This is a genomic window from Amycolatopsis panacis, assembly GCF_003600245.1.
In the GTDB taxonomy this organism is placed as follows: Bacteria; Actinomycetota; Actinomycetes; order Mycobacteriales; family Pseudonocardiaceae; genus Amycolatopsis; species Amycolatopsis sulphurea.
On the sequence record NZ_QZFV01000065.1, the window covers coordinates 1 to 112,978 of the forward strand.

Annotated in this window: 106 protein-coding genes (1 of these 106 cut by a window edge); 60 read left to right on the forward strand and 46 right to left on the reverse strand. The window is 70.8% G+C overall.

The annotated features are described in order from the left end of the window. Window positions 1-535: 535 nt before the first annotated feature. The 6 genes from D5S19_RS07005 to D5S19_RS07030 all read right to left on the reverse strand — a co-directional run bounded on the left by D5S19_RS07005 (window position 536) and on the right by D5S19_RS07030 (window position 6,075). Entirely contained in the window at window positions 536-1,723 is a 1,188-nt protein-coding gene (locus D5S19_RS07005; protein ID WP_120022508.1) for a L,D-transpeptidase, read from the reverse strand. A gap of 105 nt (window positions 1,724-1,828) precedes the next feature. Further along, the gene (locus tag D5S19_RS07010; RefSeq protein ID WP_120022509.1) at window positions 1,829-2,695 is read right to left on the reverse strand and encodes a patatin-like phospholipase family protein; all 867 of its coding nucleotides are present in this window, start codon (window positions 2,693-2,695) and stop codon (window positions 1,829-1,831) included. Window positions 2,696-2,740: 45 nt separating this feature from the next. Continuing rightward, window positions 2,741-3,406 carry a DedA family protein gene (locus D5S19_RS07015; RefSeq protein WP_120022510.1) on the reverse strand — a complete coding sequence of 222 codons (666 nt, stop codon included), beginning with the start codon at window positions 3,404-3,406 and terminating at the stop codon, window positions 2,741-2,743. A gap of 131 nt (window positions 3,407-3,537) precedes the next feature. Further along, a complete protein-coding gene (gene lipA, locus D5S19_RS07020) occupies window positions 3,538-4,539 on the reverse strand; it encodes a lipoyl synthase (protein ID WP_120022710.1) in 1,002 nt (333 codons plus the stop codon). Window positions 4,540-4,576: 37 nt separating this feature from the next. Then, a complete protein-coding gene (locus D5S19_RS07025) occupies window positions 4,577-5,527 on the reverse strand; it encodes an oxidoreductase (RefSeq protein WP_120022511.1) in 951 nt (316 codons plus the stop codon). Window positions 5,528-5,547: 20 nt separating this feature from the next. Next, on the reverse strand, window positions 5,548-6,075 hold the full coding sequence (locus D5S19_RS07030; protein ID WP_120022512.1) for a hypothetical protein: 528 nt from the start codon (window positions 6,073-6,075) through the stop codon (window positions 5,548-5,550). A 132-nt stretch (window positions 6,076-6,207) separates the two neighbouring features. Between D5S19_RS07030 and D5S19_RS07035 the strand changes: the two genes are divergently transcribed. Both D5S19_RS07035 and D5S19_RS07040 read left to right on the forward strand, forming a co-directional pair. After that, a complete protein-coding gene (locus tag D5S19_RS07035) occupies window positions 6,208-6,837 on the forward strand; it encodes a TetR/AcrR family transcriptional regulator (protein WP_120022513.1) in 630 nt (209 codons plus the stop codon). A 10-nt stretch (window positions 6,838-6,847) separates the two neighbouring features. Next, a complete protein-coding gene (locus D5S19_RS07040) occupies window positions 6,848-7,783 on the forward strand; it encodes an LLM class F420-dependent oxidoreductase (RefSeq protein WP_120022514.1) in 936 nt (311 codons plus the stop codon). Window positions 7,784-7,827: 44 nt separating this feature from the next. On the opposite strand, the gene lipB is transcribed toward D5S19_RS07040, so the two are convergent. From lipB to lpdA, 5 genes are all read right to left on the reverse strand, one after another. Next, on the reverse strand, window positions 7,828-8,571 hold the full coding sequence (gene lipB, locus D5S19_RS07045; protein WP_120022515.1) for a lipoyl(octanoyl) transferase LipB: 744 nt from the start codon (window positions 8,569-8,571) through the stop codon (window positions 7,828-7,830). Next, on the reverse strand, window positions 8,568-9,197 hold the full coding sequence (locus D5S19_RS07050; RefSeq protein ID WP_120022516.1) for a phosphatase PAP2 family protein: 630 nt from the start codon (window positions 9,195-9,197) through the stop codon (window positions 8,568-8,570). Before D5S19_RS07050 ends, lipB begins: the two co-directional genes overlap by 4 nt. Further along, on the reverse strand, window positions 9,194-10,078 hold the full coding sequence (locus D5S19_RS07055; protein WP_120022517.1) for a TIGR01777 family oxidoreductase: 885 nt from the start codon (window positions 10,076-10,078) through the stop codon (window positions 9,194-9,196). Before D5S19_RS07055 ends, D5S19_RS07050 begins: the two co-directional genes overlap by 4 nt. Before the next feature lie 152 nt (window positions 10,079-10,230). Beyond that, window positions 10,231-11,964, reverse strand: coding sequence for a 2-oxoglutarate dehydrogenase, E2 component, dihydrolipoamide succinyltransferase (sucB, locus tag D5S19_RS07060; protein ID WP_120022518.1), 1,734 nt, complete (start codon window positions 11,962-11,964; stop codon window positions 10,231-10,233). Window positions 11,965-12,018: 54 nt separating this feature from the next. Continuing rightward, window positions 12,019-13,392 carry a dihydrolipoyl dehydrogenase gene (gene lpdA / locus D5S19_RS07065; protein WP_120022519.1) on the reverse strand — a complete coding sequence of 458 codons (1,374 nt, stop codon included), beginning with the start codon at window positions 13,390-13,392 and terminating at the stop codon, window positions 12,019-12,021. Window positions 13,393-13,584: 192 nt separating this feature from the next. Between lpdA and D5S19_RS07070 the strand changes: the two genes are divergently transcribed. Next, a complete protein-coding gene (locus D5S19_RS07070) occupies window positions 13,585-13,932 on the forward strand; it encodes an oxidoreductase (RefSeq protein ID WP_120022520.1) in 348 nt (115 codons plus the stop codon). A gap of 7 nt (window positions 13,933-13,939) precedes the next feature. Here D5S19_RS07070 and D5S19_RS07075 read toward each other — a convergent pair whose 3' ends face one another. Both D5S19_RS07075 and D5S19_RS07080 read right to left on the reverse strand, forming a co-directional pair. Then, window positions 13,940-14,923, reverse strand: coding sequence for an SMI1/KNR4 family protein (locus D5S19_RS07075; protein ID WP_120022521.1), 984 nt, complete (start codon window positions 14,921-14,923; stop codon window positions 13,940-13,942). Window positions 14,924-15,011: 88 nt separating this feature from the next. After that, window positions 15,012-16,514 (reverse strand): leucyl aminopeptidase, encoded by a 1,503-nt coding sequence (locus tag D5S19_RS07080; protein WP_120022522.1) that lies wholly within the window; start codon window positions 16,512-16,514, stop codon window positions 15,012-15,014. A 124-nt stretch (window positions 16,515-16,638) separates the two neighbouring features. On the opposite strand from D5S19_RS07080, the gene D5S19_RS07085 reads away from it, so the two are divergent. Together D5S19_RS07085 and D5S19_RS07090 are read left to right on the forward strand one after the other, a co-directional pair. After that, window positions 16,639-17,466 (forward strand): sulfatase, encoded by an 828-nt coding sequence (locus D5S19_RS07085; protein WP_233573757.1) that lies wholly within the window; start codon window positions 16,639-16,641, stop codon window positions 17,464-17,466. Further along, a complete protein-coding gene (locus D5S19_RS07090; protein WP_120022524.1) occupies window positions 17,459-18,094 on the forward strand; it encodes a DUF402 domain-containing protein in 636 nt (211 codons plus the stop codon). Before D5S19_RS07085 ends, D5S19_RS07090 begins: the two co-directional genes overlap by 8 nt. A 4-nt stretch (window positions 18,095-18,098) precedes the next feature. Here the strand turns inward: D5S19_RS07090 and D5S19_RS07095 are convergent, their stop codons facing one another. After that, window positions 18,099-18,389, reverse strand: a complete 291-nt coding sequence (locus D5S19_RS07095; protein WP_120022711.1) for a hypothetical protein — start codon at window positions 18,387-18,389, stop codon at window positions 18,099-18,101. A gap of 109 nt (window positions 18,390-18,498) precedes the next feature. Here D5S19_RS07095 and D5S19_RS07100 point away from each other — a divergent pair, with 109 nt between their 5' ends. Further along, window positions 18,499-19,602, forward strand: coding sequence for a branched-chain amino acid aminotransferase (locus D5S19_RS07100; RefSeq protein WP_120022525.1), 1,104 nt, complete (start codon window positions 18,499-18,501; stop codon window positions 19,600-19,602). Window positions 19,603-19,893: 291 nt separating this feature from the next. Here the strand turns inward: D5S19_RS07100 and cobT are convergent, their stop codons facing one another. Beyond that, window positions 19,894-20,967: a nicotinate-nucleotide--dimethylbenzimidazole phosphoribosyltransferase gene (gene cobT, locus D5S19_RS07105; protein WP_120022526.1), complete on the reverse strand. Its 1,074-nt coding sequence runs from the start codon at window positions 20,965-20,967 to the stop codon at window positions 19,894-19,896. Between the two features lie 62 nt (window positions 20,968-21,029). Between cobT and D5S19_RS07110 the strand changes: the two genes are divergently transcribed. Beyond that, window positions 21,030-21,731 carry a 2-C-methyl-D-erythritol 4-phosphate cytidylyltransferase gene (locus tag D5S19_RS07110; protein WP_199730385.1) on the forward strand — a complete coding sequence of 234 codons (702 nt, stop codon included), beginning with the start codon at window positions 21,030-21,032 and terminating at the stop codon, window positions 21,729-21,731. Window positions 21,732-21,740: 9 nt separating this feature from the next. Here D5S19_RS07110 and D5S19_RS07115 read toward each other — a convergent pair whose 3' ends face one another. Next, window positions 21,741-22,730, reverse strand: a complete 990-nt coding sequence (locus tag D5S19_RS07115; protein ID WP_120022528.1) for an aldo/keto reductase family protein — start codon at window positions 22,728-22,730, stop codon at window positions 21,741-21,743. Between the two features lie 45 nt (window positions 22,731-22,775). Beyond that, the gene (locus D5S19_RS07120; RefSeq protein WP_120022529.1) at window positions 22,776-23,435 is read right to left on the reverse strand and encodes a DUF3043 domain-containing protein; all 660 of its coding nucleotides are present in this window, start codon (window positions 23,433-23,435) and stop codon (window positions 22,776-22,778) included. 144 nt (window positions 23,436-23,579) lie between these two features. Between D5S19_RS07120 and D5S19_RS07125 the strand changes: the two genes are divergently transcribed. Beyond that, window positions 23,580-23,957 (forward strand): HesB/IscA family protein, encoded by a 378-nt coding sequence (locus tag D5S19_RS07125; RefSeq protein ID WP_098510611.1) that lies wholly within the window; start codon window positions 23,580-23,582, stop codon window positions 23,955-23,957. A 107-nt stretch (window positions 23,958-24,064) separates the two neighbouring features. Here the strand turns inward: D5S19_RS07125 and D5S19_RS07130 are convergent, their stop codons facing one another. Then, on the reverse strand, window positions 24,065-24,244 hold the full coding sequence (locus D5S19_RS07130) for a hypothetical protein (RefSeq protein ID WP_120022530.1): 180 nt from the start codon (window positions 24,242-24,244) through the stop codon (window positions 24,065-24,067). Between the two features lie 129 nt (window positions 24,245-24,373). Here D5S19_RS07130 and D5S19_RS07135 point away from each other — a divergent pair, with 129 nt between their 5' ends. Continuing rightward, a complete protein-coding gene (locus tag D5S19_RS07135; protein WP_120022531.1) occupies window positions 24,374-25,363 on the forward strand; it encodes a carbohydrate kinase family protein in 990 nt (329 codons plus the stop codon). Between the two features lie 250 nt (window positions 25,364-25,613). Here D5S19_RS07135 and asnB read toward each other — a convergent pair whose 3' ends face one another. Next, window positions 25,614-27,548 (reverse strand): asparagine synthase (glutamine-hydrolyzing), encoded by a 1,935-nt coding sequence (gene asnB, locus D5S19_RS07140; protein ID WP_120022532.1) that lies wholly within the window; start codon window positions 27,546-27,548, stop codon window positions 25,614-25,616. 213 nt (window positions 27,549-27,761) lie between these two features. Here asnB and ctaC point away from each other — a divergent pair, with 213 nt between their 5' ends. Together ctaC and D5S19_RS07150 are read left to right on the forward strand one after the other, a co-directional pair. Then, a complete protein-coding gene (gene ctaC, locus D5S19_RS07145; protein WP_233573758.1) occupies window positions 27,762-28,709 on the forward strand; it encodes an aa3-type cytochrome oxidase subunit II in 948 nt (315 codons plus the stop codon). Window positions 28,710-28,758: 49 nt separating this feature from the next. After that, on the forward strand, window positions 28,759-29,181 hold the full coding sequence (locus D5S19_RS07150; RefSeq protein ID WP_098510606.1) for a cytochrome c oxidase subunit 4: 423 nt from the start codon (window positions 28,759-28,761) through the stop codon (window positions 29,179-29,181). A gap of 134 nt (window positions 29,182-29,315) precedes the next feature. Here D5S19_RS07150 and trpD read toward each other — a convergent pair whose 3' ends face one another. The 3 genes from trpD to D5S19_RS07165 all read right to left on the reverse strand — a co-directional run bounded on the left by trpD (window position 29,316) and on the right by D5S19_RS07165 (window position 31,263). Next, a complete protein-coding gene (trpD, locus tag D5S19_RS07155; protein WP_120022533.1) occupies window positions 29,316-30,356 on the reverse strand; it encodes an anthranilate phosphoribosyltransferase in 1,041 nt (346 codons plus the stop codon). A gap of 6 nt (window positions 30,357-30,362) precedes the next feature. Beyond that, window positions 30,363-30,776 carry a response regulator gene (locus tag D5S19_RS07160; RefSeq protein WP_120022534.1) on the reverse strand — a complete coding sequence of 138 codons (414 nt, stop codon included), beginning with the start codon at window positions 30,774-30,776 and terminating at the stop codon, window positions 30,363-30,365. Window positions 30,777-30,837: 61 nt separating this feature from the next. Beyond that, window positions 30,838-31,263, reverse strand: a complete 426-nt coding sequence (locus tag D5S19_RS07165) for a ribonuclease E inhibitor RraB (protein ID WP_120022535.1) — start codon at window positions 31,261-31,263, stop codon at window positions 30,838-30,840. Window positions 31,264-31,359: 96 nt separating this feature from the next. Here D5S19_RS07165 and ctaE point away from each other — a divergent pair, with 96 nt between their 5' ends. From ctaE to qcrB, 4 genes are read left to right on the forward strand one after another with little or no spacing between them, the layout of a single operon-like run. Continuing rightward, complete coding sequence (ctaE, locus tag D5S19_RS07170; RefSeq protein WP_120022536.1) at window positions 31,360-31,986, forward strand: aa3-type cytochrome oxidase subunit III; 627 nt, start codon at window positions 31,360-31,362, stop codon at window positions 31,984-31,986. 59 nt (window positions 31,987-32,045) lie between these two features. Further along, a complete protein-coding gene (qcrC, locus tag D5S19_RS07175) occupies window positions 32,046-32,864 on the forward strand; it encodes a cytochrome bc1 complex diheme cytochrome c subunit (RefSeq protein ID WP_120022537.1) in 819 nt (272 codons plus the stop codon). Further along, window positions 32,861-34,009: a cytochrome bc1 complex Rieske iron-sulfur subunit gene (gene qcrA, locus D5S19_RS07180; RefSeq protein WP_120022538.1), complete on the forward strand. Its 1,149-nt coding sequence runs from the start codon at window positions 32,861-32,863 to the stop codon at window positions 34,007-34,009. The genes qcrC and qcrA overlap by 4 nt, the downstream gene beginning before the upstream one ends. Further along, entirely contained in the window at window positions 34,006-35,661 is a 1,656-nt protein-coding gene (gene qcrB, locus D5S19_RS07185) for a cytochrome bc1 complex cytochrome b subunit (protein WP_120022539.1), read from the forward strand. Before qcrA ends, qcrB begins: the two co-directional genes overlap by 4 nt. Before the next feature lie 62 nt (window positions 35,662-35,723). On the opposite strand, the gene D5S19_RS07190 is transcribed toward qcrB, so the two are convergent. Next, a complete protein-coding gene (locus tag D5S19_RS07190) occupies window positions 35,724-36,008 on the reverse strand; it encodes an Lrp/AsnC family transcriptional regulator (RefSeq protein WP_120022540.1) in 285 nt (94 codons plus the stop codon). Window positions 36,009-36,089: 81 nt separating this feature from the next. Beyond that, window positions 36,090-37,808 (reverse strand): DEDD exonuclease domain-containing protein, encoded by a 1,719-nt coding sequence (locus D5S19_RS07195; RefSeq protein ID WP_120022541.1) that lies wholly within the window; start codon window positions 37,806-37,808, stop codon window positions 36,090-36,092. 320 nt (window positions 37,809-38,128) lie between these two features. On the opposite strand from D5S19_RS07195, the gene D5S19_RS07200 reads away from it, so the two are divergent. The 3 genes from D5S19_RS07200 (at window position 38,129) to D5S19_RS07215 (ending at window position 42,658) form a co-directional block, all read left to right on the forward strand. Then, window positions 38,129-39,502, forward strand: coding sequence for an NYN domain-containing protein (locus tag D5S19_RS07200; protein WP_120022542.1), 1,374 nt, complete (start codon window positions 38,129-38,131; stop codon window positions 39,500-39,502). Window positions 39,503-40,347: 845 nt separating this feature from the next. After that, window positions 40,348-41,412 (forward strand): C40 family peptidase, encoded by a 1,065-nt coding sequence (locus D5S19_RS07210; protein ID WP_120022543.1) that lies wholly within the window; start codon window positions 40,348-40,350, stop codon window positions 41,410-41,412. Window positions 41,413-41,500: 88 nt separating this feature from the next. Then, window positions 41,501-42,658: a glycosyltransferase family 4 protein gene (locus D5S19_RS07215; RefSeq protein ID WP_199730386.1), complete on the forward strand. Its 1,158-nt coding sequence runs from the start codon at window positions 41,501-41,503 to the stop codon at window positions 42,656-42,658. Here D5S19_RS07215 and D5S19_RS07220 read toward each other — a convergent pair whose 3' ends face one another. Next, window positions 42,659-43,288 (reverse strand): nucleoside/nucleotide kinase family protein, encoded by a 630-nt coding sequence (locus tag D5S19_RS07220; RefSeq protein ID WP_120022544.1) that lies wholly within the window; start codon window positions 43,286-43,288, stop codon window positions 42,659-42,661. A gap of 376 nt (window positions 43,289-43,664) precedes the next feature. On the opposite strand from D5S19_RS07220, the gene D5S19_RS07230 reads away from it, so the two are divergent. The 8 genes from D5S19_RS07230 (at window position 43,665) to D5S19_RS07265 (ending at window position 53,809) form a co-directional block, all read left to right on the forward strand. Continuing rightward, window positions 43,665-44,891: a cytochrome P450 family protein gene (locus tag D5S19_RS07230; RefSeq protein WP_120022546.1), complete on the forward strand. Its 1,227-nt coding sequence runs from the start codon at window positions 43,665-43,667 to the stop codon at window positions 44,889-44,891. Window positions 44,892-45,000: 109 nt separating this feature from the next. Next, on the forward strand, window positions 45,001-46,278 hold the full coding sequence (locus D5S19_RS07235; RefSeq protein WP_120022547.1) for an adenosylmethionine--8-amino-7-oxononanoate transaminase: 1,278 nt from the start codon (window positions 45,001-45,003) through the stop codon (window positions 46,276-46,278). Between the two features lie 217 nt (window positions 46,279-46,495). Next, complete coding sequence (locus D5S19_RS07240) at window positions 46,496-48,748, forward strand: SulP family inorganic anion transporter (RefSeq protein WP_120022548.1); 2,253 nt, start codon at window positions 46,496-46,498, stop codon at window positions 48,746-48,748. A 163-nt stretch (window positions 48,749-48,911) separates the two neighbouring features. Beyond that, window positions 48,912-51,098 (forward strand): SulP family inorganic anion transporter, encoded by a 2,187-nt coding sequence (locus D5S19_RS07245; RefSeq protein ID WP_120022715.1) that lies wholly within the window; start codon window positions 48,912-48,914, stop codon window positions 51,096-51,098. Between the two features lie 51 nt (window positions 51,099-51,149). Next, window positions 51,150-51,878, forward strand: coding sequence for a dethiobiotin synthase (bioD, locus tag D5S19_RS07250; RefSeq protein WP_120022549.1), 729 nt, complete (start codon window positions 51,150-51,152; stop codon window positions 51,876-51,878). Window positions 51,879-51,951: 73 nt separating this feature from the next. After that, the gene (gene bioB / locus D5S19_RS07255; protein ID WP_407641726.1) at window positions 51,952-52,968 is read left to right on the forward strand and encodes a biotin synthase BioB; all 1,017 of its coding nucleotides are present in this window, start codon (window positions 51,952-51,954) and stop codon (window positions 52,966-52,968) included. Next, window positions 52,955-53,152, forward strand: a complete 198-nt coding sequence (gene bsaP, locus D5S19_RS32905; protein ID WP_120022550.1) for a biotin synthase auxiliary protein BsaP — start codon at window positions 52,955-52,957, stop codon at window positions 53,150-53,152. Before bioB ends, bsaP begins: the two co-directional genes overlap by 14 nt. A gap of 57 nt (window positions 53,153-53,209) precedes the next feature. After that, window positions 53,210-53,809 (forward strand): DUF2567 domain-containing protein, encoded by a 600-nt coding sequence (locus tag D5S19_RS07265; protein ID WP_120022551.1) that lies wholly within the window; start codon window positions 53,210-53,212, stop codon window positions 53,807-53,809. Window positions 53,810-54,326: 517 nt separating this feature from the next. Here the strand turns inward: D5S19_RS07265 and D5S19_RS07270 are convergent. Both D5S19_RS07270 and D5S19_RS07275 read right to left on the reverse strand, forming a co-directional pair. Next, window positions 54,327-55,043, reverse strand: coding sequence for an LON peptidase substrate-binding domain-containing protein (locus tag D5S19_RS07270; RefSeq protein ID WP_120022552.1), 717 nt, complete (start codon window positions 55,041-55,043; stop codon window positions 54,327-54,329). Between the two features lie 50 nt (window positions 55,044-55,093). Next, the gene (locus D5S19_RS07275; RefSeq protein ID WP_325050239.1) at window positions 55,094-55,735 is read right to left on the reverse strand and encodes an NUDIX hydrolase; all 642 of its coding nucleotides are present in this window, start codon (window positions 55,733-55,735) and stop codon (window positions 55,094-55,096) included. Window positions 55,736-55,870: 135 nt separating this feature from the next. Between D5S19_RS07275 and nadA the strand changes: the two genes are divergently transcribed. The 4 genes from nadA (at window position 55,871) to D5S19_RS07295 (ending at window position 60,744) form a co-directional block, all read left to right on the forward strand. Beyond that, entirely contained in the window at window positions 55,871-56,881 is a 1,011-nt protein-coding gene (gene nadA, locus D5S19_RS07280; protein WP_120022554.1) for a quinolinate synthase NadA, read from the forward strand. Continuing rightward, window positions 56,878-58,521 carry an L-aspartate oxidase gene (locus D5S19_RS07285; protein ID WP_120022555.1) on the forward strand — a complete coding sequence of 548 codons (1,644 nt, stop codon included), beginning with the start codon at window positions 56,878-56,880 and terminating at the stop codon, window positions 58,519-58,521. The genes nadA and D5S19_RS07285 overlap by 4 nt, the downstream gene beginning before the upstream one ends. Before the next feature lie 119 nt (window positions 58,522-58,640). Continuing rightward, window positions 58,641-59,507 carry a carboxylating nicotinate-nucleotide diphosphorylase gene (gene nadC, locus D5S19_RS07290; RefSeq protein WP_407641729.1) on the forward strand — a complete coding sequence of 289 codons (867 nt, stop codon included), beginning with the start codon at window positions 58,641-58,643 and terminating at the stop codon, window positions 59,505-59,507. 73 nt (window positions 59,508-59,580) lie between these two features. Continuing rightward, on the forward strand, window positions 59,581-60,744 hold the full coding sequence (locus D5S19_RS07295) for a S8 family serine peptidase (protein WP_120022557.1): 1,164 nt from the start codon (window positions 59,581-59,583) through the stop codon (window positions 60,742-60,744). 480 nt (window positions 60,745-61,224) lie between these two features. Here D5S19_RS07295 and D5S19_RS07305 read toward each other — a convergent pair whose 3' ends face one another. The 7 genes from D5S19_RS07305 to eccCa all read right to left on the reverse strand — a co-directional run bounded on the left by D5S19_RS07305 (window position 61,225) and on the right by eccCa (window position 69,390). Beyond that, window positions 61,225-61,593 (reverse strand): hypothetical protein, encoded by a 369-nt coding sequence (locus D5S19_RS07305; RefSeq protein WP_120022558.1) that lies wholly within the window; start codon window positions 61,591-61,593, stop codon window positions 61,225-61,227. Between the two features lie 14 nt (window positions 61,594-61,607). Next, the gene (locus tag D5S19_RS07310; RefSeq protein WP_120022559.1) at window positions 61,608-62,909 is read right to left on the reverse strand and encodes a WXG100 family type VII secretion target; all 1,302 of its coding nucleotides are present in this window, start codon (window positions 62,907-62,909) and stop codon (window positions 61,608-61,610) included. Continuing rightward, window positions 62,906-63,304, reverse strand: coding sequence for a hypothetical protein (locus D5S19_RS07315; protein WP_120022560.1), 399 nt, complete (start codon window positions 63,302-63,304; stop codon window positions 62,906-62,908). The genes D5S19_RS07310 and D5S19_RS07315 overlap by 4 nt, the downstream gene beginning before the upstream one ends. A 93-nt stretch (window positions 63,305-63,397) precedes the next feature. Beyond that, entirely contained in the window at window positions 63,398-63,697 is a 300-nt protein-coding gene (locus D5S19_RS07320) for a hypothetical protein (RefSeq protein WP_098510576.1), read from the reverse strand. A 22-nt stretch (window positions 63,698-63,719) separates the two neighbouring features. Beyond that, the gene (locus D5S19_RS07325) at window positions 63,720-64,061 is read right to left on the reverse strand and encodes a WXG100 family type VII secretion target (RefSeq protein ID WP_120022561.1); all 342 of its coding nucleotides are present in this window, start codon (window positions 64,059-64,061) and stop codon (window positions 63,720-63,722) included. Window positions 64,062-64,568: 507 nt separating this feature from the next. Beyond that, window positions 64,569-65,276 (reverse strand): S1 family peptidase, encoded by a 708-nt coding sequence (locus tag D5S19_RS07330; RefSeq protein ID WP_120022562.1) that lies wholly within the window; start codon window positions 65,274-65,276, stop codon window positions 64,569-64,571. 109 nt (window positions 65,277-65,385) lie between these two features. After that, window positions 65,386-69,390, reverse strand: coding sequence for a type VII secretion protein EccCa (gene eccCa / locus D5S19_RS07335; protein WP_120022563.1), 4,005 nt, complete (start codon window positions 69,388-69,390; stop codon window positions 65,386-65,388). Window positions 69,391-69,500: 110 nt separating this feature from the next. Here eccCa and D5S19_RS07340 point away from each other — a divergent pair, with 110 nt between their 5' ends. The 6 genes from D5S19_RS07340 to eccD are packed head-to-tail and all read left to right on the forward strand — an operon-like array spanning window position 69,501 to window position 74,819. After that, window positions 69,501-70,259 carry a WXG100 family type VII secretion target gene (locus D5S19_RS07340; protein WP_120022564.1) on the forward strand — a complete coding sequence of 253 codons (759 nt, stop codon included), beginning with the start codon at window positions 69,501-69,503 and terminating at the stop codon, window positions 70,257-70,259. Window positions 70,260-70,289: 30 nt separating this feature from the next. Next, window positions 70,290-71,297 carry a WXG100 family type VII secretion target gene (locus tag D5S19_RS07345; RefSeq protein ID WP_120022565.1) on the forward strand — a complete coding sequence of 336 codons (1,008 nt, stop codon included), beginning with the start codon at window positions 70,290-70,292 and terminating at the stop codon, window positions 71,295-71,297. Window positions 71,298-71,300: 3 nt separating this feature from the next. Further along, window positions 71,301-72,641, forward strand: a complete 1,341-nt coding sequence (locus D5S19_RS07350; protein WP_120022566.1) for a hypothetical protein — start codon at window positions 71,301-71,303, stop codon at window positions 72,639-72,641. Between the two features lie 5 nt (window positions 72,642-72,646). Next, window positions 72,647-73,123 (forward strand): hypothetical protein, encoded by a 477-nt coding sequence (locus tag D5S19_RS07355; RefSeq protein ID WP_233573759.1) that lies wholly within the window; start codon window positions 72,647-72,649, stop codon window positions 73,121-73,123. Next, window positions 73,120-73,443 carry a YbaB/EbfC family nucleoid-associated protein gene (locus D5S19_RS07360; protein ID WP_120022568.1) on the forward strand — a complete coding sequence of 108 codons (324 nt, stop codon included), beginning with the start codon at window positions 73,120-73,122 and terminating at the stop codon, window positions 73,441-73,443. Before D5S19_RS07355 ends, D5S19_RS07360 begins: the two co-directional genes overlap by 4 nt. After that, the gene (gene eccD, locus D5S19_RS07365) at window positions 73,440-74,819 is read left to right on the forward strand and encodes a type VII secretion integral membrane protein EccD (RefSeq protein ID WP_120022569.1); all 1,380 of its coding nucleotides are present in this window, start codon (window positions 73,440-73,442) and stop codon (window positions 74,817-74,819) included. The genes D5S19_RS07360 and eccD overlap by 4 nt, the downstream gene beginning before the upstream one ends. An 89-nt stretch (window positions 74,820-74,908) precedes the next feature. Here the strand turns inward: eccD and D5S19_RS07370 are convergent, their stop codons facing one another. Beyond that, window positions 74,909-76,009 (reverse strand): type VII secretion protein EccE, encoded by a 1,101-nt coding sequence (locus D5S19_RS07370; protein WP_407641727.1) that lies wholly within the window; start codon window positions 76,007-76,009, stop codon window positions 74,909-74,911. Window positions 76,010-76,162: 153 nt separating this feature from the next. On the opposite strand from D5S19_RS07370, the gene eccB reads away from it, so the two are divergent. After that, complete coding sequence (eccB, locus tag D5S19_RS07375; protein WP_120022570.1) at window positions 76,163-77,578, forward strand: type VII secretion protein EccB; 1,416 nt, start codon at window positions 76,163-76,165, stop codon at window positions 77,576-77,578. Between the two features lie 52 nt (window positions 77,579-77,630). After that, on the forward strand, window positions 77,631-78,284 hold the full coding sequence (locus D5S19_RS07380; protein ID WP_120022571.1) for a response regulator: 654 nt from the start codon (window positions 77,631-77,633) through the stop codon (window positions 78,282-78,284). Window positions 78,285-78,674: 390 nt separating this feature from the next. Here the strand turns inward: D5S19_RS07380 and D5S19_RS07385 are convergent, their stop codons facing one another. Then, entirely contained in the window at window positions 78,675-79,496 is an 822-nt protein-coding gene (locus D5S19_RS07385) for a carbon-nitrogen hydrolase family protein (protein WP_120022718.1), read from the reverse strand. Between the two features lie 83 nt (window positions 79,497-79,579). On the opposite strand from D5S19_RS07385, the gene hisD reads away from it, so the two are divergent. From hisD to D5S19_RS32365, 4 genes are all read left to right on the forward strand, one after another. Next, a complete protein-coding gene (gene hisD / locus D5S19_RS07390) occupies window positions 79,580-80,905 on the forward strand; it encodes a histidinol dehydrogenase (protein ID WP_120022572.1) in 1,326 nt (441 codons plus the stop codon). Further along, window positions 80,902-82,011, forward strand: a complete 1,110-nt coding sequence (locus D5S19_RS07395) for a histidinol-phosphate transaminase (RefSeq protein ID WP_120022573.1) — start codon at window positions 80,902-80,904, stop codon at window positions 82,009-82,011. Before hisD ends, D5S19_RS07395 begins: the two co-directional genes overlap by 4 nt. After that, entirely contained in the window at window positions 82,008-82,607 is a 600-nt protein-coding gene (hisB, locus tag D5S19_RS07400; protein ID WP_098510560.1) for an imidazoleglycerol-phosphate dehydratase HisB, read from the forward strand. Before D5S19_RS07395 ends, hisB begins: the two co-directional genes overlap by 4 nt. A gap of 157 nt (window positions 82,608-82,764) precedes the next feature. Next, window positions 82,765-82,923, forward strand: coding sequence for a hypothetical protein (locus D5S19_RS32365; protein WP_170069654.1), 159 nt, complete (start codon window positions 82,765-82,767; stop codon window positions 82,921-82,923). Between the two features lie 247 nt (window positions 82,924-83,170). On the opposite strand, the gene D5S19_RS07405 is transcribed toward D5S19_RS32365, so the two are convergent. Further along, window positions 83,171-85,354, reverse strand: coding sequence for an MMPL family transporter (locus tag D5S19_RS07405; protein WP_120022574.1), 2,184 nt, complete (start codon window positions 85,352-85,354; stop codon window positions 83,171-83,173). 211 nt (window positions 85,355-85,565) lie between these two features. Between D5S19_RS07405 and D5S19_RS07410 the strand changes: the two genes are divergently transcribed. After that, the gene (locus D5S19_RS07410; protein WP_120022575.1) at window positions 85,566-86,138 is read left to right on the forward strand and encodes a TetR/AcrR family transcriptional regulator; all 573 of its coding nucleotides are present in this window, start codon (window positions 85,566-85,568) and stop codon (window positions 86,136-86,138) included. 512 nt (window positions 86,139-86,650) lie between these two features. Here D5S19_RS07410 and soxR read toward each other — a convergent pair. Beyond that, a complete protein-coding gene (gene soxR / locus D5S19_RS07420) occupies window positions 86,651-87,112 on the reverse strand; it encodes a redox-sensitive transcriptional activator SoxR (protein ID WP_120022576.1) in 462 nt (153 codons plus the stop codon). A gap of 53 nt (window positions 87,113-87,165) precedes the next feature. On the opposite strand from soxR, the gene D5S19_RS07425 reads away from it, so the two are divergent. Together D5S19_RS07425 and D5S19_RS07430 are read left to right on the forward strand one after the other, a co-directional pair. Beyond that, window positions 87,166-87,864 carry a thiamine pyrophosphate-dependent enzyme gene (locus tag D5S19_RS07425; protein WP_199730387.1) on the forward strand — a complete coding sequence of 233 codons (699 nt, stop codon included), beginning with the start codon at window positions 87,166-87,168 and terminating at the stop codon, window positions 87,862-87,864. Further along, window positions 87,864-88,751 carry a transketolase family protein gene (locus D5S19_RS07430; RefSeq protein ID WP_120022578.1) on the forward strand — a complete coding sequence of 296 codons (888 nt, stop codon included), beginning with the start codon at window positions 87,864-87,866 and terminating at the stop codon, window positions 88,749-88,751. The genes D5S19_RS07425 and D5S19_RS07430 overlap by 1 nt, the downstream gene beginning before the upstream one ends. A gap of 7 nt (window positions 88,752-88,758) precedes the next feature. On the opposite strand, the gene D5S19_RS07435 is transcribed toward D5S19_RS07430, so the two are convergent. Continuing rightward, complete coding sequence (locus D5S19_RS07435; RefSeq protein WP_120022579.1) at window positions 88,759-89,931, reverse strand: acyl-CoA dehydrogenase family protein; 1,173 nt, start codon at window positions 89,929-89,931, stop codon at window positions 88,759-88,761. Between the two features lie 55 nt (window positions 89,932-89,986). Further along, a complete protein-coding gene (locus D5S19_RS32370) occupies window positions 89,987-90,157 on the reverse strand; it encodes a hypothetical protein (protein WP_199730388.1) in 171 nt (56 codons plus the stop codon). 137 nt (window positions 90,158-90,294) lie between these two features. Between D5S19_RS32370 and hisH the strand changes: the two genes are divergently transcribed. Next, entirely contained in the window at window positions 90,295-90,918 is a 624-nt protein-coding gene (gene hisH, locus D5S19_RS07440; protein ID WP_120022580.1) for an imidazole glycerol phosphate synthase subunit HisH, read from the forward strand. A gap of 56 nt (window positions 90,919-90,974) precedes the next feature. Next, a complete protein-coding gene (gene priA / locus D5S19_RS07445; RefSeq protein WP_098510553.1) occupies window positions 90,975-91,706 on the forward strand; it encodes a bifunctional 1-(5-phosphoribosyl)-5-((5-phosphoribosylamino)methylideneamino)imidazole-4-carboxamide isomerase/phosphoribosylanthranilate isomerase PriA in 732 nt (243 codons plus the stop codon). Window positions 91,707-91,717: 11 nt separating this feature from the next. Here priA and D5S19_RS07450 read toward each other — a convergent pair whose 3' ends face one another. Next, a complete protein-coding gene (locus D5S19_RS07450) occupies window positions 91,718-92,110 on the reverse strand; it encodes a PPOX class F420-dependent oxidoreductase (RefSeq protein ID WP_120022719.1) in 393 nt (130 codons plus the stop codon). A 281-nt stretch (window positions 92,111-92,391) separates the two neighbouring features. Here D5S19_RS07450 and hisF point away from each other — a divergent pair, with 281 nt between their 5' ends. From hisF to D5S19_RS07465, 3 genes are read left to right on the forward strand one after another with little or no spacing between them, the layout of a single operon-like run. Then, window positions 92,392-93,165 (forward strand): imidazole glycerol phosphate synthase subunit HisF, encoded by a 774-nt coding sequence (gene hisF / locus D5S19_RS07455; protein WP_120022720.1) that lies wholly within the window; start codon window positions 92,392-92,394, stop codon window positions 93,163-93,165. After that, window positions 93,162-93,527: a phosphoribosyl-AMP cyclohydrolase gene (gene hisI, locus D5S19_RS07460; RefSeq protein WP_120022581.1), complete on the forward strand. Its 366-nt coding sequence runs from the start codon at window positions 93,162-93,164 to the stop codon at window positions 93,525-93,527. The genes hisF and hisI overlap by 4 nt, the downstream gene beginning before the upstream one ends. Continuing rightward, window positions 93,524-93,886 (forward strand): DUF1304 domain-containing protein, encoded by a 363-nt coding sequence (locus D5S19_RS07465; protein ID WP_120022582.1) that lies wholly within the window; start codon window positions 93,524-93,526, stop codon window positions 93,884-93,886. Before hisI ends, D5S19_RS07465 begins: the two co-directional genes overlap by 4 nt. Here the strand turns inward: D5S19_RS07465 and D5S19_RS07470 are convergent. Then, entirely contained in the window at window positions 93,883-94,488 is a 606-nt protein-coding gene (locus D5S19_RS07470; protein WP_120022583.1) for a TetR/AcrR family transcriptional regulator, read from the reverse strand. The two genes, D5S19_RS07465 and D5S19_RS07470, sit on opposite strands and share 4 nt — an antisense overlap. Before the next feature lie 98 nt (window positions 94,489-94,586). Here D5S19_RS07470 and D5S19_RS07475 point away from each other — a divergent pair, with 98 nt between their 5' ends. The 6 genes from D5S19_RS07475 (at window position 94,587) to D5S19_RS07500 (ending at window position 100,976) form a co-directional block, all read left to right on the forward strand. Next, complete coding sequence (locus D5S19_RS07475) at window positions 94,587-96,146, forward strand: anthranilate synthase component I (RefSeq protein ID WP_120022584.1); 1,560 nt, start codon at window positions 94,587-94,589, stop codon at window positions 96,144-96,146. A 685-nt stretch (window positions 96,147-96,831) separates the two neighbouring features. Next, window positions 96,832-97,374 (forward strand): Trp biosynthesis-associated membrane protein, encoded by a 543-nt coding sequence (locus tag D5S19_RS07480; protein ID WP_120022721.1) that lies wholly within the window; start codon window positions 96,832-96,834, stop codon window positions 97,372-97,374. An 83-nt stretch (window positions 97,375-97,457) separates the two neighbouring features. Further along, a complete protein-coding gene (gene trpC, locus D5S19_RS07485) occupies window positions 97,458-98,267 on the forward strand; it encodes an indole-3-glycerol phosphate synthase TrpC (protein WP_120022585.1) in 810 nt (269 codons plus the stop codon). Further along, the gene (gene trpB, locus D5S19_RS07490) at window positions 98,264-99,475 is read left to right on the forward strand and encodes a tryptophan synthase subunit beta (RefSeq protein WP_120022586.1); all 1,212 of its coding nucleotides are present in this window, start codon (window positions 98,264-98,266) and stop codon (window positions 99,473-99,475) included. The genes trpC and trpB overlap by 4 nt, the downstream gene beginning before the upstream one ends. Beyond that, window positions 99,472-100,263, forward strand: coding sequence for a tryptophan synthase subunit alpha (trpA, locus tag D5S19_RS07495; RefSeq protein ID WP_120022587.1), 792 nt, complete (start codon window positions 99,472-99,474; stop codon window positions 100,261-100,263). The genes trpB and trpA overlap by 4 nt, the downstream gene beginning before the upstream one ends. 149 nt (window positions 100,264-100,412) lie before the next feature. After that, the gene (locus D5S19_RS07500) at window positions 100,413-100,976 is read left to right on the forward strand and encodes a Uma2 family endonuclease (RefSeq protein WP_120022588.1); all 564 of its coding nucleotides are present in this window, start codon (window positions 100,413-100,415) and stop codon (window positions 100,974-100,976) included. A 260-nt stretch (window positions 100,977-101,236) separates the two neighbouring features. On the opposite strand, the gene D5S19_RS07505 is transcribed toward D5S19_RS07500, so the two are convergent. Then, on the reverse strand, window positions 101,237-102,544 hold the full coding sequence (locus D5S19_RS07505; RefSeq protein WP_407641730.1) for a type I glutamate--ammonia ligase: 1,308 nt from the start codon (window positions 102,542-102,544) through the stop codon (window positions 101,237-101,239). A gap of 839 nt (window positions 102,545-103,383) precedes the next feature. Here D5S19_RS07505 and D5S19_RS07510 point away from each other — a divergent pair. The 3 genes from D5S19_RS07510 (at window position 103,384) to lgt (ending at window position 106,818) form a co-directional block, all read left to right on the forward strand. Beyond that, window positions 103,384-104,523 (forward strand): amidohydrolase family protein, encoded by a 1,140-nt coding sequence (locus tag D5S19_RS07510; protein ID WP_120022590.1) that lies wholly within the window; start codon window positions 103,384-103,386, stop codon window positions 104,521-104,523. Further along, window positions 104,520-105,716 carry a M20 metallopeptidase family protein gene (locus D5S19_RS07515; protein ID WP_120022591.1) on the forward strand — a complete coding sequence of 399 codons (1,197 nt, stop codon included), beginning with the start codon at window positions 104,520-104,522 and terminating at the stop codon, window positions 105,714-105,716. The genes D5S19_RS07510 and D5S19_RS07515 overlap by 4 nt, the downstream gene beginning before the upstream one ends. 67 nt (window positions 105,717-105,783) lie before the next feature. Beyond that, window positions 105,784-106,818 carry a prolipoprotein diacylglyceryl transferase gene (gene lgt, locus D5S19_RS07520; protein WP_120022592.1) on the forward strand — a complete coding sequence of 345 codons (1,035 nt, stop codon included), beginning with the start codon at window positions 105,784-105,786 and terminating at the stop codon, window positions 106,816-106,818. 70 nt (window positions 106,819-106,888) lie between these two features. On the opposite strand, the gene D5S19_RS07525 is transcribed toward lgt, so the two are convergent. From D5S19_RS07525 to D5S19_RS07535, 3 genes are read right to left on the reverse strand one after another with little or no spacing between them, the layout of a single operon-like run. Further along, window positions 106,889-107,656 carry a hypothetical protein gene (locus D5S19_RS07525; RefSeq protein WP_120022593.1) on the reverse strand — a complete coding sequence of 256 codons (768 nt, stop codon included), beginning with the start codon at window positions 107,654-107,656 and terminating at the stop codon, window positions 106,889-106,891. 30 nt (window positions 107,657-107,686) lie between these two features. Then, window positions 107,687-109,228, reverse strand: coding sequence for a hypothetical protein (locus D5S19_RS07530; RefSeq protein WP_120022594.1), 1,542 nt, complete (start codon window positions 109,226-109,228; stop codon window positions 107,687-107,689). Window positions 109,229-109,241: 13 nt separating this feature from the next. Next, complete coding sequence (locus D5S19_RS07535; RefSeq protein WP_233573761.1) at window positions 109,242-109,577, reverse strand: hypothetical protein; 336 nt, start codon at window positions 109,575-109,577, stop codon at window positions 109,242-109,244. Window positions 109,578-109,969: 392 nt separating this feature from the next. Between D5S19_RS07535 and gltB the strand changes: the two genes are divergently transcribed. Further along, window positions 109,970-112,978, forward strand: partial view of a glutamate synthase large subunit gene (gltB, locus tag D5S19_RS07540; RefSeq protein ID WP_120022595.1) — the 5' portion only. 1,527 nt of this gene lie beyond the right edge of the window; the window shows 3,009 of its 4,536 coding nt (coding positions 1-3,009); it begins with the start codon at window positions 109,970-109,972; its stop codon lies beyond the right edge, outside the window.

Sequence of the window (112,978 nt, forward strand, 5' to 3'; positions counted from 1 at the left end):
GTGTGTGCGACCACCTCGTGGCGTGCGCCGGACCGGTTTCGGGTCCGTGAAGGGACCCTTCACAGACTCAGAGTCCGTGAAGGGTCCCTTCACGGACCTCTACACCGACTTTGCCGGAACCCTGCCCGCCGGCCCACTCGGGGAATGGCTCGCCGAAAAGGCGGAGGGCGTGCTCACCTGACCACAACACCGCAGGACGTGCCCGCAACGTCAATGACGCGCCAGAGCGACCCAGGACCAGACCACCTCCGGCAAACTGCCTCGCGTGTACCACAAACCCACCGGGGGTACGCGTAACTGGAGTTCCGGCTGGGGATCACGTACGAGCTTCGGGGAAACACTTCACCGGGCACCACCGAGACCAGGCCGTGCCAAGAAGCCCGCACCGGACCCGTGTCCAAGCGGATCCCTTGCGCCTGCGCGATGTCTGGCCGCCGGCAAGCGAAAGGGCCGGTCACCACTCGGGTGACCGGCCCTTTCCCGGGTCCGGAACTCAGCTCAGCGGGTATCGCCCGCACGGCGGATCAAGGCATGCTCAGAGCGCGGAGCCCTTCTGCCAATCGGGCCAGGACTTGGACCAGTCGCCGTAGAGGTCCCAGAGCGGCAGCTGCGGGCCGCCGGAGTTGGTGACCTCGACGACGTCGCCGAGGCCGAAGTTGTCGAAGAACCACTGGGCGTTGGCGGCGTTGAGATTGATACAGCCGTGCGAGACGTTGGAGCTGCCCTGCTGGCCGACGCTGTTCGGGTTCTCGTGCACGAACTCGCCGTCGTTGGAGATGCGTTCGGAGAACTTCTCGTTGGAACGGTAGGCCTTCGGGTCCGGCGGGCAGACACCGTAGGTGCACGAGTCCATGGTGTAGTTCGCCTGCTTGTCGGAAATGACATGCGGGCCGAGATGTGTCGGGGTGGCGTCCTTGCCCATCGAGATCGGCATCGACTTGACCATCTGGCCATTGTGGAAGATCTGCATCTGCTCGCTGTTCCCGTCGGCCTTGCCGATCCAGGAATCGTGCACCTTGTACGTTTCGGTGCGATCCTCCGCGCCGAAGACACCGTTTCCGAAATCGACGCCGTAGATCTTCGCGGAGACGGTCAGGGTGGTCCCCGGCTGCCAGTATTCCTTCGACCGGTAGTGGACGTTCTTGTCGTCGATCCAGTACCAGCCGCCCTCCTGCTTCGGCGAGGACTCGACCGACAGCGCCTTCTCCACCGCGGCCTTGTTCTTCACCGGGGTCGCGAAACTGAACACGATCGGCTGACCGACACCGACGCCGGCGCTCTTCACCGCGGACGGCGCGGGGATCAGGTTCGCGTTCGCTTCCTTCTTCGGCGTGATCGTGGTGACGTCACCGGCCTTCTCCACCGGCTTCCCGTCCGTGCCCTGGGCATGCGCGACCACGTGGTAGCTGCCGCCGTAGCCGAGCACCTCGTTGTTGGTCCAGCTCAGCCCGTCCGGCGCGATCTTGCCCGCGACCGGCTTGCCCTTCGCGCTGGTCACCGTCACCTCGGTGAGCTTCCCGTTGGCGGCCTTGACGACGATCGGCGTGGTCGGGTTCATCCCGTGCGCGTCCGCCGGTTCGATGGACACGGTGGCCGGCGAGGAGGAACCGCCCGAACCGGAAGTGCCGGGCGAACCGGAATCGTCTCCGGAGGAACAGGCCGAGGCCAGTAAGGTGGCCACGAGAATTCCGGCGGCCGAAAGAATATTCTTTTTCGGGAACATGATGTCTCTTTTGTGAGGATCGCGGACCGGCAGGCTACTTCTGACAAAGCTACGCGATCGGAAAGACGTCGTGGGCAGCGGATGGGTGCATTGCGGTGACGCGAATCACGGCACCACGAGCCCGGGTGCGCCGTAAAGTCCCGGACCGTCCACGACCAGCTCTTTCAGATAGGTCCGGGCCGCTTCCCGGGCCAGCCGCGCGAGATCGTCGGTGCGGCTGAAGTCGAGCGGGCTGACCCGCAGCGGCTCCGGCCCGGGCAGGTACACCACCGGGGCCACCCGCGCGGCCAGCGGCGCTTCCAGCACTGCCTGATTGCGCATGCTGATCATCGCGGTGTACATCAGTACCTCGGCGAAGGTGCCCGGCGCACTGGGCATCCGGCCCGGGAACGCGCAGTCCAGCACCACGAGCGATTTCGCGCCCATGTGCAGCGCCTGGCGCATCGGCACGTTCGCGACCAGCCCGCCGTCGTACAGCAGCCGCCCCTCGTGTTCCACCGGCGGATAGATGCCCGGGATCGCGCAGCTGGCGAGCAACGGCGCGCGCACCGGGCCGGATCGGAACAGCACCGGTTCGGCCGTGTCGACGTCGGTGGTCACCACGCCGAGCGGCAGCTCCAGGTCCTCGAACCGGCAGTCGGGACCGAGGTGATCGTCGATGATCTTCGCCAGGCCGCTGTTCGGGAACAGGTGGGTCTTGCTGTGCCGGAGGGTGCGGACCTGGCCCAGTACGCCGCCGGGGAACGCCTCGTGCCGGGTCATCCGTGCCCAGATCTCCGGCAGCATGGCCGGGCCGTGCCCGCCGGGCAGGGCGAGCACGGCGGCGTTCAGCGATCCGACGGAGGTGCCGACGACCAGGTCCGGGACCAAGCCCGCCTCGTCGAGCGCCTGGAGCATGCCGACCTGGAGAGCGCCGAGACTGCCGCCGCCACCGAGAACGAAGGCGACCGGCCGCGGGAGAGCGAATGCCATACCGCCGAATCTAGTGAGCCGCGGCCACCCCGAGCGGGTGACTTGTCACTGCGGCGTGCCCGCGGTCTCCTCCTCTTCCGCCTTGGGTTCGGGCTCGGCGAGTGCCTTGCGCTTCTTGAGCCGCAGCAGGAAGAACAGGAGCACGCCGACGATCACCGCGGCGACCACGAGGAATCCGGTGTTGAGCGCGCCTTCGACCTTTTTGGCCGCTTCGCCGAGGGCGGCGCCGAGGCTGATGTGCACGATCGACCAGCAGAGCGCCCCGAGCGTGGTCGCGGGCAGGAACTTCCGGAACGGCAGCCGGGACGCGCCGGCCGCGGCCGGGAGGAGCGTGCGCAGGACCGGGAGGAAACGGGCGAAGAACACTGCCCACGCCCCTCGCCGTTCGAGCACGGCACCGGCCCGGTCCCAGGCGTCCGCGCCGTACTTGCGGATCAGCTTCGTTTCACGCAGCCGCGGGCCGAACCTCCGGCCGAGTGCGTAGCCGATCGAATCGCCGAGCGCCGCGCACACCGTGACGACCGCCCACAGAATGAGGAAGCGGGGCACCGAGGTCGCCGTGGTGGCCGCGATGAGCAGTCCCGATTCGCCGGGCGCGATGAAGCCGAGCCCGATCGTGCACTCGGCGAGCACGAGCCCGCCCGCCGCCGCGACGAGGCCGGGCTGGGGAAGTTCTTGCAGCCAGTTCAACAGGTCCGTTACGAGTGCCACGGCGCCACTTTACTTGCGCTTTGGAATTCGCCGGGGGAGGGGCGGCGAACTGGGGTTTTGCGGGCAGAAAGGGCCGCGTGAACGGTCGAAGCCTGCCCACGGCGGGAACCCGCGGGCAGGCTTCGGGGAGATCAGCGTGCCAGGAGTGAGGTGGCTTCCTGGGCGGCGGGTCCGTGTCCGGCCAGGTGGGCGAGGTTGTCCGGCAGCTCCTCGCCCCGGTGGGCCTTGGTCTGGGCATAGAGCCGCCCCGCGCGATACGACGACCGCACCAACGGCCCCGCCATCACACCCGCAAACCCCAACGATTCGGCGACCTGGGAGTGGGTGACGAACTCCTCCGGTTTCACCCACCGGTCCACCGGATGATGCCGGGGCGAGGGACGCAGGTACTGGGTGATCGTCAGGATCTCGCAGCCCGCCTCGACCAGGTCCCGCATCGCCGGTTCGACCTCGTCCGGGGTTTCACCCATGCCCAGGATCAGGTTCGACTTCGTCACCAGCCCCGCCTCACGGGCGCGGGTGATCACCTCGAGGGAACGGGTGTAGCGGAACCCCGGACGGATCCGCTTGAAGATCCGTGGCACCGTCTCCACATTGTGCGCCAAGACTTCGGGGCGGGATCCGAAGACCTCGGCCAGCTGAGCGGGATCGGCGTTGAAATCCGGGATCAGCAACTCCACACCGGTACCCGGGTTCAGCACGTGGATCTGCCGGACCGTCTCCGCGTACAGCCACGCACCGCCGTCGTCCAGGTCGTCCCGCGCGACCCCGGTGATCGTCGAATACCGCAACCCCATCGCCTGAACGGACTCCGCGACCTTCACCGGCTCGCTACGGTCCAGCGCCGCGGGCTTCCCCGTATCGATCTGGCAGAAATCACACCGCCGCGTGCACTGATCCCCACCAATCAGAAAGGTCGCCTCACGATCCTCCCAACACTCATAAATATTGGGACACCCCGCCTCCTCACACACCGTATGCAAACCCTCACGACGCACCAAACCCTTCAACTCCGTAAACTCCGGACCCATCCGCACCCGAGTCCGAATCCACGACGGCTTCCGCTCAATCGGCGTCTCACTGTTACGCACCTCAAGCCGCAACAACTTCCGCCCCTCCGGCGTCACACTCACCCGGCCCACCCTACGCCCGGGAAGAGGGCAGGTCCCGCTAGCGCGGGTCGGGGGTGACCTCGGTCAACCTGGCGGTCAGTTCCCACAATGCGGACCCGGTGCGCGGGTCCTGGGCGGTGGCCAGCGTACGGAGTTTCGTGGGTGCGCCGTGGGTTTGGAGAAGGTGCCCGGGGCCGATGTAGTCGCCACCGGTCACGTCGTCGGCGGTGGCTGCGTACAGCTGCGACAGCGCGCCTTTTTCCAGGCTTTGCGCGAACAGTGAGCTGCCGAACCCGCCGACGGTCGCGATCAGCTGACGCACCGCAGCGTTCCGATACGAGTCGGCAGTGTTTCCGATCAACGCGGTGTGTGCGAAGCCGGGATGCGCGAGCACGCTCTGTACGGTCGAACCGGCGGCGCGCAGGCGTCGGTCCAGCTCCACTCCGAAAACCTGGTTAGCCAGCTTTGTCTGTCCGTACGCGACGGCTGCGTGGTATCGGTGGTGCTCGGTGTTGAGGTCGTCCAGCCGCAGGTGCGCGCCGAACGCGGTCACGCTCGACAGCGTGACTACGCGCGCGGCTGTCGCACCGCGAAGGGCGGGCATCAGCAGCCAGGTCAGCGCGGCATGCCCGAGGTGGTTGGTGCCGAACTGAAGCTCGAACCCATCGGCTGTCCGACTGTGCGCAGTGGCCCATACGCCGGCGTTGTTCATCAGTACGTCGAGTACGTCGCTAGTGAGGTCGCGTATGGTCGCTGCCGTCTCCCGGACCGACGCGAGGTCGGCGAGGTCGAGATGGACCACTTCGGGCCTCGCGCCGGTCGCTACCGCGGCAACCCGCGTGAGGGCTGCCGCGCCGCGCTCCGGTGAGCGACAGGCCAGGAGTACGCGGGCACCGTGTTCTGCGAGCACTTCAGCCGAGCGCAGGCCGAGACCGGAGTTCGCCCCGGTGATCACGACCGTCCGTCCACTCTGGTCGGTGATGTCGGTCTCGGTCCAGCGCCGGCGCATGCGGCTCAGCTAACTACAGCTCACGCGCTATGTGCGAGTAGTCGCCTCAGATGGCCCATGGGGCTGCGACGGCAGGTCGTACGCGCGTCTCCGGCGCGTACCAGCGCATCGAGCGCATGGCCCACGTTGGTGACCTCTTCGCGCGGTTCGCTCGCTTCGGCGAGCCCGGCCGTGACGGCCAGCATGCGCAGCTCGCCTTCGTGCAGTGGCACCAAAGCGGTGCAACGCTGCACACCGTTGTCCAGCAACGTACGCAGCGCCTGGTGCTTCGACTGCGCGCGGCGCCACGCTCGGGACACTGCGTCGACCTGGTCGCCCACGCCGTCCGCGAACGCGTCTTCCGGATCGGCCAGTTCGGCACGCAGATATCCGCCGAGCAGCTGGCTCCACTTGTACTGCAGGGCCAGCAGCAGATTCTCTTCGGTGCCGAACACCTCGGCGGCACCCGGGATCTCGTCGAGCGCCAGCGGCTCGGCCGGGGCGCGTTCGGCGTGGCGGACGGCGGCTTCGAGGATTTCCCGGCGGCGGTAGAAGTCGGTCCAGCTCATGGTGTGGCTCCCCTTCCGTGGCCCAGGTCATACCGCAGGTTTGCGGCATACTCCCGGTACGGACCTGACGCGGTCAACATACCACGGGTATGCCCACCGTCCGCCCGGCGTAAGGTCGTGATCGTGCCGACAATGAGGTCCCGACGACTCGACTATTCGGAGTCGACCCGTTCCGCCCTGGTCGAGTCCGCGGTGGAGCTGTTCACCAAGCGTGGGTACGCGAGTACCTCGCTCGACGAGGTGGCCAAACGCGCCCGGGTCACGAAAGGGGCGCTGTACCACCATTTCGCCGGGAAACAGGCGTTGTTCGAGGCCGCGTTCGAGTCGGTGGAGAGCCTGGTCTACGACCGGCTGGAGAAGATCATGACCGGTCCCGGTACCGCGTGGGAGCGGGCGCTGGGCGGGCTCAAGGCGTTCATCGGCAGCTGCCTCGACCCGGCCTACCAGCGGATCGCCATCCACGAGGCGCCGGTGGTGATGGGCTGGGAGCGCTGGCGCGAGGCCGAGGAGCAGTGCAGCTTCGGGCTGGTGCGCGCCGGGCTGCAGCTGCTCGTCGACGCGGGCGAGGTGGAGCCGGTGCCGGTCGAGGTCACGTCGCGGCTGCTGTTCGGCGCGTTGTCCAGTGCGGCCACCGAGATCGCGAGCGCGGCCGACCCGAAGAAGGTCGGCGCGGAGATCGAGGACGTGATCGTACGGATGCTGCTGCGAGTGCGCCGTCCGGCAGGCGAAGAAGCGCCGGAACGAGCCGCCGCCGGTGATTAGGCTGGCGGCCATGGACTTGAGGATCTTCACCGAACCCCAGCAAGGGGCGAGCTACGACACCCTGTTGCGCGTGGCGCGGACGACCGAGGCAGCGGGTTACGACGCGTTCTTCCGCAGTGACCACTACCTCTCGATGGGCGACGCGGATGGGCTGCCCGGCCCCACGGACGCGTGGATCACCCTGGCCGGGCTGGCCCGGGAGACCGAGCGGATCCGGCTCGGCACGCTGGTCACCGCGGCCACTTTCCGCAACCCCGGCCCGCTCGCGGTCTCCGTCGCGCAGGTGGACCAGATGTCGGGCGGGCGGGTCGAATTCGGCCTCGGGTCCGGCTGGTTCGATGCCGAGCACACCGCGTACGGCCTGACGCTGCCGCCGCTCAAAGAGCGGTTCGACCTCTACGCCGAGCAGCTGGAGATCATCACCGGCCTGTGGCGCACTCCGGTGGGGGAGAAGTTCTCCTTCTCCGGCAAGAACTACACGCTCATCGACTCGCCGGCGCTGCCGAAGCCCGCGCAGTCGCCCGCGCCGCCGGTGATCATCGGCGGGAGCGGCAAGAAGCGCACCCCGGAGCTGGCCGCGCGGTTCGCGGACGAGTTCAACCTGCCCTTCGCCGACCAGGAGACCGCCCTCGCGCAGTTCGAGCGGGTGGCCGCGGCGGCGACCGCGATCGGCCGCGACCCGAAGGAGATCCTCCGCTCGGCGGCGCTCACCGTGGCGGTGGGCAAGGACGACGCGGAGGTGACCCGTCGTGCCGCGGCGATCGGCCGGGATCCGGAGGAGCTGCGCCGCGACGGGCTGGCCGGCACCGTGGCCGAGGTGGTGGAGCGGATCGGGCAGTGGCGGGAAAGGACCGGAATCACCCGGCTTTACCTGCAGGTGCTGGATCTCGCCGACCTGGACCACATCGAGTTCATCGCGGCCGAGGTCGCTCCCCAACTCGACTGAACCCGTGGTGAAAAGCTGTGAAGGGTCCCTTCACAGCATTCGGGTCAGTTCTGCAGGGCGAAGGTGACGCCGGGGGCCTGCGGGGCCTCCGGGCGCGGCAGCCAGCGGTCGTCGCGGACCGGCAGTTCGCCTTCCAGCGCGGCCAGCACCAGCTCCTGCGCCAGCGGCAGCGCTTCGTCGACCGGGACGTCGCGCTGCAGCTCGGAGGACAGCGAGGTGACGCCCGCGTCGCGGATGCCGCATGGCACGATCGCGTCGAAGGCGCCGAGGTCGGCGTTGCAGTTCAGCTCGAACCCGTGCATCGTCACCCCGCGCTGCACACGGATGCCGATGGCCGCGATCTTGCGTTCGATCCCGCGGTCGTCGGCCGGGATCCACACTCCGCTGCGGCCCTCGACACGGCCGCTGTGCACGCCGAAGTGGTCGCACACCGCGATCAGCGCCTCTTCCAGCCGCCGCACGTACTGCACCACGTCGATCGGGTCGGCGAGCTTGAGGATCGGGTATCCGACCAGCTGGCCCGGCCCGTGCCAGGTGATCTTGCCGCCGCGGTCCACGTCGATCACCGGGGTGCCGTCGGCCGGCCGGTCCTCGGGCTCGGTGCGCTTGCCCGCGGTGTAGACCGACGGATGTTCCAGCAGCAGCATGGTGTCCGGGCCGGTCCCGTCGGCACGGGCGGTGAGGACCTCGCGCTGCAGGTCCCAGGCCTCGGTGTACTCGATCGTGCCGATCTTCCGCACGTCGACGGGTTCAGTGGCGGCGCGGCAGCTGGTGCTCGGAGAACTCACCCATTGAGGCTACCTCGCTCCACCGCCGGAAAGGGCAGCAGCCGAAGTGCGCTCGCCGACACCAGGCCCGCACCCAGGACGGCCAGAACGGCGCCGACGGTGTCGGTGACCCAATGCACACCGAGCACGACCCGGCAGGCCGCGGCGAGCACTGTCGCCACCACTGCGGCTGTTGCCGCCCACCGCATTTGACGTGGCCACAGCCAGCCGCACAGCAGCACCACGACCAGCCCGGTGGCGGCCACGGACACCACATGCCCGCTCGGATAGCTCAGATCCGGGTACGCGCGCGGGCGCTGCCTTTCGAACACGGGCTTGAACGCGAGGCTGGTCAGCCTGCACACCACCAGCACGACACCGAGCCGCAGACATCCGGACCACCGTGTCCGGTCGCGCAGCGCGACGGCGATCAGCACCACCCCGAGCACGTACGGCAGGACCGGCCCGAGAACGGTGGTGATCACCTCCGCGACCGCGCCCGCCGGCCGCGAGTCCTGCCCACGCAAGGCATTCGCGACCTCGGTATCGAGCGACAACGGCCTTCTCGCGACGAGCAGGCCAAGCCCCAGGAAGGCGGCGAACAGCACCACACCGGTGACCGCCCACCGCACCCGCGGCACGGTCATGTCGCTGCGGCCAGCGCGCTTTCCACAGCGCGGTGCCGGAAGTCGTAGCCGCTCTCCTCCAGCCGGCGCGGCAATGCGCGCTGCCCGAACAAGGCCATTTCCTCGCCCGCTTGACCCAGCGCGGTCTTCACCGCGATCGCGGGCACCCACCACGGCGCGGGCCGGTGCACCGCCTGGCCGAGCGCGCGGGTGAACTCGGCATTGGTCACCGGCGCCGGTCCGGTGAGGTTGACCGGACCGGACACCGCGTCGTGTTCGAGCAAGTGCTGCAGTGCGCCGATCTCGTCGTCGAGCGAAATCCACGGCATGAACTGGCGTCCGTTGCCGAGCCGCCCGCCGAGCGCGAAGCGGGCGAGCGGCCGGAGCACGTTCAGCAACCCGCCTTCGCGGGCGAGCACCAGCCCGGTGCGAGCAGTGACCACGCGGGCGCCCGCTGTCACCGCGTGCGTCGTCGCGCTTTCCCACGCCCGGCACAGACCGGCGAGGAAACCCTCGCCGGAAGCGGAATCCTCAGTGACCACAGTGGACCCGGTGTTGCCGTAGAAGCCCACCGCGGACGCGTTCACCATTACGCCGACGCCGTGTTCGGCCACTGCTTCGGCGAGTACCTCGGTCGGCTCGACCCGGCTGTCCAGCAGGACCTGCTTGCGCATCCCGCTCCACCGGCCGGGCAGCAACGGCGCCCCGCACAGGTTCACCACCGCTTCGACGCCGTCGAAGGTGCCTTCGTCGATGCGCCCGGACGGCGGGTCCCAGCCGCGTTCGTCCGCTGTCCGCGCGGTCCGCCGCACCAGCCGGCGCACCTCGTGCCCGGATGCGCGCAGCCGCCCGGCCAGTGCCCTGCCGATCAGTCCGCCGGATCCCGCGATGAGTACCCGCATACCTCTGATCGTGTCCTATCCGCCCGGAATCTGCACAGCCGGGCACGGTGCCGTGGTGACTTGACTGTCCGAAGTGGACTGCGCGGGGAAACGGCGAAGGCCCCCGCACCCGGGCCGGGGTGCGGAGGCCTTCACGGTGGCGCGCGCCGGGGTCAGAGCCCCAGCTCGTCCTCGAAGTTGCCCTCTTCCAGCCGCTGCTTGATGGTGGTCAGGAAGCGGCCGGCGTCCGCGCCGTCGACCAGGCGGTGGTCGTAGGTCAGCGGCAGGTAGACCATCGAGCGGACCGCGATGGTGTCGTTGCCCTCGGCGTCGGCCACCACGACCGGGCGCTTCACCACGGCGCCGGTGCCGAGCATGCCGGACTGCGGCTGCACGATGATCGGCGTGTCGAACAGGGCCCCGTTGGAACCGATGTTCGTGATGGTGAAGGTGCCGCCGGTCAGCTCGTCCGGCTTGATCCGGTTGGCCCGCGCCCGCGCCGCCAGGTCGGCGATGCGGTGCGCGAGACCGGCCAGGCTCAGCTCACCCGCGTCGTGGATCACGACCGAGAGCAGGCCGCGCTCGGTGTCCACCGCGATGCCCAGGTGCACGGCGCCGTGGTAGGTGATCTCCTTGCTGCCCTCGTTGTAGGAGGCGTTGACGTTCGGGTGCTGCTTGAGCGCCTCGACCGTGGCCTTGGCGAAGAACGGCAGGAACGTGAGGTTGACGCCCTCGCGCTCCTTGAACGCCGCCTTGGCACGCTGGCGAAGCTTGGCGATCTTGGTGACGTCCACCTCGTGCACCTGCGTGAGCTGCGCGGACTCCTGCAGCGACTCGCGGGTCTTGGTGGCGGTGATCTGCCGGATCCGGCTCGCCTTCTGCACAGTGCCGCGCAGCGCCGCGAGTTCCGGCGAGACCGCCGCCGCGCGCGGGGCGGCCGGCGCGGGTGCCGCTGCGGCCGGGGCCGCGGCGGGCGCCGCCGGAGCGGCCTGCTTCTGCTTGGCCTCGGCCGCCGCGAGCACGTCCTGCTTGCGGATCCGGCCGCCGACGCCGCTGCCGGTCAGCGACGCGAGGTCGATGCCGTGCTCAGTCGCCAGCTTCCGCACCAGCGGCGTGACGTACGGGCCTTCGGCGGCGCCGTTGCCCGACGGTGCCGCCGCGGGGGCGGGTGCCGGGGGAGCGGGCGGCGCGGGGGCGGGCTTGGTCTCCTGGACCGGCTCGGGGGCCGGGGCAGGCGTGGGCGCCGGTGCCGGGGGCGGGGGCGGCGGTGCGGCGGGTGCCGGGGCCGGAGCGGCCTGCGGCGCCGCGTTCGCGTCGCCGATCACCGCGAGCACACCGCCGACCTCGACGGTCTCGTCCTCGCCGGCGCGGATCTCCAGCACGGTGCCGGCCACCGGGGACGGGACCTCGGTGTCGACCTTGTCGGTGGAGATCTCCAGCAGCGGCTCGTCCACCGCGACGCTGTCGCCGACCTGCTTGAGCCACCGCGTGACGGTGCCCTCGGTGACGCTCTCGCCCAGCTCGGGCAGCTTCACGTCGGTGCCCGAGCCGTTCGCGGCGGGGGCGGCAGGCGGGGCCGGGGCCACGGTGGGTGCCGGGGCCGGAGCGGCCTGCGGGGCGGGCTCCGGTTCCGCGGCTGGTGCCGGGGCGGCGGCCGGCACACCGCCGGTGCCGTCGTCGATCACCGCCAGCTCACCGCCGACCTCGACGGTCTCGTCCTCGCCCGCGCTGATCTTCACCACGGTGCCGGCGACCGGCGACGGGACCTCGGTGTCGACCTTGTCGGTCGAGATCTCGAGCAACGGCTCGTCGACCTCGACCCGGTCGCCTTCCTGCTTCAACCACCGCGTGACGGTGCCCTCGGTGACGCTCTCGCCGAGCTCCGGCAAGGTGACGGAGTAGGCCATTGTTCGCTGACTCCCTTGATCTGTAAGACGTAGGTGGATTCTGCGGGTGAGACGTCAGCTGTGCACGTGCAGCGGCTTGCCCGCGAGGGCGAGGAACGCTTCACCGAGGGCCTCGGTCTGGGTGGGGTGCGCATGGATCAGCGGGGCGACGTCCTCGGGGAACGCCTCCCAGCTGTAGATCAGCTGCGCTTCGCCGATCAGCTCGCCGACCCGGTCGCCGACCATGTGCACGCCGACCACCGGGCCGTCCGGGGCCTTGACCAGCTTCACGCCGCCGGAGGTCTTGAGGATCTGGCTCTTGCCGTTGCCGCCGAGGTCGTAGGTGAACGTGGTGACGTCCGCGCCGTACTGCTCCTTGGCCTGGGCCTCGGTCAGGCCGACCGAGGCGACCTCGGGGTGGGAGTAGGTGACCCGCGGGATCCCGCGCTCGTCGATCACTCGCGGGTTCTGCCCGGCGATCTCCTCGGCCACGAAGATGCCCTGCTGGAACCCGCGGTGCGCGAGCTGCAGGCCGGGCACGATGTCGCCGACGGCGTAGACGTTCGGCAGGTTGGTGCGCAGGCGCTCGTCTGTCGGCACGAAGCCGCGGTCGATCGTGAGGCCGGCCTCCTCGTAGCCGTGCCCGGCCGAGTTCGGGCCGCGGCCGACGGCGACCAGCAGCAGGTCGGCCTCCAGGGTCTCGCCGGACTCCAGCGAGACGCTCACGCCGTTGTCGTCCTGCTTGGCGCCGGTGAAGCGGACACCGGTCTTGAAGGCGATCTTGCGGCGGCGGAACGCGCGCTCGAGCTGCTTGGAGGCGAACTCGTCCTCGTTCGGGACCAGCCGCGGCAGCGCCTCGACCACCGTGACCTCGACCCCGAAGGAGGCCCACACGCTGGCGAACTCCACCCCGATCACGCCACCGCCGAGCACCACGACCTTCTGCGGCACGTAGTCCAGGGTCAGCGCCTGCTCGCTGGCGATGATCCGGCCGCCGAGTTCGAGGCCGGGCAGCGTGCGCGAGTACGAACCGGTGGCCAGCAGGAGGTTCTTGCCGGTGTAGCGGGTGCCCTCCACCTCCACCGTGGTGCCGCCGACGAACCGGCCGGTACCCTCGACCAGGTTCACCTTGTGCGCCTTGGCCAGGCCCTGGAGGCCTTTGTACAGGCGGGCGACGATACCGTCCTTGTACTTGTTCACGCCGGCGATGTCGATGCCCTCGAACACGGCCTTGACGCCGAACGACTCCGCTTCGCGGGTCTCGTCCGCGACCTCCGCCGCGTGCAGCAGGGCCTTGGTCGGGATGCAGCCCCGGTGGAGGCAGGTCCCGCCCAGCTTGTCCTTCTCGATCAGCGTGACGGAAAGGCCCAGCTCGGCCGCGCGGAACGCCGCGGCGTAGCCGCCCGATCCGCCTCCCAGGATCACGAGGTCGGCGGAGGTGTCGCTCACTTCAATAACTCCTCGGCAGCGATGGGGTGAAGCTCTTCTTCGCCGCGGCACGCGGTATAAACGCGCGCGCGACATGGCCATCTTGTCACTACGCCGTCCGGCCGTGCGAGCGAGCCGGGCCAAGCCGGGCATGCGACCCCGGCCACACCGCCGGGCAGGAATAATGGAAGTGGGACTCCAGCAGGAAGAGAGGTGGTCGGAGTGGGGATCTTCGACGGGTTCCGGCGCCGCGGCCGCGGTGGCCGAGGGTCCGGCGCGGTCCGGCGGGCCGATGCCGAGGACACTCGCTACCTGCAGGAATGGGCGGCGGCCAGGCGCGGTGTCGAGGCGTTCGTGGAGCCGCGCACGACCGTGACCGAGACCACTGTGCTGCTGGTCGCACACGACGGCGAGTCGACCCGGCGGCGGATCGGGAGTCTCGAAGCGGCGCAACGGTTCGGGCACCGCAACACGATCCCCGTGTACGAGGTCTCCCGGGTCGGCTACCCGCAGCGTATGCGCGATTACCGCGAGCGGCAGAAGCGCCGTCCGGGGGCGTGATCGGGGTTCAGGCGCTTGCTTCGAGCAGCCGGAGGTGGCGTTCGAGCAGCGCGCGGAACGACGGGTGCGCGCTGCTGCCGAAAGTCAGGTCCACCTCGACCGCGTGCCAGTCGCCGCCGGTGCGGGCAAGGAGAACGGTCGCGGGCGCGGAGATGATCACCACGTCGTCCTCCGTGCGGAGTTCGGCGGCGGGCAGCAACCGGGGGAAGACGACGTCCGCGGGCAGGCCGTCGGTCACCGTGAGGAAATCGCGGTAGTCGTCAGGGAGCCGGACGCCGAGCCGGTGTTCGGCGGCGGCGATGCCGGCGGGCGTGGCCGGGCGGCCGGGGCGTTGCCCGCGTAGCCGCAGGATCGCGGCGATGAGGTCCGGCCAGCTCCGCGTGCCGGCGGGGTACCGTTCGCGTAGCGCGGCGATCAGCGCACCCGCGCACTGCTGCGGCCAGTCCGGGCCGAGGCCGAGCGGATCGGCGCCCTCGACCAGCCGGCGAGCCAGCGGACGGGTCGCCGCGAGTGCCGCGACGTCCGGCTCCGGCCGGTTCGTGACCAGCCCGGCCCAGCCGTCCGGATCGCCCGCGGCGAGCGCGGCGCGGACCGGGTCGGGCCTGCCCGGGGCGAGGGCGCCGATCGCGCCCGCCACCGGGGATCCCTCGAACAGACCGTCCAAATCAGACACTTGACGGGTGAGGAATGCTTGGTGCGCGCGCTCTTCCGCGTCGAGGTCCAGCGGCGGCAGGGATTCTGCCCACTGTGGACGGTCGCCGCGCGCCTCGAACAGCATCGCCCAGCCTCGGGCACGCACGGCGTCGGGGGCCAGCGCCGAAGCCGGCCGTCCGGTCACCGTTTGCCACTGGGTGATCAGGCGGTCCGCCGGACCGGCCGCGCCCGCCGTGGCCAGCAGCAGGGCCGCGTGGCCGATCCGGCGGTCCACCGCGAGATCGTCACCGGTCAGCACGTCGCGAACGGCGGTTTCGAGGTAGTCGTCGCGTTCCATGCGTCCCTGCTCCGTGGTCTGTGAAGGGCACCTTCACGGACTCAGCGTCCGTGAAGGTGCCCTTCACGGCAATTTTCCCGGCGAGGGATCAGCCGTGCGTGGCGATGTCGGCGAGGACGGCGGCGATCGAGCGGACCGGCACGCCGGTGCCGCCCTTCGCGGTGTAGCCGTACGGCGCGTTCTTGTGGTAGGACGGGCCGGCCACGTCGATGTGCACCCAGGTCAGGTCCTCGGGCACGAACTCGCCGAGGAAGATGCCGGCGACGAGCATGCCGCCCCAGCGGTGGCTGGTGACGTTGGCCAGATCGGCCAGCCGCGAGTCCAGGTCGGCGCGCAGCTCCTCGGGCAGCGGCATGGCCCAGCCGCCTTCGCCGGTGGCCTGCATGATGCCCGCGACCCGGTCGCGGAACTCGTCGGTGCCCATCACGCCCGCGGTGCGGTTGCCGAGCGAGACGACCTGCGCGCCGGTGAGGGTCGAGGTTTCGATCAGGTAGTCCGGGTCCTCTTCGGCGGCCCGCACAATCGCGTCGGCCAGCACCAGCCGGCCCTCGGCGTCGGTGTTGAGCACCTCGACGGTCTTGCCGCCGTACATGGTCAGCACGTCGCCGGGGCGGTAGGCGCTGCCCGAAGGCAGGTTCTCCGCGAGCGGGATGTGGGCGGTGACCTCAAGCGGGTACTTCAGCTTGGCGGCCAGCACCACCGAGGCGAGCACGGCGGCCGCGCCGGACATGTCGGAGGTCATGTCGTCCATGCCCGCGGAAGGCTTGAGCGAGATGCCGCCCGAGTCGAAGGTGATGCCCTTGCCGACCAGCGCGACCTTCTTGCCCGCCTTGGCCGGCTTCCAGCTCACGCGCAGCAGCCGCGGCGGCCGGGTGGAACCGCCGCCGACGCCGAGGATGCCGCCGAAGCCCTTGCGCTTGAGCACCTTCTCGTCGAGCACCTCGAAGTCCAGGCCGTTCGCCTCGGCCAGCTTCTTCGCGCGGTCGGCGAACGAGGCCGGGAACAGGTCGTTCGGCGGGGTGTTGATGAGGTCGCGGGCGATGATCACCGACTCGGCGATCGTGGTGGCCGCCTTCAGCGTGGCCTTGTGCTCGCGTGCGGTGCCTTCGGCGGGGTTCGCGAAGTCGGCGCGGGCCAGCGGGCTGTCACCCTTCTCCGAGCGGTACTCGGTGAAGGCGTACGCACCCAGCGCGGTGCCCTCGACGGCGGCGTGCAGATCAAGCACCGACAGCGTGACGAAGGCGCGGTCGGTGCCGGCCAGCGCGCGGGCGGCGGCACCGGCGGCGCGGCGCACCTGCTCGGCGGTGACCGTCCCGTCCTGCTGCTTGCCGAGGCCGACCGCCAGCAGCACCCCTGCGGGCAGCTTGCCCAGCGTCGGCAGCTTCACGACCTGCTCGGCCTTGCCGGTGGCGCCGAGCGTGCCCAGCACGTCGGCGAGCGTCCCGTCGAACGCCGCGTCGGCGACTTCGGCACCGGCGGCGAGCACGGGACCGTCCGCGCCCTGCACAATGCCGATCACGACCACGTCGGCGCGGGTCTTGCCCACGGCCGCCTCGGTGTTCTCGGTGAGGGCGAGCTTCGGCACGGTCACTTCTGGCTCCTCGCGACGTCGCGTGGACCGGGCGGGCCCGCCCGGTCGATTGTGAGCCATGCTAATGACACGTTCGGGCGACGGTCGGAAGGGGACCATAGTGCGGCTAGGGGGCGGACTCCTGATGGTGCTGGCAGTGGGTGCTGCCGGGGCCAGGTACTGGGTGCTCGCCGGGGTGGTGCTGGCCGCGGTCGTCGCGGTACTGGTTTCCCGGCTGCCTTCGCTCGGAACGGGGCAGCTCGACCGTTACACCGGTGGTGTCGCACGGCTGGCTCAGCTGGTGGTCTTCGCGATCGTCTTCGGCGCGTACGTGGTGCCGTCGCAGTCGTCGTACGCCGCGGGCGCGCTGGTGGTTCTCGTTGTCGCAGCTGACTTCGCGGGGCTGCGGTTGCCCACTGTGCTCGTACGCTGGCTGACTGTCGTACTGCTCGTCGCTGCGGCGGTGCTAGTGGTGCTGTGCGCCGTCGTCCCACCGGTGGTGACTTTTGACGGCATCGGTTCTCCGAACGTGCCTGCAGTCGTGGTGGCTGCGCTCGTCGTGTTGCCGTTCTTGTTGCCGAGCACGGGGGAGCGGCTGCGCGCAGTGACGCTCGCAGTGGTGGCCGTGCTGGTGACCGTGGTCGCGTTGGTTCAGCTTGGCCCGATTCGGCTAGGGCTCGCCGAGACGTCGTTCCGCGATCTCTTGTACGCCGCGGACGCCGGTCAGCTACAGCCGTTGCTGACTGTGGTCGTTGTGCTCGCGACGGTGCCTGCAGCGCTGACGACGTTCACTGATGCGCGGGAGCGGTTCGCGCCGTCCGGCGGTCTGCCCGGCGTCGCAGGCGGCGTGGTGGCGGCAGCGGCTGCGGCGTTTGCTCCGGTGTACGCGGTGCTTCTCGTTGCAGGGCTTGCCACGGTCGTCGAGCTGGTGCTGCGTACTCGGCTTCGCCACTACGGTGACGTACATGAATGATCACCACCGACGTCGGTGGGCGCCGGGCGAGACCGTCGTCGAGCGTTTCGTGCGGCCGGACGGTTCCGTCGGACAGGAACATCCGCTGCGAGTCATCTCCGACGATGGGCAGGTGCTGTTCGGCTGGCTTCCGTTGGGGACGCCGATCATCGGGAGCCGGCTCCAGGACGGCCGCGCGCTGCGCGATGCCCCGCTGGCCGAGCGATTTCGCGTGCCGCGGATTTCAGTGCCCGACATCTGGCACGGCACCTCGACACTGCGGATGATCCCGGAGGACGCTTGGTCGTCGGTGTGGTGGTTCTTCGAGCCGGACGGCCGGTTCCGCGACTGGTACGTCAACCTCGAAGTGCCGCTCGGCCGCTGCGCGGGCGGCCCCGACCGGATGGACGGCATCCTGGACCTGGTGGTCACGCCGGACATGGGCTGGCGCTGGAAGGACGAGGACGAAGCGGTGGCGGCGGTGCACGCGGGGCGGCTCACGCCGGAGCAGCTCGACCGGCTGCGCGAGGAGGGCGAGCGGATCGGCGCGCTGGCCGGGCGCGGTGTGTTCCCGTTCGACGGCTCGTACACCGATTTCCGGCCGGAGCAGGACTGGCCCCGGCCCGCGCTGCCGGGCTGGCCGCGCTAGCGGGTCATCGGGTCATCAGGAAGAGCGCCACCATCAGGATGGCGTCGACCACGAACAGCACCACCACCGAGCGGGTGGGCAGCTTCGCGGTGATCACCCCGCCGTGCAGGCTGCGCCACCAGTAGAGGCCGAAACCGGCCGCGACGAGGCCGAGGAAGAACCCGAAGCCGCTGCTGAGCAGGCCCCAGCCGACCATGCCGAGCATCCCGGCGCCGAAGGTCAGCAGGACCGCGGTCGCGAAGGTCTTCACGTCGGTGCCGGTGGACTTCGCCGGGTGCGCGGGTTGCGTGGTCACCCCGCCATCGTAGAGGCGGGTCCCGCGTGGTGGCCACGGCGGCGGGCCGGGATCCCGGAAAAGCGAGGACATCCGACTAACGCCCGTCCGACCAAGCTAATATCCGGGTATGACCACAGCGACGCAGTTCAGCCATGTCCCGCACCCGAGCCCCGCGAGCGCGGACCGCGTCGCCGAGGTACTGGCCAAACCCGGATTCGGCACCTACTTCACCGACCACATGGTCACCGTGAAGTGGAACCAGGAGCAGGGCTGGCACGACGCGACGGTCGGCCCGTACGCGCCGTTCACGCTCGACCCGGCGACCTCCGTGCTGCACTACGGCCAGGCGATCTTCGAGGGGCTCAAGGCCTACCGCCAGCCGGACGGCACGATCGCCGCGTTCCGCCCGGACGCCAACGCCCGCCGGTTCCAGGAGTCCGCCGAGCGGCTGGCCATGCCGCAGCTGCCGGTTGAGATCTTCCTCGACTCGCTGCGCGAGCTGATCGAGGTGGACGAGCGGTGGGTGCCCACCCGCCAGGGCGACTCGCTGTACCTGCGGCCGTTCCTGATCTCCACCTCGACGGGGCTGGGGGTCAACCAGCCGGCCGCGGAGTACCTGTACACGCTGATCGCCTCGCCGGCCGGGTCGTACTTCAGCGGCGGCGTGAAGCCGGTGCGGGTGTGGCTGTCCACCGAATACGTGCGCGCGGCGCCCGGTGGCACCGGCGCGGCCAAGTGCGCGGGCAACTACGCGGCGTCGTTCGTGGCGCAGGCGCAGGCCGTGGAGAAGGGCTGCGACCAGGTCGTGTGGCTGGACGCGGTGGAGCGGCGCTGGGTCGAGGAGATGGGCGGGATGAACCTGTTCTTCGTCTTCGGCTCGGGCGACAAGGCGCGCGTCGTCACCCCGGAGCTGACCGGTTCGCTGCTGCCCGGCGTGACCCGCCGGTCGCTGCTGCAGCTGGCCGCGGACGCCGGGTACGCGGTGGAGGAGCGGCGCATCTCCACCGAGGAGTGGGAGAAGGCGGCCGCCTCCGGCGAGCTGACCGAGGTCTTCGCCTGTGGCACCGCCGCGGTGATCACCCCGGTCGGCCACGTGAAGCACACGGGCGGCGAGTTCTCCGTCTCCGGCGGACAGCCCGGCGCGGTGACCATGCAGCTGCGTGAGCAGCTCGTCGGCATCCAGGAAGGCACCCGGCAGGGCCCGGAGGGCTGGCTGCTGCGCCTGCGCTGACCCCTGTCGAATGCTGTGAAGGGTCCCTTCACGGACCCTGGAAAGCCGTGAAGGGACCCTTCACAGCCGCTGAGTCCGTGAAGGTGCCCCTCACAGCCCTTCACCCTGGGCGGCGGAGACCAGTCCACCGGACCCTGCGGCGAGGGCGCGGCCGCCAGCCCGGGGGCAGCCTTGCGACCGGCCCGCCGACCGGGGCCGGGCTGCCCGGCTTTCCGAGGTCTGTGAAGGGTCCCTTCACGGACTCTGCGTCCGTGAAGGGACCCTTCACAGCTTTTCCGGAGCGAGCGGGCGTCAGAGCAGCGGGGTGAGGGGGCCGGCCACGCCGGACTGCTCGTGCGTGGTCATCTCCGCCAGGATCCGGGCGGCCATCATCAGCAGGGGCAGCGCGGTGACCGCGCCGGTGCCCTCGCCGAGCCGGACGTCCAGGTCGAGCATGCCGCCGAGGTCCAGGTGTTCCAGGGCCAGCGCGTGCGCGGGCTCGCCGGTCAGCTGACCGGCCATCCACCACCGGCGTGCGCCGGGGGCCAGCTCCTCGGCCAGCAGCGCGGCCGCGCACACGACCAGCCCGTCCAGCACGACCGGGGTGCGGCGCACCGCGGCCTGCGCCAAAAACCCCGCCATCGCAGCGATGTCCGCGCCGCCGGAGGTCCGCAGCAGGGCCAGCGGATCGGCCTGGACGACGCGGGCCCGGCGGAGCGCGTCGCGGACCGCGGCGGCCTTGCGCATCCAGGTGTTGTCGTCGATGCCCGAGCCACGGCCGACCACGGCCACCGGCTCGGTGCCGGTCAGCGCGGCGACCAGGACCGAGGCCGGGGTGCTGTTGCCGATTCCGAGGTCACCGGCGATGAGCAGATCGGCGCCGCCGTCCACCTCGGCATCGGCGATCTTCCGGCCCGCGAGCACCGCGGCGCGGACCTCCGCGTCGGTCAGGGCGTCTTCCACGTCGATCGAGCCCGAGCCCCGGCGCACCTTGAACTCGCCGATGGAGCGCATCGCGGATTCCTCGGTGTCCACGGCCATGTCCACCACGCGCACCCCGGCGCCCGCCGCGGCGGCGAGCACGTTGATCGCGGCGCCGCCGGTGAGCATGGTGGCCACCAGCTGGGAGGTGACCTCGCGTGGATAGGCGGACACGCCCTTGGCGGCGATGCCGTGGTCCCCGGCGAACACCACCACCCGGGGCCGGGTGAACGGCCGCGGCGGGGCCTGGCCCTGGCAGGCCGCGATCCATACGCCCAGCTCCTCCAGCCTGCCCAGCGAACCGGCCGGTTTCACCAGCTTGCCGTGCAACGCGATGGCGGCCGAGCGGGCCTGGTCGCTGGGTGGCTCGATCTCGCCGAACTCGATGCCGGTCTCCGCGTCCACGCCAGGTCTTCCTCTCGCCAGGGGCTCCCGGCGCTCAACCTACCGCCAGGCCGGACGGTAGGTTGAGCGCCGTGCGTGAAACGACGGCGGCCGGGGTCGTGCTGGCCAGTGGCGCGGGTACCCGGGTGGGTGCCGCGCTGAACAAGGTCTACCTGCCGGTGGCGGGACGGCGGGTGGCCGCGTGGTCGCTCGCGGCCTTCGCCGCGGTGCCCGGGATCGGTGTGCTGGTGCTGGTGATCCGGCCGCAGGACCGGGAATTGGCCGAGGAAGTGCTGGCCGCGCACCCGGGCCGGGTGGATATCGTGCCCGGCGGGCCGGCCCGGCAGGCCTCCGAGCTGAACGCGTTGCGCCACCTCGCGCCGCGAATCGAGGACGGGACCGTGGACGCGGTGCTGCTGCACGACGCGGCCCGCCCGCTGGTCACGCCGGAGCTGATCGGCGCGGTGCTGGACCGGACCCGGGAGCACGGGGGAGCGGTGCCGGGTCTCGCCGCCGATGACGTGGTCTCGATGGCCGGACCGGATACCGTCGGCGCCCCGCTGCCCGGCGCGATCCGGGTGCAGACCCCGCAGGGCTTCCGTGCGCGGCCGTTGCTCGCGGCGTACGAACAGGCTGAGGCAGAAGCGTTTCTCGGCACCGACACGGCTTCCTGCATGGAGCGGTTCTCGGCGCTGCCGGTGCAATGGGTGCCTGGCAGCGCGGAGAACCTCAAGATCACCTACCCGTACGACCTCGCGGTCGCCGAGCGGCTGCTGCGACGCTGACCACAAGAGTCACACGGTCCGGGTCAGCCCGGGATCGGTGATCACCAGGCCGGCCAGCGCCTCGTCGATCGCGGTCAGCAGCCCGGGTTCGAGCTTCACCCCGGCCGCCTTGACGTTCTCGTGCACCTGCTCCGGCCGGGAGGCGCCGATGATCGCCGCGGCGACGTTCGGGTTCTGCAGCACCCACGCCACCGCCAGCTGCGCCATGGACAGCCCGGCGTCGGCCGCCAGCGGAGCCAGTTTCGCCACCGCGGTAAGGGTTTTCTCGCTCAGCAGGTGCTTGACCGCGCCGGCGCCGCCGCTCTCGTCGGTGGCTCGCGATCCGGCGGGCAGCGGCTGGCCGGGCCGATACTTGCCGGTGAGCACGCCCTGCGCCACCGGCGAGAACACGATCTGGCTCAGCCCTTCGCGCTCCGACGCGGGCACCACCTGCGATTCGATCACCCGCCACAGCATCGAGTACTCCGGCTGGTTGGACACGAACGGGATCTTCAGCTCCCTGGCCAGCGCCGCACCGCGGGTGATCTGGTCCGCGGTCCACTCGGAGACACCGATGTAGAGGGCCTTGCCCTGGCGCACCAGATCGGCGAACGCCTGCATGGTCTCTTCCAGCGGCACCGTCCGGTCGAACCGGTGCGCCTGGTACAGGTCGACGTAGTCGGTGCCGAGCCGGCGCAGTGAGGCGTGCGCGGACTCCATGATGTGCTTGCGGGACAGGCCCCGGTCGTTCGGTCCCTTCGGGCCGGTCGGCCAGAAGACCTTGGTGAAGATCTCCAGGCTCTCCCGGCGCTGCCCCCGCAACCCGCGCCCGAGCACCGACTCGGCCACGGTGTTGGCGTAGACGTCGGCGGTGTCGAAGCTGGTCACCCCGGCGTCCAGCGCCGCCTTGATACACGCCTGCGCCTGGTCCTCCTCGACCTGGGAACCATGCGTGAGCCAGTTGCCGTAGGCGATCTCGCTGATGTTCAGGCCGCTGCGGCCGAGCCGTCGAAACTCCATGGCACCCAGCCTAGGTGCCGGTCGTTCGCGTTGCCGACGACTGGGTCAGCCGGGGATCGGGTCGCCGGCCCGCAGCCGCGGCTTGGGCACCCGCAGCTTGCGGATCTGGCTCGCCCGGACGAAGGAGTACCAGCCCAGGCCCCGGGTCGCGGCGGGCGGCTCCTTCGGGAAGCGCTCCCGCGCCAGCTTGCCGATCCGGCGGCCGTTGAGGTAGCCCTCGACCGCCATGACCACCAGCATCGCCATGCAGACCAGGGTGATGTACTGCTGCGCCGCGGGCACCGGGATCAGCAGCGCGACGAACACCAGGATGGCCAGCGGCATGAACAGGCCCAGGATGTTGCGCCGGGAGTCCACCAGATCGCGCGCGTAGGCCTTGACCGGCCCGCGGTCGCGCGGGGGCAGGTACTTCTCGTCGCCGGACATCATCCGGTCCCGCCGCTCCTTGGCGGCCGCCCGGCGTTCCTCCTTGGTCACCGGGTTGGCCTTGCGCAGTTCCTTGTTGCGCTTCATCGCCTCACGCATGGTGGTGGGCGGTGCCGCGACCGGACCGCGCTTGCGCCCCTCGGCCTCCCGCCTGGACGGGGTGGCCCGCCCCTTGGCCGGCGTGTACGCCTTGGCGGTCGGACCGGATTCGGCCGCGGCGGACTCGGCCGCGGACTCGTCGGCGGCGGGGTCTTCGGACTTTCGGCGCAGGAACCTCACCGGTCCAGGATATTGCAGACGTCACGGCGTTGGTCACCAGGTCGCGGCATATGCGACGATGGGCCGGGAACAGATCGGGTGCTGTTCGTGTTGTCCGTAATGGATGAGAAGCACCCGCAGCGAGTTCTACCTAGAGGGAGTGCCATGACGACCGCTGAGCAGACCGGCGCGACGCAGGCCGAGACCGCCGAGGAGACCCACGGCGTGACCTTGACCGACGCCGCCGCCGCCAAGGCGAAGGCCCTGCTCGAGCAGGAGGGCCGCGACGACATGCACCTGCGCATCGGCGTGCAGCCCGGTGGCTGCGCGGGCCTGCGCTACCAGCTGTTCTTCGACGAGCGCACGCTCGACGGCGACCTGTTCCGCGAGTTCGACGGCCTGCGTGTGGCCGTCGACCGGGCCAGCGCCCCGTACGTGAGCGAAGCGGTGATCGACTTCGTGGACTCGATCGAGAAGCAGGGCTTCACGATCGACAACCCGACCGCCACGGGGTCGTGCGCCTGCGGCGACAGCTTCCACTGAGCCGGGATACCCGCGAAGGCTGTCCACCGAACCCGGTGGACAGCCTTCGCGCGTTTGCAGGTGTTCGGGACGCGGGGACAGGGCGTCAAGCCGGCCGCCCCGGGGGATCAGACGTAGGCGTCGAGGTCCGCGACCTGGGCGTGGCAGGCCTCGTCCACGGTCCACGGGCGGGGCCGCGGCGCGGGCAGCCGGGCCTCGCGGCAGGCCGGGGCGTGCAGGGCGGGCGGGATGTCGGCGCAGTCGGCGATCAGCTCGCCGAGCGTTTCGGGTTCGGTCCTCAGGTGCACTCCAGGCACGTTATTGAGCTCGCGTCGAGGGCAACACCGGTACCAGCCGGTAGTGTTTTCAGGGGCGTGGGAACCACCCGGAAGGGGCACGCCCGTGCCAGGCGTACCCGACAGTTCTGAGGAGAACCGGTGGCAGACAAGCCCAGGATCGCCGTGTCCGGCAGTATCGCGACGGACCATCTGATGCATTTCCCGGGGAGGTTCGCCGAGCAGCTCGTGGCCGAGCAGTTGCACCGGGTGTCGCTGAGCTTCCTCGCCGACGACCTGGTCGTGCGCCGCGGCGGGATCGGCGCCAACATCGCGTTCGGGCTGGGCGTGCTCGGCGTGCGCCCGGTGCTGGTCGGCGCGGTGGGCGCGGACTGGGCCGACTACGCCTCCTGGCTGGAGCGGCACGACGTGGACACCGGCGGGGTGCTGGTCTCCGAGGTCGCGCACACCGCGCGGTTCGTCTGCACCACCGACGAGGACCTCTGCCAGATCGCCACCTTCTACGCCGGTGCGATGTCGGAGTCCCGCAACATCGAGCTCAAGCCGATCGCCGATCGCGCCGGTGCGCTGAGCCTGGTGCTGATCGGGCCGGACGACCCCGAGGGCATGGTCCGGCACGCGCAGGAGTGCCGGCAGCGCGGGTACCCGTTCGCGGTCGATCCGTCGCAGCAGCTCGCCCGGATGGACGGCGCGCAGGTGCGGGAGTTCGTCGCGGGCGCGAAGTACCTGTTCAGCAACGACTACGAATGGGAACTGCTGCTGCAGAAGTCCGGCTGGACCGAGGCGGACGTGCTCGAGCGCGTCGGCATGCGGATCACCACGCTCGGCGAGAAGGGCGTGGAGATCATCGGCCGGGACGGTCTCGCGCTGCAGATCGGCGCGGTCCCGGAGCGCACCAAGGCCGACCCGACCGGGGTCGGGGACGGGTTCCGCGCCGGATTCCTCGCCGCGCTCGACGGCGGTCTCGGCCTGGAACGGGCCGCCCAGCTCGGTTCGCTGATCGCGGTGCTCGTGCTGGAGACGGTCGGCACCCAGGAGTGGACCTTCGACCGCGCGGACGCGCTGAAGCGGCTGAGCGAGGCCTTCGGACCGTCCTCGGCCGACGAGATCGCGCCCGTCCTGCCCGCCTGATTCTGCCTGCTGTGAAGGGTCCCTTCACAGCCCCAGCGTCCAGGGTGTCGGCAAAGTTGGTCGGGGACCCGGCAGTGGGCGATGCGGAGGTGTGTGCGACCACCTCGTGGCGTGCGCCGGACCGGTTTCGGGTCTGTGAAGGGACCCTTCACAGACTCAGAGTCCGTGAAGGGTCCCTTCACGGACCTCTACACCGACTTTGCCGGAACCCTGGCCTCAGCGTCCGTGAAGGTGGCCTTCACGGCTTTGGTCAGAGCTTGACCGGGTAGACCGGCTCCGGGATCTCCGGCTTGATGCGGTGCTCGACGAAGATGCCGTGCCACAGCATGAACACCAGCAGCGCCCAGATCTGGCGGCTGCGGTCGAGCTGGCCCGCCTTGTGCTCCTCCAGCAGGTGCAACACGGCGTTCTTGTCCAGCAGCTCGTCGGTCTTCGAATCGTTGATGATGCCGCGTGCCCAGTCGTACATCTCGTTGCGCAGCCACAGCCGGATCGGCACCGGGAAGCCCAGTTTGCGCCGGTTCAGCACGTGCGGCGGGATGATCTTGGTCAGCGCCTGCCGCAGCGCGTACTTCGTGGTGCCGTGCGCGAGCTTCTGGTCCAGCGGGATGCTCGCAGCGACCTTGAACACCTCGGCGTCCAGGAACGGCACGCGCAGCTCCAGCGAGTTGGCCATGGTGACCTTGTCCGCTTTCACGAGGATGTCGCCGCGAAGCCAGGTGTAGAGGTCCACGTGCTGCATCCGGGCCACCGGGTCCCAGCCGCGCGAGATGTCGTACCAAGGCGCCGTGACGTCCTTGAAGCCGACACCTTCCTGGTACGTACGCAGCACTGCGCGCAGCTGCTCGTCGCGGAAGTTGCGCGCGTTGCCGTAGTAGCGATCTTCCAGCGTCAGCGCGCCACGGCGGAGCAGGTCCTTGCCACGGGTGCCTTCCGGGATCTTCGTGGACACCTTGCCCAGCAGCTTGCGTACGCCACCGGGCACCTTCTCGAACGGCGCCAGCGAGATCGGCTCGTTGTAGATCGTGTACCCGCCGAAGAGCTCGTCGGCGCCTTCGCCGGACAGCACCGCCTTCACGTGCTTACGTGCTTCGCGCGCGATGAACCACAGCGGTACCAGCGCCGGGTCGGCCACCGGGTCGTCGAGGTACCAGACGATGAGCGGCAGCGCCTCCATCATCTCGTCCGCGGACACCGTGCGGACCACGTGCTTCACGCCGATCGCCGCGGCGGACTCGGCGGCCACGTCGACCTCGGAGTAGCCCTCGCGCTCGAATCCGGTGGTGAACGCGATCAGGTTCGGGTTGTGCTCTTTCGCCAGCGTCGCGGTGGCGGTGGAATCGATGCCGCCGGAAAGGAACGCGCCGACCGTGACGTCCGGGTCGGAGATCATGTGCTTGCCGACCGAGTCGCGCATCACATCGGCGATGCGTTCGTACAGCTGCTCGGCCTCGCGCTCGCCGTGCACCGGCTTCGCGGCGAAGCGCGGGTTGAAGTACCGGGTGAACTCGACCTGGCCGCCCGGCGCCACGCGGAACGACGTGCCCGACTCGACCCGGCGGATCGCGGTGTGCAGCGACTCCGGCTCCGGCACGTACTGCAGCACGAGGTAGTGCTGCAGCGCGGTGCGGTCCAGCTCCTGCGCGACGCCGAGTTCGTCGGACAACTGGAGCAGGCTCTTCTTCTCACTGGAGAAGGCCACCCCCTGCGGGCCGGCGGAGTAGTACAGCGGCTTGATGCCGAACGGGTCCCGCGCGCCGAAGACGACCTTGTCCACGGAGTCCCAGATCATGAAGGCGAACATGCCGCGCAGCTTCTTGACCGCGTCCGCGCCGAGGTAGTGGTAGGCCGCGACGATCGCCTCGCCGTCGCCCTCGGTGGAGAACTTCGCGCCGAACTCCGTGGACAGCTCGTCACGCAGCTCGCGGTAGTTGTAGATCTCGCCGTTGAAGTTGAGCGTGTACCGGTTGGGCGTCTCGGGCGGGCCCCACACCAGCGGCTGATGCGCGTGGTCCACGTCGATGAAGGCCAGCCGGTTGAAGCCGTACACGACTTCGGCGTCGGCCCAGGTGTCCTGCTCGTCCGGCCCGCGGTGGCGCTGGCAGCGCATAGCCGTGCCGACGGCGGAGCGGGCCTTCGCCGCGTCGCTTGCGGTGGCGCAGATCAGTCCAAGCAGGCCGCACACGTGTACTCACACACCTCAGGGTCGGGCCGGTCCGGGGAAGGGCCCAGTATGCCGCGTACGCGGCGGGTACCCGGGCAGCGGGTGACGCGTGGCGCAACTGGTCACCCCTTGGTCGGCGGGAACCGCCAACTCGGCTAGGCTCCGCGTGTCACGAAGAACGGTGGAGGCGGCTCCTGCAGTCCGGGGGCCGGTTGGGTGAAAGGGCAGGGCGCAGTGGGAAAGCCAGAGCGCACCCCGGTGGTCAAGCGGGCCGGGCGGATGTCCGTGCTGGTCGCGCTCGTCGCGCTGACCGCGACGGGCTGCTCCGGGGACGAGGTCCTCCGCTTCGGCTGGCCGGTCGGGGTGACCCCGCAGGCCGACGAGATGCGCAACCTCTGGACGTGGACGGTCATCGCCGCCCTGGTCGTCGGTGTCATCGTGTGGGGCCTGATCTTCTGGACCGCCATCTTCCACCGCAAGAAGAAGAACGCCGCCGTCGAGGGACCCGAGGACCTGCCCCGGCAGTTCCAGTACAACATCCCGCTGGAGCTGTTCACCGTCGTCGTGCCGACGATCATGGTGTGCGTGCTGTTCTTCTTCACCGCGACCACCGAGAACCACGTGCTGGACAAGAAGCCGAACCCGGACGTCACGGTGGACGTGGTGGCCTTCCAGTGGAACTGGGAGTTCAAGTACGACGACGCGAACGCCAAGCTTCCGGACGGCGGCCAGGTCAGCACCATCGGTTCCTCCGGCGAGATCCCGCTGCTCGTGCTGCCGACGAGCAAGACGATCGAGTACCGGCTGCGCTCCACCGACGTGATCCACTCGTTCTGGGTCCCGGAGTTCCACTTCAAGCGCGACGTGATGCCGGACCCGGAGAAGAACAACCAGGACAACTCCTTCCAGAACACCATCGACCGCGAAGGGTCCTTCGTCGGCCGGTGCGCGGAGCTGTGCGGCACCTACCACTCGGTGATGAACTTCGAGGTGCGGGCGCTGTCCCCGGACAAGTACGACCAGTACCTGAAGCTGCGTACGCAGACCAACCCGAAGACCGGACGCCTGAACACCGCGTCCGAGGCGCTGACGGCGATGAACTGCGGCGAGCTGTGCAGCCCGTACGCGGTCACCACCAAGCCGTTCAACACCGACCGCACCGCGCGCACCGCGTCCAACTGAGTCCACCCGGCCGGTTCCGGAGAACCGAAGGAGTAGGGGAGAAAGTCCCATGAAGGTCGAAGCCCGGATTTTCTACCTGGTGGCGGTGTTCGCCGTCGTCATGTCCGGCATCTACTGGGTGATGACGGACCTCTTCGCGAACGACAAGAAGGCCGAGCCGGTCGGGATCGTCGCCCTGCTGCTGACCGGTGGGCTCGCCTTCCTCGCGGGCAGCTACCTGCAGTTCGTGGCGCGCCGGATCGAGCCGCGCCCGGAGGACCGCGAGGACGCCGAGATCAGCGACGGCGCGGGCGAGCTGGGCTTCTTCAGCCCCGGCAGCTACTGGCCGGTCGGCCTGGCCGCCTCGGCCGCGCTGGGCGGCGTCGCGCTGGCGTTCTTCCACGTCTGGTTGCTCGTGCTCGCCGTGGTGGCGCTGCTCATCACCATCGGCGGCCTGGTGTTCGAGTACCACACCGCACCCAGTCACGACTGACCACAGCCGAACGAAAAGCCGCCCCCCGGTCCGCCGGAGGGGCGGCTTTTTCGTGTCCGGCCTGTGGGGGCTGTGAAGGGACCCTTCACGGACTCTGAGTCCGTGAAGGGTCCCTTCACAGCCTTTCTAGGGGGTCAGTGGCCGAACGCGATCCAGCGGTCCAGCAGGGCGGCCGCGGCGCCGCTGTCGATCGCCCGCCGGGCTCGGTCCAGCCCGGCGGCCAGATCGTCCTCCAGCGAGCCGGTCAAGCCGGTGAACGCGGCGAGGGCAGCGGCCGCGTTCAGCACCACGGCGTCGCGTACCGGGCCGGTTTTCCCGCCGACCAGCTCGCGGATCACCGCGGCGTTGGCCACCGCGTCGCCGCCACGCAGATCCTCCGCGGTGGCGCGCGGGATGCCCAGGGAGGCCGGATCGAACGACTGCGGCGTCGCCGTGCCGCCCGAGACCACCCACACCGACGTGGTCGTGGTGGTGGTGAACTCGTCGAGACCGTCGTCGCCGCGGGCCACCAGCACGGACGCGCCACGGCGGGCGAACACCTCGGCCAGCGCCCGCGTCTTGTCCGCGTAGGCGCAGCCGATCAGCGCGCTGTCCGGCTGCGCCGGGTTGGTCAGCGGGCCGAGCAGGTTGAACGTGGTCGGCACGCCCAGCTCCCGCCGTGACGGGCCGATGTGCCGGAAGGCCGGGTGGAAGACCGGCGCGAAGCAGAACCCGATGCCGAGTTCGGCCAGCGACCGCTGCACGGCCTCCGGCGGCAGATCGATCCGCACGCCGAGGGACTCCAGCACGTCCGCGGCCCCGGACTTCGACGAGGCGCTGCGGTTGCCGTGCTTGGCCACCGGCGCGCCGGCCGCGGCTGTGACGATCGTCGCCATCGTGGATATGTTCACCGAGTTCGAGCGGTCCCCGCCGGTGCCGACGATGTCCACCGCCGGGCGGCTCAGCTCGATCCGGCGGGCGTGCGCGAGCATCGCCTCGGCCATCCCGGAGATCTCCTCCGTGGTCTCGCCCTTGGCCCGCAGCGCGACCGCGAACCCGCCGATCTGCGCCTGGGTGGCCGCGCCGGACATGATCTGGTCCATCGCCCAGGAGGTGTCCCCGGCGGTCAGGTCCGCGCGGTCGATCAGCCGGGTGAGCAGGGCGGGCCAGGTGTGCCCGGGTGCGGTGGTGCCCATCGCGGCTCAGCCGCCGTTGACGGCGGGGACCCGCCGGGCGCGCAGGACGCCGGCCACGGTCTCCGCCGCGGTCAGCGGATCGAGCGGGTGCTCCAGCACGGCGTCGGCCTGCGACCAGGTGGCCAGCCAGCGGTCGTCGTGGCGGCGGATCGTGACCACGATCGGCGGGCAGTCCGCGATCTCGTGCTTGAGCTGGCGGGTCAGCCCGATCCCGCCGGTCGGCTGGGCCTCGCCGTCCAGGATCGCCAGATCCACCGCACCGGCGTCGACCTCCGCGAGCACGTCCGCGACGCCCTCGGCCTCCACGTACTCGACCCGGCTCAGATCGGCCGCCGGCCTGCGCCCGACGGCGTTGATGATCGCCTCCCGCACCCCGGCCTTGTGGCTGAACACCAGGATCCGCTGGGACTGCTCGGTCATTGAGCCCGCCTCCGTCTCGTCACGCGTGGAACGCCCGCGATCGTATCGGCCGCGACACATCTCACGCGGACGTGGTGGGCGAGTCACCCGGTTGCCGGGCGTCCCAGCCCAGCGCGTCACCGCCGAGCCGCTGGGCGAGCCCCGCCATCCTGGCGCGCTCCTGCGCGCAGTGCAGCGCGTCGAGCACCTGCACGCGCACCGCGTGGGCCAGTACCCGGTCCCCGTCCGGCTGCTGTTCCCGCAGCTCGTAGCCGTCCTGGGCGAGGATCGCGGCGGCCTCGGCGAGCCGCCCGGCGGGCAGGCTGAGGTGGTGCGTCAGCACCGCGGGCGCGTCGGCGGTCCAGCCGGAAGCGGCGCCGAGCACCGCCGAGTCGGCCACCGCCGGATCGAAGGCCCGCGCCACGATCCGCAACCCGGGCGTGTCGGGCGTCAGACCGGCGGTTTCCCGCTTTCCGGCCAGGTCACGCAGCCTCCGCAGCCAACTCACGAGTAGCCGGTTCCCTCCATCTGGTACGGGTGTGACGCGAAGCTCCCACGACCCGCCGCGGACCCGGCAGGCGGGGTGCGGTCGGGGGAGGACATAATGCGATCCGTGACAACGGCAGCTCCCACCATCAGCCAGCGGGTCCACTCGCTGAACCGGCCGAACATGGTCAGTGTCGGCACCGTCGTGTGGCTGTCCAGCGAACTGATGTTCTTCGCCGGACTGTTCGCCATGTTCTTCACCGTCAAGGCGCAGAACCCGGCCGGGGCCTCGTGGCCGCCGCCGTTGCACGGCGAGCCATTCCACCTCAACATCCCGTACGCGATCCCGTTCACGGTGATTCTCGTGCTCTCGTCGCTGACCTGCCAGCTCGGCGTGTTCGCCGCCGAGCGTGGGGACGTCTACGGCCTGCGGCGCTGGTATGTCATCACGCTGATCATGGGCGCGGTGTTCGTGTTCGGGCAGGCGAACGAGTACGTCAACCTGGTCGACGAGGGCCTGACCATCCCGTCCGGGCCGTTCGGCACGGTGTTCTACCTTGCCACCGGGTTCCACGGCCTGCACGTCATCGGCGGGCTCATCGCGTTCGTGTTCCTGCTGATCCGGACCAAGCTCAGCAAGTTCACGCCCGCGCAGGCCACTTCCGCGATCGTCGTGTCCTACTACTGGCACTTCGTCGACATCGTGTGGGTCGGCCTCTTCGCGGTGATCTACATCCTCCCCTGATCCTCGCGCCGTCCCCACCCGCACCATCGGCCTGAACTGACAGCAAGGGTTGCCGCAAGATGACCACCAGTACCAAGTCCCCACAGCGCCGCTTCCGTGCGCGCTCGAAGCTGCGCCGGCGTCTCGCCGGGGTGCTCGCGCTCGGTGTCGCACTGGTGGGCGCCGGCGCGCTGTACGCCGTGCTGACCCCGGAACCACAGACTGCGCAGGCGCAGGGCGACCCGGCCCTCCTGCGCCAGGGCGAGCAGGTCTACAACAACACCTGCATCGAATGCCACGGCGCGAACCTGGAAGGCGTCCAGAACCGCGGTCCGAGCCTGATCGGCATCGGCGACGCGGCGGTGTACTTCCAGACCTCCTCCGGCCGGATGCCCGCGGCCCGCCAGGAGGCCCAGGCCGCGCGGAAGCCGCCGAAGCTGACCCCGGCCGAGATCGACGCGGTCGGCGCCTACGTGCAGGCGCACGGCGGCGGGGTGCAGCGGCCGGTGGAACGCGGCGAAGCGCTGCGCGGCAGCGACCCGGCGCGTGGTGGCGAGCTGTTCCGGCTCAACTGCGCCTCGTGTCACAACTTCACCGGCCGCGGTGGCGCGCTGTCAGCGGGCAAGTACGCGCCGAACCTGGACCCGGCCACCGAGGAGCAGATCTACGACGCGATGCTCACCGGGCCGCAGAACATGCCGAAATTCTCCGACCGGCAGCTGAACCCGGAGGAGAAGAAGGATATCGTCGCTTATGTCAAGTCGGTGTCCGACGGCAACAACAACCCGGGCGGTAACGGCCTCGGTGGGCTCGGTCCCGCCTCGGAGGGCCTGATCGCGTTCGTCGTCGGAATCGCCGCGCTGGTCGGCATCACTCTCTGGATTGGATCGAAGGCATGAGTGCCGAAGGGCCCGAGCCGCCCTCGGAGGCGGAACTCGCGGAGATGGACCGCGACCAGCTGCTCAAGCTCGGTGGCGAGCGGGACGGCGTGGAGATCGTCGATTACCCGCAACCGTGGCCGGTGAAGGGCACCCGCGCGGAGAAGCGGGCCGAGCGCCGGGTGGCGCTCTGGTTCGCGCTGTCCGCGATCTTCGGGCTGGCCTTCGTCGTGGTCATGGCGTGGCCGCACTGGTGGGAGTACAAGGACCCGAGCGACCCCAGCCACACGGTGTACAGCCTCTACACCCCGGCGCTGGGCGTCTCGCTCGGCCTCGCCGTGCTCTGCCTTGGCATTGGCGTGATCATGTATACCAAGAAGTTCGTGCCCAGCGAGACCACAGTGCAGCAGCGCACCGACGGCCCGTCGGCCGAGGTCGACCGGGCGACGATCGTGGCACACCTGTCCGACGCCGGGGACCGCAGCACGATCGCCCGCCGCTCGCTGATCAAGCGGACCGCAGGCGCCGGGGCCGGCGCGCTCGGCCTCGCGGTGGCCGCGCTGCCCGTCGCGTCCTTCATCAAGGACCCGTGGAAGGACAGCGACAACGAGAACGGCCTCTGGCACACCGGCTGGCAGCCGAGGTACCCGGGCGAGAAGATCTACATGCGGCGCAACACCGGCAACCTGGAGGAGGAGGTCGAGAAGGGCGTCACCCTGGTGCGCGCTGAGGACCTCGACGCCGGCGCCATGGAGACGGTGTTCCCGTACCGCAATTCGGAGAAGGGCGACCACGAAGCGCTGGCCGCCGCGCTGACCCGGGTGGACAACCCGGTCATGCTCATCCGGCTGCGCCCGACCGACGCCGCGCGCGTGGTCAAGCGGAAAGGCCAGGAAGACTTCAACTTCGGCGACTACTACGCGTACACGAAGATCTGCAGTCACGTGGGCTGCCCGACCTCGTTGTACGAGCAGCGCACGAACCGGATCCTGTGCCCGTGCCACCAGTCCCAGTTCGACGCGCTGCACTACGCCAAGCCGATCTTCGGCCCGGCCACCCGCCCGCTGGCGCAGCTGCCGATCACGGTCGACGACGAGGGATTCCTGGTCGCCCGGGGCGACTTCATCGAGGCCATCGGCCCGGCCTTCTGGGAGCGTAAGTCATGAGTTCACTCACCACGCCGACCAAAGGGACGAGCGGCCTCCAGAAGCACCTCGGCCTGGCCGCGGACAACGCGGACCAGCGCTACAAGCTCGCGAAGGGCCTGCGTCACCAGTTCAACAAGGTCTTCCCGACGCACTGGTCGTTCCTGCTCGGCGAGATCGCGCTCTACAGCTTCATCGTCATCCTGCTCTCGGGCGTGTACCTGACGCTGTTCTTCGACCCCTCCATGCAGGAAGTCACCTATCACGGCAGCTTCCAGAACATGCAGGGCATGCAGATGTCCCAGGCGTTCAAGACGACCCTGGACATCTCGTTCGACGTCCGCGGTGGCCTGTTCGTGCGCCAGGTGCACCACTGGGCGGCGCTGATCTTCGTCGCCTCGATGATGATCCACATGTTCCGGATCTTCTTCACCGGCGCGTTCCGCAAGCCGCGTGAGGCGAACTGGGTCATCGGCGGGCTGCTGCTGGTGCTGGGCATGTTCGAGGGCTTCTTCGGCTACTCGCTGCCGGACGACCTGCTCTCCGGTACCGGTATCCGCGCGACGCTGTCGGGCATCGTGCTGTCGGTGCCGGTGATCGGCACCTGGCTGCACTGGGCGATCTTCGGCGGGGAGTTCCCCGGGGATCAGATCATCCCGCGGCTCTACACCCTGCACATTCTGCTGGTGCCGGGCATCATGCTGGCGCTGGTCGGGGTGCACCTGGCGCTGGTCTGGTACCAGAAGCACACCCAGTTCCCTGGGGTGCGGCGCAAGGAGACCAACGTCGTCGGCGTGCGCATCATGCCGTACTTCGCGCTCAAGGGCGGGGCGTTCTTCACCCTGGTCGTGGGTGTGATCGCGCTGATGTCCGGGTTGTTCCAGATCAACCCGGTGTGGAATTTCGGGCCGTACAACGCGTCCATGGTGTCCGCGGGATCCCAGCCGGACTTCTACATGGCCTGGGCCGACGGCATGCTCCGAATATGGCCGGCCTGGGAGGTCTACCTCGGGAATTACACGATTCCCGCGGTGTTCTTCCCCGGTGCCATCGGGATGCCGATACTGATCGGGTTGTTACTCGCCTATCCGTTCCTGGAACGCAAGCTGTCCAAGGACACCGCGCGGCACAACCTGTTGCAGCGGCCGCGGGACGCACCGGTCCGCACCGCGCTGGGCATGATGGCGCTCGGGTTCTTCGCGGTGATCGAGCTGTCCGGCTTCAACGACATCATCGCCGACCAGTTCGACATCTCGCTGAACGCGACCACCTGGGCCGGGCGCATCGGGGTGCTGATCGTGCCGCCGATCGCCTACTACGTGACCTACCGGATCTGCCTCGGCCTGCAGCGGGCCGACCGCGAGGTGCTGGAACACGGGGTCGAGACGGGCATCATCAAGCGCCTGCCGCACGGTGAGTTCATCGAGATCCACCAGCCGCTGGGCGGGACGGACAGCCACGGTCACGCGATCCCGCTGGAGTACCAGGGCGCGCCGGTGCCGAAGAAGATGAACAAGCTGGGCACCGCCGGGCACGCCGTCCCGGGCTCGGTCCTGACGCCGGACCCGGCGGAGGAGACCGCGGCGCTGGAGCGTGCGCGGGGCAACGGGCACGGCAACGGCGACGGTGCCGCGGAGATCTCCGGATCGCACGAGGTCGGTTCCGGCCACTGACGAGGTCTGTGAAAGGGAACCTTGACGGACTCCGCGTCCGTCAAGGTTCCCTTCACGGCTTTTCAGGCGCCTTCGACGCCGATTTCGAACGCCGAGTCGGTGTCCGCCCGGGAGTAGGACCGGAACGCGATGTGCGTGACGGTGTCGAGTACCCCGGGGACCTTGCCGATCCGGCCCGGGATGAGGTCGGCGAGATCCTCGTGCGCCGGCACCCGGACGGTGGCGATCAGGTCGACGTCGCCGGCGCAGGAGTAGACCTCCCCGACGCCGTCGAGGTCCGCGATCGCCTGGGCGGCCTCCGGAATCCCCTCGGCCTCTACGTTGATCAGCACGATCGCCGTGACCACAGCGTTCCTCCACTTCCTGGCGGTAACCGGATGTGCGCGATCGTAGCCGGGATCACTCCGGGTCTCCCGGTTCCGGTCGGTTCAGCCCGCCAGGTTTTCGAGGCTGCGCGCGTCGGCGACGCGGTCGAGCCAGCCGCGCCAGCCGGCAACCGCGGTGGGCTCGGCCCAGGGACGGGTGGTGCGTACGAGCCGGGTGCCCGGCCGGGCTAGCCATCGCAGCAGGATGCCCACTTCTTCGCCGGAGGCGCCGTGCAGCGGGCCTTCGCCCGGTAGGACTGTTTCGCCGGCCGCGACCAGTGCTTCGACCACGGGCATCGGGGGTACGCCGCGCCGGGCGACGCCTGCCGACGCCAGACGTCCGTGCCGGATGACGGTGAGTTCCCAGCCGCCGTTGCCGTCCGGGGCGGCGGCGATCAGTTCGGCGATCGAGGCGAGGGCGGCTTGCCGGTGTGCTCGGCCGACGGCGCGTACGAGGCCGGCCAGGTCGTCTCGGTGTCGCGCGGCCTGTTCGTAATGCTGTGCTTCGGACAATCGCACCAGCCGATCTGCGGCCAGGTGTAGCGGGCGGCCGTCCTGGCCCGCGATGAGGCCTCTGGTCGCGTCGACGGAAGGGGTGTATTCGAGAACGCTCTGCTGCCCCGCGCACGGCGCCCCGCACCGCCCCAGCTCCGCTAGGACGCATGGGGTGCCCGATGCCGCAGTGGCCGAGATTCGCTGTGTACACGTGCGAAGGCCCGTCGCGCCGGCGAGGGTGTCTGCTGCGGTGCGCGCGTCGGCTTGGCTGCGAAAGGGGCCAAGCGTGCCCGCGCGTGGTAGCCGTACGACGGAAAGGCGGGGGAATGCTTCGTCGGTCAGCCCTACCCACCACGCGTGGTGCGGGTTCTTCGAACGCCGGTTGTACGCCGGTCTGTGCGCGGCGATCAGCCGAAGCTCGCGGATTTCGGCTTCGAGGGAGTGCGCGCACTCGATGGCGTCCACGCGTTCGGCCAGCGCCACCATCTCGCGGATACGCCCACGGCTTTCGGAGCCGGTGAAGTACGAGCGCACGCGCCGTCTCAGGTCTCGCGCGGTGCCGACATACAGCACTTCGTCGCTCGGTCCCTTGAACAAGTACACGCCCGGTCGCGCGGGAAGATCGGCCGCCAGATGTCGCTTACGACGCTGCGCGGGCGTCACTTCGGGCAGATAGTCGACCAGCTCTTCGACGGTGTGTACGCCGACGTTGCCGACACGCTCCAGCAACGCGTGCAGTACGTCCACTGTGGCGCGGGCGTCATCGAGCGCGCGGTGCGTCGGCCGCGTACGCGCGCCGAGTAGCATCGCCAGCGACGACAGGCGGTAGCTGCGCGCTTCTTCCTTCGGGATCACTCGGCGGGACAGCTTCACCGTGCAGATCACCGTGGCTCGCGGCCACGCGTAGCCGTGTCCTTCGCAGGCGGCCTTCATGAACCCGGTGTCGAAGCCGGAATTGTGCGCCACCAGGACGGTCCCCGCGATGAACTCCAGGAACGCCGGCAGCACGCGCTCGATCCGCGGTGCGTCGTAGACCATCGCCTGGGTGATCCCGGTCAGCTCGACGACCTGCGGCGGGATCGGCGCCCCCGGGTTCACCAGGGTGGCGAACTCGGCGAGGACCTGCCCGCCGCGCACCTTGACCGCACCGATCTCGGTGATCCCGTCCGGGCCCGGTCTGGTGCCGGTGGTCTCCAGGTCGAACACGACGAACGTGGTGTCCCGCAACGGGGTGCCGAGCTCGTCGAACGCCAGCTGGGCCGGCGGGCGTTCCGCGCGCTTCTCCATGATCGCGCACAGTAGGGCGGCCCACCGACAATCCTGGGTGGACCGTCTCGGCGGGATCACGCTGCGTGTGAGCAATCGTGACACAAGGCGAACGTTCTGTTGCTAACCTGGGGGAATGTCAGGCCAGCCCCGAACCGCCGCGCAGGAGGCGGGCGACCCGTGTGACCTGATGGCGACGGCCTGGTCGCCGGTCAGCAGCGTTCGCGCGGCGCACGAGCGCCTCCTTCGCGAAAGTGTCCGCCGTGTCGTCGCTGCCGGCTGAGCCGGCTCGGCGTGTCCCGCGCGACGCGGGATCCGGCCCCGGGGCCTACCCTGTTGCAATGCACCCGCAGCCCGTGCACCCAGAGGAACCCGAGGAGGCCGAAGGCCCCTCGGAGGTTCCCGCGCGGGCATCGACGGACGCTCCGGAGCCGGCGTCGTGGGCGAGCCTGCCGGAGGCGGTACGCGAGCGGATCGCCGAGCTGGCCGCTGCGGCCGTGGCGAAGCTCCCTGTGTCCGACGTACCGCGACAGCTACGGCCAGTCGCCAAGTTCGCCCCGGCGAAGCGCGCGAAGCTCGGTGGCACGGCGCTGTTGTCCGCGTTGAGTGACTCGTCTCAGTTCCGTACTGCGGTACTGGAGTGGCTCCGTGAGCACCGTACGGACGCGTTGGACCCGAACGCGGGTGACTCCGTGGCCGCTGCGGCTGCTGCTGTGCTGCTTGGTGAATCCAGCGCTGCCGGGCGGGTCCGGCTCGTCGCGAAGAACGCCGAAGAGACGGCGTTGCGCGCGGAGCGGGATGCCGTACTGGCCCGCAATCAACGGCTTGAGGCCGAAGTTGCCGGGTTGCGTGCCGAGCTTGCGCAAGCGCGCGAAGCGGTCGACAGCGCGCGCGGAGAGCGCGAAGACGAAGTCGACAAGCTGCTTCGGCGGCTTCGCGAGCAAGGCATGCGGCTTCGCGAAGCGAAGGACGCGGCGGAAGCTGCGCGTGCGGAGCTGCGAAGCGGCGGAGCGGAGCAGCAGCGTGAGCTGCGGGTGCTCACGGAGCAGCTGGAGCGTGAGCGTCGGCGCGTAGCGGCGGAGCGGATGCGCGCGGAGCGTGCGGTCGCGGATGCGGAGATGGCGCGTCAGTCGGCGCGCGAAGCTCGCGAAGCCGACGAAGTGCGGTTGGCGTTGCTTGTGGACACCATCGATGGTGCTGTACATGGCCTACGCCGGGAGCTGGCCCTGGGCGACCGCGGTGCACGTCCCGCGGACATGATCAGTGGCGTGCGGTCCGGTCTCGGCCCCGGCGGGCGGATCGCGGATGTGGTCGCGCTCGACCGGCATCTCGCGTTGCCGAACGTGCACCTGATCGTCGACGGCTACAACGTCACGAAGACCGGGTATCCCGAGCTGGCGCTGGCGGATCAGCGAGACCGGCTGGTGCATCAGCTGTCCGCGCTGGCCGCGCGTACGTCCGCGGAGGTGACCGTCGTGTTCGATGGCGCGGGAGTGCTGTCTGTCCCGGCATCGGTGCCACGTGGGGTACGCGTGCTGTTCTCCGAACGCGGTGTACTGGCCGACGACGTGATCCGCGCGCTGGTGTCGGCCGAGCCGAAGGGCCGCCCGATGGTCGTTGCCACGTCGGACCGTGCAGTCGCCGACTCCGTCCGCGCCGCAGGTGCGTATCCGGCCCCATCGGCGGTGTTGGTCAACCGATTGGGGCGGGTCTGACGCGTACGCGCCGAAGCCGGCCGAAACTGTCGGTGGCGGGTCCTACCGTGCGAACCGGAGGCGATCCGGAACCCGATCCGGACGCCCGGAGACGGAGGAGCCACCATGGCCGAGCCCAGCGCATCGCCGGACATCCGGCGGATCGGTATTCCGCCTGCGGCAGCCGTTTCGCGGGCGGTTGCTTCGTGCCCGGGAGGGCCGGGGCGGTCGCCGGGTCCGGGTGGGACGCTCGTCATCGACTGTGACCGGTGTGCGGTGCGTGGGGCGGCGTGCGGGGACTGTGCGATCAGCGTGCTGTTCGGGCCTCCCACGCGGGCCGGTGTGGCCTTTGAAGGGCCGCCTGCCGCCGGCACTTCGGCCCGCTCCGGGCCGGTGCCCCGGCTGCGGCTGGTGCCCGCGTCCGGCCGTAATCCGATGTGACCCGGGTGGGTGACGGCTGCTCGGCGAACGGCGGGGTAAGTGCGATAAACGGTCCGTAATGGGAGCAATCCCGAGCGAGACCAACGGGTATGACGGGCATCACAATCGTCTCCCCCGCTGGTCCGATGGTGTTTCCGCGAACTACGGAGAGTTTTTCCGGGGGCCCCGGTGGACGCGCCCCCCGGTCTTTTCGTAACCTGGCCGAGATCTCGTGGCAGGTAGCCGTCCGCAGGACGGCGACACGGGATCGCCGCCGGAACGGCTTTGTCGGGGAGCCTTTACCGGAACCATCTCGCGCGTGGCAAGGCCGGTGCGGTGCACCGCGGCCGGAACACGGGCGGACGCGCTCGGCCGGGGATCCCCCGCCTCGGCCGCGTCATGGCTCCGGAGACGGCGGCCGACAAGCAAAGGAGACCCGCGCGACCGTGCAGTCGCATCCAGTCAAGCGCGTGGTGTCAGGTGCCCTCGCGGCCGCGTCCGTGATCGCAGTCGTCACCGTGGCGCAGCCGACGGCGGCCTCCGCCGCCCCCATCCCCGCCCTCCAGACCCCCCCGGAATCCGGTGGTTCGGACGCCCTCGCCAAGTACCGTGACCTCTCGGCCCAGGCCGAGAAGGCGAACGAGGACTTGCTCAAGGCGCAGGACGACCTTGCCGCGAAACAGAAGGACCTCGACAAGGCCGACGGTGACGTGACCACCGCGCACTCCTCGGCCGCCACCGCCGCCGCGGACGAGGCCAAGTTCAAGGTGGACGTCGACAAGTTCGCCGGTGCCTCGTTCCTGTCCGGCGTGCAGATGAACAAGCTCTCGGCGCTGCTGGCCGGTTCGTCCACTCAGGACTTCCTGGACCGTTCGGCCGCGCTCGACCAGATCGCGGCCGAGAAGGACGCCGCGCTGCAGCGGCTGGCCGGTGCGGTCAAACAGGCCAAGGACGCGGAGACCCTGGCCGCGGACGCGGCGAAGCGGGCGACCGCCGCCCGGGACGCCGCCAAGAAGCTGGCCGACGACATCACCGCCAAGAAGAAGACCCTGCAGGATCAGCTCGACCAGCTGAAGAACACCAAGCCGGCGCTCAGCGCGGCCGACAAGACGCTGCAGGGCGACCAGGGCGGTGAGGCCCCGGCGAACATCAAGGCGCCGAGCGCCGCCGCGCAGGTCGCGCTCCAGGCCGCGCTCAGCAAGCTGGGCAGCGCGTACGTCTGGGGCGCCACCGGACCGAGCACGTTCGACTGCTCGGGCCTGATGCAGTGGGCGTACAAGCAGGCCGGCATCACGCTGCCGCGGTCCAGCAGCGCGCAGTCGACCTTCGGCACCCCGATCCCGAAGGACCAGCTGCAGCCGGGCGACCTGGTGTTCTACTACACGCCTGTCTCGCACGTCGGCATGGTCGTCAGTGAAGGCAAGATGGTGCACGCGCCGACCAGCGGCGACGTGGTGAAGATCTCGCCGTTGCAGAGCCAGTACGTGGGTGCTCGCCGGGTCACCTCCTGAGCCGGGTTCAACCACACCACCGACGGGGCGGTACCGCGCATGCGGTGCCGCCCCGTCGTCGTCCGCGGCGGACAGTAGCCTTCCGGGTGTGCTGAGGACCCTGCTCGTGACCAACGATTTCCCGCCGCGTCCCGGGGGGATCCAGAACTACCTCAACTCACTGGCCACCCGGTTGCCCGCGGACGAACTCGTGGTCTACGCCCCGTCCTGGGAGCGCAGCAGCGGTTCGCACACCGAGTTCGACGCGGCGGCGCCGTTCGAGGTGGTGCGGCACCCGACGTCGCTGATGCTGCCGACGCCGGACGTGCTGCGCCGGGCGAAGCAGATCATGCGCGCACGCGAGTGCGAGGCCGTGTGGTTCGGTGCCGCGGCGCCGCTCGCGCTGCTGGCGCAGCCGTTGCGGCAGGCGGGCGCCAGGAGGGCGGTCGCTTCGACGCACGGGCACGAGGTCGGCTGGTCGATGCTGCCCGGTTCGCGCCGGGCGCTGCGGCGCATCGGCGACACCGTGGACGTGGTCACCTACGTGAGCAAGTACACCCGCCGCCGGTTCGCCGCGGCGTTCGGCCCGCTGGCCGGGCTGGAGATGCTGCCGAGCGGGGTGGACACCACGCTGTTCGCACCGGATCCGGGTGCCCGTGAGGAGATTCGCGCCCGGCACGGCCTCGGCGACCGGCCGACCGTGGTGTGCGTTTCCCGGCTGGTGCCGCGCAAGGGCCAGGACATGCTGGTGCACGCGCTGCCCGCGATTCGCGCCCAGGTCCCGGATGCGGCCCTGCTGCTGGTCGGTGGAGGTCCGTATCGCAAGCAACTGACCCAGCTGGCCGAGGCTTGCGGCGTGTCCCGCGACGTGGTGCTCACCGGTTCGGTGCCGTGGGAGGAACTGCCCGCGCACTACAACGCCGGTGACGTGTTCGCGATGCCGGCTCGCACCCGTGGCAAGGGGCTGGACGTGGAGGGGCTCGGCATCGTCTACCTGGAGGCGTCCGCGACCGGGCTGCCGGTGGTCGCCGGCACCTCGGGTGGCGCCCCGGAGGCGGTGCTGGACGAGGTGACCGGCCACGTGGTCAACGGCCGCGACGTCGCGCAGCTGGCCGACACCCTGGCCGCGCTGCTGACCGACCGCGTCCGCGCCCGCAGGATGGGTGAGGCCGGTCGTGCCTGGGTGTCCGAGCACTGGCGCTGGGACACGATGGCGGCCCGGCTTTCCCGTCTCCTGGACGGAGATCCGGTCGCCGCGGTGCGCTGATCAGGGCTCGTATACCGCGGGGTGGCGGGCGTCGTCCACCCGGACCACGACGTCGGCGAGCGCGCTCGGATTCACCTCGGCTTCGTACCGTTCGTAGGCGGGCAGCGCCCATGCCTGGTCCTCGGGGGTACGTCGGCGCAGTGCGGCGGGGGAGAGCCACAGGTGCACCACGAAGTCGAAAGCGAGGCCCGCGCCTTGCAGGAATTCGCCGTCCAGCAGGACGATGCCGCCGTCCGGAACCGGGACGCGGGGCATCCGGGTGGCGCGGTCGCGATCGGAATCCCACAGCGCCGGAAGGATTTCGCCGGTGCCCTCTTCGCGCAGCGGGTTCAGGACTTCCCGGCGTAGGGCGCCCAGATCGAGCCAGTCGGTGTAGCGCGCGTCCGGGCTTTGCTTGCCATGCTCGAACCGCAACGATGCCGGACGCAGGAAGTCCCGTGCGGACACCCGCAACGCGTCGCGGCCGCGTACCCGCAGCGGGGCGGCCAGCGCGTCCGCCAGATCGCCGGTCGCGCTCGCCGGGTCGGCGCCGTCGACGGCCACTGCGATCCGGCGGTGGTGCGGGAGCGCGGCGATACGGTCGGTCAGCTCGGCCGTCAACACCTCGGGGGACATCGGACGATAGCGCACACTTGATGATCCCTCACCGGGTTCCGGCGGCCCTCGGCGCCATCATGTGGCGCGGATGGAGGCGGAGATCGCGCTCGGCGGTTTGCTGAGCCGGTTCCCGAACTTGGCGTTGGCCGTGCCGGAGGAGGAGTTGGGGTACCGGATGAGTCCGCTGGTACACCGTGTGGAGTCGCTGCCGGTCCGGCTGGGCGAGGCGCGTTCGTGGCGACCGGGCAGCACCGTCCACACTGGACGGATTCGGGGTGCGGTTCTCCGGGCGGAGAACGGTCATTTTGTCTGTGGCGGAGCGCATCGCGCAGCGGGCATAGTGGACAGAGTGATCGAGTGCGTCGAGGCCGCATCGGCCGAGCGCTGAAGCTGTGCCTGTGGAGGCCTGGTGAGTGTCGAAGTACCCGAAGATCTACCCACGCTGGACGAGCTGCTGCTGCAGAATGCGCACGGGCGGCTGGCCGAGCTGCGTGGCCCGGCCTGCCCGTTCGGTAACCCGTGGGGGTACGTGTCCCACCTGGTGACCGGATACGAGGACGCGCGGACGCTGCTCGCCGATCCCCGGCTGAGCAAGGACCAGCAGCGTGTCGACGAGCTGATCGCCAGCAAGCTCGGCCTGGCCGACAGCGCCGCGGGAGCGGCCAGCGAGCTCACCCGGAACATGCTGACCAGCGATCCGCCGAACCACACGCGGCTGCGCAAGCTGGTGAACAAGGCGTTCACCCCGCGCACGGTCGCCCGGTTGCGGCCGCGGATCGAGCAGCTCACGCGCGAGCTGCTGGACGAGATGGCCGGCCGGGAGCAGGTCGATCTGATGACTGCGTTCGCGCTGCCGTTGCCGATCGCGGTGATCTGCGAGCTGCTCGGCGTGGACCCGCGGGACCGGGGCGATTTCGTCGGTTGGTCGAACACCGTGCTGTCCGGGGCCGTGGATGTCGACGCGATGAACGCCGCCGCCGGGCAGCTTTACGAGTTGCTCGCGAAGCTGGTGGAGGACAAGCGCGCCGATCCCGGCGAGGACATGCTGTCCGAGCTGATCCAGGTCAGCGAGGAGGGCGACCGGCTCGCCGCGAACGAGCTGGTCGGTATGGCGTTCCTGCTGCTCAGCGCGGGCTACGAGACGACGGTGAACCTGATCGGCAACGCGACGCTCGCACTGCTGCGTGCTCCGGATCAGGCGGCGAAGTTGCGTGCCGATCCGTCGTTGCTGCCCGGTGCGGTGGAGGAGTTCCTCCGGTACGACGGCCCGATCAACTTGGCCACGACCCGTTTCACCACCGAGGAGGTGGAGGTCGGTGGCGCGACGATCGCGGCGGGTGAGTTCGTGGAGATCTCGTTGCTGGCGGCCAATCGCGACGCGGACAAGTTCCCGGACCCGGACGAGCTGGACGTGACTCGCGCGGCCGGTGGGCATCTCGCGTTCGGGCATGGCATCCACTATTGCGTGGGTGCTCCGCTGGCGCGGATGGAGGCGGAGATCGCGCTCGGCGGGTTGCTGAGCCGGTTCCCGGACCTGGCCCTGGCGGTGCCGGAGGAGGAGCTGCGCTACCGGACGAGCCCGTTGGTGCATGGTCTGGAGTCGTTGCCGGTGCGGCTGGGCACGGCGCGCTCGTAGCGGCGTGGCCGGGTAGCACCGTCCACACCGGACGGGTCGGGGCAGCCCGGCCTGTCAAGGAGCAGACCGTCACATCCGGATGCGGCCGTCCTTGACTAGGGTCGGCCGGGTGCACCCCGCCGACCTGCTGGCCCTCGACGCCGCCCACCTGTGGCATCCCTACGCGCCGATGCCGGGCCGGGTGCCGCCCCTGCTGGTCACCGAGGCGAGCGGGGTGCGGCTGCGCCTGGCCGACGGCCGGGAGCTGGTCGACGGGATGTCGTCCTGGTGGGCGGCGGTGCACGGGTACCGGCACCCGGTGCTCGACGCGGCGCTGGCGGAGCAGGCCGGGCGGATGAGTCACGTCATGTTCGGCGGGCTCACCCACGAACCGGCGATCACGCTCGCGAAGACCCTCGTGGACCTCACCCCGGACGGGCTGGAGCACGTGTTCCTGTGCGACTCCGGTTCGGTCTCGGTCGAGGTCGCGGTGAAGATGTGCCTGCAGTACCAGCGTTCCCGCGGGCTGCCGGGGAAACGCCGGCTGCTCACCTGGCGCGGTGGCTACCACGGCGACACCTTCACCCCGATGAGCGTCTGCGATCCGGACGGTGGGATGCACTCGCTGTGGCGCGGGGTGCTGCCCGAGCAGGTGTTCGTGCCGGCGCCGCCATCCGGGTTCGCCGCGCCGCCTGATCAGTCCTATGCGGACGAGCTGGCGGCGGCGCTCGAACAGCACGCCCAGGAGCTGGCCGCGGTGATCGTGGAGCCGGTGGTGCAGGGCGCCGGCGGGATGCGCTTCCACCATCCCGGATACCTGCGCGCGCTGCGGGAGCTGACGCGTGAGCACGACGTGCTGCTGATCTTCGACGAGATCGCCACCGGCTTCGGCCGTACCGGCAGGCTGTTCGCCGCCGAGCACGCCGGGGTGACGCCGGACGTGCTGTGCCTCGGCAAGGCGCTGACCGGCGGGTATCTCACCATGGCCGCCACTCTGTGCACGCCGCGGGTCGCCGACGGCATCGCCCGGGGCGAGCTTCCGGTGCTCGCGCACGGTCCGACGTTCATGGGCAACCCGCTGGCCTCAGCGGTCGCGAATGCCTCGCTCGGGCTGCTGGCCGGCGGCTGGCAGGCCGACGTCGCGCGGATCGAAGCCGGCCTGCGGGCCGGGCTGGCCGCGGCCCGCGACCTGCCGCGCGTCCGGGAGGTGCGGGTACTCGGCGCGATCGGGGTGCTGGAGCTGGACCACGAGGTGGACCTGGGGGTGGCGACCGAGGCGGCCACCGCGGCGGGGGCGTGGCTGCGGCCGTTCCGGAATCTCGTCTACGCGATGCCGCCGTACGTGACCGGCGAGGCCGATCTGGCCGTGATCACCGCCGCGATGGGTGAAGTCGCGCGGAAAGCGTGAATTCACCTGAAAAGTGCAATCGGTCGAAACTGGACGCGGAGCGTGACTAATCGTGGCCGGAAGCTGGTTGTCATCACCAATAAGGGTGGATTTGGGTTCAGTTACTTCAGGTAGTTGGTGAGTTTCGTCCCGAATGTCCTAGTTCCTCACTGCACGAGCTAACCCGAACGATGTTCATGTAGCGGACTTTTCGGAGGGTTTCGGCGATCCTGCGACCATGATCGAGATTGTTCGCGGAGAGCACGACACCGGGCCTCCGCCCCGCCGTCCCGGCCTTCGCCGGGTGTTGCCCGTCCTCGTCCGGCACGACCTGCCCGCTTCGGTGGTCGTCTTCCTGGTCGCCATTCCCCTCTCGCTCGGCATCGCGCTCGCCGTCGGCGCCCCGTTGCTGGCCGGCCTCATCTCCGCCGTCGCCGGCGGCGTGGTCGCGAGCCTGCTCGGCGGCTCACCACTGCAGGTCAGCGGCCCGTCCGCGGCCCTGACCGTGGTGCTCGCGGACACCATCTCCACCTACGGCTGGCCCGTCACCTGCGCGGTGACCGTCGGCGCCGGCCTGCTGCAGATCCTCTTCGGCCTGAGCCGGATCGCGCGCGGCGCGCTGGCCATCTCACCCGCGATCGTGCACGGCCTGCTCGCCGGGATCGGCGTCACCATCGTGCTCGGCCAGCTGCACGTCGTGCTCGGCGGCCGGGCCCAGGGCTCCGCGCTCGCCGACCTCGCCGAGCTGCCGGGCCGGCTCGTAGCCCATCACGACAAGGCCGTGCTGATCGGTGTGCTGACCATCGCGGTCCTGCTGATCTGGCCCCGGCTCCCCGGCCCGGTGCGGAAGATACCCGCCCCGCTGGCCGCAGTCACGATCGCCACCGTCGTCGCCACCGCCACCGGGATGACGCTGCCGCGGATCGAACTGCCGGAAGCCCTGCCCTCGCTCGGTCTGGTCCCCCGGCTGCCGGGCGGCGACTGGAGCGGGCCGGTGCTGGCCGCGGTGAGCGTCGCCCTGATCGCGAGCCTGGAGAGCCTGCTCTCCGCGGTGTCGGTGGACAAGCGGCGCGGCGGGAAGCGCAGCGACCTGGACCGTGAGCTGATCGGGCAAGGCGCGGGCAATGTGGTGTCCGGCGCGCTCGGCGGCCTGCCGGTGACCGGCGTGATCGTGCGCAGCATGGCGAACTTCGAGGCGGGTGCGCGGACCAGGGCCGCGGCCGCCCTCCATTCCTGCTGGATTCTGCTGTTCTGCTTGCTGCTGACCGGAATCCTGCGTTACATCCCGCTGGCCGCGCTCGCCGCGCTGCTGGTGTTCGTCGGCGCGAAGCTGGTGAACCTGCCCGCGCTGAAGGAAGTGCGCCGCCACGGCGACCTCGCGGTGTACGCGGTCACCCTGCTCGGCGCGGTCGCGGTGAACCTGCTGACCGGGGTCGCGCTCGGCGTGCTGCTGGCACTGGGGATGCTGGTGCGCCGGATGGTGCACTCCGGCGTGCACGTCGAATCGGACGGCGCCCGGGTGCGTGTGGTCATCGAGGGTGCGCTGACCTTCCTTTCCGTGCCCCGCTTGACGAAGGTGCTGACGCAGGTCCCGGAGCGGGCCGAGGTCACGCTGGAACTGATCGTGGACTACCTCGACCACGCGGCCTTCGACTGCCTGCGTGGCTGGCAGGAGGCACACGTGCGGGCCGGGGGCGAGGTGCGCGTGGACGAGATCGGGCACCCCTGGTATCAGCGCGGCAGCGACGGTGAGCCCACTGTGCGACGCGGGCTCGCTTCGCGGGTCGTGCCGCGGTGGCTGGCGCCGTGGTCGCAGTGGCAGGCCGAGCACATGCCCGAGCAGCGGTCGGGGAGTTCCCTGCTGGGCCGCGGGACCTCGGAGTTCCAGCGCCGGGGTGCGCCGCTGCTGCGGGAGACGCTCAGCGGCCTGGCGAACGGCCAGGATCCGCACACGTTGTTCATCACGTGCGGGGATTCGCGGATCGTGCCGAACCTGATCACCACCTCGGGGCCGGGCGACCTGTTCACCATCCGCAACATCGGCAATCTCGTGCCGCCCGGCACGGCCGAGAGTGACGCGTCGGTGGGCGCCGCGATCGAGTACGCGGTGGGCGTGCTGGAAGTGCCGGAGATCGTGGTGTGCGGGCATTCCTCGTGCGGTGCGATGAAGGCGCTGCTGGGCACCGCGCCGGACGGGCTGGCCCGGCTGGGCAGCTGGCTGGAGCACGGCGCGCCCACGCTGCGCCGGCGGGCGCTGGACCATCCGCCGACCCTGGACGGGCACCGCCCGCCCGCCGAGGCGGATCAGCTGGCCCTGCACAACGTCGTCCAGCAGCTGGAGCACCTGCGGGAACACCCGGTGGTGGCCGACGCGCTCGCCCGCGGCACGCTGACCCTGACCGGGATGTACTTCGACGTCGGTGCCGCCCAGGTCTTCCTGCTGGACGCGGAAACGGCCGATTTCGTGCCGGCCGGCGTGCCCGCTTCGTGAGGGAAGGACCCGGCTCCCGAGCGGAGCCGGGTCCGCCGCCCGCTGGTGCGGCATCCCATGACTTGATCAACTGCGCAACCCGAAAGTGGGAGATCCGATAGAAATTCACTAGTTTGGATGAGGCATAGCGGACATTTTGCGCGTAAGTCGGTTTCATGTGATCATGAGACGTCTTGCCGTGCTTCGCCACGACCTGCCCGCCTCGCTCGTGGTCTTCCTGGTCGCCGTTCCGCTGTCGCTGGGGATCGCCCTCGCCTCCGGTGCGCCGATCGTCGCCGGGCTCATCGCCGCGGTCGTCGGCGGTGTGGTCGCCGGTGCGCTCGGCGGGTCACCGCTGCAGGTCAGCGGGCCCGCCGCCGGGTTGACCGTGCTGATGGCGGAAACCATCACCACATTCGGCTGGCAGGTCACCTGCCTGATCACCGTGCTGGCCGGCGCGCTACAGGTGCTGCTCGGGCTCAGCCGGGTGGCCCGCGCCGCCCTCGCCATCTCCCCGGCCATCGTGCACGGGATGCTCGCCGGGATCGGCGTGACCATCGTGTTCGGCCAGCTGCACGTGATCCTCGGCGGGAAGGCGCAGAGTTCGGCGCTGGACAACCTCGCCGAGCTGCCGCGCCAGCTCGTCGAGCACCACGGCGCGGCCACGCTGATCGGCGTGCTCACCCTCGCCATCCTGCTGATCTGGCCGAAGCTGCCCGCGGTGGTCCGGAAAGTGCCCGGGCCGCTGGCCGCGATCACCGTCGCCACCGGGGTCTCCGTGCTGGCGGGCCTGACCCTGCCGCGCGTCGAGCTGCCGGGTGACCTGCTGCAGATCCGGTTCGCTCCCGAGCTGCCGGGCGGCGGCTGGGCGGATTTCGCGGTCGCGGTCGTCACCATCGCACTGATCGCCAGCGTGGAGAGCCTGCTGTCCGCGGTCGCGGTGGACAAGCTGCACACCGGTCCGCGGGCGAACCTCAACCGGGAGCTGATCGGCCAGGGCGCCGCGAACATGGCCTCCGGCGCGCTCGGCGGCCTGCCGGTGACCGGGGTGATCGTGCGCAGTTCCACCAACGTCGCGGCGGGTGCGAAGACCCGCGCCTCGGCGGTGCTGCACGGAGTGTGGGTGCTGGTGTTCGTGGTCGCGCTCGCCGGGCTGCTCAAGAGCATCCCGCTTGCCGCGCTCGCCGGGCTGCTGGTGCACGTCGGCGTGAAACTGGTCAACCCCGGCCATCTGAAGCAGGTGCTGCGCCACGGTGATCTGCCGCTCTACCTGGTGACCGTCGCCGGGGTGGTGGGTTTCGACCTGCTCACCGGGGTGGTCGCCGGGGTCGTGCTGGCTGTCCTGCTGATGCTGCGCCGCACGGTGTGGTCCGGGATCCACATCGAGCAGCGTGGCGACGAGTGCCGGGTGGTCGTGGAAGGGGTGCTCACCTTCCTGTCCGTGCCGCGGCTGTCGAAGGTGCTCGCGACCGTACCGGCCGGGTCGAAGGTCACGCTGGAGCTGGTGGTCGACTACCTGGACCACGCCGCGTTCGAAAGCATCACCACCTGGCAGCAGGCACACGAGCGGGCCGGCGGCACGGTGACGATCGACGAGATCGGGCACCCGTGGTTCGGCAAGGGCACCGAGGGCCGTCCCACGGTGCGGCGGACCGCGGCCAACCGGACCATGCCGCGCTGGCTGGCCCCGTGGTCGGCCTGGCAGGCAGCCGACCTGCCGCTGCCGGAGCAGCGCACGCACCGCGGCGCGACCGAGTTCCAGCGCCGGGCCGCTCCGCTGCTCAAGGAGACCCTCGGCAAGCTGGCGCACGCGCAGAAGCCGCACACGCTGTTCATCACCTGCGGGGATTCGCGGATCGTGCCGAACCTGATCACCACCTCGGGGCCGGGCGACCTGTTCACCATCCGCAACATCGGCAATCTCGTGCCGGCCGAGCAGGCCGATCCGTCCATGAACGCGGCCGTCGAGTTCGCCGTGGGAGTGCTCGGGGTGCGGGAGATCGTGGTGTGCGGGCATTCCTCGTGCGGGGCGATGGGCGCGCTCGCCGACGGTGCCCCGCCCGGCACCGCGCTGGCCGAGTGGATGACGCACGCCCAGCCGAGCAGGAAGCGGTCCGGCCCGGTGACCCTCGACGGTGATCGGCCTTCGCGCGAACCGGATCGGCTGGCCCTGCACAACGTGCTGCAGCAGCTCGACCACCTGCGTCAATACCCGCTCGTCGCGGACGCCGAGGAGCGCGGGAAGCTGGTGCTGAGCGGGCTGTACTTCGACGTGGGTGAAGCCCAGGTGTACTTGGCCGATCCGGCGCGTGGCGCGTTCGTGTCCGCGGAGACCCCGGCGATGACCGCGCCCACCCCCGCCGGGGGATGATGCCGGACGGGCGTGGTGCCCGGCCGGGCGGGGTGACTAAGTTGGTGGCCCGTGACCACGCTCGTGATGACCGGAACCGGGACCGGGGTCGGCAAGACGATCGCCACCGCGGCGATCGCGTCGCTGGCGCTCGGGCAAGGGCAGCGCGTCGCGGTGCTCAAACCGGCGCAGACCGGGGTGGCCCCCGGCGAGGCCGGTGACCTGGACGAGGTCGTGCGGCTCGCGGGCAAGCGCATCACCACCCGCGAGCTGCGCCGGTACCCGGATCCGCTGTCCCCCGAGGCCGCGGCGCGGCGCAGCGGGCTGCCCACGCTCGGCCCGGGGGAGATCGCCGCCGCGGCGGGCGAACTCGACTCCGGGCACGACCTGACCCTCGTCGAGGGGGCCGGTGGCCTGCTGGTCCGGTTCGACCCGCAGGGCAGCACGCTGGCCGACGTCGCCTGGTCGCTGGGTGCCCCGGTGGTCATCGTCGCCACCGCGGGGCTCGGCACGCTCAACGCGACCGCGCTCACCGCGGAGGTCGCCACCCGGCGCGGGCTGAACGTGGTCGGCGTGGTGATCGGCGCGTGGCCCGCCGAACCGGATCTCGCCGCCCGCGAGAACCTCACCGACCTGCCGGTCGCCGCCGGGGCGCCGCTGCTGGGCGTACTGCCCGCCGGGCTCTCCCGCAGTACCCCCGAAGCGTTCGCCACGCAGGCCCGGCTGGGGCTTTCGCCCTGGTTCGGCGGGCAGTTCGACCCGGAGACCTTCCCGTCCCCGGTGCCGCGTGGGACGACGTGAGCAGCCTCGCATCCGGGTCGCGACCCGGTCGGGCACCATGGCATCCGTCCGCCCATCACCCCGAGGAGACGCTGTGACCGCAGTCCCGGAGACCACCGACGTGCTCGCCGTCGCCCGCGAACAGGTCCTCGACCGTGGCGAAGGGCTGACCGAAGCGCAGGTGCTGGCGGTGCTGCGGCTGTCCGACGAGCGGCTGCCGGAGGCCCTGCAGCTCGCGCACGAGGTGCGCATGCGCTGGTGCGGCCCGGAGGTGGAGGTCGAGGGCATCATCAGCCTGAAGACCGGCGGCTGCCCGGAGGACTGCCACTTCTGCTCGCAGTCCGGCCGCTTCCCGACCCCGGTGCGGTCGGCCTGGCTGGACATCCCGGGCCTGGTCAAGGCCGCGCGCCAGACCAAGGAGACCGGCGCGACCGAGTTCTGCATCGTGGCCGCGGTGCGCGGGCCGGACGCCCGGCTGCTGGGCCAGGTCCGCGAGGGCGTCAAGGCGATCCGCGAGGACGGCAACGACATCCAGATCGCCTGCTCGCTCGGCATGCTCACCCAGGCGCAGGTGGACGAGCTGGTCGAGATGGGCGTGCACCGCTACAACCACAACCTGGAGACGGCGCGCTCGCATTTCCCGGAGGTGGTCACCACGCACTCCTGGGAGGAGCGCTGGGACACCCTGCGGATGGTCGGCGAAGCGGGCATGGAGGTCTGTTGCGGCGGCATCATCGGCATGGGGGAGACCGTCGAGCAGCGCGCCGAGTTCGCCGTTCAGCTCGCGGAGCTGAACCCGCACGAGGTGCCGATGAACTTCCTCATCCCGCAGCCGGGCACGCCGTACGAGCATTACGAGATCGTCGAAGGCCGCGACGCGTTGCGGACCGTCGTGGCGTTCCGGCTGGCCATGCCGCGCACCATGCTGCGGTTCGCCGGCGGGCGGGAGCTGACCCTCGGTGACCTCGGCGCCGAGCAGGGCATGCTGGGCGGGATCAACGCGATCATCGTGGGCAACTACCTGACCAACCTCGGCCGTCCCGCCTCCGCGGATCTGGACATGCTCGCCGAGCTGAAGATGCCGGTGAAGGCGCTCAGTGACAGCCTCTGACTACTGCGTCCACTGTGGACAGCCGGCGGGCGGGCCCGGGCATGGGGCCTGCGCGAGCCCGCGCACGGCACTGGAGCCGCCGCGGTTCTGCGGGCACTGCGCGCGGCGCATGGTGGTCCAGGTATCGCCGTTCGGCTGGGTGGCGCGGTGCAGCAGGCACGGGGAGACCGCGAGCCGCGCATGACCCCCGGCTGTGCGACCGGTTACGCTCGGTCCGCACATGAGCAGGAGGGAGTCCAGGGTGGTCGAGTCCGCGGGCAAGGCAGCACATCGGTCGTCCGCTGTGGCCGAGGCGTGGTCGGTACCCCTGCTGTTCCCGCCGCAGCGTCCGCGGGTGGTGGTGAAGGCTGACCTGCTGCCCGCGGTGAGCGTGCTCTCGACCGCGGCGCTGCTGGGCATCCCGCTCGGCTGGCTGTGGGCGCAGCTGGCCCCGGCGCAGCGGGTCCGCGTGGTGACGCCGGACGGCGGGCTGGTGCCGCTGGAGCTGGAAAGCTGGCACCGGTTCGACGACCTGGCGGTCTTCGGCTTCCTCGCGATGGGTGCCGGTCTGCTGATCGGGCTGGTCACCTGGTTCCTGCGGGAACGCCGTGGCCCGGTGGTGTGCCTGGCCGCCGCGGGCGGGGCGCTGCTGGCCGGCTGGCTGGGCACGCAGATGGGTCCCGCCTTCGCGAACTCGAAGTACTCGGTGGACAGCGCCCCCGCGCTCGGCACGGTGCTCTCGCAGGCACCCCGGCTGGAGTCCGGCTGGGTGATCCTGGCCGCGCCCTTGCTGACCTGTCTGGTGTATGCGCTGATGACCGCGTGGAACGGCCGTGCGGATCTGGGGCGGCGGCTCGGCTGAGCCCGGCGCTCGTGCCCCGGTGCCCGGCTGCCCTCGGCTGGGTGGCCGCCCTCGGCTGGGTGGCTGGCCCGGCTCGGTTGCGCCCGACGCCCCTGGCTCCGGGAGGCTGTGAAGGGAACCTTCACGGACTCTGGGGCTAGGGCGTCGGCAAAGTCGGTGTGGAGGGCCCTGCGCAGCTGCGGAGGGCTGTGAAGGGACCCTTCACGGACTCTGAGTCCGTCAGGGGCACCCTCACGGACCCGAAACCGGTCGGGCAGCCACGGCTCTCTCTGCTGATCACGGGTCCTCGACCAACTTTGCCGGGACCCTGGCCATAGCGTCCGTGAAGGTGCCCTTCACGGACTTCACCTCGGTGGTCGCGGCGGGGCGGCTCGGCTGAGCCCGACGCCCCGGCTTGAGTAGGCTGTGAGGGGACCCTTCACAGCCTTGGAGTCCGTGAAGGTGCCCTTCACGGACTTCATCTTGGCGGCACCCGGCTGTGGCGGCACCCGGCCGTGGTCGCGACGGTCGGGGGGAGTCAGTTCAGCTCAGCGGGTTTCGTGAACGCGGCCAGCTGGGTCGGTGGCAGTGGCACCGCGCCGAGGGTCTCCAGGAAACCGGCCTCGCGGGTGAGCAGCCGGCAGACGATGCGCAGCCGCCGCAGTGGGTGGGGCTCTTCGAGAAGCAGCTGGCGGTCCTCCAGCGGGAGCAGGCAGTCTGCGGCCAGCTGGTAGGCGAGGTCGCCCAGCTCGGCGTCCACCTCGGGGGAGTGCCAGTCCTCGTCGTGCCAGGCGGCTTCGCAGTATCGCTCGTGCGCGGTCCGGGCCACCTCGGCCAGGCGGTGGCCGGTCGGCTCGGCGGAGGTGGGCACGGGTGTGTCGGGCAGCCACTCCACGGTGCCGAGCAGGTACGGCGCCGAGGTGTGGTCCAGCTTGCATAGCCGGAATCGCCGAGCGGCGCGGGTGATGACGTCGTAGCGGCCGTCCGGGAGGCGTTTCGCCTCGCGGAGGACGGTGCTGCACCCTACTTCGTGTACGTGGTCCAGACCACGTACCTCGCGCACCAGTGGGGCGCGCAGCGCGACCACGCCGAATTCCCGGTCCGGCACGGCGCCGCTCATCAGGTCCGCGGTCAGCTGCCGGTACCGCGGCTCGAAGATGTGCAACGGCAGGTGGACGCCCGGGAGCAACACGGTCTGCAACGGGAACAACGGCAGTATCGCCGTCGCCTCGGGTGCTCTCTCCGGTTCGGTCACGCGTCCACGGTACGGCCAGCCGGGCGCGTGCGCAGTCCGTGCTTCGCGGCTCACCTGCGTGGCGGAGGCTTCAGCACCGCGAACGGATCTGTCACCTGCATCCCCTTGTCCGCGAAGGAGAACAGCGCTGCCGGACGTCCGCCCGCCCGGCCGGGGGCGGCGGTGTCGCCGGTGGGCACGAGGAGGCCGCGCCGTTGCAGCACGCGCTGCAGGTTCGTGGCGGCGACCTTGTAGCCCAGCGCCGCGGAATACAGGCCGCGCAGCGCGGAGATGGTGAACTCCTCGGGTGCCAGGGCGAAACCGAGGTTGGTGTAGCTGAGTTTCGAACGCAGCCGGTCGCGGGCGTGCAGCACGATCGCCTCGTGATCGAACGCGGTGCGCGGCAGCTTGGTCACGTCGTGCCACTCCGTGTCCTCCGGGACTGCTGGGTCGACGTCGGACGGGACCAGCCCCAGGAACGCGGTGGCCACCACTCGTGGTCCGGGCACCCGGTCCGGGGCGCTGAACACGGCGAGCTGCTCCACGTGCCTGAGCTGCCGGACGTCCACCTTCTCGGCGAGCTGCCGCCGGATCGAGGTTTCCACGTCCTCGTCCGGACGCAGCCGCCCGCCAGGCAGTGACCAGCGGCCGAGGTGCGGGTCGAGCGCGCGGCGCCACAGCAGCACCCGCAGTGTGTCCGAACGCACCTGCAGGACGGCCGCAAGAACCTCGTGGGCCAGGGGGGCCTGGGTGTTAAGATGACTTCGCACAGTTTTCGATTATAAGGCGAAAACCAGGGCGGAGCGGAACCGGGTGTGACCGCCGGTTCCGGGCCCGGGAGGAAAACGATGACCACCACGGTTGAGAAGGATCTGACCCCCTACGGCGGGGTCGAGGCGGACGCGGACTGGGCCGCCCGGGTGCGGGAGCTGGCCCGTGCCCGCAACGCGGTGCTGCTCGCGCACAACTACCAGGTGCCCGAAATCCAGGACATCGCCGATCACACCGGCGATTCCCTCGCGCTCAGCCGGATCGCGGCGAGCAGCGACGCGGACACCATCGTCTTCTGCGGCGTGCACTTCATGGCCGAGACCGCGAAGATCCTCGCGCCGGGCAAGACTGTGCTGATCCCGGACGCGCGGGCGGGGTGCTCGCTGGCCGACTCCATCACCGGTGCGCAGCTGCGCGAATGGAAGGCCGAACACTCCGGCGCGATCGTGGTCTCCTACGTCAACACCACGGCCGAGGTGAAGGCCGAGACCGACATCTGCTGCACCTCCTCCAACGCGGTCGACGTGGTCGCCTCGATCCCGGCGGAGCGCGAGGTGCTGTTCCTGCCCGACCAGTTCCTCGGCGCGCACGTCAAGCGGGTGACCGGCCGGCGGAACCTGCACATCTGGGCCGGGGAATGCCACGTGCACGCGGGGATCAACGGCGCCGAGCTGGCTGCGCGCGCCGAGGAGGAGCCGGACGCCGACCTGTTCATCCACCCGGAGTGCGGCTGCGCGACCTCGGCGCTGTACCTGGCGGGCGAGGGTGCGGTGGCGCCGGAGCGGGTGAAGATCCTCTCCACCGGCGACATGGTGCACGCGGCGCGGGACACCCAGGCGCGTTCGGTGCTCGTGGCCACCGAGATCGGCATGATCCACCAGCTGCGCAAGGCCGCGCCGGAGATCGACTTCCGTCCGGTGAACGACCGGGCGTCCTGCCGGTACATGAAGATGATCACCCCGGCCGCGCTGCTGCGGTGCCTGGAACAGGGCGCAGACGAGGTGCGCGTGGACCCCGCGACCGCGGGCCGCGCGCGTGCCTCGGTGCAGCGGATGATCGAGATCGGGCAGCCCGGCGGCGGCGAATGAGCACCCCGGTTAGCGATCTTGAGGCGAAAACCCCGTGCTGGGAGGCGCGCGCCGATCTGGTCGTGATCGGCAGCGGGGTGGCCGGGCTGACCGCCGCGCTGCAGGCCCAGGAACTCGGGCTGCACGTGCTCGTGGTGACCAAGGCGGCGGTCGCGGACGGCAACACCCGGTGGGCGCAGGGCGGTGTCGCCGTCGTGCTCGACAGTGACCACGACCTGGGCGACACGGTGGCGCAGCACGCCGAGGACACGCTGGTCGCCGGGGCTGGGCTGTGCGACGAGGACGCGGTGCGGGCGATCCTCGCCGGTGGCCCAGCCGCGGTCGGGAAGTTGCGCGCGAGCGGTGCGACGTTCGATGGCGGGCCGGGTGGGCTGTCGCGGACCCGGGAAGGCGGGCACAGCGCGTTCCGGGTCATCCACGCGGGCGGCGACGCCACCGGTGCCGAGGTCGAGCGTGCACTGGTCGCCCAGGTGACCGACCGGCGGCTGCCGGTGCTGGAGCACCACATCGCGGTCGACGCGCTGTGTACGCCCGCGGGTGATGTGGCGGGCGTGGCCGTGTTGGACCACCATGGCGTGCCCGGCGTGGTCCGCGCGTCGGCGGTGGTACTCGCCAGTGGCGGGTTCGGGCAGCTGTACCAGGCGACGTCGAATCCGGAGCAGGCGACCGGTGACGGGCTGGCGCTCGCTCTGCGGGCCGGGGCGACCGTCGCGGACATCGAATTCGTGCAGTTCCATCCCACAGTGCTGTACACGCCAGGTGCGCGTGGGCGGTGTCCGTTGGTCACCGAGGCCGTGCGCGGTGAGGGCGCGACGCTGGTCGATGGCGCGGGGGCGCCGGTGATGGCGGGTGTGCATCCGCTGGGTGACCTGGCTCCGCGCGACGTCGTGTCGGCGGCGATCACGCGGCGGATGGCGCTGGCGCCTGGCGGCGTCGATGATCACGTTTTCCTTGATGCCAGGGGGATATCCGGGTTCGCGAAGCGGTTTCCGACGGTGTACGCCGCCTGTGCGGAGCTGGGCATCGATCCGGCGGTGGACTCGATTCCCGTGACGCCCGCGGCGCACTTCGCCTGCGGGGGTGTGGTGACCACTGTGGACGGACGGTCCACGGTGCGGGGCCTGTATGCGGCGGGCGAGGTGGCGCGAACCGGTCTGCACGGCGCGAACCGGCTGGCTTCCAACAGCCTGCTCGAAGGTCTTGTCGTCGGGCAGCGGGTGGCCGAGGCGGTCGCCGCGGACCTCGCGGCCGGGCTGCTGCCGGATCCGGCACGCGGCCGTCTGCCGCGGCGCAGATCCGCCCCGGTCGCCGAACGTGATGCGCTGCAGCGGGTGATGAGCCGCTACGCTGCCATCGGGCGGGACGCCGACGGCCTGGCGGCCGCGGGTTCGGTGCTCGATCTGTCTACTCAGGACAGTCCACTGCAGACGCATGCGGCGGTGGAGGACGCGGCGTTGACGGTGGTGGCGCAGGCGTTGCTCACCGCGGCGGTGGGACGTGCGGAGTCGCGGGGTTGCCATGTGCGGACCGACTTTCCGGATCGTGATGAGCGTGACGGGTTGCGTAGCCGGTTGGTGCGGTTGAGCCCGTCCGGTCAGCCGGTGCTGGCCGAGCCGATTTCGCTGGAGGGCGTGGCATGACGGGCCTGGTCCGCTCCGTGGTTTGTCCGCTCGGGATAGTCCGGCCGGTCCGTGCCGGTTGATCCGATCTCCTTGGAAGGGGTTGCATGACTGAGCTGTTCCCGCTTTCCGACGCGGTGATGCGAACGTTGACCGCGGCCGGGCTTGAGGTCGCCGACGTGCGCCGGGTGGTCATCACGGCGCTTGCGGAGGATCTCCGCTACGGGCCGGACGCCACCACGGCCTCGACGGTGCCGGAAGACGCGCGGGCCGTGGCGGAGCTGACCCCGCGGGTCGCCGGGGTCGTTGCCGGGGTCCCGGTGGCGCGGGCGGTGTTCGACGCCGTGCTGGGGGCGGATTACGAGGTGGTGTCCAGCCGCGAAGACGGCTCGCGGCCGGCTGTGGGGGAGCCGGTGCTGGTCGTGCGTGGCCCGGTGCGAGGGTTGCTCACCGCGGAGCGCACCGCGCTCAACCTGCTCTGTCAGCTGTCCGGGGTCGCGACCGCGACCGCGGCGTGGGTGGACGCGATCGAGGGAACCGGTGCGGCGGTGCGGGATTCGCGCAAGACCACGCCGGGACTGCGGTTGCTGCAGAAGTACGCGGTTCGCCGCGGCGGCGGGGTGAATCACCGGATGGGGCTCGGCGATGCCGTGCTGATCAAGGACAATCACGTCGTCGCGGCCGGTTCGGTCACTGCGGCGCTGGCCGCCGCCCGTGAGCACGCGCCGAAGCTGCCGTGCGAGGTCGAGGTCGACAACCTGGACCAGCTGGAAGAGGCGCTTGCCGCGGGGGCGGACGAGGTGCTGCTCGACAACTTCACCCCGGAGCAGTGCGCGAAAGCGGTGGCACGCCGCGGCGAGGTCGCGCCGGACACCCGGCTGGAATCCTCCGGCGGGCTGACTCTGGACCGGGCGCGGGCGTACGCCGAGTCCGGAGTGGACTATCTCGCGGTGGGTGCGCTGACGCATTCCGCACCGGCGCTGGACCTGGGGATGGACTTGCGGTAAGCCCTGTCGCCGTGGCGTCCGCTCGACTAGGATCTTCCTGTCGGGCAAGGGAATCCACGGGGAGGGGGCCGGGGTGCGAGTAGTCGCTGCCGCAGTGGTGGCCGGGCTGGTCGCGCTGGGTCTGCCGTCGCTCGCCGCGCCCGCCGGTGCGGCCGGCTGCGCGAATCCGTCCGGCACCTACACCGGTGCGGTGCCCTGGGGCCAGCGATTGCTCGATCCGCCCCGGCTGTGGCCGTTGACCCGCGGGGAAGGCCAGGTGGTGGCGGTCCTCGGCACCGGTGTCGACCGGGCCAACGGGCAGTTCGCGCCCGGGCAGGTGCTCGGCGGCGCGGGCACCGCGGATGGCGACTGCGACGGCCGTGGCACCATCGCGGCGGGCATTGTCGCTGCTCAGCCGGACAGTACGAGCACATTCGCCGGAGTCGCGCCGGGTTCGAGGATCCTGCCGTTGCGCTACACGGAGGGCTCGGCGAACGATCACGGTGGCGACCCGAACGCGCTGGCCGGCGCGCTGGAGACGGCTCTGGACCGGGGTGCCGGAGTGCTGCTGGTGGCCGTCCCCGCCGTCGCGAACAGTCCGGCTCTCGACGCGGCGGTCGGCCACGCGCGGGCGCGTGGTGCGGTGGTGATCTCCGCCGCCGCGGCCACGGAAAAGGGCGCGCACACGTATCCCACCGCGTCATCCGGTGTGCTGGCAGTGGGTTCCGTCAACGAAAAGGGCGTTCCGATGCAGACCGAGGCCGGCGATTATCTCGGCATCGCCGCTCCGGGCGCGGATCTGGTGAGTACTTCCGCCGGCGGCGGTGGCGCGGTCGCGCACCGCTGGCCGGTGACCGATCCCGGGCTGGCCGCGGCTTACGTCGCCGGGGCGGCCGCGCTGGTCCGGGCCGCTCATCCGGAGCTGACCGGCGACCAGATCGTGCGGCGGCTGACGCTGACCGCCTCCCGCCCGCCGTCCGGCACCCGTGATCCGCGCCTCGGCTGGGGTGTGGTCGACGCCTACGCGGCGGTGACCTCGGCACTTCCGGCCACCGCGGCCGGTCCCGGCGAGGCTGTCGTGTCTTTGCCGCAGCCCGCGGTGGCCCCGGCCGCTGCTGCGGCCCGGCCGGAAGGCGACCTTACGGCCGGGCTGATCGCGCTGGGCGGGGTCGTTGTGGCGATGGGGGCGGGTGGTGGGGTGGTTGCGTTTCGGCGGGGCCGGGCGCGGGGCTGGCGTCCGTCGCGGTTCGGTTCCTGAGCCGTCAGGCTGTCGGCAGGTAGCGCGACACTGTCCCTCGGCGCGGGCAACCTGCACGGCGAGATCGGCGCTGTCGTAGGAGAACCGGGCGATCTTTTCGCGTGCGGTGCTCCGGTCGTGGGCAGCGGGGGAAGACTCCAGGCGGACTCCGTAGTTGCGGCAGGTCAGGTGCCCGGGGTTCGCCGGGTCGCCGTCCTGTTCACCGTCCACAGTGCACCGTGTGATCGGGCCGAACACGGCGTCGATCACCTCGGTGGCCAGGGTGTCGAGGTGGTGTGTGCTCCGGGGGATCGGCCGGTCGGTGGTGCGGGGTCGCAATTCGGGATGCACCGGGTGACGGGTTGGTCAGGTCGGCTGGGGTGATGCGGCGGTGGCCGGTGACGGGGCGGCCGTTCGGGTGGGTGTTCTGCCGGTGGTCATCGTGCCGGGTTGGTGGCCGGTTCGCCACGACTGTCCATAGTGTACATTGGTCTGATTTGGTCACGGCGCTGGGATGTCAAGGTGGTGGCCGGTCACGATGCGGCCGTCTGAGCCCTTCGGCAGCAGCGCGCGATACATCGCGGCCACTTGCTCGTCGGCCCGGCGGTACCCGACCGAGGAGGCGACGAGGCCGTCTCGAAGTCTTTGTGCCCGTTGCGTTTGCGCGTCGATTCCGGACGAGATCCCGGACCACGTCTCGGCCACGGTCTTCGCGGCGGCTGCGGCCGAGGGCACCTCGCCCAAGGCAGTGGCGGGCACCTTCTCGCCCGCCACCGCCTGCTGCGTGGCATGGAGGACGCCGGCCCGGGCATCCAGCTCGGCCGCCGCCACGTCCAGTTTCGCCGGGGCGACCCGGTAACCATCCTGCACAGCGGTCCTTCCGGTCAGGAGACGTCCGGCTCTTCACCGATCACCGACGGCGCCACCGGCGCCTGCTGGCCCCAGACGTTCTCGGTCTCCACCAGCCAGGCCGGGATGCGCCGCCCGGACCCGAGATCGCCGCCGGCCCCCATGCCCATCGGCATCATGGGCATCATCGGCATCGCGCTCTTGGCCGCCGCGCCCGCCGCCCCGGCCGCACCGCCGGCCAGTCCACTGAGGACGTTCGAGCCGGTGTCTCCGGCGAGCCCGGAATGCGCCGCGGGAGCCTGGCCCGGCCCGCTGAACCCGCCGCCGGACGGCAGACCTCCGCCGAGTGACGGAGCCTCCCCGCCGCCGATCGGGATGCCACCGCCGGCCCCACCCGCGGTGCTCGCACCGCCGCCACCGCCGAGCCTGGTGTCCGGCGGTTCTTCCTTCTTGTCCTTGTCGTCCGCCGGTTTCCCGCCCGCCCAGCCCGGCACCCGGGGCATGATCGAGCCGAACCGGCCGAACGCCGCCGCGGAGGCCGCGGCCAGCCCGGCGGTGAACATGTCCCCGAACAGTGGGCTGCCCGAAGTGGACGGTGCGAAAGTGTCCGGAGTGGACGGTGCGCTGCCGCCGGCGGGCAGCGGATGCGCACCGACCGGAGTCCCGACGACGGTGCCACCCGTCGTGCCGCCGATCACGGCACCCCCGCCCGAAGCACCGCCACCACCGGCGGACGGGGCGGACGGTGGGGTGGCGGAGTTGGGGGAGACCGGGATCGAGTCTTCGGCCGTGGTGTAGTTCGTCGCGAGGTTCTCCATCACGACGATCGCCTTCGCGTGTGCGGAACCGGCGGCGTTCGCGGCCTGCTGCTGCGCTTCGACGTTCGCGATCGCCTGCTGCCGTTGCTGAGCTGCGGCGAACACAGTGGCCGGCGGGGAGTCCGCGGGCAGCGTCGGCGGGTTGACCGCCAGGGACACGTCGGCGGGCGAAACGTCCGGCACCGCAACGGGTGGCGGCATTTCCGCCTTCGCCTGCACCAGCGCGTCGGAAGCGTCTTCGAGCAGGTCTCGCATGCCCTGCGCGGTGACCGCGACCTTGCGGATCCCGCCGACCAGATCGGTGATCATGTGGTGGTATTGATCGGCCGCGCCGCCGGTCCACGAGCCGGCGAAGCCGCTCAACTGGTGGGACAGGTTCTCGGCCTGATCGTGCAGCCCGCGCGCGGTGGACTCCCACCGCTCGGCGGCTTCGCGGGCGGTGCTCGGGTCGCCGGCCTGCAGCATCGCGTAGAGCTGCTGGTGGGTGAAGGCGCCGAAGTTGGTGCGGGGCCCGTTCATGCGCCCTTGCCCCCTTCGCTCGCGGAGGTGCCGGAGCCCAGCCCCAGCAACGACAACAGCGGATCGAGCAGCCCGGCCTCAGCGCCGGACCGGTGCAGGTCGCCCGCCACCGACTGGTCGGCCTGCTCGTAACCGTCGGCGACGGTGGTGGTCACTTCCTGCGCGAAGGTGATCGCTCCGCGGACCTGGTCGAGCAGGCCCTGCATTTCGGCGACCGCCGCGTGGTGCGCGTCGGCGAGCGAGCCCGCCTCGCCGAACTCCCCGAACAGCAGCGGGTGCTCGCCGAGGGTACGCAGGAAATCGTTCGGCTGGGACATCGCGTGGATCTGCGTCTCCAGCTCGCGGACGAAATCCTTCAACGAGTCCAGATGGACGTAGTACGACTGGTCGGGCATCGGCCGGGGACCCCTCTCGTGCGGCCGGGACGCGGGAAAGCCGGCCTGCCGGTGCGAGCGAGGGGTGCCCCGCACCGGCAGGCCGACGCCGGGTCAGGCGAACAGGCCCTGATTCCGGTTCTCCAGCTGGGCCTGGAGATCGTGGGCGTCGCCGACCTTGGTGCCGAACTGCGCGATGATCGCGACGATCTCGGCGGTGGCCTGGCGCAGCCGGGTCTCCGAGGCGCGGGCGGCCTCGCCGGCGGAGCTGCCCGAGGCGTACCAGGTCTGCGTGATCGGCTGCAGGTTCTGGTGCAGCTGCTCCAGTTGCGTGGTCAGCGCCTTGGCCTTGGCGGCCAGCGACGCCGAGCCGTGCTGCAGGGCGGCGAAACTGATTTCGACGACTTCGGCCATCTTCTCGGGTCCTCTCGCGGTCTCAGGGGTTGAGGCGAGGGATCACGGAACCCTCGGCGGTGTGGCTGACGCTCTGGAAGCTCTGGTGCACGTCGGAGTCACCGGTGTTGTAGGTGGTGTGGCTGGTGTGCACCAGCTGTGACATGGTGTCGAGTTCGCGCACCGCGTCGGTCATCTTCTCCTGCAGCCGGCTGTGCAGGCCCCAGAACGCGACCGCCTGGTCGCCCTTGTAGTTGCGCAGCGTCTCCGCCAGCTCGGATTCGAGGCTGGCCATGGTGGTCTTGGCGCTGGACGCGGTCTCCTCGAAGCCCTGGACGGCGCGCGTCATGGCGGCGGAATCCGACTGGAAGCCCGGACTGGACACGACCGGCCACCTCCCTTCCCTCTCGTGGAAATCCTGGTGCACGGCGGGTTTCGGCCCGGTCCGCGCGGGGTGAATGTCACGCTAGAAAAGGTGGCGGTGCGGTCAAACGGCACAACTGCCGGTCGTGGTGGCGGCACTATTACCGACATCCCGCGGGTAGGGCGTGCCCCATCGGGGACGGGCGGTGCGCACCAGTGTCTGCAGTGCCATCCCGACGCTGGCAGCCGCGGCGACCGGGATGGAGTTGGCGTTGTTGATGTTCACGCCGACCCCGGCGCAAGAAGCGGTGTATGCGCAGGGGATGCAGCCGTCTACGTTCGGTGCTCATACTGTCGGGCTGTCCGACGGCGGCCCTGATCGGGACGTTTCTGTCGGTACGGGCGCGCAAGCCGGTGCGGTTGAAGGAAGAACCGGTGGCCGGGTGAGCGCATCCGGACACGAAAAGCCCGCCCGTCGTACCGGAATCCCGGTACGACGGGCGGGCCTCACCCGGTGGGGACCGGTGGCTCAGACTCCCGCGGTCTTCTTGATCCAGTCGCGGCTGTTCGCCACGCTGGCGTAGTTCTGTGTCCCGTTCTTGTCGCTGCCGGAGTTCACGCCGGTCGAGCACACGCCGACCTGGACCCCGTCGGACAGCTGGGGGCCGCCCGAATCCCCGTGCCAGGACGAGCCGGTCACGCCCTTGCTGGCGATCGCCTTGCCGTCGAAGGCATCCGTGCTGTCGCCGGTCACCTTCACGTCCGCGGTCTTGAGTGTGTCCGAGGGCGGGCTGTCGCCCTGGACGCGGCCCCAGCCGTAGATCTGGTTGGTGGCACCGTTGTCCGGGTCGGTGTCGGCGAGTTTCATGAACGTGGTGTCCACGGCGGACTTGAGATGCAGCAGGGCGATGTCGCCCTTCGGCGAGGCCTGCTGCTGGTCCACCGCGACCTCTTTGCCCTTGCCCAGCGCGACATCGCCGACCTTGACGTGCATGCCGGGCTTGTTCAGGCAGTGCTGCGCGGTGAGCACCCACTGCGAGGCGATGATCGTGCCGGAGCACTCGAAACCGCCGTATTCGGTCTGGTCGTCCCAGAACACCTGCGCGCCCCAGGGCGCGGAGTCCACTGTGGTCCCGCCGATGATCAACGGTTCGTCCGCGGCGGCCGGCGCCGACACCCCGAGACCCAGCGCGGCCGCAGCCCCGACGACCACCGCCACCGTCCTAGCCAAACGCATGGGCGATCCTTCCGGTAGGAAATTGTTTCCCAACCGTAGGTCGATGTTGGAAACCGGATAACCTACTGAAGTCGGGTTCCCGACCGGCGTCCGTCGTGGGCCATTTGGCCTAACGGGGGTGTGTCCGCCTGCTACTGTCGCTTGTGGACGTTCGCGACGGAAGCCCGCACCCCAGCCCTTCCGTCGGCTTCGTCCATGCCACCTGAATCAGTTCCGTACCGTGCCGACGGGAGACCAGCGTGCCGCGGCCCGCCGGTTGCGGGGACGGCTTCACGTCGCCGAGCAGCACGCCCTCGTCCTTCGCCCCGGACAGGACCACGCCCGGTGAGCCGAGTTCGCGCACCCGCTGCAGCACGGGTTCGAACAGCCCGCGCCCGGCGCCGCCGGAGGCACGGGCGAGGATCAGGTGCAGGCCGATGTCCCTTGCCTGGGGCAGGAATTCCAGCAGTGGCGACAGCGGGTTCCGTCCGGTGGTGGCGACGAGTTCGTAGTCGTCGATCACCACGTACAGGTCCGGGCCGCGCCACCAGGAACGGGTGCGCAGCTGTTCCGGAGTGACCTCCGGGCCGGGCAGGCGGTTGCGCATAGCCGTGGCGCACTGGCCCACCAGGTCGGTCAGCGTGTTCTCCGCACCCGCGTAGCCGAGCAGGTGCGGCTCGTCGACCACGCCGAGCAGCCCACGGCGGTAGTCGCCGACGAGGATCAGCGCTTCGGCCGGAGAGTGCTTCGCGCACAGGCCGGTGACGAGGGTCCGCAGCAGCGCGCTCTTGCCCGATTCGACGTCGCCGAACGCGAGGAAGTGCGGGTCGGTCCGGAAGTCCAGCTGGATCGGGCGCAACGTCGATTCCGCCAGCCCCAACGTGATCCGGCCCTCCGGCGCGGCGGGCAGCGAGTCCAGCGGCACCTCGGCGGGCAGCAGCCGGATCCGCGGCGCGCGGCTGCCCGGCCACGCGGCCTCGACCCGGCGGACGAGATCGAGCCCGCCGGTGCCGAGCGTGCCGGGCCGCTGGTCGCCGTCCACTCGCGGGAGCGCGGCGAGGAAGTGCAGCTTCTCCGCGGTGAGGCCGCGTCCGGGACGGTCGGCGGGCACGTTCTGGGCCACCTTGCGGTCGATCACCGAGTCCGCCGGATCACCCAGGCGCAGCTCGAACCGGGTGCCGATGGCGTCGCGCAGCGGGGCCCGCGCGCCGATCCACTGGTTCAGCGACACGATCACGTGGATGCCGAACCCGAGCCCGCGCGCGGCCAGCCCGGTGATCTGCTCTTCCAGCCGTTCGTATTCCTGGCGAATGGTCGTCCAGTTGTCCACGAACAGGAACACGTCGCCGAACTCGCGGCCGTCGGTGCTCTCGGTGAACTCGCCGCACCGCTCCCGGAACGAGGCCATCGATTCGATTCCGTGCGCGGCGAAGAACTCCTCACGCTGTTCGAGCAGCGTCGTCAGTTCGGCCACCACGCGGCGGCAGCGCTGCGCGTCGCGCCGGGTGGCGTAGCCCGAGACGTGCGGCAGCCCGGCGATCGGGGCCAGCGCGCCACCACCCATGTCCAGCACGAAGAACTGCACCTCGGCCGGGGTGTGGGTGAGGGCGAGCACCGCGGCGATCGTCTTCATCAGTGTCGACTTGCCGCTTTGCGGTGCGCCGACGAGCACCGCGTGGCCGGCCGCGCCGGAGAAATCCGCCCACAGCAGGTCGCGGCGTTGTTCGAAGGGCTTGTCCACCAGCGCCACCGGCACGGTCAGCTTTCCGTTCCCGCCCCAGCCGAGCGGGCACAGTCCACGCTCGGGGTCCTCGCCCAGCGGCGGCAGCAGTTGGTCCACTGTGGGCGGTTCGGCCAGCGGCGGCAGCCAGATCTGGCGCGCCTCCGGGCCGTGACCGTCCAAACGCGACAGCATCGCGCCCATGATGGTCTCGCCGGTGCTCTCCTCCGGCTCCGCGCCGGCCGGTTCGGCGGCGACCGGGACCTCCACCGGGGCCAGGGTGAACGGCAGCACGCCGAGTTGCTGACCGTCCTCGCGCACGATCCGGGTGCGCGGCGGCAGTTCCCCGGACACGTAAGCGGCCTTGAGCCGGATGAGCGTGTCGGTGTCCGCCTTCAGATACGCCGAGCCGGGCATCGGGGGCAGCTGGTAGGCGTCCGCGACACCCAGTACCGCACGGCTTTCCGCGGCGGAGAACGTCCGTAGCCCGATCCGGTACGAGAGATGGGAGTCGAGCCCGCGCAGCCGGCCTTCCTCCAGCCGCTGCGAGGCCAGCAGCAGGTGGATGCCCAGCGAACGGCCCAGCCGTCCGATCGCCACGAACAGGTCGATGAACTCCGGCCGCGACGAGAGAAGTTCGGAGAACTCGTCGATGATCACCAGCAGGGACGGCAACGGCTGCAGCGGCGCACCGCCCGCGCGGGCCTTCTCGTAGTCGCGCACGGAGGCGTAGTTGCCCGCCGCGTGGAGCAGTTCCTGACGCCGCAGCAGTTCGCCGTTGAGCGCGTCCGCCATCCGGTCGACGAGCGCGAGGTCGTCGGACAGGTTCGTGATCACCGCGCAGGTGTGGGGCAGCCCGGTCATCCCGGCGAACGTGGCGCCGCCCTTGAAGTCGATCAGCGCCAGGTTCAGCGTTTCCGAGGAATGCGTGACGGCGAGGGCGGTGACGAGGGTGCGCAGCAGTTCGCTCTTGCCCGAGCCGGTCGCGCCGATCACCAGCCCGTGCGGCCCCATCCCGTCTTCTGCGGATTCCTTGAGGTCCAGCTCCACCGGGCGGCCGTCCGGGTTCACGCCGAGCGGGATGCGCAGCCGGTCGCGAGCCGGGCGCGGCGCCCAGGTCACCGTCGGATCGAGGTCGCGCGGGTCGCCGATGCCGAGGAGCCCGGCCAGTCCGAAGGTGGCCGACATCGGCTTTTCGCCGACCACTGCGGCACCCTGGTGCAACGGTGTCAGCGTCCTGGCCAGCGCTTCGGCCGCGCCGTGGTCGAGCCGATCCGGGGTGCCGAGGAAACCCAGCCGCGCCTCGCCGCCGTCGAGTACCACCATGCCGAGCTGTTCGGGGTCGACGTGCAGGCTCAGCAGCCTTTCGGTCGAGGTGACACGGGGTCGTTCGGCGCCGACCTCCAGCACGGTGACGCCCAGCCTGCCCTCCTCGGCGAGCAGCCGCGGCTCGTTGTGCGTGTCGCCGCCGTCGGCCACCAGCACTACGTGCGGCAGATCCGACGAACCGCCGCGACGGCTGAACGCGGGGCGCTCGCCGAGATCCGGGCCGAGCAGCCGGGCCAGCTCGGCAGCGTCCGCGGCGAACAGCCGGCGTGGGCCGGTCGCGTCCGAGAGCGCGGGCGCGGTGGCGTGTGGCAGCCACTTCGCCCACTCCCAGTCGTGCGCCCTATCGGGATGCACGCAGAACGCCACCCGCAGGTCGGTGGGGGAGTGGAATGTCACCAGCTGGGCCAGCAGCGCGCGGGCCAGCCCCAGCACGTCGGGGCGGCGGCCGGACAGCGAAGCGGCCGCGTACGAGCGCAGGGAGACCGAGACCGGCAGGCCTTCGACGGTGGAGAAGGCCTGGATGAAGTGCTTGAGGTTCGTCGACGAGACCGGGTCCAGCTCTTCCAGCGGGGCGATCTGCGGGGCACGCAGCGGCGTCGCGAGCGGTTGCGGACCGGTCGCCGCACGGACCATCGCGAATCCGCGGTCACCGCGGCGGCGATCCCAGTGCTGGTCGGTCTCGACGTAGGCCCACAGGTCCGCCGGGTCCGGCTGCTGCGCGATCAGCGTCGCCCGCTGGCCGTCGGCGACCGCGCGCACCCGCGTGCGCAGGCCGGCGAGATAACGCTGGTAGTCGCGGCGCTCCTCGTTGATCTGCGCCTTCTTCGCCATCCCGCCACGGCCCAGCGACATGACGATCATGCCGCCCATCGCGGCCACGAACAGCGCGCCGAAGATCCAGGTCATCACCCCGCCGTCGCGTCCGATGTAGACGAAGGACATGGCGCCCATGCCGAGCATCATCGGCAGGAACATCATCAGCTGGAGCATCCCGCCGGAGCCGCTCTTGGGCAGCATCGGCGGCGGCTGCAGCAGGATCTCGCCGGGCTGCGCGTCGAGGCCGAGCCGGTCACGGGTGGTGCTCATGCCCCGTATTTTGGCCACCGCGTCCGCCTTCGCGGTGGGTACTTTTGCCGTCCGCTCGCCCGGCGGCCCGAACCTACCCTCGGGCCGAGGAGCACGGATCGGAGGCAGGCATGGGCGGGACCGGCGAGTACCGGGCCGAGCCGGAGGCCATGCACGCAGGAGCGGGCAATGTGGGCGGGATCCTCGCGCACGGCCTCAACGCGCTCGCCGACCTGGAAAGACTCGTGGTGCAGCCCGCGTCGTTCGCCGGGTTCGGCAGCGCCGTCGCGGCGGCGAACGCGGCCCTGCACACCCACCAGGTGACCGCCGTGCGCACGCTGCTGCAGCTGTTGCAGGAGATCAACGGGCTGGTCAAGCACAGCGCCGAGGCCTATCAGGCGGCGGACGAAGCGGTGGCGCGTGGCTACGGGGGCTCGCCGTCGTCGGCGTCTGCGTCGATCTGGGGTAGTCCGCACGCCGCGCAGCTGGCCGCGCTGGCGGTCACCGACAGTGCGGGCGCGCACGGCGAACCCGGCTCGGTCGGCAACGTGCTGCGTTACCTCGGTGACGCGAGCCTTGCCGAGCAGCCGGTGACCGGCGAGCGGTTCCGTGACGTCGCGGACTTCAACGACTGGCTGGCCGGAGACGCCCGGAATCAGGCGCGGGTCGGGCTGATCGAGGTCTACGCGGGAACCGCGCGCACCTTCGGCGACGTTCCCGGCGGCGTGCACAGCGGCGACCTCGTGGTGGTGAAGCCACTGCGATCCGCGGCCGACAGCCCGGTCATCGGCGTCGCCGGCGAGGGCGGCGTGCTCTACAACCACGGCCCCGTCGACCCGAATCTCGGTGGGCTGGCCCGGCTCAGCGTCTACCGGCCGGTCTCCGCCTGACCATCCCGAACCCCGACCAAGTGAGGTCCGATGCCGACGTTCCCGAACTCCAGCGCGATGGACGCGACCGCGTCCTCCGGCGGCCCGATCACGGTGCTCCCGCAGATCCTCACCGGGCAGCCGGAGCAGATCGCCAAGCACGTGCTGGATCTGCTGCACAAGGCGACCGAACTGGCCTCACTGCACCACGAGCTGACCAAGGCCGCCGACCAGCTGGGCAAGGTGTGGTCCGGGGCGGCCTCGGAATCGGCGCTGAAGAAGATCTCCGACTCGCTCGACCAGCTGACCAAGATCATCTCGGTGCTGGAGAAAGGCGCCGAACTGCTCGGCATCTCCGGCACCCTGGTGAAGACCGCGCAGGAGGCCTACCGGGCAGTGGTCTCGGCGGTCAACCCCACCGTCGCCTCGCTCATGTCGAACTGGTGGACCTACGGCGCGGCGGTCGCGTTGTCCAGCTCGACCAGCGCTTCGCTGCGCGCGTTCATCACCGCGATCGGCGGCCTGCTCAAGGCACTCGGCGCCGGTGATCTGGCGAACCAGATCACCCAAGTCGGGCAGATCATCGGGGACATCGAGAAGCTCTTCCACGGTGGGGACACCGGGAACACCGCCGCGGGCAATGCCGCATTGTCGGCGACGCCGGTGACCGCGCCGCAGTCGCCCGCGACCGTGGCCGGGCAGCAGGCGATCGCCGGGGGCTCCGGTGGCGGCGTGCCGTCGTTCACGAACTACACGCCGCCGGCGCTCGGCGGGGCCGGCCAGCACGGCTCGGCGGGGCAGCAGCCGAACTTTGCGAACAGCTGGATTCCGGTGGATCCGGTGCCTTCCGCGCCTGTTTCGCCTGCCCAGCCGGTGCCCGCTGCTCCGGTGCCCGCTTCGGCTGCCGGGGCGAACGAGATCGTGATCCACACCGACCTGTCCACTGGTCAGTCCACTGTGGAGGCTCCGGCCGGGCGGGATCTCGACATCGATCTCGACCTCACGTACAACGGCACGCACTTCCGTCAGCATGTCGACATCGACGCGAAAGGCGCATAGCCGGTGCCCGTCGACGCGTCCGGGGTCCTCAGCGCGGTGCTGTCGAACTACCGTCAGGTGCTGGTCGAGTACCAGCGCCGGGTCACGGGTGACCCGGCCGCGCTTGTGGCGGCCCCGAATCGCTGTGCCACCAACGCAACCACGATCACCACGAAGGCCACCGAGATCGCCGACGCAGCCAGCGCGCTGCACGCTTACTGGTTTGGCGCGGCGTACGAGGCGTACGCAGCAGCCGCGCGGGATTCGGCGCAGAAGCTCCGCGAAGACGGGGCAAAGCTGGCGGAGCAAGGCAAACGACTGTCCAGCGCGAGCCAGCTGTTGCAATCCGCGCGTGCCGCAGTCGACTCCGTACTCGCGCAGTTCGATCAGTACGCCGCACAGCTGACCAGTCAGGCGCGCGCGGCCGACCCGAACGCTGTGGGCGCGTTCATCTCCGCGGCCAGAAGCCTCGGGGAACAGGCTGTCGGCGCGGCGACGCAGGTGGCGGACGAGCTGTCGGAAGCGATTGCGCAGCTGTTCCCCGGAGAAGGCGTCGGACGGCTGGAGTACGAGCTGGGCAAGAAGGGCGCCGGCCCGTTGCACTGGCTCAACGGGGAGCCGCTCGACGGTCGTAAACGGCCTCGGAGCGTGCCGTCGTGGTTCGGCAATTCCGGCTGGAAGAAGCTGACCTGGAACGGTTTGGAGGGCACGCGCGCGCCGAAGAAGGCCGATACCCCGTTCGGCAGGCCGGAGCCCGAAGGCGTCCGGGACAAGCTCGCGCGGAACACCGAGATCACCTACGCGAAGCTGCAGCACGATCAGGACGGATTCGCTCCGGAGTACGACGGAAAGATCACTTCGTCCGGCTGGGACGGCAAAGTGTCCGGGCACACCGAGCTTGCGGCCGTCCACAAAGAACTCGAAGGCAAGGTGACCTACGGAGTCGCCGAAGCCAGCGCGAAGGGAACCTTGTTCGCAGGCGGCGAGGCGAGCGGTTCGCTGCAAGGCGGCGCGCACGGATTCGGCTTGCACGGCAACGTCTTCGTCGGCGGCAAATTCGAAGGTGAGGTCGCGGCGGATGTCGCCGGGATCGGCGTCGGCGCGAACGGCACCCTGCAGTACGGCCTCGGCGCGCAGCTCGACGGCCAGGCGGTGTACGACGCCGGGCACATCAAGGTCAACTTCAAAGCCGGCGTCGCGGTGGGACTCGGCGCGGGCGTCGGCGCGAACATCGATATCGACCTGCCCAAACTCGGCGAGTACGGCGGTGCCGCGGTGGACGCGGTCGGCGACGCGGCGGGACAGGCCGCCGACGCGGTGGGCCAGGCATGGGACGGCGCCGTCCAGTACGTGGGTTCGTGGTGAACACCGTGACGCTCCCGCTCGGGTTCGACGTCCCCGAGGGGTGGACGCCGGTCGAGCCGGAGGAACCGGGGCCGGTGTTCGTCGCCGTGCGTCCCGAGCCCGGTGCGGAGTTCACCGCGAACCTCACCCTCGGCGTGCGGCAACGGCCGGATCCCGCTTCGCTGGAGGACATCGCCGACGAGGCCGTGAAGCGGCTCGCCTCGGCGACCGCGGCGGTGGACGTCCTCGACCGGCGCGCGGTCGGCGCCCCGCCCGCACCCGGCCTCACCCAGACGCTGCGTCTGCGGACCGGCGAAGGACTGGAGCTGCGGCAGGTCCAGGTGCACCTGACCGTGCCCGGCCCGGACGGGGGAGTGGTGCTCGAACTGGTGCTCACCGCGTCCGCCGAGGCCGCCGCCCGGCTCGTCCCGGACTTCCGGCGCTTCGTCGCAAGTGTCCACCTCCGGCGGAAAACCCTTGCAGGAGAAGGAGAACAACCGTGACCGATCCATATGCCGCGCCGGATGTGGACGATTTGCTGGCGCAGGTCCGCCGCCAGACCGAACAGGTCCAGCGGATTCAGCGCTCCGTCGAGGCGATGGAGGTCAAGGCGGCCTCGCGGCAGAACGAGGTCACCGTGACCCTGCGCGGCGACGGGCGATTCACCTCGGTCGACATCGATCCGCGCGCGATCCGTGAGTACGACGCCCGCACGGTGTCGGAGATCGTGCTGGAGGCGGTGAACGCGGGCCTGCAGAAGCTCGCCGAGGCGAGCAGCGCGAAGTTCGCCACGGTGATCGAGGCGGCCAGGACGCCCGAGTGAGCGCCCCGGCCGGGCTCGCCGGATCGACCCGGCGGGTGACCATCGTGACCCCGCGTGCCCGGGTCGACGTCGCGCTGCCGCAGCAGAGCACGTTCGCCGAGCTGGTACCGCAGCTGGTGCGGCTCGCCGGTGCGACCGGGCAGGCCCCGGCCGAACATCCGGGCTGGGTGCTTTCCCGGCTCGGCGGAGCGCCCCTGGCACTCGGGCTGACCGTCGCCGCGGCGCAGGTCCGCGACGGCGAGGTACTGCACCTGACCCCGCGCGAACGTCCACGCGGGCCACTGCTGTTCGACGACGTCGTGGACTCGATCGCGAGCGTAGGGGAGTCCGCGTCGACCACGTGGGGACCGAAAATCGCGCGACGGACCGGCATTGCAGCCGCCGCGGTGCTACTGCTCGTCGGCGGGGTGCTGGTGCAGGCCGCGACCGAGGGCAGCGTCCTCGCGCCGATCTGCACCGGGTTGCTCGCGCTCGTGCTGCTGCTCGCCGGGGGTGCGCTGAGCCGCGCGTACGGCGATTCGGGCGCGGGCGCGGCCGGGGCACTCGCGGGCGTCGGCGTGGCCCTGCTGGCCGGGATGTCCGTGCTGCCGCCGAATTCGCTGTTCTCTCTCAAAGCCGGGCCACTCGCCGCCGGATTGGCCGCAGTGACCGTGTACGGCGTGCTGGCCGCGGTCACCGTGGCTGATCGGTTGCCGTTCTTCGTCGCGGTTACCGGCGCGTCCGCGATCGGTGCGATTGCCACCGGGATCGTGCTGGTCGCCGGGGTGCGGCCGATGGCGGCCGCAGCCGTGACGGCGGTGCTCGCGACGGCCCTGGCCGCTGCCGCGCCGATGCTCGCCCTACGGCTCGGCCGGTTGCCGCTGCCGCGCGTGCCGGACGACATGGAATCGTTCCGTGCCAACGAACAGCCGTCGCTCGGCGCGGAAATGGCGGGCCGGACCACGCATGCGCAGGCGTTGCTGACCGGCCTTCTGGTCGCCTTGGGACTGGTCGTGGCCGGCTCCGCCGCCGTGCTGGCGACCGGCGGCGCGTGGGAGGCCGGGCTCGCCGCGTTGGTGGGTTCGACGTGGCTTCAACGGTCCCGTTCGTACGCGGGCCGTACGCAACGGCTGGTGCTGGCCGGGTTCGGCCTGCTCACGCTACTGGGCGCCGGTGGCTGGTTGATCGCGAGCGGCCAGCGCGTCGCCCTGCTCACCGCCGGGCTGGCCGTGGTGCTCGCTGCGGTCGTGTGCCTGGCGTACGCGACACGGGTCGCGCGAGGGGTGCGTTCGCCGTATTGGTCGCGGGTTCTGGATGTCGCGGAGTTTCTGGTGCTGCTCGCACTGGTGCCGTTCGTGGCGATGGTTGCCGGGGTGTACGAGGTCGTCGGTGGTTGAGCGGCTCTGCACCGGCTGAAAGGCTGTGAAGGGACCCTTCACGGACCCAGAGTCCGTGAAGGGTCCCTTCACAGCTGTGGGCTGCCACCTCAGGTCAGCGCGAGCGGCAGCGTCCGGCGCACCGCGGCACCATGCGCCCCGTGCAGAGGTACCGTCGAAACCCCTTGTGGAGCCTGAGGTTTCCCGTCCTGGCGGGTACCGACCCGGATGGTCAGATCGAGCTGCTCACGGCCACCGGGCGTGCGGCGGAAGGTCGCCGACGTGGCGGTGAAGGCGGCGTCCGGCGCCGTGGACGCGAGAATGCGGGCCACGTCGCGGCCGGAGCGGGGCCCGTATCCGGCCTGGGTCGTCTCGCCCCAGACCCAGCCGCGCCAGGTGTCGCAGTCGGTATCCGGATCGTGGCGTGAGGGTGGCACGCCAAGCGCCACGCGCAACTCGTCGGCGAGTTCCCCGGCTTCGAGCACCGTCGACGGGTGGCCGGCTTCGGCCAGCGCGACCATCAGGCTCAGCGCCGCACTCGCCGTGCTGCGCAACGCGCCGAGGTCCCCGCCGCCACGGGCGAGCGCGGCGATCGGCGCTTCGTCCGGGCGATAGCGGACGGCGAGCCAGCGTACCCGGTAGACCCGGCCGTCCCGGGGGACCGCCCAGGTCAGCAGCTGCACGGCGGCGAGCGGGATGTCCGTGCCACGGAAAGCAGTGCGCGCCACGGCGAGCAGCTCGTCCGCGGACGGCTCGCCGGCACCGGGCGTGAGCCGGACGATCGCACTCCAATCGCCGTCGATCTCGGCCACCCCGAACCGGTTGCCCGCGCGGTCGACGTGCTGGCACACCCGCATCGGGCCCACCACGCGGTGCAGCGGATCCGGGCTGTCCCGGCGGCTGTCGTGCCGCCGCAGCCGATGCGCCAGCCAGGTCCACGCCCAGCCGGCGAAATGCCGTCCGCGCACCCGGATCGACGTCGTGGCCACCAGGACCCCGGCCGACGCCGCGACCGTGATCCGCGCCGCTCCGCCCACGCTGAAGGCCAGCAGCACGGCCAGCCCGGCGATCTCCCAGCCCACCGCCTGCAGCGGCCGGATAGGTAACAGCCACGGCCACGTCGCAGTACCGGCGGGCGCGGTTTCCTGGGCATGCCGGGGCCGGACCGGTGGTGCGGTCGTCTCCCGGCCGGGTGCCGTCGACACGGACACGGGCCTCCCCTTCCCGGGGCGCTCCCCGGCGCCCGGCTCCGCGACGTTAGCGCGGACCACCCCGGCCCGTGGGCGTAAAAATTACCCTCGTGGCCCGTCCGGCCGGTGCCTAACATCCGCGGAGGGAAACGATCTTCAGGGGGCCAGGGCACGGTGTGGACGCAGCGGGACCAGATCCAGGCCTACCAGTTCCTGCGCCGCCGTCTCGTCTCCGCGCTCGTCGCCGCCGATGCCAACCACCCGGTGTCGCCCAGCCGCCGCCTGGTGCTCGGCACGCTCCTCGGCCTCGGCGTCGCGCTCCTGATCACCGCGGTGTACGGAGTGATCGGTCTGGTCAACCCCTCCGGCGGCAAGGACTGGCTCGCCGGTGGGCACGTGATCGTCGAAGAAGGCACCGGCGCGCGCTTCGTGCTCGGCGCGGACGGCGCGGTACACCCAGTGCTGAACTACGCGTCCGCGCGGCTGCTCGCAGGCGGCGACGGGCACCAGACGGTGACGGTGTCTTCGGAGAAGCTCGGCACCGCTCCGCGCGGTACACAGATCGGCATCGCTGGTGCGCCCGACTCGTTGCCACAGCCGAGCGCCCTCGTCACGGCGACGTGGACGAGTTGCAGCCGTACGACGCAAGACGCGCCTGCGTCGGCGGAGCCGCTCGTCGCCGTACTGCTGGGGGCGCCGGCGTCCGGGACCGAACTGCCGCGCGACGCCGGGGTGATCGTCCGGCTGCCGCAGGGCGATCGATACCTGGTGACAGGCGGGCGCCGTTACCGCCTGAGCGACGAAGCCGCCGCAGCACTGCAATTCGACAGCTACCCGACCATCGCCGTCTCCGCGCGATGGCTGGACACCGTGCCTGCTGGGCGTGACCTCGGGGCGATCCCGGTGTCGAGCGCGGGCGAACCCGGGCCACAGGTCGGCGACGTACGCACGCGTGTCGGCGAAGTGCTCGCCGTTGTCGACGCGATGGCCTCGGCTGCCAACGCTTCGACGTACTACCTCGTACGCGCCGGCGGTCTCGAACCGGTCGGACAGACCGAAGCGGCACTGCTGGTGACGACTCGCGCCAACGAGTCTGCGTACGCCGCGCGCCCGGAGCCGACCCGCGTACGCGCCGCAGACGTTGCCTCGGTGAAGAAGGTCGCTGAACCGCGTACGGGAGGCGCGGCCCCCGCTGCGTACCCGGACCGTATCCCGGGCAAGGCGCCAATCACCGGGAGTTCGGTGACTATGTGCGCGCAGGGCGGTCGGATCCTCGTATCAGCGGATCTGCCGCTACCCCCCGGCGGCCGTGCGCTGCCGGTGACGGTCCGCACCGACGCCCGGGTGGCCGATGTCGTCTATGTGCCGCCTTCCGGCGGCGCGGTGGCTACCGACGCCGGTTCCGGCACGACGTATCTCATCACGGACACAGGACGGAAATATCCGGTAGCGAACGCCCCGGCGCTCGCTTCGCTCGGCTACGGTTCCGGAGCCGGGCAGGTGATCGCGGGCGGGCTGCTGGCCTTGGTGCCGGCTGGTCCCGCATTGGACCCGGCCGCGGCGGGGCAGGCCGTGGGCGGGGCTGGCTGAGCATGGAGACGGGGACGGGCCGCCTGGCGGCTCCAGGAGGGGAACCGTGAGGGTGAAAACGGAAGAACGGCGACGCGGGCCGGGTCCGATCCCGGTCGGCGTGATCGAGGACCACCCGCTGTACCGGGACGCGGTCGCGCGCGTGCTGAACGAGGCTCCGGACATCGAACTGGGCGCGGTCGCCGATTCCGTCGCCCGGTTCGCCGTGCAGGACCAGCCGCCGGGCAGCGTGGTCGTGCTGGACCTCAAACTGCGCGGCGTCCAGGACGCGGCGGCGGTGCTCGAAGTGGGGCAGATGGGGCACAAGGTGCTGGTGGTCTCCGCGCACGCGGAACAGCCCGAAGTCCTCGGCGCCATGCAGGCTGGCGCGAAGGGCTTCCTGTCCAAAGACGTCGACGGCGACGAGCTGCTCCGCGCGATCCGCACCATCGCCGAGGACAACGCCTACGTCTCGCCGACCCTGGCGGGCATGATCATCCAGGACACCGAAGACCGGCACGCCGGCCCGAAGATCGTCCTGTCCGAACGCGAGAAGCAGGTCCTCCGTCTCGTCGCGGCGGGGGAGCGGGACGTGGACGTGGCCGAGATCCTCGACATCAGCGTTCGCACGGTCCGCTCCTACCTCGACCGCATCCGCGACAAGACCGGCGAACGCCGCCGGGCCGGGTTCGTCCGGGTGGCGATCCGGGAGGGGCTGCTGCGGTGAGGGTGATGGGTCGGTGTGGTGGTCGGCCGGGGTTGGTGTGCGTGGCCGGTGGGCACCGTCGTGGTTGCGGTGAGGGGGTGTGGGGTGGCTCGGAGTGGTGTGTGGCTGGCGGGCTCTGTTGTGTGCCCGCTCTCTTCTCCACGAGTCGGCCCGGCGTCTATCCGGTGATCGCCTGACCGGAGCTTTCCCTTGCTGCCCAAGCACTTCTCGCTATCCACAATGGACTCACGGCGGTTCCACCTGATCGTGTGATGTCGAACAGGTGTGCGATCTCGGTAGCCTGGCGGAGTGTTCGAAACCTTCTCCTCCGCGGTGTTCTCCGCGGCCTCCCTGTCCTCTCCGTCCTCCGCCGTCCCGTGCCGCGAGTCGTGGCAGCTTCCCGCCCGCCGGTCAGCCGAGCCGCCCGACCGGGCCGCCGGAGAGCCGCTGGTTCGCCAGCACGCCGGTGACCCCGCGGGCGTGGATCGCCTCGGCCGCCCCGACGTCGGCCAGCAGGGTCTCCGGGGCCGGGCCCAGTGCCGCGGTCACCCGGCCGAACCCGTCGGCCACCATGGAGTGGCCGATCCCGGTCGGGGACTTCGGGTTGACCTCCAGGCCGGTGGCCGCCGGATCCGCCTGGTCGCAGGCCAGCACCCAGCAGCCCGAGTCCAGCGCCCGCGCGCGGACCAGCAGCTCCCACTGCTCACGCTTGCCCGCGCCCGCGCCCCAGGACGCCGGGACCAGCACCACGTCCGCGCCGTCGTCGGCGAGGCAGCGGAACAGCTCCGGGAAGCGCAGGTCGTAGCAGGTCGCCACGCCGAACACGGTGCCCTCGGCCTCGAAGGTGACCAGGTGCGACCCGGCGGCCACCGTCTCCGACTCGGCGAAGCCGAACGCGTCGTACAGGTGGATCTTGTCGTAGCCCAGATGCTTGCCGAGGCCGGTCACCAGCAGGGTGTTGCGGACCCGGCCATCACCGGACGGGGTGAACATGCCGGCCACCACCAGCACGTCGTGCTCCCGCGCCGTCTCGGCCACCGCCGAGGCCCACGGTCCGTCCAGCGGCTCGGCGATCGGGGCGAGTGGCCGGCCGAACCGCACCATCGTCGCCTCCGGGAACACCACCACCCGTGCGCCGCGCGCGGCCGCGCGCGCCACCTCGGTGCGTACCGAGTCCAGGTTGGCCTCCGCATCGTCGCCCGAGTTGAGCTGGCACAACGCGATCCGGGGCACCACGGCCTCCTTGCCTGGGGACAGCTGGTCACCACCGAGTATCCCTGCCCGGGGTCCGCGAGCCACCTCGTACCCTGGTCATCATGCTGAACCGCACCGACCTGCGCGGGCAGGTCCCGAACATCGCCGAACTGCGTGCCGTGCTGCCACGCGCCGAATACGACGTCGACGCCGCACTGCATCAGGTCCGGCCGGTGGTCGAGGCGGTACGCGAGCGCGGCGTGCCCGCGGTACTGGAGTTCACCGAGCGATTCGACAAAGTGCGTCCGGCCAGGGTGCGGGTGCCCGCCGCCGAGCTGGCCACCGCGCTGAACGGGCTGGACCCGCAGGTCCGCGCCGCACTCGAGGAGTCCATCGACCGGGCCCGGAAAGTGCACTCGGATCAGCGACGCACGGACGTGACCACCCAGGTGGTGCCCGGTGGCACTGTCACCGAGCGCTGGGTCCCGGTCGAGCGGGTCGGGCTGTACGCGCCGGGCGGGCTGGCCGTCTACCCGTCCACAGTGGTGATGAACGTGGTCCCGGCGCAGCTGGCCGGCGTCGGCTCGCTGGTGGTCTGCTCACCCCCGCAGGCGGCGTTCGGGGGTCTCCCGCACCCGACCATTCTCGCCGCGGCGGCGCTGCTCGGCGTCGACGAGGTGTGGGCGGCCGGCGGCGCGCAGGCGGTGGCGCTGGCCGCGTACGGCGGCACCGACACCGACGGCACCGAGCTGGTCCCGGCCGACATCTTCACCGGGCCGGGCAACATCTACCTCACCGCGGCCAAGCGGCTCGTGCGCGGGGTGATCGGCATCGAGTCCGAGGCCGGGCCGACCGAGATCGCCGTGCTCGCCGACGAGACCGCCGACCCGGTGCATGTCGCAGCCGACCTGATCAGCCAGGCCGAGCACGATCCACTGGCGGCCAGCGTGCTGGTCACCACCTCCGAGCAGCTCGCGGACGCGGTGGAGCGGGAGCTGGCCGTCCGGGTCGCGGCCACCAAGCACGCCGAGCGGGTCCGCGAAGCCCTCGGCGGCAAGCAGTCCGGCGTCATCCTCGTGTCCACTGTGGATGATGGATTGCGCGTGGTGGACGCCTACGCCGCGGAGCACCTGGAGATCCAGACCGCCAACGCCCGCGAGGTCGCCGCCCGGGTGCGCAACGCGGGCGCGGTGTTCGTCGGTGCCTATGCGCCGGTGTCGCTCGGTGACTACTGCGCGGGCTCGAACCACGTGCTGCCCACCGGCGGGTTCGCCCGGCATTCCTCGGGCCTGTCCGTGCAGAGCTTCCTCAAGGGGATCCACGTGGTCGACTACTCCGCGGAGGCCCTGCGCGAGATCGCCCCGCGCGTGGTCGCCCTCGCGGACGCAGAAGACCTGCCCGCGCACGGCGAAGCCGTCACCGCCCGGTTCGAAGGAGAACAGCCATGACCGACGCCGTCCCCGGGGCCGAGGTCACCCTCGACGGCCTGCCGCTGCGGGAGGACCTGCGCGGCGGGACGCCTTACGGTGCACCGCAGCTCGACGTGCCGATCCGGCTCAACACCAACGAAAACCCCTACCCGCCGCCGCCCGAGCTGGTGGCCGATGTGGCCGAGGCCGCGCGAGCGGAAGCCGCCTCGCTGCACCGCTACCCCGACCGCGACGCGGTGGCCCTGCGCGCCGACCTCGCCGACTACCTCACGGTGTCCACCCGGGTCGTGCTGTCCGAGGCGAACGTGTGGGCGGCCAACGGGTCCAACGAGATCCTGCAGCAGATCCTGCAGGCCTTCGGCGGTCCGGGCCGCAGTGCGCTCGGCTTCGAGCCCTCGTACTCGATGCACCCGATCATCGCCTCCGGAACGCGCACCGACTGGGTGCCGGCGCCGCGCCGGGCGGACTTCACGTTGGACACCGAGCGGGCCGCCGAGACGGTCCGCGAGCGGCAGCCGGACCTGGTCTTCGTCACCAGCCCGAACAACCCCACCGGCGGCTCGATCCCGCTGGCGCAGCTGCGTGGCGTGCTGGCGGCCGCGCCGGGGATCGTGGTCGTGGACGAGGCGTACGCCGAGTTCTCCTCGCAGCCCAGTGCGGTCGAGCTGATCGCCGAGTTCCCGGCGAAGCTGATCGTGTCCCGCACGATGAGCAAGGCGTTCGCCTTCGCCGGCGGCCGGCTGGGTTACCTCGCCGCCGCACCCGCCGTGGTGGACGCCCTGCAGCTGGTGCGCCTGCCGTATCACCTGTCGAGGCTCACCCAGGCCGCCGCGCGCGCCGCCCTGCGGCACGCGGACGCCACACTCGGCAGTGTCCACAAGCTCTCCGCGGAGCGTGACCGCGTGGTGGAAGCGTTGCTGGGGCTGGGTTTCACCCCGGTGCCGAGCGACGCCAACTTCGTCCTCTTCGGACGGTTCGCGGACCCCAAGGCGGCCTGGCAGTCCTATCTGGACCAAGGCGTGCTGATCCGCGATCCGGGCATCGAGGAGCACCTGCGGGTAAGCATCGGCACCCCGGAAGAGAACGACGCGTTCCTCGAAGCAAGTAAGGAAATCCAGCGATGAGCCGCGCAGGCAAGGTGGAGCGCACCACCAAGGAATCCTCGATCCTGGTCCAGCTGGACCTCGACGGCACCGGGCAGGTCGAGATCGCCACCGGCGTGCCGTTCTACGACCACATGCTCACCGCGTTCGGCGTGCACGGTTCCCTGGACCTGAAGGTCGAAGCGACCGGTGACGTGCACATCGACGCACACCACACCGTCGAGGACACCGCGATCGTGCTCGGCCAGGCACTGCGCCAGGCCCTCGGGGACAAGAGCGGCATCCGCCGCTTCGGCGACGCCTGGATCCCGATGGACGAGACACTGGCACACGCGGCGATCGACGTCTCCGGCCGGCCGTACTGCGTGCACGCGGGGGAGCCGGAGCAGTTCGACGCCTTCACCATCGGCGGCAACTACCCGTTCGTGCTGACGCGGCACGTGTTCGACTCACTCTCGTTCCACGCGCAACTCGCCCTGCACGTCCGCGTGATCCACGGGCGCGATCCGCACCACATCGCGGAGGCCCAGTACAAGGCCGTCGCCCGCGCCCTCCGCGCCGCGACCGAACCCGACCCACGCGCAGCCGGCATCCCTTCCACCAAGGGCGTACTCTAACCGTCGCCGATGCTGTGAAGGGTCCCTTCACGGACTCAGAGTCCGTGAAGGGACCCTTCACAGCTCGGGACGCGGTGCTCTCGGGACGCGGTGCTCGGGCCGTGGGCGCCGGGGAGGCCGCCGTTGCCCGCCCGGCGCGGTGTGGCACGCTGGCCTGGTGAGTAAAGAGCTGGTTGCCGTCCTGCTGCTGGCCCTCGGCGGGTTCCTGATCGGCGGGGTCTACTCGACCTGGAAGACGGCCAAGGTGATCGCCGTGGTGCTCGGCGTCGCGGCGGCACTGTCCGTCGGCGGCGCGGTGGCCTGGCTCGCGGGCTGATCCCGGCCGGGCCGGTCCCAGCCGGGCCGTGGACCGCACCCGCCACCCGGGCTCGTTCGCGCAGCGGCCAGGACGCCGGACCGGGGATCACTTTCGTGACCGACGCACGCGGGGAGACACTGGCCGGCTTCCCGGCCCCGCATCGCCCTGCCCCGCCTCGGCCCTCGGACCTCGGCCGGTTCCCGGTGATCAGCTCCCGGTTTTCCCGTTCGTCCTCAGCCCTGACCGGTCCCCGGCCCCGTTCGCCTCAGACCTCGGCCGGTTCCCGGTCGCCGTCCTCCGGGGCGTCCAGTGCGCGGGTGAGGTTCTCGCCCTCCACGTCCACGTTCGGCAGGATCCGGTCCAGGCCGTGGGGCAGCCACCAGGCCACGTGGCCGAGCAGGGACATCACCGCGGGCACCACGGTCATCCGGATCACGAACGCGTCCACCAGCACCCCGAACGCGAGCGCGAACCCGATCGACTTGATCAGCGAGGACTCGGCCAGCACGAATCCGGCGAACACCGAGATCATGATCAGCGCCGCGGCCGCCACCACCCGAGCGCCGTGCCGGAACCCGGTGACCGTCGCCTCCCGCGGAGCCGCGCCGTGCACGTACTCCTCGCGCATCCGGGTCACCAGGAACACCTGGTAGTCCATCGCGAGTCCGAAGAGGACACCGATCAGCAGGATCGGCAGCATGCTCATGATCGGGCCGGTGGACTCGACGCCGAGCAGCCCGGCCAGCCAGCCCCACTGGAACACCGCGACCACCGCGCCGAACGTGGCGACCACCGAGCCGAGGAAACCCAGCGTCGCCTTCAGCGGCACCACCACCGAGCGGAACACCAGCATCAGCAGCAGGAACGCCAGCCCGACGATCAGCCCGAGGTAGGGCAGCATCGCGTCGGACAGCTTCTGCGACACGTCGATGTTGACCGCGGTCTGCCCGGTCACGGCGAGACTGCCGCCGGTGGTGTCGTGTACCTGTGCGGACAGCGCCCGGATCGCGGTCACCACGTTCTCGGTCTGCGTCGTGCCCGGCCCGCTCTTCGGGATCACGGTCCACAGCGCGGTGTCGCCGGAGGTGTTGACCCGCGGCGGTGTCACCGCGGCCACGTCCGGCAGTTTCACGATGTTCTCGGTGGCTTGCTTCAGCGTCGCCGGATCATGGTTCGGCCCGGTGTCGACGACCACCAGCAGCGGCCCGTTCGCCCCTTCGCCGAAGCTCGTGCTGACCAGCTCGTACGCCTTGTGCTGGGTGGAATCCGGGGGCGCCGTGCGGTCGTCGGGCAGGCCGAGCTGCATGCTCAGCGCGGGAATCGCGACCACGGCCAGCCCGGCGAGCGCGCTCAGCAGTACCGGCAGCCGGTGCCGGGCGACGAAACGTGCCCAGCGTTCCCCGTGAGAGAGTGCGGAACCCTTGCGGCGCAACCGGATCCGGCCGTTCGACACCCGGGCACCGGCGAACCCGAGTACCGCGGGCAACAGGGTCAGCGCGATCAGCACGGCGATCGCGACGGTCACCGCGGCGGCGACGCCCATCTGACCGAGGAACGGGATCCCGATCACGGTCAGCCCGGCCAGCGCGATGATCACGGTGAGCCCGGCGAACACCACGGCGGACCCGGCGGTGCCGGCGGCCCGCCCGGCGGCCTCCTCGGGCTCGCGGCCCTCCCGGAGTTCGTGCCGGTACCGCGAAACGATGAACAGCGCGTAATCGATGCCGACCGCGAGCCCGACCATCAACGCCAGGATCGGGGTGTTCGAGTTCAGCTCCATCGAGCCGGAGGCCAGCAGGATGCCCGACATGCCGATCCCGACGCCGATCAACGCGGTCAGCAGCGGGATCCCGGCGGCAAGCAGGGAGCCGAAGGTGATGATCAGCACCACCGCGGCCACCACGACGCCGAGTCCCTCGGTGGCCCCGGCGTCCGGGATGCCTTGCACCGCATCGCCGCCGAATTCGACCTGGTAGCCCTGGCTCTTCGCCTGGTCACCACTGGCGAGTAGCCCGGTTCGGTCACTCTCGGTCAGCTCGTAGCCCTTGATCTGGTAACTCACCTGGGCGAGCGCGACCCGGCCGTCGGGGGAGACCGATTTCGCCTGGAACGGGTCCGCGACCGCGGCCACTTTCGGCGCCTGCCTCAGCTTCGCCACCACGGACTCGACAGCCGCCTGGCCCGCCGGATCGGTGACGGTATGCCCGGCGGGGGCGGCGATCGCCACCCGCGCGGTCCCGCCCCCGGCCGCGGCCTGCGGGAACTTCTCGGCCAGCCGGTCGATCGCTTGCTGCGACTCGGTGCCCGGGATGGTCACCGAATTCGACATCTTGCCCGAGAGCGTCAGCGCGCCGACACCGAGCGCCACCAGCACGGCCGCCCACACGACCGAGACGAGGACGCGGCGCCGGAAAGACACCCTGCCGAGCCGGTAGAGAAAGGTCGCCACGAGTGGTTCTCCGTTTCGCCCGATGGGGGTATCCGTCACACGATTCAGGGGTAAGACGCTAGCCGTTCGGCAAGCTGCTGCCAAGCCGATCGGCTAGCTTGTGACTAGCCGCACGGCTAGTGTTTACTGGCCGATCGGCAAGTTGGCGCGGTTTGCCGGGGCGGGCGGGGGTGCCGTAGGCTCCGTCCGTTTTCCCAGGAGGAGGCTTGTGATGACCGCGGTTCGGGCCGAGGACACGCGTACCCGGCTGCTCGGCATGGCGCTGCAGCTGTTCGCCAAGCACGGGGTCGAAGGCACGTCGCTGCAGATGATCGCGGACGCGCTGGGCGTGACCAAGGCGGCGGTCTACTACCATTTCAAGACGAAGGCGGAGATCACCGAGGCGGTCGCCGAACCCGGGGTCCGCGAGCTGGACCTGCTGCTGGTGGCCGCGGCCCGGCACCGCAGGCGGGGCGCGCAGGTGGATCACCTGCTGGACGGGTTCGTGGAGCTGATCGTGCAGCACCGGGTGCTGGTCGCGCTGTTCTCCAGCGATCCCGGGCTCAACCGCGCGATCGCGAAATCGGCGCACGGGATGGACGGCCTCAAGGAGACCATGATCGGCCTGCTGGCCGGCCCGGACGCGGACGTCGCCGGCCGGGTGACCGCCCTCGTGACGCTCTGCGGGATCGCCATGGCCGGCGGTTCCCCGGATCTGGCCGGGGTGGACGACGAGACCCTCCGCCGCGAACTCGTCGACGTGGGCCGCCGCCTGCTCGGGCGGCCTCGGCGGTCACGGGGCTGACGCTGCGGCGCGGCAAGGCCACGAGGGCAGGGTCTCCTCGGGATGGGCCTTCGGTGTCGACGTGAGCTGCCGCCTGAGGGGTGCTCTCGGGCGACCGGGGGATGGAAGCCGCGGGCGGCCAGGGGCAGAGGGCGCCCGCCGACACCGAAGCCCTTTGGTGGAAGGCCAAATCGCGATCGTGCCCGCGACGCATCCGCTCGCGTCGCGCGAGCACCTCTCGTTGGCCGATGTCGCCGACGTGCCGGGCCTGCCGATCGCCCGCTGACCCCGGCGCGACGGGACCCATCCGGACAGCCCCGGGCCGGAGGCGCGCAACCAGTCGCAGCTCGCCCAGCTCGTCGCGCTCGGCCGGGCGCTGCTGCTCATCCCGGCCTCCGGCCGGGCGTGGCAGTGGCCTGAACACGCAGCGGTGCCGGTTTCCGACGCGCCGCTGATGACGACGGTGCTCGCCTGGCCGCCGTTCCGTGGTGGCCCCGCTGGTCCGCTCGGCGCGGCGCGACCGGGAAACGGCCTCAGATTCCGCCCTCGGCCATCGGGCGTAGCTTGCTCGCGCCGGGACCGAACCGGGCCAGCTCGTCGTCGGCGTTGTACAGGGTGCAGCCGCGCAGGGACAGGCAGCCACAGCCGATGCAGCCGGTCAACCGGTCCCGGAGGCGTTGCAGGGCATCGATCCGGGCGTCCAGCTCGGTCTGCCAATCGCGGGAGAGCCGGGCCCAGTCGGCTTTCGTGGGGGCGTGGTCGGCGGGCAGCGTCGCCAGCGCCTCGCTGATGTCCTCCAGCGACAGGCCGACCCGTTGCGCGGCACGGATGAACGCGATCCGGCGCAGCACCGAGCGCGCGTACCGGCGCTGGTTCCCGGTGGAACGCTCCGAGGTGATCAGGCCCTTCTCCTCGTAGAACCGCAATGCCGTGTGCGCCACCCCGCTGCGGTCCGCGACCTGCCCGATGCTCAGCTTCTCCGCCAACCTCGTCATTGGTCCAGGTTAGCGGTTGACCTACAGCTTGGTCGAGGTTGCATCGTCGGAGGATGAGCACTGCGAAACCGATGCCGGGTTACGCCGGGCTGCCCCGGCTGATTGCCCTGATGACCGGGGACGACAAGCATCACGCGGCCGCGGAGTCCACGGTGGACGTGCTGTGGGTCCTTTTCGACCGCGTACTGCGGGTGACCCCGGAGACCGTGCGCGATCCGGATCGCGACCGGTTCCTGTTGTCCAAGGGACATGGTCCGATGGCCTACTACGCGGTCCTGGCCGCCAAGGGTTTCCTCGACGAGGACGAACTCGCCGACTGGAGTTCCGTGCGTTCGCGGCTCGGGCACCACCCGGATCGCGCTCGCGTGCCCGCCGTCGAGATTTCCAGCGGATCTCTCGGCCACGGCCTGCCGATCGCTCTCGGCACCGCGCTCGGCCTGCGCGCGCAAGGCCGCGCCGCCCGCGTGGTGACCCTGGTCGGCGACGCGGAACTCGACGAAGGCTCGAACCACGAGGCGATCGTCGTCGCCGCACGCCTGGGCCTGGCCAACCTGACCACCGTGATCGTCGACAACCAGTCCTCCACCCACGGCTGGCCGGGCGGGATCGCGCGGCGGTTCGAGGTCGAAGGCTGGGCGGTGTGCACGGTTTCCGGGCGTGATCACGAGGCGCTGTACGACGCGTTCACCGCGGAACATCCGGGGCGGCCGCTCGCCGTGGTCGCCGCCGTCGAACCGAAGGGCGGGCACTGATGGCGAACATGCGGGAGACTTTCCTTGCCACCGCCGAAGAAATCCTGGACACCGACCCGGACGCAGTGGTCGTTCTCGCGGACATCTCCGCGGCTCAGCTCGCCGGGGCCGCGCGCCGGCATCCGCACCGGGTGCTCAATGTCGGGATCCGCGAACAGCTCCTGGTCAGCGCCGGCGCCGGGCTGGCGCTCGCCGGACTGCGGCCGATCGTGCACACCTTCTCGCCGTTCCTGGTGGAGCGGGCGTTCGAGCAGATCAAGCTCGACCTGAACCACCAGGACCTCGGCGCGGTGCTGGTGTCCTATGGCGCGTCCTACGACATGCCCGCCGAGGGCCGTACCCATCAGGCGCCGGGGGACGTCGCGCTGATCGATTCGCTGCCGAACTGGTTCGTGCACGTGCCCGGGCACCCCGAGGAGGCCCGCCGCCTGCTGCTCGATTCCGTGCCGGGCGACAGCCGCGTCTACCTCCGGCTTTCCGCCCAGCAGAACGCTTCCGCGTACTTCGGTGTCGGATTCCAGGCGGTGCGCCACGGTCGCCACGGCGTGGTGATCGCCGTCGGCCCGATGCTCGACCGCGTACTGCAAGCGACCAAACACCTCGACGTGACCGTGCTCTACACCTCGACCGTGCGCCCGTTCGACGCCGCCGGCCTGCGTGCCGCGGTATCCGGAACTCCGGACGTCGCCGTGGTGGAGCCGTACCTGCAGGGCACTTCGGCGCACCAGGTCTCCGCGGCGCTCGCGGATCTGCCGCACCGGTTGCTCAGCCTGGGCACCGTGCGCGACACCGAGGTCCGGATCTACGGCACGCTCGCCGACCACGATCTTGCGCACGGCCTGGACGCGGGCTCGATCGCGTTGACCCTCAAGGAGTTCTTCGGCTGAGCCGGGCTCAGCGGAAGGCCGGGATCCCGGTCACCGCCTGGCCGAGCGAAAGCGCGTGCATCTCCTCCGTGCCCTCGTAGGTCAGCACCGTTTCGAGATTCGCCATGTGCCGCATCACCGGGTATTCGAGCGAGATGCCGTTCGCGCCGAGCATCGACCGGGCGGTGCGGGCGACTTCGAGCGCGGAACGCACGTTCGCCATCTTCCCGAAACTGACCTGGTCACGGTGGAGCGTGCCGGCGTCCTTGAGCCGGCCGATCTGCAGCGCGACCAGCCCGGCCCGGTTGACCTCCACCACCAGGTCGGCGAGTTTGCGTTGAGTCAGCTGGAAACCGGCGAGCGGCTTGCCGAACTGCTCGCGGGCGAGCGTGTACTCCAGCGCCGCCTGGTAGCACGCCCGCGCCGCGCCGACCACGCCGAACAGGATGCCGTAGCGCGCTTCGTTCAGGCAGGACAACGGCCCGCGCAGGCCGCGAACCTCCGGGAACACCGCCGACTCCGGCAGCCGCACGCCGTCGAGCACCAGCTCCGCGGTCAGCGAGGCACGCAGGGAGAGCTTGTGCTTGACCTCGTTCGCGGTGAATCCGGGCGTCGCGGTGGGCACGACGAAACCGCGGATGCCCTCGTCGGTCTGCGCCCAGACCACGGCCACGTCCGAGACAGTGCCGTTGGTGATCCACATCTTCGTGCCGTTCAGCACCCAATCGGCGCCGTCGCGCACGGCACGGGTGCGCATGCTGCCCGGATCGCTGCCCGCGTCCGGTTCGGTCAGCCCGAAGCAGCCCAGCGCGTCTCCGGCGGCCATCCGCGGCAGCCATTCGGCGCGGTGTTCCTCGCTGCCCCAGCGGTGGATGGCGTACATCGCCAGCGAACCCTGTACGGACACGAAGCTGCGCAGACCGGAATCGACGGCCTCCAGTTCGCGGCAGGCGACGCCGTAGGCCACGGCGCTGGTGCCGGCGCAGCCGTAGCCCTCCAGGTGCATACCGAGCAGACCCAGCTCGCCGAAGCCTTTCGCCAGCTCCCGGGCCGGCAACGCGCCGGTTTCGTACCAGTCGGCGACCCGGTCGAGCAGCCGGTCCCGGGCGAAGCCGCGGACCGCGTCCCGGATCGCCCGCTCGTCGTCGCCGAGCCCGGCGTCGAGGTCGAGGAAGTCGTGCGGATCCGGGGTCGGGCTCATCGGTTCTCCTCCGGGAGGCGCGGCGGTGCGGCTTCCGAAGGAAAGCACAGTGCGGTCAGCGCGGACCGGCCGAACGGCGCGTGGGATTTCTCACGTGCCGCGCGTCAACCTGGGCGCGCGTCCGCTGCGGCGGGATGGTGAGTACGGTGAACTGCGGGAACGGCACGCTGTCGATGTCCTTGCGCCAGGCGTCGAACATCTGGCAGAGCAGGTCGGACTCGGACATCTCGTCCTCATTTCCGGGTCCGGGGGCACCGGCGGCACCCGAGGCGGGAGGAGTACCCGATCCGGCGACGGGTGAAACCCGGCCGGGCGAAAAACCGGCCGGCGCGGGGCGGGGACTACCCTTGACCCGTGTCTCGTGTGGTGATTCTCGACTACGGCTCCGGCAATCTCCGTTCCGCGGAACGCGCCCTCGCGCGCGCGGGCGCCGAGGTGACGGTGACCGCCGATCCGGAGGCCGCGCTGGCGGCGGACGGGCTGGTGGTGCCCGGGGTGGGCGCGTTCTCCGCGTGCATGGCCGGGCTGCGGGAGGTGCACGGGCCGCGCATCATCGGCAAGCGCCTCGCCGGCGGCCGTCCGGTGCTGGGCATCTGCGTGGGCATGCAGATCCTGTTCGAACGCGGGGTCGAGCACGGCGAGGAGACCGCGGGCACCGGCGAATGGCCGGGCACGGTCGAGCGGCTGCACGCGGACGTGCTCCCGCACATGGGCTGGAACACCGTGCGCCCGCCGGCGGATTCGCAGCTGTTCGCCGGAGTCGATCCGGACGAGCGGTTCTACTTCGTGCACTCCTACGCCGCGCGGCGCTGGGAGCTGGACTCCGGGCTGGCCGGGCAGCAGCCGAAGCTCACCTGGTCCGACCACGGCGGGGACTTCGTGGCCGCGGTGGAGAACGGGCCGCTGTGGGCCACCCAGTTCCACCCGGAGAAGTCCGGTGACGCGGGTGCCCGGCTGCTGCGCAACTGGCTGGCGACGCTCGCGTAGCCGGCCTGCGCGGTCCCCCGGACGGGGAGCCGGGTCCCGCCGAATAGGCTGTCCGCGTGACTTTCACGCTCCTTCCCGCCGTTGATGTGGCCGATGGCCAGGCCGTGCGACTCGTCCAGGGCGAGGCCGGCACCGAGACCTCCTATGGCAGCCCGCTGGAGGCGGCGCTGGCCTGGCAGCGCGACGGCGCGGAGTGGATCCATCTGGTGGACCTCGACGCGGCGTTCGGCAAGGGCAGCAACCGCGAGCTGCTCGCCGAGGTCGTCGGCCGGCTCGACGTGCAGGTGGAGCTGTCCGGCGGGATCCGCGACGACGCGTCGCTGGAGGCCGCGCTGGCCACCGGTGCCCGCCGGGTGAACCTGGGCACCGCCGCGCTGGAGGACCCGAAGTGGACCGCGAAGGCGGTGGCCGCCTACGGCGACCGGGTCGCGATCGGCCTGGACGTGCGGATCACCGAGGCGGGTCACCGGCTGTCCGCGCGCGGCTGGACCTCCGACGGCGGCGACCTGTGGGAGGTCCTCGACCGGCTCGACCGCGACGGCGCCAGCCGCTACGTGGTCACCGACGTGAGCAAGGACGGCACCCTGCGCGGCCCGAACCTCGATCTGCTGCGCGAGGTCACCGCCCGCACCGACGCCCCGGTGATCGCTTCCGGCGGAGTGTCCAGTGTGGACGATCTGCGCGCGCTGGCGGCGTTGTCCGGCGACGGTGTCGAGGGCTCGATCGTGGGCAAGGCGCTGTACGCGGGCGCGTTCACCCTGCCGGAGGCGCTGGCCGCGGTGCGCTGAGGCGGGTTCGGTCAGTCCGCCTCGTCCAGCACGATCGCGATGCCGATCGTGCGTTCCGGGCCGCCTCGCAGGCGGCTGAAGAACATTCCCACCCGCCCCACCAGGCCGTACTTGCGGGCGATGGCTTCGCGGACCCGGCCGGAATCGCTGTGGTCGAGCAGCCGGGCGGTGCCCGGCACCTCGGCGCCGTGCGTGCGACGGCCGCGGGTGTCGCAGGCCTGCACCCGGACCGCGCCGCTGTTGCGGATGCGCTTCACCTTGCCCGCGTTGCGCTCCGACCAGACCACCAGCTCGTTCCCCTCTCTGGCGGCCCACACCGCGGTGGGCACGGCGCGGCCGTCGCGACGGAACGTGATCAGCAGGACGTACTTCTCCGCGGCGAGGCGCTCCAGTTCCGGCGGCATGTCCCCACGGTAGCGGTCCCGTGGCCGGTCGGCCGCTGTCGTGCCGAGGGCTGTGAAGGGTCCCTTCACAGACCCGAAACCGGTCCGGCGCACGCCACGAGGTGGTCGCACACACCTCCGCATCGCCCACTGCCGGGTCCCCGACCAACTTTGCCGACACCCTGGACTCAAAGGCTGTGAAGGGACCCTTCACAGCCTCTGTCGCGACTTGGGCGTCCGGCCGATCAAGAACCGGCCATCCGGTGCCTGGGCTGCCGCAGCCGGACGGCTACGCTGAAGGCATGGCTGTGGCGGTACGGGTGATTCCCTGTCTCGACGTCGACGCGGGCCGGGTCGTGAAGGGGGTCAACTTCGCCGGGCTGCGCGATGCCGGCGATCCGGTCGAGCTGGCGCGCCGGTACGACGCCGAAGGCGCGGACGAGCTGACCTTCCTCGACGTCACCGCGTCGTCCGGGAATCGGGAGACCACCTTCGACGTGGTGCGCCGCACGGCCGAGCAGGTCTTCATCCCGCTCACCGTCGGCGGCGGCGTGCGATCGACGGACGACGTGAACCGGCTCCTGCGCACGGGCGCGGACAAGGTGAGCATCAACACCGCCGCGATCGCGCGCCCGGAGCTGCTGAAGGAGGCGTCCCGGCGGTTCGGCGCGCAGTGCATCGTGCTCTCCGTCGACGCTCGGCGCGTTTCCGAAGGTGGCGAGGTGACGGCGTCCGGCTTCGAGGTGACCACGCACGGCGGCCGTCGCGGCACGGGGATCGACGCGGTGGAATGGGCCGCGCGCGGCGAAGAACTCGGCGTGGGCGAGATCCTGCTGAACTCGATGGACGCCGACGGCACGAAGGCCGGGTTCGACCTGGAGCTGATCGCCTTGGTGCGCAAGGCCGTGCGGGTGCCGGTGATCGCCAGCGGCGGGGCCGGCGCGGTCACGCACTTCCCGCCCGCGGTCCGGGCCGGCGCGGACGCCGTGCTCGCCGCCAGCGTATTCCACTTCGGACAGGTGAAGATCGGTGACGTGAAAAGCTCGCTGCGGGCGGACGGGGTGGTCGTGCGATGACCGGGCTCGCCCCGGAACTCGCCGCTCGGCTCAAGCGCAATGCGGACGGGCTGATCGCCGCCGTCGTGGTCGAGCACTCGACGTCCGACGTGCTGATGATGGCGTGGATGAACGACGAAGCGCTGGCCGCCACCCTCGCCACGCGCCGCGGCACCTACTGGTCCCGCAGCCGGCAGGAGCTGTGGGTCAAGGGTGCGACCTCCGGCCACGTACAGCACGTCCGCGAGGTCCGCATCGACTGCGACGGCGACACCGTGCTGCTGCGCGTCGACCAGACAGGTCCCGCCTGTCACACCGGTGAGCGCACCTGTTTCGACAGCGCAGAGCGGCTGCTGCTGGCCGAGGAGGAGAACACGCGGTGACCGCGGTCGCGAACGCGCTCGTCGGGCTCGTTGCCTTGATCCACCTCTGCATCGTGGTCCTGGAAATGGCCCTGTGGACCACTCCACGGGTGCGCGCCACCTTCGGGACCACCGAGGAGTTCGCGCGGGAGAGCAAGCCGCTGGCGGCGAATCAGGGACTGTACAACGGTTTCCTGGCGCTCGCGCTGATCTGGGGCCTGATCGCGAGCGACCCGGCCGGGTTCCAGCTCAAGCTCTACGGCCTGGTGTGCGTCGTCATCGCCGGTCTCTACGGCGCCGCGACGGCGACCCGGAAGATCCTGTTCGTGCAGGTGCTGCCGGGTGCGCTGGCGCTGGTTTTCCTGCTGTTGGCGCGCTAGTCGATGGTGCCGGTGAGGTACCGCTGCACAGTCGGGCCGACCGCCGCGACCAGCGTTTCCACCTCCGCATTGGCCATCGGCTCGAAGGCGGCCACGTAGCGCACCAGGCCCATGCCGACGATCTGCGAGGCGCACAGGGTGGTGCGGAATGCCTCCCGGTCGACGCCGATCCCGCTGACCAGCTCCGCGAAAAAGCCGGAGAAGAACGAGTGCAGCACGGAATTCGCGACCTCGTGGTCGGTGAAGCTGCGGATCAGGGCCTGGAACTGGTCGCCGCCCGCGCCGTCCCAGCGGGTGAGAAAGGTGCGCACGATCCGGTAGCCCAGTTCGTCGTCCGGGCCCGCGCGCAGTTCCGTGACGAGTTCGTACGGGGAGAACGGCAGCTTGAGCACGGCCTGGGCGAACAAGCCTTCCTTGCCGCCGAACCAGTGGTTGACCATGGCCGCGTCGACCCCGGCGCGGGACGCGATCCCGCGCACCGTGGCGCGCTCGTAGCCGTTCTCCCCGAACACCGCGCGCGCGGCCGCGAGCAGGGCGGCGCGGGTGTCCTGCCCGGCCGGACGGCGGCCGCGGCGGCGGGCGGTAGGGTCCTCGGTGCTCATAGATCCATTGTGGCTGCGCTCCGGCCGTAATTCAACATCGGGTGAATTTGCGGGTCCCCGCCGGTCCGGCAGTGGGGCGGTGGCGGCACAATGAAGGCATGGTCAGCTCAGCAGCCACCCCGGCCGGGCCCGGCCCGGTCAGCCCGTCCCGCGCCGAATTCCGCGCGCTAGCCGAAGGCCGCCGCGTGATCCCCGTGGTGCGGCGGGTCCTCGCCGACGGCGAAACGCCGCTCGGGGTGTACCGCAAGCTCGCCGCGGACCGGCCGGGCACGTTCCTGTTCGAATCGGCGGAGAACGGGAAGTCGTGGTCGCGCTGGTCGTTCGTCGGCGTGCGCAGCCCGGCCGCGCTGACCGTCCGCGACGGGCGTGCGGTGTGGACCGGCACCCCGCCGGTCGGCCTGCCCTGCGAGGGTGACCCGCTGCAGGTGCTGCGCGCCACCGTCGAGGCGCTGCACAGCGAGCCGCTGCCCGGCCTGCCCCCGCTGACCGGCGGGATGGTCGGCTACATCGGCTACGACTCCGTGCGCTGGCTGGAAAAGCTGCCCGAGCTGGCCGAACGGGACCTGGACATTCCCGAGCTGACCATGCTGCTGGCCACCGATCTCGCGGCGTTCGACCACCACGAGGGCACCGTCACGCTGATCGCGAACGCGGTCAACTGGGACGACTCGCCGGAGCGGGTGGACGCCGCCTACGACGACGCACTCGCCCGGCTGTCGGCGATGACCGGGGAACTGGGCGTGCCCGCGCCACCGACGACGGCCACCTTCGACCGCCCGGTGCCGGAGTTCACCCGCCGTCGCAGCAAGCCGGAGTTCCACGCCGCCGTCGACAAGGCGGTGGAGGCGATCAAGGCCGGGGAAGCGTTCCAGGTGGTGCCCTCGCAACGGTTCGAGATCGAGACCGGTGCGGACGCGCTGGACGTCTACCGCGTGCTGCGCACCTCGAACCCCAGCCCGTACATGTACCTGTTGCGGCTGGAGGGGTTCGACATCGTCGGCTCCAGCCCGGAGGCGCTGGTCACGGTGCGCGACGGCCGGGCGACCACGCACCCGATCGCGGGCACCCGCTGGCGCGGCGCGGATCCGGAGGAGGACGCCCGGCTGGCGAAGGACCTTCTGGCCGACCAGAAGGAACGGGCCGAGCACCTGATGCTCGTCGACCTCGGCCGCAACGATCTGGGCAAGGTCTGCAAGCCGGGCACCGTGCGGGTGGTCGACTTCTTCCAGATCGAGCGCTACAGCCACGTGATGCACATCGTGTCCACAGTGACCGGTGAACTGGCCGAGGACCGCACCGCGTTCGACGCCGTCACCGCCTGTTTCCCGGCGGGCACGCTGTCCGGGGCGCCGAAGGTGCGGGCGATGGAGCTGATCGAGGAATTGGAACCGGTCCGCCGCGCGTTGTACGGCGGTGTGGTCGGCTACCTGGACTTCGCGGGCGACGCGGACACCGCCATCGCGATCCGCACCGCGTTGATGCGCGACGGCACCGCATACGTGCAAGCAGGCGGCGGCGTCGTGGCGGACTCGGTGGCGGACTACGAGGACACGGAGTCGCTGAACAAGGCCCGCACGGTGCTGTCCGCCGTGGCCGCCGCGGGCACCATGGTTCCCGCCGCCCAGCTGGACCCGGCCGAGGACGCGGCCGGTGTCTGAGCCGGAGGTGCCTGGGGGAGTGGGTGGCGACCGGGGTGCGGCTGGGGCCGGTGGCTCCGGCGGTCTGTCCGATCCTAGGGGTAGAGGGACTCCTGCCGAGCCGGCTGGTCCGGGCGAGGTCGCTGATCCGGGCGTCTCCGGCAGTCCCAGGGCTGCCGAGGTTGCCGAACTCGTCGGCTCCGGCGGCCTCGACAACCCTGCGAGTCCCGGCGATCTCGCCGAGTCCGCGGGTTCTTTCGACTCTGGCGATTCTGGTTCCGGCGGCTCCACCGGCCCAGCTGACCACGCCGGCCTTTGCAGGCCCACTGGCGCCGGGAGCCCTGTCGCCTCCGGCAGTTCTGGCGATGCCGCCGACCTGGCCGATTCCCCTGGCTCCGGCGATCTCGCCAAGCCCACGGGTTCTGTCGCCCCTGGCGGTTCTGGCGGCTTCACCGATCCGGCGGATCCCACCAGCCCCGGCAGCCCCGCTGGCGCCGGGAGCCCTGTCACCTCCAGCGGCTCCACCGACCCGGCTGACCCCGCCGGCCCGACTGGCTCCCCGAGCCCCGGCGGCTCCAGCGGTTCCGGCAACCCCACCACTCCGGCCGGTTCCACCGGCCCCGGCAACCTCACCGGCTCCACCAATCCCGCCGACCCCACCACCCCCGCGCCCCGTCCCGCCACCCCCAAGCGTCCACTATGGACAATCCTCCTCCCGCTCCTGCTCGGCGCCCTGGCCCTCTGGGGCTCCTCCCGGCTGGTCTGGTTCGCCGAATTCCGCGACGAAGGGGTGCGCGGGGTCGTTCGGTACACCGAAAACGGGGCGCAGCACGCCACCGCGCTGGTCCCGCTCGCCTTGCTCGCACTGGCCGGTGTGGCCGGCGTCCTGGCCACCGGGGGATGGCTGCGGCGGGTGCTCGGCGGGCTGCTTGCGCTGGCCGGGATCGCCGGGATCTGGACCGGGGCGGCGGGGGTGCGTTTCGGGTTCGCGGCGGGGCTGCCGGGTGGCCAGATCCTGCTCGCGCACGGGCTCGCCGTGCTCGGCGGCCTTCTGCTCGCGCTCGGCGGGCTGGCCGCGATCAAGTGGGCGGGCACCGCGAAACGGCTCGGGGCAAGGTATTCCGCGCCCGGGGCGCAACGGGCGCGCCGTGATCCGGACACCGAACTGTGGGAGGCGCTCTCCGGCGGCACCGATCCCACCGACCCCGCCGGGCAACCCGGAACGGGTCGGCGATCAAGCGGGGGTTAGCATCGTTTCGGCGGGAAGGGGAAGGTTTTTGTGAGCGACCTTGCGAGTGGACGAGCGAGTTCGGCAGCGGGTGGGGGCGCCCGGTGAGCGTGCTCGAGGACATCGTCGCCGGCGTGCGAGAGGATCTCGCGCAGCGGGAATCCGTGCTGCCCTTCGACGAAATGAAGGCGCGGGCGGCCAAGGCCGCACCCGCGCGGGACGTGATGGCCGCGCTGCGCGAGTCCGGGATCGGCGTGATCGCGGAGGTGAAGCGGCGCAGCCCGTCCAAGGGTGAGCTGGCCGCCATCCCCGACCCCGCGGCGCTGGCCGTGGACTACCAGGACGCCGGCGCCCGGGTGATCAGCGTGCTCACCGAGCAGCGCCGCTTCGGCGGCTCGCTGGCCGACCTCGACGCGGTCCGCGCCGCGGTGGACATCCCGGTGCTGCGCAAGGATTTCGTGGTCAGCCCGTACCAGGTGCACGAGGCCCGGCTGCACGGCGCGGACATGGTCCTGCTGATCGTCGCGGCGCTGGAGCAGAACGCACTCGCCGCCCTGCTCGACCGGGTCGAATCCCTCGGCATGACCGCGCTGGTGGAGATCCACAACGCGGAGGAGGCCGACCGCGCGCTGGAGGCCGGCGCCAAGGTGATCGGCGTGAACGCGCGCAACCTGCACACCCTCGAAGTGGACCGGGACGTGTTCTCCCGGCTCGCCCCCGGCCTGCCGATGGACGTGTTCAAGGTCGCCGAGTCCGGCGTGCGCGGCCCCGGCGACCTGATGTCCTACGCCGGGCACGGGGCGGACGCGGTCCTGGTCGGCGAGGGCCTGGTCGCCTCCGGGGACCCGAAGGGCGCCGTGGTCAAGCTGGTCACCGCCGGTTCGCACCCGGCCTGCCCGAGGCCGTCGCGATGAGCGGCGCGCACGACCCGGACGCACGCGGCTACTACGGCCCGTATGGCGGGCGGTTCATGCCGGAGGCGCTGATCGGCGTGGTCGACGAGGTCGCCGCCGAGTACGAGAAAGCGCGTCACGATCCGGAGTTCACCGGCGAGCTGCACCGGCTGCTCACCGAGTACGCGGGCCGTCCGTCGCTGCTGACCGAGGTGAAGCGGTTCGGCGCGCACGCCGGCGGAGCGCGGGTGTTCCTCAAGCGCGAGGACCTCAACCACACCGGCTCGCACAAGATCAACAATGTGCTCGGCCAGGCGTTGCTGACCAAGCGCATGGGCAAGAAGCGGGTGATCGCGGAGACCGGCGCCGGCCAGCACGGCGTGGCCACCGCCACCGCCTGCGCGCTGCTCGACCTGGACTGCGTCGTCTACATGGGCGAGGTGGACACCGAGCGGCAGGCGCTCAACGTGGCACGGATGAAGCTGCTCGGCGCCGAGGTGATCCCGGTCAAAACCGGTTCACGCACGCTGAAGGACGCGATCAACGAGACGCTGCGCGACTGGGTCACCAACGCCGACACCACGCACTACGTCTTCGGCACCGCGGCCGGGCCGTACCCGTTCCCGATGATGGTGCGCAATTTCCACCACGTCATCGGCCAGGAGGCCCGCGAACAGATCCTGGCGCAGGCGGGCAGGCTGCCGGACGTCGTCGCCGCATGCGTCGGCGGCGGGTCCAACGCGATCGGCATCTTCTCCGGCTTCTACGACGACCCGGGCGTGCGGCTGGTCGGCTTCGAGCCGGGCGGTGAGGGCATCGAGGGCACCCGGCACGGCGCGACGCTCACCAAGGGCACTCCGGGCAACCTGCACGGCGCGATGTCGTACCTGCTGCAGGACGAGGACGGCCAGACCGTGGAGTCGCACTCCATCTCGGCCGGGCTGGACTACCCGGGCGTCGGCCCGGAGCATTCCTGGCTCAAGGACACCGGCCGTGCCGAGTACCGGCCGATCACCGACGCGCAGGCGATGGACGCGCTCCGGCTGCTCTCGCGCACGGAGGGCATCATCCCGGCGATCGAGTCCTCGCACGCGCTGGCCGGTGCCGTGCAGCTGGGCCAGGAGCTGGGGCCGGAGGGGCTGATCGTGGTCAATCTGTCCGGCCGGGGCGACAAGGACATGGACACCGCGGCGAAGTGGTTCGGACTCGTGGACGGGGAGGGCAAGTGAGCGGCCTCGACGAGCTGTTCGCGGCGACGCGGGCGCAGCGCCGGGCCGCGCTCGTCGGCTACCTGCCCGCCGGCTTCCCGACCGTGGCGGCGTCGAAGGACCTGCTGGCGGCCACTCTGGACGGCGGCGCGGACCTGGTCGAGGTCGGCGTGCCGTATTCCGATCCGGTGATGGACGGCCCGACCATCCAGGCCGCCGCGGAGGCGGCGCTGGCGAGCGGGTTCCGGCTGAAGCAGCTGTTCGAGGTGGTCGAATCGGTGGCCGCGCGGGGTGGCCGGGCCGTGGTGATGACCTACTGGAACCCGGTGCACCGCTACGGCGTGGACGCGTTCGCCCGCGACCTCGCGGCGGCGGGCGGCCTGGGCATGATCACCCCGGACCTGATCCCGGACGAGGCCGCCGAGTGGACGGCCGCTTCGCAGGCACACGGGCTCGACCGGATCTTCCTGGTCGCCCCGTCCTCCTCGGAGGAGCGGCTGGTGAAGACCACGGCCGCGTGCTCGGGCTTCGTCTACGCCACCGCGGTCATGGGCGTCACCGGCGCCCGCGACACGGTCGGCGCGTACGCGGAAGAGCTGGTCCGCCGGACTCGCGCGCACACAGACCTGCCGATCGGCGTCGGCCTCGGCGTCCGCTCGCGCGCGCAAGCCGCCGAGGTGGCCGGCTTCGCGGATGCGGTGATCGTGGGATCCGCCCTGGTCACGGCCGCCACGGAAGGGGCGGACAGCGTCCGCGGCCTGGCCGCCGAACTGGCGACCGGCGTGCGTGAGGCGGTCACTCCGGCCTGATCTTCCGGCTGCTCCGGTCCCAGCTGTGGCAACTGTCGGTAATCGTCTGTACACTCTCAGTATGCAGATGAACCGAGGGGGAAGCGGCCGATCATGGCAGACTGGGGACGACGGGATGAAAGACGCGCCGCGAGCGGAGGTGCGGCAGGATGGCAGCGCCTGTGGGTGAATTGCGGGTGGAGACGCCGCCCGGAGGTTGGACCGTCGACGCGCTTCTCGCGCTGCCCCCGGGCCGGCTTGCGGGTGGTGTGGTCGAACTCGTGGACGGGCTCGTTCTCGTGAGCCCGTTGGCCAGGCTTGAGCATCAGCGGCTGGTCGGGCGATTGTGGGGGCGGTTGACCAGCGGGGCCGGGGCGGGCCTTGAGGTGCTGCCCGGGGTGAATCTCGTGCTGGGGAACCGGAACAACCGGCTGCTGATCCCTGACCTGGTGGTCAGTTCTGCGCCGGGCCTGGAGGGTGTCAGCCTCACCGAGAAGGAGGTCGTGCTGGTCGTAGAGATCGAGTCGCCGTCCACCCGGGTGCACGATCGGATTCTCAAGAAGGCGCTCTACGCCGAGGCACTCATCTCGTATTACCTGCTGATCGATCCGGAGCAGGAGTCGGCCACGCTGTTCGCGCTCGCCGACGGTGAGTACGCGCCGCACACGAAGAGTGAGGGTGGCGTGCTTTCGCTGACCGAACCGTTCACGGCGGAGGTGGATCTGCGCGGCTGAAGGGGGGCGCCGGTGGGGCCGTTTTCGGGCAGGCCGCGGGCTCAATGGTGTGGGCGTGGGTGACTGACCCGTTTCGGGCAGGCCGCGGGCTCAACGGTGTGGGGCATGGGTGACTGACCGGTTTCCGGCGGGGTGCGAACTCGATCTCACGGGGCGTAGGTGACGGACCCGAGGAGCGAGAGGCGCTCTCCGGGCGGGAGGAACGCGAGCCTGCTCGGCTCCAAGACCCTGTGGACCTGCTGGTCGGCGACGCGCTCGGCTCAGTGCAGCCAGCGCATCACCGTGCACAGGTCGTCCGGAGCGAGTTCGCCCAACGCGGACAGTTCGGCTCGGCGGACGTCCATCAGCGTCGTGGCGAGTGGTGGGCCGAAGGCGGCGGGGAGGACGTCGTCCGCTTCGAAGGCGGCGACGGCTTCTGCCAGCGATTGAGGCAAGCGGGTGACGCCTGCGTCGGCGGCCGCGTCGGGGCCGAGCAATCCGGGGTCGACGTCGACCGGGGCGGGCAGCGTCGCACCGGTCGTCACTCCGGAGAGGCCGGCGAACAGCAGTGCGGCCACCACGAGGTACGGGTTGGCGGTGAGGTCGAAGCACTTCACCTCCAGGTTCGCCGCTGTTTCGCGCTGTCCGTCCGCGCCGCGGATCAGCCGGAGGGGCGCTTCCCGGTTTTCCCAGCCCCAGGCAGTGAACACGCCTGCCCAATGGTGCGGCTCCAGCCGCAGATAGCTGAGCACGGAGGGGGCGCCTATGGCGAGCAGCGCGGGTAACCGGGCGAAAATCCCGGCGGCGAACGACGCCGCGGTATCGGTCAGCCCGAACGGGCCGGTCCCGCCCGCGTACAGGTTCCGTTCGCCGTCCCACAGGCTCAGGTGCACGTGCCCGCCGTTGCCGACGCCGCCGGGGATGAACTTCGGCGTGAACGATGCGCGGAACCCGTGCGCCGCGCTCACCGTGCGCACCGTTTCCCGGGCCAGCACTGCCAGATCCGCCGCGTGCACCGGATCCGTTGCCGCAACGGACAGTTCGAACTGTCCGGCGGCGTACTCCGGGTGGATCTGTTCCACCGCGACATGCTGTCTGTCCAAAGTAGACACGAGTGTGCGGAGGTAGCCGGAGTGTGCGCTCAGCCGCGTGTAGCCGTACGCCGGTCCGACGATCGGTACCCCGTCGGGGTCGGTGATCACCCATTCGAGTTCGAAGGCCATCCGGGCGGAAAGTCCTTGCGCGGCGAGCCGATCGGCCGCCGTCGCGGCGAGTGCCCGCGCGTCCTGCGGATGTGGGACGCCGTCCTGGTCGTACTTCCACACCGGCGCCCACGCCCAGCCCGGCTGCGCGACGAGCACGGTCAGCGCGTCGAGATCGGGATGCAGCCGCAGATCGCCGACCGGACCGAGCGAGTACGTCCCGGTGGCGATCTCGTCGGTGCAGAGGAAGAAGTCGAACGCATTCGACGCCCCGACACCCCAGGCGGCTACCTCCGCGAGCCGCCCCGCCGGCACCGCCTTGACCCGCGAAATCCCGGAATTGTCCACGAACGTCAGCGCGACCAGCTCCACCCCGGCCCGTGCCAGCCGCCCCGCCTCGGCGGCCCCGCGTTCGGCGAGTCCGGTCCGGTCGAGTGGCCCGGGGCCGGTTGCGGTGGCGTGTCTCGTCCGGTCGGGTGGTCCGGCGTTGGTGGTCGTGTGTTCGGCGTGACCGGTTCGGTCTTGTTGTCCGGTGTCGGTGGCGGCGTGATCAGTCCGGTCGGGCGGCCCTGCCGTTGTGGGCGCGTGCTTCGTTCGGTTGGGCGAGTCGCTTTCAGCGGTGTTGCGGTCGGCTTGGTCGGGGTGTTCTGCGGTCCTGGTCGCGTGGTTGAGCGGTTTTGCCTGGCGGAGTTGCTCTGCCGTGGCGGTCGTGTGCTCGGTGCGACCGGTCCGGTTGAGCTGCCCTGCCGGGCCGGTCGCGTGTTCGGCGCGCTTGGCTCGGTCGGGTGGATCGCCCGCAGTGGCGTCGTGCCGGGTGAGTTCGGGTTGCCGGGCCGTGGCGGTCGCGTGTTCGGCGTGTCTTGTCAGGTCGCCGTACCTGGCCTCCGGTTCGCCGAGGCGGACCCGCTGGTCCCCAGCTGCCCCGCGTTCCGCGACTGGGTCCCATTCGATCTGACCGGCCTCGCATGCGCCGAATCCGGGAAGTCGCTCCCCGTCGGCTTCGCATTCCGTGCTGCCGTCCAGATCGAGCAGATCACCCACACCGCCACCCCCATCCGTGGCGTTGTCCGGTTGCCAAGGCTGGGATGCAGGCTGATTCATCACGCCCCCCTGGGCTTCGCCGGGTGCTTCCTCGTTTCCGGTGCCAAGTAACGCATCGTGTCAGATTTCCGGGAAAGGCGCCGGGCGGCTCGTAGGGTGGGGGACCAGGCTCCGGAGGGGACGTGATGACCGCACTGCTGGACTTCGTGGCGGAGGCGCCGCTGGTCGATCACCACTGCCACGGTGTCGTCACCCACGATCCCGGCCGGGACGAGTTCGAGCGGATGCTTACCGAGGCCGACATGGTCTCGCCGCTGGGAGTGTCCTTGTTCAACTCGCTGATCGGGCTCGCCGTGCGGGCGAGGTGTGCGCCGGTGCTCGACCTGCCGAAGCACGCGCCGGCGCAGGACTACCTCGTGCGGCGGGCCGAGCTGGGCGCGGGCGAGGTCAACCGGCGGTTCCTGCGTGCCACCGGGACCACCGACTTCCTGCTCGACGGGGGTTTCCTGCCGGGCTCCCTGACCACCACGGCCGAGTTCGCGCAGCTGGCGCAGGCCCGCGCCCACGACATCGTCCGGCTGGAGCAGGTGGCCGAGGACGTCGTCCGCGCGGGAACCAGTGCGGCCGGGTTTGCCGCGGATTTCGACGCTGAGCTGACCCGGCGCGCGGCTGGTGCGGTGGGTGTCAAGTCGATCGCGGCGTACAGGGTCGGGCTTGAGCTGTCCGGGACGCGTCCGGCGCCCGCCGAGGTCGCGGCGGCCGCGGGGCGGTGGCTTGCCGGGATCGAGGCGGGGGCGCCGGTCCGGCTGGCCGACGAGGTACTCCACCGTCACCTGATCTGGGCAGGCGTCGAGCGCGGGCTGCCGGTGCAGTTCCACGTCGGCTACGGCGATTCCGACGTCGACCTGCACCGCTGCGACCCGCTCCTGCTCACGGGGCTGCTGCGCGCGACCCGGGGCAGCGGGGTGCCGATCCTGTTGCTGCACAACTATCCCTTCCATCGCAACGCCGCGTATCTCGCCCAGGTCTTCGAGCACGTGTTCGCCGATGTCGGCCTCTGCACGCACAACGCCGGGTTCCGCGCGCCCGCGCTGCTGGCCGAGCTGCTGGAGCTGATCCCGTTCGGCAAACTGCTGTTCTCCACCGACGCGTTCGGCCTCGCCGAGCTGTACCACCTCGGCAGCACGCTGTTCCGTCAAGGCCTGTCCGATTTCCTGCATACCGCGCTCGCCGCCGGCGAACTGTCCGAAGTGGACGCTCAGCGGCTGGTGCGGCTGGCCGGGCACGAGAACGCGGCCCGGATCTACCGGCTGGAGTCCCGATGACCGAGTTCGTCACCCACTGGCGCACCGCGCTGGCCGCGGAACTGCCCGCCGCGATCGAGCTGCGGCACCGGCTGCACGCCGACCCCCGCGGCTCCGGCGACGAGGAGGACACCGCCCGCGTGGTGGCCGTCGCGATCGGTGCCGGTGAGGGCGAGCGCGCCGCCGAGACCGGACGGCTGCTCGACCTGCCGAGCGCGCACCCCGGCCCCGCGGTGGCGCTGCGCGCCGAGCTGGACGCGCTCCCGGTGACCGAGCGCACCGGCGTGGCCTGGGCGTCGAAATCCGGGCTGATGCACGCCTGCGGTCACGATGTGCACCTCGCCGCGCTGACCGCGGTGTGCCGTTCGGCGCGGCGGGTCGAGCTGCCGAAGCCGCTGGTCGCGATCCTCCAGCCGAGGGAGGAGACGGCCCCCTCCGGCGCGCAGGACCTGGTCGAGTCCGGGCTGCTGGAGGAGCACGACGTGGACACGGTGATCGCCGCGCACGTACAGCCCCGCCTCGCCTACGGCGTGGTCTCGGCCGCGCCGGGCCCGGTCAACGCGTCCACCGACGAGTTCGAGATCGTCGTGCACGGGCAGGGCGGGCACGCCGGCTATCCGCATCTGCTGCGTGACCCGGTCCTCGCGCTGAGCCAGCTCGTCGTGAGCCTGCAGCAGGTGGCCAGCCGCCGGATCGACCCGGTGCACGGCGCGGTCTGCACGGTCGGGCGGATCCAGGCGGGCACCGCGGCGAACGTGGTGCCCAATACCGCGTCGGCGCTCGGCTCGCTGCGGCTGATGCGCGGCAGCGACCGGGAACACGCCCTGGCGATGCTGACCGAGATAGTGCACGCCACCGCTCGTGCCTACGGCTGCACGGCGGAGCTGCGGATCAGCCCGTGCGAACCGGTGCTGGTCAACGATCCCGCGCTCGCTATCGCCGCGCAGGCCTGGCTGCTGCGCGGCGGCGCCGATCTGGACGTGGATTTTCGTTCGTTCGGCGCGGACGACTTCGCGCACTACTGCGGCGACGGGATCCGCGGGCTGATGTTGTTCGCCGGACTGGGGGACACCGCGGGCGCGCCGAGCCTGCACGACGAGCGGTTCCTGCCCGGCGACGACGCGGTCGGGCTGGTCGCGGACGCACTGCTGGCCGGTTACCTCGCCGCGGTCTCCGGTCCCGAGTATCCCGGGGCGTCCGCGACCGGTTCGTGACCCATCGTTCTCGTGCCCTTCGACAGCACCTGACCACGGCGGACGGCCGACGCGCTACGGTGACCGCGTGTACTCCGCAGCCTTACTGGCCACGATCCCGAGCCCCGACCGCGGGGTCTGGCATCTGGGTCCGATCCCGATCCGCGCGTACGCGCTCTGCATCATCGCCGGCATCGTGCTGGCGATCTGGTGGGGGGAGCGCCGCTGGGCGGCCCGCGGCGGGACCAAGGGCACGGTGCTCGACGTCGCCGTGTTCGCGGTGCCGTTCGGGCTGGTCGGCGGCCGGATCTACCATGTGATCACCGATCCGGAGCTGTACTTCACCGCGGGCAAGAACCCGTGGAACGCCTTCGCCATCTGGGACGGTGGGCTGGGCATCTGGGGCGCGGTCGCACTCGGTGCGGTCGGTGCCTTGATCGCCTGCCGCCGCAAGGGTGTCCCGCTGCCCGCGATGGCCGACGCGCTCGCGCCGGGCATCGTCGCCGCGCAGGCGATCGGCCGGATCGGCAACTACTTCAACCAGGAACTCTACGGCGCGCACACGGATCTGCCGTGGGGCCTGGAGATCTACCAGCGGTTCAACCCCCAGACCGGCGCGCCGGACGGGCTCACCGGCGTGGCCACCGGGCACATCCCGCTGCCGGACAGCCCGGTGCAGCCGACCTTCCTCTACGAGCTGATCTGGAACCTGCTCATCGCCGGCCTGGTGGTCCTGGCCGACCGCCGGTTCAAGCTCGGCCACGGCCGCGTGTTCGCGCTCTACGTCGCGGGCTACACCGTGGGCCGCTGCTGGATCGAGCTGCTGCGCACCGACACCGCCAACCACATTCTCGGCCTGCGGGTCAACGTGTGGACCTCGATCCTGGTCTTCGCCGGGGCGATGGTGTACTTCGTCCTGGCCGCGCGGCGCGGTCCGCGCGAGTCTCCGGAATCCTTGCGCAGCAAGGGCGACGAGCGGGACGAGAGCCCGCCGCCGGGCGCCGGGTCCACTTCGGACACCGGGCCGGACGCGAAGGCCGACGACGACGGGGATGATCCGCCCGCCCGGGACGAGGTGCCCGCCTCGGCGCGTCCGGAAAAGGAAAAACCCGACGAATCCTGAACCCTGGTCACGAAAAAGGTGGTCCCCGCCAAGCCGGCGGGGACCACCTTTTTCCTGTGCCGTCCTCGCCTCAGCGGAGGAAGCCGTTGCCGAAGTAATCGTCGTCGGAGTCCGGCGGATCGTCGCGGCGAGTACGGCGGGTCGACGGCGGCGTCCCCCGATCGGTGTCCGGGGCCGGATCAGCAGCGTCACCGCCGGAGTCCTGACGGTCGGCGAGCGGGCTGGAGAACGGCTCGTCCGGGTCCTCCGGGGCACGGTGCCGCGGAGCCTCGGGCGGCGGGGGAGCGGCCGGGGCCTCCGGCGGGGAATCCGTGCTCGACGACGAGTGGTCCGGCTGCGAGCTGCTGTGCAGCGGATCGTCGTTCGAGTAGCCCTGCGGCTGCTCCGGCTCGGCGGCGTAGCCGGCCCGGCCGCGGTCGTCGAGCAGCGCGCCGCCGGTCGCGCTGCCGGTGTGGGCTTCGAGCAGTTGCTCGGGCGACGCGCCGTCCTCCAGTTCGTCGAGGATCTCCTTCGCCTCGCCGAGCCGCGCCGACGCGAGTTCCCGGACCTCCGGGTCGGCGAACGCCTTCCCCGCGGCGACCTCCTGCCAGGAGAACTCGCCCGCGTCCACCTTCTGCTTGATCCGGCGCAGCTCGGGCGGGGCGTCCGGGCGGGACGCCGCGTTCTTCAGCGCCTCGATCCGCTCCGGGGTGTCCGGCTTCTTCAGCGGCGGCAGCTTGATCTTTTCCAGGTTCTTCAACAGCTCCCGGGATCTGCTGACGGTGCGGTCGAGCGCGGACTCGGCCTCCCGGATCTCGGGTGTCTTCCACGCGTCTTCCGGGGGCATGGGCCGGGACATTCGGTTTGTTCCTCCTCGTCTTCGATCCGGCTAGTCGTCGATCCGGCCGCTGATCCGGCCACTGCCGGACCGCGCCGGGGTGCGGCTCGAGTCGTCCGAGCTGTTTGCCGCGCGCGAGGACGAGTTGTCCCGGGAAGCCGGGGACGAGTCGTTGCCCCCATCGTGACTGCTCTCATCGCGACTGCCCTCGCGGGCAGCGCGCCGGTTCTCGTTCTCCTCGTGCCGCTTGTCGGACTCCTCGGTGCCTTCCTTCGCGGTGTCCTTGATGTCCCCGGCGCCCTCGACGATGTCGCCCGCGTCGTCCTTGATGCTCTTCACATCGCCGCCGATGTTCTTGGCGATGTCGACCGCGTCACCGATGCTGTGGATGTCCTTGATCTTGGCCAGCTGCGAGCCGATGTCCTTGATCGAGTTCCACAGATCGCCGACCTTCTCGATGATGTCGGAGATCATGTCGATGATCGAGATCAGCGCATTGATCAGGGGCAGTAGTTCGGACAGCGCGGTGATCGCGTCGGCGATCCAGCCGGCGATCGGGATACAGGCCTCGGCGGCCATCACCAGCAGCCGGTCGATCAGGCTCTTGAGCAGATCCAGCGCTTTCGCGGCGAGCTTCTTCGAGGTGTCCGCGAGCAGGTCGAAACCCTTCGCGATCAGCTCCGCGATGCCCGCCTCGGCGGTCAGCCCGGCCCGCCAGCCGAGGTCCACATAGGCCTTGTGCGCGGTCGCGGCGAGCCCGGTCCAGCTCTCGCCGAGGACGCCCTCGTTGGCCACCATCACCGCGGAGAACGCCTTCATCGACTCGGCGATGTTGCGCCAGGCCTCCGCGTCCGCGGACATCTTCGAGAAATCGCCGGTGAGCGGTTCGATGAACTGCTGGGTGAGCGTGGTGCCGGTGAACTTCTGGTACACCCACTCCACGGCCATCACCTCGACGCCCGCGTCCTTGATCAGGTCCTGGACGTCGTCGCCGGACGTGTCTTCCGGCGGCTGCAGTGATTCGGTGATCGAGCCGCCGTCGTCGTAGCCGCCCGGGCCGGCACTGGTGCCGCCCGAACCGCCTTCGCCGCCCTGACCACCGTCGCCCCCGGATCCGCCGTCGCCTCCGTCTCCGCCGTTGCCCCCGTCGCCTCCGCGGCCGCCCTCGCCGTCGCGGCCGTCTTCACCATCGCGTCCATCGCGTCCATCGCGTCCATCGCGTCCATCGCGTCCATCACGCCCGTCCCGGCCGTCGCGTCCATCGCGGCCATGGCCGCCGGCACCCCCGGTACCGCTGGGAGTGCCGGTACTGCTGGGAGTGGTGGTGTCATCGCCGTCATCCGGGCGCCGCCGCGTGCCGGTGTCATGGCCCGAGCCCGAGCCCGAGCCCGAGCCCGAGCCCGAGCCCGAGCCCGAGCCCGGACCCGAGCCCGAATCCGAACCGGGCCGGGAGTTCGGGGCGTCGTGGGGCGGCCGATCGCCGCCGGTGTGCGTATCCCCGCGTGGCGTGCCCCCGTCGTCCGAGCCGCCCCGGTGCCTTCCCCCGGTGTGCGAACCCCCGCCGTGGGATCCGCCGTGTCCGTGCCTGGCCATCTGCTTGCCCCTCTCAGGCCTGGATGCCGCTGTCGAGCTCGTCCGCCTTCATGCCGAACTGGGCGAGGATCGTCGCGGTGTTGTCGTCGTGGCGCTGGTAGTGGTCGGCGGCCGAGCGCATGCCGCCGGCGAGCGCGGTGAGCCGCTCGTCGCCGAACTTCAGCGTCTCGCCGTAGAGGTTGCCGACCAGGTCGACCACCGGCTGCAGGACGACGAACAGGCCGGTGAACCCGGACTTGTCGCAGGCGGTGCCCTGCATGTACTCCCTGATCTTGGCGACCGCGTCGTGCAGGCCGTCCACCGCCTGGGCGTAGTCCCGCATCGATTGCGGGTTCACCTCGAAAGACACTGGAAATCCCTCCCCGGGAACTCGTGATTGCCGAACACTATGGCAGTGGACGGACCCGGGCGATCTGTGGTTCCGGGAATTTCCCCGGCTTGAGCGGAGCAACCGGACCAACCGGGAGCAAGCAGGACAAATCAGGCGGAGAGGACGTCCGGCGCGGTGCCGGGGCCGGCGGGACGTATCATCCGGGTACCGGGTCGGCTGGTCCCTATCCGGGACTACGTCGTTCCGCGCAGCCGGATCGTTACCCTCCGGGCCGGTCACAAGGTGCTCCGGCGGGCTGCTCCGGTGTTTCCCAGGTGTTAAAGTCGCGCTAACAAGCGGGCCATCGTCGTCCCGTGCGCCCCACGGCCGGCTCGCCGGCCATCGCACGAAACGACGAAGGAGGTCCCTTCATGATCTTCTCCGCCATTCCCGGCAAACAGGGTCTGTACGACCCGTCGACCGAACAGGACTCCTGCGGCGTCGCCATGGTGGCCGACGTCCGGGGCCGCCGCTCGCACGGCATAGTCGCCGACGGGCTGACCGCGCTGACCAATCTGGACCACCGCGGTGCCGCCGGCGCCGAGCCGACCAGCGGCGACGGCGCGGGCATCCTGCTTCAGCTGCCCGACGAGCTGCTGCGCGACGAGGCCGGCTTCGAGTTGCCCGCCGGCGGCGGGTACGCGGCCGGGATCGCCTTCCTGCCCGCCGAAGCCGAGCAGCGCCGCAAGGCGGCCGGGCTGATCGAGCGGATCGCGCGCGAGGAAGGCCTGGCCGTCCTCGGCTGGCGCGAGGTTCCGGTGGACCCGGACGGCGCGGACATCGGTCCCACCGCGCGTGCGGTGATGCCGCACTTCGCGATGCTGTTCGTCGCCTCCCCGCACGGGGAGACCGGCCTGGCGCTGGATCGGCTGGCATTCTGCCTGCGCAAGCGGGTGGAGCACGAGAGCCTGACGGCCGGCTGCGGCACCTACTTCCCGTCGCTGTCCGCGCGCACCCTGGTCTACAAGGGCATGGTGACCCCGGGGCAGCTGCCGCGGTTCTTCACCGACCTCACCGACCACCGGCTGGCCAGCGCGATCGCGCTGGTGCACTCCCGGTTCTCCACCAACACTTTCCCCTCGTGGCCGCTCGCGCACCCGTTCCGGTTCGTGGCGCACAACGGCGAGATCAACACCATCCGCGGCAACCGCAACCGGATGCGCGCCCGCGAGGCGCTGCTGGAATCGGATCTGCTCCCGGGTGATCTGACCCGGCTGTTCCCGATCTGCACGCCGGACGCCTCGGATTCGGCCTCCTTCGACGAGGTACTGGAGCTGCTGCACCTGGCGGGCCGGTCGCTTCCGCACGCGGTGCTGATGATGATCCCGGAGGCATGGGAGAACCACACCTCCATGGACGCGCGGCGGCGCGCGTTCTACCAGTTCCACGCGAGCCTGATGGAGCCGTGGGACGGCCCGGCCTGCGTCACCTTCACCGACGGCACGCTCCTCGGCGCGGTACTCGACCGCAACGGCCTGCGCCCGGCGCGCTGGTGGCGCACCGCCGACGACCGCGTGGTGCTGGCCAGCGAGGCCGGCGTGCTCGACGTGCCGCCGGCCGAGGTGGTGGCCAAGGGCCGGCTCCAGCCGGGCCGGATGTTCCTGGTGGACACCGCGGCCGGGCGGATCGTGGACGACGAGGAGATCAAGTCCGGGCTCGCGGACGACCAGCGCTACGGGGACTGGCTGCATGCCGGGCTGCTCAAGCTGGCCGATCTGCCCGACCGCGATCACGTGGTGCAGAGCCATGATTCGGTGCTGCGCCGCCAGCTCGCCTTCGGCTACACCGAGGAGGAGCTGAAGATCCTGCTCGCGCCGATGGCGGCCAAGGGCGCGGAGCCGATCGGCTCGATGGGCTCGGACACCCCGGTCGCGGTGCTGTCCCGGCGATCCCGGCTGCTGTATGAGTACTTCAAGCAGAACTTCGCGCAGGTGACCAATCCGCCGCTGGACGCGATCCGCGAGGAGATGGTCACCTCGCTGAGCCGGATCATGGGCCCGGAGCGCAATCTGCTCGCCCCCGGCCCGGCCTCCTGCCGGCACCTGAACCTGCCCTATCCGGTGATCGACAACGACGAGCTGGCCAAGCTCATCCACGTCAACGACGACGGCGATCTCCCCGGCTTCGCCTGCAGTGTCCTTTCCGGACTGTACGAAGTGGACGGTGGCGGGGAAGCGCTGCGCGGCGCGCTGGAGCGGGTGCGCCGCGAGGCGTCCGAGGCGATCGCGGCGGGCGCGCGCACGCTGGTGCTCTCCGATCGCGACTCCGACCACCGGATGGCGCCGATCCCGTCCCTGCTGCTGGTTTCCGCGGTGCACCACCACCTGGTGCGCACCAAGGAGCGGCTGCGGGTGGCGCTGGTGGTGGAGACCGGGGACGCCCGCGAGGTGCACCACGTCGCGCTGCTACTGGGCTACGGGGCCGCGGCGGTGAACCCGTACCTGGCGTTCGAGACCATCGAGGACCTGATCGCGCGCGGCGGGGGCGTCGGGCTGGAGCCGGCCAAGGCGATCCGCAACTACGTGCAGGCGCTGGTCAAGGGTGTCCTGAAGATCATGTCCAAAATGGGCATCTCCACGGTTGGCGCCTATACCGCGGCGCAGGCGTTCGAATCCCTTGGGCTGAGCCAGGAACTGCTCGACGAGTACTTCACCGGCACCGCCTCTAAGCTGGGCGGGGCCGGGCTGGAGGTGCTGGCCGAGGAGGTCGCGGTGCGGCACCGGCGGGCCTACCCGGACAACCCGACCGACCGGGTCCACCGTGGACTCGAAACCGGCGGCGAGTACGCCTACCGCCGCGAGGGCGAGCTGCACCTGTTCACCCCGGAGACGGTGTTCCTGCTGCAGCACGCGTCGAAGACCGGCCGGGACGAGGTGTACCGGTCCTATCGCGACGAAGTGCACCGGCTCTACCGCGAGGGCGGGACGCTGCGCGGGCTGTTCGGGTTCCGCGACCGCGAGCCGGTGCCGATCGACGAGGTCGAGCCCGCCGAGGCGATCATGCGGCGGTTCAACACCGGCGCGATGTCCTACGGTTCCATCTCCGCGGAGGCACACGAGACGCTGGCGATCGCGATGAACCGGATCGGCGGCCGGTCCAACACCGGGGAAGGCGGCGAGGATCCCGAGCGGCTCTACGACGAGCAGCGGCGCAGCGCGATCAAGCAGGTCGCGAGTGGCCGGTTCGGGGTCACGAGCGAGTACCTGGTCAACGCGGACGACATCCAGATCAAGATGGCGCAGGGCGCGAAACCCGGCGAGGGCGGGCAGCTGCCGCCGAACAAGGTGTACCCGTGGATCGCGCGCACCCGGCATTCCACGCCGGGCGTCGGGCTGATCTCGCCGCCGCCGCACCATGACATCTATTCCATCGAGGATCTC

What these genes read in the sequence shown, in the direction of transcription:
- D5S19_RS07005 (WP_120022508.1), bottom strand. Translation starts at nt 1,723, where the DNA reads ATGTTCCCGAAAAAGAATATTCTTTCGGCCGCCGGAATTCTCGTGGCC.
- D5S19_RS07010 (WP_120022509.1), bottom strand. Translation starts at nt 2,695, where the DNA reads ATGGCATTCGCTCTCCCGCGGCCGGTCGCCTTCGTTCTCGGTGGCGGC.
- D5S19_RS07025 (WP_120022511.1), bottom strand. Translation starts at nt 5,527, where the DNA reads ATGCGCCGGCGCTGGACCGAGACCGACATCACCGACCAGAGTGGACGG.
- D5S19_RS07030 (WP_120022512.1), bottom strand. Translation starts at nt 6,075, where the DNA reads ATGAGCTGGACCGACTTCTACCGCCGCCGGGAAATCCTCGAAGCCGCC.
- D5S19_RS07035 (WP_120022513.1), top strand. Translation starts at nt 6,208, where the DNA reads ATGAGGTCCCGACGACTCGACTATTCGGAGTCGACCCGTTCCGCCCTG.
- D5S19_RS07040 (WP_120022514.1), top strand. Translation starts at nt 6,848, where the DNA reads ATGGACTTGAGGATCTTCACCGAACCCCAGCAAGGGGCGAGCTACGAC.
- D5S19_RS07050 (WP_120022516.1), bottom strand. Translation starts at nt 9,197, where the DNA reads ATGACCGTGCCGCGGGTGCGGTGGGCGGTCACCGGTGTGGTGCTGTTC.
- D5S19_RS07055 (WP_120022517.1), bottom strand. Translation starts at nt 10,078, where the DNA reads ATGCGGGTACTCATCGCGGGATCCGGCGGACTGATCGGCAGGGCACTG.
- sucB (WP_120022518.1), bottom strand. Translation starts at nt 11,964, where the DNA reads ATGGCCTACTCCGTCACCTTGCCGGAGCTCGGCGAGAGCGTCACCGAG.
- D5S19_RS07075 (WP_120022521.1), bottom strand. Translation starts at nt 14,923, where the DNA reads ATGGAACGCGACGACTACCTCGAAACCGCCGTTCGCGACGTGCTGACC.
- D5S19_RS07085 (WP_233573757.1), top strand. Translation starts at nt 16,639, where the DNA reads ATGGTGCTGGCAGTGGGTGCTGCCGGGGCCAGGTACTGGGTGCTCGCC.
- D5S19_RS07090 (WP_120022524.1), top strand. Translation starts at nt 17,459, where the DNA reads ATGAATGATCACCACCGACGTCGGTGGGCGCCGGGCGAGACCGTCGTC.
- D5S19_RS07100 (WP_120022525.1), top strand. Translation starts at nt 18,499, where the DNA reads ATGACCACAGCGACGCAGTTCAGCCATGTCCCGCACCCGAGCCCCGCG.
- D5S19_RS07115 (WP_120022528.1), bottom strand. Translation starts at nt 22,730, where the DNA reads ATGGAGTTTCGACGGCTCGGCCGCAGCGGCCTGAACATCAGCGAGATC.
- D5S19_RS07125 (WP_098510611.1), top strand. Translation starts at nt 23,580, where the DNA reads ATGACGACCGCTGAGCAGACCGGCGCGACGCAGGCCGAGACCGCCGAG.
- D5S19_RS07150 (WP_098510606.1), top strand. Translation starts at nt 28,759, where the DNA reads ATGAAGGTCGAAGCCCGGATTTTCTACCTGGTGGCGGTGTTCGCCGTC.
- trpD (WP_120022533.1), bottom strand. Translation starts at nt 30,356, where the DNA reads ATGGGCACCACCGCACCCGGGCACACCTGGCCCGCCCTGCTCACCCGG.
- D5S19_RS07160 (WP_120022534.1), bottom strand. Translation starts at nt 30,776, where the DNA reads ATGACCGAGCAGTCCCAGCGGATCCTGGTGTTCAGCCACAAGGCCGGG.
- ctaE (WP_120022536.1), top strand. Translation starts at nt 31,360, where the DNA reads ATGCGATCCGTGACAACGGCAGCTCCCACCATCAGCCAGCGGGTCCAC.
- qcrC (WP_120022537.1), top strand. Translation starts at nt 32,046, where the DNA reads ATGACCACCAGTACCAAGTCCCCACAGCGCCGCTTCCGTGCGCGCTCG.
- qcrA (WP_120022538.1), top strand. Translation starts at nt 32,861, where the DNA reads ATGAGTGCCGAAGGGCCCGAGCCGCCCTCGGAGGCGGAACTCGCGGAG.
- qcrB (WP_120022539.1), top strand. Translation starts at nt 34,006, where the DNA reads ATGAGTTCACTCACCACGCCGACCAAAGGGACGAGCGGCCTCCAGAAG.
- D5S19_RS07195 (WP_120022541.1), bottom strand. Translation starts at nt 37,808, where the DNA reads ATGGAGAAGCGCGCGGAACGCCCGCCGGCCCAGCTGGCGTTCGACGAG.
- D5S19_RS07200 (WP_120022542.1), top strand. Translation starts at nt 38,129, where the DNA reads ATGCACCCGCAGCCCGTGCACCCAGAGGAACCCGAGGAGGCCGAAGGC.
- D5S19_RS07240 (WP_120022548.1), top strand. Translation starts at nt 46,496, where the DNA reads ATGATCGAGATTGTTCGCGGAGAGCACGACACCGGGCCTCCGCCCCGC.
- D5S19_RS07245 (WP_120022715.1), top strand. Translation starts at nt 48,912, where the DNA reads ATGAGACGTCTTGCCGTGCTTCGCCACGACCTGCCCGCCTCGCTCGTG.
- nadA (WP_120022554.1), top strand. Translation starts at nt 55,871, where the DNA reads ATGACCACCACGGTTGAGAAGGATCTGACCCCCTACGGCGGGGTCGAG.
- D5S19_RS07285 (WP_120022555.1), top strand. Translation starts at nt 56,878, where the DNA reads ATGAGCACCCCGGTTAGCGATCTTGAGGCGAAAACCCCGTGCTGGGAG.
- nadC (WP_407641729.1), top strand. Translation starts at nt 58,641, where the DNA reads ATGCGAACGTTGACCGCGGCCGGGCTTGAGGTCGCCGACGTGCGCCGG.
- D5S19_RS07310 (WP_120022559.1), bottom strand. Translation starts at nt 62,909, where the DNA reads ATGAACGGGCCCCGCACCAACTTCGGCGCCTTCACCCACCAGCAGCTC.
- D5S19_RS07315 (WP_120022560.1), bottom strand. Translation starts at nt 63,304, where the DNA reads ATGCCCGACCAGTCGTACTACGTCCATCTGGACTCGTTGAAGGATTTC.
- D5S19_RS07320 (WP_098510576.1), bottom strand. Translation starts at nt 63,697, where the DNA reads ATGGCCGAAGTCGTCGAAATCAGTTTCGCCGCCCTGCAGCACGGCTCG.
- D5S19_RS07330 (WP_120022562.1), bottom strand. Translation starts at nt 65,276, where the DNA reads ATGCGTTTGGCTAGGACGGTGGCGGTGGTCGTCGGGGCTGCGGCCGCG.
- eccCa (WP_120022563.1), bottom strand. Translation starts at nt 69,390, where the DNA reads ATGAGCACCACCCGTGACCGGCTCGGCCTCGACGCGCAGCCCGGCGAG.
- D5S19_RS07340 (WP_120022564.1), top strand. Translation starts at nt 69,501, where the DNA reads ATGGGCGGGACCGGCGAGTACCGGGCCGAGCCGGAGGCCATGCACGCA.
- D5S19_RS07345 (WP_120022565.1), top strand. Translation starts at nt 70,290, where the DNA reads ATGCCGACGTTCCCGAACTCCAGCGCGATGGACGCGACCGCGTCCTCC.
- hisD (WP_120022572.1), top strand. Translation starts at nt 79,580, where the DNA reads ATGCTGAACCGCACCGACCTGCGCGGGCAGGTCCCGAACATCGCCGAA.
- D5S19_RS07395 (WP_120022573.1), top strand. Translation starts at nt 80,902, where the DNA reads ATGACCGACGCCGTCCCCGGGGCCGAGGTCACCCTCGACGGCCTGCCG.
- hisB (WP_098510560.1), top strand. Translation starts at nt 82,008, where the DNA reads ATGAGCCGCGCAGGCAAGGTGGAGCGCACCACCAAGGAATCCTCGATC.
- D5S19_RS07410 (WP_120022575.1), top strand. Translation starts at nt 85,566, where the DNA reads ATGACCGCGGTTCGGGCCGAGGACACGCGTACCCGGCTGCTCGGCATG.
- soxR (WP_120022576.1), bottom strand. Translation starts at nt 87,112, where the DNA reads ATGACGAGGTTGGCGGAGAAGCTGAGCATCGGGCAGGTCGCGGACCGC.
- D5S19_RS07425 (WP_199730387.1), top strand. Translation starts at nt 87,166, where the DNA reads ATGAGCACTGCGAAACCGATGCCGGGTTACGCCGGGCTGCCCCGGCTG.
- D5S19_RS07430 (WP_120022578.1), top strand. Translation starts at nt 87,864, where the DNA reads ATGGCGAACATGCGGGAGACTTTCCTTGCCACCGCCGAAGAAATCCTG.
- D5S19_RS07435 (WP_120022579.1), bottom strand. Translation starts at nt 89,931, where the DNA reads ATGAGCCCGACCCCGGATCCGCACGACTTCCTCGACCTCGACGCCGGG.
- D5S19_RS32370 (WP_199730388.1), bottom strand. Translation starts at nt 90,157, where the DNA reads ATGTCCGAGTCCGACCTGCTCTGCCAGATGTTCGACGCCTGGCGCAAG.
- D5S19_RS07450 (WP_120022719.1), bottom strand. Translation starts at nt 92,110, where the DNA reads ATGCCGCCGGAACTGGAGCGCCTCGCCGCGGAGAAGTACGTCCTGCTG.
- hisF (WP_120022720.1), top strand. Translation starts at nt 92,392, where the DNA reads ATGGCTGTGGCGGTACGGGTGATTCCCTGTCTCGACGTCGACGCGGGC.
- hisI (WP_120022581.1), top strand. Translation starts at nt 93,162, where the DNA reads ATGACCGGGCTCGCCCCGGAACTCGCCGCTCGGCTCAAGCGCAATGCG.
- D5S19_RS07470 (WP_120022583.1), bottom strand. Translation starts at nt 94,488, where the DNA reads ATGAGCACCGAGGACCCTACCGCCCGCCGCCGCGGCCGCCGTCCGGCC.
- D5S19_RS07475 (WP_120022584.1), top strand. Translation starts at nt 94,587, where the DNA reads ATGGTCAGCTCAGCAGCCACCCCGGCCGGGCCCGGCCCGGTCAGCCCG.
- trpB (WP_120022586.1), top strand. Translation starts at nt 98,264, where the DNA reads ATGAGCGGCGCGCACGACCCGGACGCACGCGGCTACTACGGCCCGTAT.
- D5S19_RS07500 (WP_120022588.1), top strand. Translation starts at nt 100,413, where the DNA reads ATGGCAGCGCCTGTGGGTGAATTGCGGGTGGAGACGCCGCCCGGAGGT.
- D5S19_RS07510 (WP_120022590.1), top strand. Translation starts at nt 103,384, where the DNA reads ATGACCGCACTGCTGGACTTCGTGGCGGAGGCGCCGCTGGTCGATCAC.
- D5S19_RS07515 (WP_120022591.1), top strand. Translation starts at nt 104,520, where the DNA reads ATGACCGAGTTCGTCACCCACTGGCGCACCGCGCTGGCCGCGGAACTG.
- D5S19_RS07525 (WP_120022593.1), bottom strand. Translation starts at nt 107,656, where the DNA reads ATGTCCCGGCCCATGCCCCCGGAAGACGCGTGGAAGACACCCGAGATC.
- D5S19_RS07530 (WP_120022594.1), bottom strand. Translation starts at nt 109,228, where the DNA reads ATGGCCAGGCACGGACACGGCGGATCCCACGGCGGGGGTTCGCACACC.